This is a genomic window from Bradyrhizobium sp. SOJA106 (genome assembly GCF_059448745.1).
Genome location: NZ_CM182549.1, coordinates 8147404 through 8260661 on the forward strand (window position 1 = coordinate 8147404; position 113258 = coordinate 8260661).

Annotated in this window: 100 protein-coding genes, 1 tRNA gene and 1 pseudogene (2 of these 102 only partly in view); 48 read left to right on the plus strand and 54 right to left on the minus strand. The window is 64.5% G+C overall.

The window, feature by feature from the left end; translation table 11 throughout:
- On the plus strand, positions 1 to 526 hold the 3' portion of the coding sequence (locus AC5V87_RS38490; protein ID WP_456841499.1) for an MlaD family protein. Its footprint begins 296 nt before the window's first position; only the last 526 of its 822 coding nucleotides appear in the window; its start codon lies beyond the left edge, outside the window; the stop codon is at positions 524 to 526.
- A gap of 443 nt (positions 527 to 969) precedes the next feature.
- Here AC5V87_RS38490 and AC5V87_RS38495 read toward each other — a convergent pair whose 3' ends face one another.
- Both AC5V87_RS38495 and AC5V87_RS38500 read right to left on the minus strand, forming a co-directional pair.
- The gene (locus tag AC5V87_RS38495) at positions 970 to 2472 is read right to left on the minus strand and encodes a flavin-containing monooxygenase (protein WP_495369573.1); all 1503 of its coding nucleotides are present in this window, start codon (positions 2470 to 2472) and stop codon (positions 970 to 972) included.
- Positions 2473 to 2592: 120 nt separating this feature from the next.
- Positions 2593 to 3348: a S1 family peptidase gene (locus AC5V87_RS38500; RefSeq protein ID WP_495369574.1), complete on the minus strand. Its 756-nt coding sequence runs from the start codon at positions 3346 to 3348 to the stop codon at positions 2593 to 2595.
- Between the two features lie 107 nt (positions 3349 to 3455).
- On the opposite strand from AC5V87_RS38500, the gene AC5V87_RS38505 reads away from it, so the two are divergent.
- Complete coding sequence (locus tag AC5V87_RS38505) at positions 3456 to 4091, plus strand: HAD-IA family hydrolase (RefSeq protein WP_495369575.1); 636 nt, start codon at positions 3456 to 3458, stop codon at positions 4089 to 4091.
- Positions 4092 to 4144: 53 nt separating this feature from the next.
- Here the strand turns inward: AC5V87_RS38505 and mtnA are convergent, their stop codons facing one another.
- The 3 genes from mtnA to AC5V87_RS38520 form a co-directional block, all read right to left on the minus strand.
- A complete protein-coding gene (gene mtnA, locus AC5V87_RS38510) occupies positions 4145 to 5251 on the minus strand; it encodes an S-methyl-5-thioribose-1-phosphate isomerase (RefSeq protein ID WP_456841503.1) in 1107 nt (368 codons plus the stop codon).
- Between the two features lie 30 nt (positions 5252 to 5281).
- Complete coding sequence (locus AC5V87_RS38515; RefSeq protein WP_495369576.1) at positions 5282 to 6157, minus strand: S-methyl-5'-thioadenosine phosphorylase; 876 nt, start codon at positions 6155 to 6157, stop codon at positions 5282 to 5284.
- Between the two features lie 297 nt (positions 6158 to 6454).
- Positions 6455 to 6727, minus strand: coding sequence for a phosphopantetheine-binding protein (locus AC5V87_RS38520; protein ID WP_495369577.1), 273 nt, complete (start codon positions 6725 to 6727; stop codon positions 6455 to 6457).
- 357 nt (positions 6728 to 7084) lie between these two features.
- On the opposite strand from AC5V87_RS38520, the gene AC5V87_RS38525 reads away from it, so the two are divergent.
- The 4 genes from AC5V87_RS38525 (at position 7085) to AC5V87_RS38540 (ending at position 13309) form a co-directional block, all read left to right on the plus strand.
- Positions 7085 to 8302: an acyl-CoA dehydrogenase family protein gene (locus tag AC5V87_RS38525; RefSeq protein WP_456841506.1), complete on the plus strand. Its 1218-nt coding sequence runs from the start codon at positions 7085 to 7087 to the stop codon at positions 8300 to 8302.
- A gap of 40 nt (positions 8303 to 8342) precedes the next feature.
- A complete protein-coding gene (locus AC5V87_RS38530; RefSeq protein ID WP_495369578.1) occupies positions 8343 to 9323 on the plus strand; it encodes an amino acid--[acyl-carrier-protein] ligase in 981 nt (326 codons plus the stop codon).
- Positions 9324 to 9364: 41 nt separating this feature from the next.
- A complete protein-coding gene (locus tag AC5V87_RS38535) occupies positions 9365 to 10240 on the plus strand; it encodes a GNAT family N-acetyltransferase (protein WP_495369579.1) in 876 nt (291 codons plus the stop codon).
- A gap of 201 nt (positions 10241 to 10441) precedes the next feature.
- Positions 10442 to 13309, plus strand: coding sequence for a PAS-domain containing protein (locus AC5V87_RS38540; protein WP_495369580.1), 2868 nt, complete (start codon positions 10442 to 10444; stop codon positions 13307 to 13309).
- 14 nt (positions 13310 to 13323) lie between these two features.
- Here AC5V87_RS38540 and AC5V87_RS38545 read toward each other — a convergent pair whose 3' ends face one another.
- Positions 13324 to 13788, minus strand: coding sequence for a MarR family winged helix-turn-helix transcriptional regulator (locus AC5V87_RS38545; RefSeq protein WP_495369581.1), 465 nt, complete (start codon positions 13786 to 13788; stop codon positions 13324 to 13326).
- 97 nt (positions 13789 to 13885) lie between these two features.
- On the opposite strand from AC5V87_RS38545, the gene AC5V87_RS38550 reads away from it, so the two are divergent.
- Positions 13886 to 14254 (plus strand): antibiotic biosynthesis monooxygenase family protein, encoded by a 369-nt coding sequence (locus AC5V87_RS38550; protein ID WP_495369582.1) that lies wholly within the window; start codon positions 13886 to 13888, stop codon positions 14252 to 14254.
- Between the two features lie 231 nt (positions 14255 to 14485).
- Here the strand turns inward: AC5V87_RS38550 and AC5V87_RS38555 are convergent, their stop codons facing one another.
- The gene (locus AC5V87_RS38555) at positions 14486 to 16180 is read right to left on the minus strand and encodes an EAL domain-containing protein (RefSeq protein ID WP_495369583.1); all 1695 of its coding nucleotides are present in this window, start codon (positions 16178 to 16180) and stop codon (positions 14486 to 14488) included.
- 220 nt (positions 16181 to 16400) lie between these two features.
- Between AC5V87_RS38555 and AC5V87_RS38560 the strand changes: the two genes are divergently transcribed.
- On the plus strand, positions 16401 to 16661 hold the full coding sequence (locus AC5V87_RS38560; RefSeq protein ID WP_456841512.1) for a hypothetical protein: 261 nt from the start codon (positions 16401 to 16403) through the stop codon (positions 16659 to 16661).
- Between the two features lie 109 nt (positions 16662 to 16770).
- Here the strand turns inward: AC5V87_RS38560 and AC5V87_RS38565 are convergent, their stop codons facing one another.
- The 3 genes from AC5V87_RS38565 to mtgA all read right to left on the minus strand — a co-directional run bounded on the left by AC5V87_RS38565 (position 16771) and on the right by mtgA (position 18603).
- The gene (locus AC5V87_RS38565) at positions 16771 to 17439 is read right to left on the minus strand and encodes a hypothetical protein (protein ID WP_495369584.1); all 669 of its coding nucleotides are present in this window, start codon (positions 17437 to 17439) and stop codon (positions 16771 to 16773) included.
- A gap of 137 nt (positions 17440 to 17576) precedes the next feature.
- A complete protein-coding gene (rpmF, locus tag AC5V87_RS38570; RefSeq protein WP_007598106.1) occupies positions 17577 to 17759 on the minus strand; it encodes a 50S ribosomal protein L32 in 183 nt (60 codons plus the stop codon).
- Between the two features lie 169 nt (positions 17760 to 17928).
- On the minus strand, positions 17929 to 18603 hold the full coding sequence (gene mtgA / locus AC5V87_RS38575; protein WP_456841514.1) for a monofunctional biosynthetic peptidoglycan transglycosylase: 675 nt from the start codon (positions 18601 to 18603) through the stop codon (positions 17929 to 17931).
- Between the two features lie 160 nt (positions 18604 to 18763).
- On the opposite strand from mtgA, the gene AC5V87_RS38580 reads away from it, so the two are divergent.
- Together AC5V87_RS38580 and AC5V87_RS38585 are read left to right on the plus strand one after the other, a co-directional pair.
- A complete protein-coding gene (locus tag AC5V87_RS38580; RefSeq protein ID WP_235542388.1) occupies positions 18764 to 19687 on the plus strand; it encodes a polyprenyl synthetase family protein in 924 nt (307 codons plus the stop codon).
- A 197-nt stretch (positions 19688 to 19884) separates the two neighbouring features.
- On the plus strand, positions 19885 to 20574 hold the full coding sequence (locus AC5V87_RS38585) for a DUF1345 domain-containing protein (protein ID WP_456841515.1): 690 nt from the start codon (positions 19885 to 19887) through the stop codon (positions 20572 to 20574).
- Between the two features lie 149 nt (positions 20575 to 20723).
- Here the strand turns inward: AC5V87_RS38585 and AC5V87_RS38590 are convergent, their stop codons facing one another.
- Both AC5V87_RS38590 and AC5V87_RS38595 read right to left on the minus strand, forming a co-directional pair.
- Positions 20724 to 22538 carry a caspase family protein gene (locus tag AC5V87_RS38590; protein ID WP_495369585.1) on the minus strand — a complete coding sequence of 605 codons (1815 nt, stop codon included), beginning with the start codon at positions 22536 to 22538 and terminating at the stop codon, positions 20724 to 20726.
- 178 nt (positions 22539 to 22716) lie between these two features.
- Positions 22717 to 23145 (minus strand): GFA family protein, encoded by a 429-nt coding sequence (locus AC5V87_RS38595; protein WP_495369586.1) that lies wholly within the window; start codon positions 23143 to 23145, stop codon positions 22717 to 22719.
- A gap of 95 nt (positions 23146 to 23240) precedes the next feature.
- On the opposite strand from AC5V87_RS38595, the gene AC5V87_RS38600 reads away from it, so the two are divergent.
- The 3 genes from AC5V87_RS38600 (at position 23241) to AC5V87_RS38610 (ending at position 26337) form a co-directional block, all read left to right on the plus strand.
- Positions 23241 to 23615 (plus strand): nuclear transport factor 2 family protein, encoded by a 375-nt coding sequence (locus AC5V87_RS38600; protein WP_456841518.1) that lies wholly within the window; start codon positions 23241 to 23243, stop codon positions 23613 to 23615.
- A gap of 195 nt (positions 23616 to 23810) precedes the next feature.
- On the plus strand, positions 23811 to 24680 hold the full coding sequence (bla, locus tag AC5V87_RS38605; protein WP_495369587.1) for a class A beta-lactamase: 870 nt from the start codon (positions 23811 to 23813) through the stop codon (positions 24678 to 24680).
- 46 nt (positions 24681 to 24726) lie between these two features.
- A complete protein-coding gene (locus tag AC5V87_RS38610) occupies positions 24727 to 26337 on the plus strand; it encodes a Na+/H+ antiporter (protein WP_495369588.1) in 1611 nt (536 codons plus the stop codon).
- A 97-nt stretch (positions 26338 to 26434) separates the two neighbouring features.
- Here the strand turns inward: AC5V87_RS38610 and AC5V87_RS38615 are convergent, their stop codons facing one another.
- The 5 genes from AC5V87_RS38615 to AC5V87_RS38635 all read right to left on the minus strand — a co-directional run bounded on the left by AC5V87_RS38615 (position 26435) and on the right by AC5V87_RS38635 (position 31315).
- Complete coding sequence (locus tag AC5V87_RS38615) at positions 26435 to 27247, minus strand: N-acetylmuramoyl-L-alanine amidase (RefSeq protein WP_456841521.1); 813 nt, start codon at positions 27245 to 27247, stop codon at positions 26435 to 26437.
- Positions 27244 to 28140 (minus strand): TauD/TfdA dioxygenase family protein, encoded by an 897-nt coding sequence (locus AC5V87_RS38620; RefSeq protein ID WP_456841522.1) that lies wholly within the window; start codon positions 28138 to 28140, stop codon positions 27244 to 27246. Before AC5V87_RS38620 ends, AC5V87_RS38615 begins: the two co-directional genes overlap by 4 nt.
- Before the next feature lie 235 nt (positions 28141 to 28375).
- Positions 28376 to 29659, minus strand: coding sequence for a flavodoxin-dependent (E)-4-hydroxy-3-methylbut-2-enyl-diphosphate synthase (ispG, locus tag AC5V87_RS38625; protein ID WP_456841523.1), 1284 nt, complete (start codon positions 29657 to 29659; stop codon positions 28376 to 28378).
- A gap of 142 nt (positions 29660 to 29801) precedes the next feature.
- Entirely contained in the window at positions 29802 to 30785 is a 984-nt protein-coding gene (locus AC5V87_RS38630) for a DMT family transporter (RefSeq protein WP_495369589.1), read from the minus strand.
- A gap of 35 nt (positions 30786 to 30820) precedes the next feature.
- On the minus strand, positions 30821 to 31315 hold the full coding sequence (locus tag AC5V87_RS38635) for a Fur family transcriptional regulator (RefSeq protein ID WP_456841525.1): 495 nt from the start codon (positions 31313 to 31315) through the stop codon (positions 30821 to 30823).
- Positions 31316 to 31472: 157 nt separating this feature from the next.
- On the opposite strand from AC5V87_RS38635, the gene AC5V87_RS38640 reads away from it, so the two are divergent.
- Genes AC5V87_RS38640 through AC5V87_RS38650 form a run of 3 tightly spaced genes read left to right on the plus strand, consistent with a single transcriptional unit; the run spans position 31473 to position 34684 of the window.
- The gene (locus tag AC5V87_RS38640) at positions 31473 to 31955 is read left to right on the plus strand and encodes a MarR family winged helix-turn-helix transcriptional regulator (protein ID WP_456841526.1); all 483 of its coding nucleotides are present in this window, start codon (positions 31473 to 31475) and stop codon (positions 31953 to 31955) included.
- Complete coding sequence (locus tag AC5V87_RS38645; protein ID WP_456841527.1) at positions 31948 to 33123, plus strand: HlyD family secretion protein; 1176 nt, start codon at positions 31948 to 31950, stop codon at positions 33121 to 33123. The genes AC5V87_RS38640 and AC5V87_RS38645 overlap by 8 nt, the downstream gene beginning before the upstream one ends.
- A gap of 4 nt (positions 33124 to 33127) precedes the next feature.
- The gene (locus tag AC5V87_RS38650) at positions 33128 to 34684 is read left to right on the plus strand and encodes an MDR family MFS transporter (protein WP_495369590.1); all 1557 of its coding nucleotides are present in this window, start codon (positions 33128 to 33130) and stop codon (positions 34682 to 34684) included.
- 145 nt (positions 34685 to 34829) lie between these two features.
- Here the strand turns inward: AC5V87_RS38650 and AC5V87_RS38655 are convergent, their stop codons facing one another.
- From AC5V87_RS38655 to pcaF, 4 genes are all read right to left on the minus strand, one after another.
- Entirely contained in the window at positions 34830 to 35891 is a 1062-nt protein-coding gene (locus AC5V87_RS38655) for a phosphotransferase (protein WP_495369591.1), read from the minus strand.
- Between the two features lie 93 nt (positions 35892 to 35984).
- Positions 35985 to 36587 (minus strand): protocatechuate 3,4-dioxygenase subunit alpha, encoded by a 603-nt coding sequence (gene pcaG, locus AC5V87_RS38660; protein ID WP_456841530.1) that lies wholly within the window; start codon positions 36585 to 36587, stop codon positions 35985 to 35987.
- Positions 36587 to 37288, minus strand: coding sequence for a protocatechuate 3,4-dioxygenase subunit beta (pcaH, locus tag AC5V87_RS38665; RefSeq protein WP_456841531.1), 702 nt, complete (start codon positions 37286 to 37288; stop codon positions 36587 to 36589). Before pcaH ends, pcaG begins: the two co-directional genes overlap by 1 nt.
- Before the next feature lie 227 nt (positions 37289 to 37515).
- The gene (gene pcaF, locus AC5V87_RS38670) at positions 37516 to 38724 is read right to left on the minus strand and encodes a 3-oxoadipyl-CoA thiolase (RefSeq protein ID WP_456841532.1); all 1209 of its coding nucleotides are present in this window, start codon (positions 38722 to 38724) and stop codon (positions 37516 to 37518) included.
- 337 nt (positions 38725 to 39061) lie between these two features.
- On the opposite strand from pcaF, the gene mutS reads away from it, so the two are divergent.
- Positions 39062 to 41800: a DNA mismatch repair protein MutS gene (gene mutS, locus AC5V87_RS38675; RefSeq protein ID WP_495369592.1), complete on the plus strand. Its 2739-nt coding sequence runs from the start codon at positions 39062 to 39064 to the stop codon at positions 41798 to 41800.
- Between the two features lie 102 nt (positions 41801 to 41902).
- Here the strand turns inward: mutS and AC5V87_RS38680 are convergent, their stop codons facing one another.
- From AC5V87_RS38680 to AC5V87_RS38700, 5 genes are all read right to left on the minus strand, one after another.
- A complete protein-coding gene (locus AC5V87_RS38680) occupies positions 41903 to 42706 on the minus strand; it encodes a hypothetical protein (RefSeq protein ID WP_495369593.1) in 804 nt (267 codons plus the stop codon).
- 171 nt (positions 42707 to 42877) lie between these two features.
- Positions 42878 to 43387: an OsmC family protein gene (locus AC5V87_RS38685; RefSeq protein WP_495369594.1), complete on the minus strand. Its 510-nt coding sequence runs from the start codon at positions 43385 to 43387 to the stop codon at positions 42878 to 42880.
- Positions 43388 to 43441: 54 nt separating this feature from the next.
- A complete protein-coding gene (locus AC5V87_RS38690; protein WP_495369595.1) occupies positions 43442 to 44227 on the minus strand; it encodes an ABC transporter ATP-binding protein in 786 nt (261 codons plus the stop codon).
- 4 nt (positions 44228 to 44231) lie between these two features.
- On the minus strand, positions 44232 to 45077 hold the full coding sequence (locus AC5V87_RS38695; protein ID WP_495369596.1) for an ABC transporter permease: 846 nt from the start codon (positions 45075 to 45077) through the stop codon (positions 44232 to 44234).
- Positions 45078 to 45390: 313 nt separating this feature from the next.
- Positions 45391 to 46362 (minus strand): aliphatic sulfonate ABC transporter substrate-binding protein, encoded by a 972-nt coding sequence (locus tag AC5V87_RS38700; protein ID WP_495369597.1) that lies wholly within the window; start codon positions 46360 to 46362, stop codon positions 45391 to 45393.
- Positions 46363 to 46566: 204 nt separating this feature from the next.
- Between AC5V87_RS38700 and AC5V87_RS38705 the strand changes: the two genes are divergently transcribed.
- On the plus strand, positions 46567 to 49356 hold the full coding sequence (locus tag AC5V87_RS38705; RefSeq protein ID WP_495369598.1) for a [protein-PII] uridylyltransferase: 2790 nt from the start codon (positions 46567 to 46569) through the stop codon (positions 49354 to 49356).
- Positions 49357 to 49471: 115 nt separating this feature from the next.
- On the opposite strand, the gene AC5V87_RS38710 is transcribed toward AC5V87_RS38705, so the two are convergent.
- Complete coding sequence (locus AC5V87_RS38710; RefSeq protein WP_495369599.1) at positions 49472 to 50002, minus strand: methylated-DNA--[protein]-cysteine S-methyltransferase; 531 nt, start codon at positions 50000 to 50002, stop codon at positions 49472 to 49474.
- Between the two features lie 97 nt (positions 50003 to 50099).
- On the opposite strand from AC5V87_RS38710, the gene AC5V87_RS38715 reads away from it, so the two are divergent.
- Positions 50100 to 50459 carry a DUF1304 domain-containing protein gene (locus AC5V87_RS38715; RefSeq protein ID WP_456843482.1) on the plus strand — a complete coding sequence of 120 codons (360 nt, stop codon included), beginning with the start codon at positions 50100 to 50102 and terminating at the stop codon, positions 50457 to 50459.
- A gap of 145 nt (positions 50460 to 50604) precedes the next feature.
- Complete coding sequence (locus AC5V87_RS38720; RefSeq protein WP_495369600.1) at positions 50605 to 51846, plus strand: ABC transporter substrate-binding protein; 1242 nt, start codon at positions 50605 to 50607, stop codon at positions 51844 to 51846.
- A gap of 183 nt (positions 51847 to 52029) precedes the next feature.
- On the opposite strand, the gene AC5V87_RS38725 is transcribed toward AC5V87_RS38720, so the two are convergent.
- Positions 52030 to 52455, minus strand: coding sequence for a DUF1330 domain-containing protein (locus AC5V87_RS38725; RefSeq protein ID WP_495369601.1), 426 nt, complete (start codon positions 52453 to 52455; stop codon positions 52030 to 52032).
- Positions 52456 to 52622: 167 nt separating this feature from the next.
- Here AC5V87_RS38725 and AC5V87_RS38730 point away from each other — a divergent pair, with 167 nt between their 5' ends.
- On the plus strand, positions 52623 to 54848 hold the full coding sequence (locus AC5V87_RS38730; RefSeq protein WP_456841543.1) for a transglycosylase domain-containing protein: 2226 nt from the start codon (positions 52623 to 52625) through the stop codon (positions 54846 to 54848).
- A 390-nt stretch (positions 54849 to 55238) separates the two neighbouring features.
- On the opposite strand, the gene AC5V87_RS38735 is transcribed toward AC5V87_RS38730, so the two are convergent.
- The 4 genes from AC5V87_RS38735 to AC5V87_RS38750 form a co-directional block, all read right to left on the minus strand.
- Positions 55239 to 56078: a M48 family metallopeptidase gene (locus AC5V87_RS38735; RefSeq protein WP_495369602.1), complete on the minus strand. Its 840-nt coding sequence runs from the start codon at positions 56076 to 56078 to the stop codon at positions 55239 to 55241.
- 312 nt (positions 56079 to 56390) lie between these two features.
- Complete coding sequence (locus AC5V87_RS38740; RefSeq protein WP_456841545.1) at positions 56391 to 57719, minus strand: polyhydroxyalkanoate depolymerase; 1329 nt, start codon at positions 57717 to 57719, stop codon at positions 56391 to 56393.
- Between the two features lie 121 nt (positions 57720 to 57840).
- A complete protein-coding gene (locus AC5V87_RS38745) occupies positions 57841 to 58659 on the minus strand; it encodes an ABC transporter permease (protein ID WP_456841546.1) in 819 nt (272 codons plus the stop codon).
- 187 nt (positions 58660 to 58846) lie between these two features.
- Positions 58847 to 59647, minus strand: a complete 801-nt coding sequence (locus tag AC5V87_RS38750) for an ABC transporter ATP-binding protein (protein ID WP_495369603.1) — start codon at positions 59645 to 59647, stop codon at positions 58847 to 58849.
- A gap of 105 nt (positions 59648 to 59752) precedes the next feature.
- Between AC5V87_RS38750 and AC5V87_RS38755 the strand changes: the two genes are divergently transcribed.
- The gene (locus AC5V87_RS38755; protein WP_495372011.1) at positions 59753 to 61063 is read left to right on the plus strand and encodes an ActS/PrrB/RegB family redox-sensitive histidine kinase; all 1311 of its coding nucleotides are present in this window, start codon (positions 59753 to 59755) and stop codon (positions 61061 to 61063) included.
- Between the two features lie 103 nt (positions 61064 to 61166).
- Positions 61167 to 61721 (plus strand): ActR/PrrA/RegA family redox response regulator transcription factor, encoded by a 555-nt coding sequence (locus AC5V87_RS38760; protein WP_008141807.1) that lies wholly within the window; start codon positions 61167 to 61169, stop codon positions 61719 to 61721.
- Positions 61722 to 61896: 175 nt separating this feature from the next.
- Here AC5V87_RS38760 and AC5V87_RS38765 read toward each other — a convergent pair whose 3' ends face one another.
- A complete protein-coding gene (locus AC5V87_RS38765; protein ID WP_456843484.1) occupies positions 61897 to 62385 on the minus strand; it encodes an MmcB family DNA repair protein in 489 nt (162 codons plus the stop codon).
- A 151-nt stretch (positions 62386 to 62536) separates the two neighbouring features.
- On the opposite strand from AC5V87_RS38765, the gene AC5V87_RS38770 reads away from it, so the two are divergent.
- The gene (locus AC5V87_RS38770; protein ID WP_495369604.1) at positions 62537 to 64237 is read left to right on the plus strand and encodes an alpha-amylase family protein; all 1701 of its coding nucleotides are present in this window, start codon (positions 62537 to 62539) and stop codon (positions 64235 to 64237) included.
- Positions 64238 to 64313: 76 nt separating this feature from the next.
- Here the strand turns inward: AC5V87_RS38770 and AC5V87_RS38775 are convergent, their stop codons facing one another.
- Entirely contained in the window at positions 64314 to 65912 is a 1599-nt protein-coding gene (locus AC5V87_RS38775; RefSeq protein ID WP_495369605.1) for an alpha-amylase family glycosyl hydrolase, read from the minus strand.
- A 169-nt stretch (positions 65913 to 66081) separates the two neighbouring features.
- On the opposite strand from AC5V87_RS38775, the gene AC5V87_RS38780 reads away from it, so the two are divergent.
- Positions 66082 to 66762, plus strand: a complete 681-nt coding sequence (locus tag AC5V87_RS38780) for an MBL fold metallo-hydrolase (protein WP_495369606.1) — start codon at positions 66082 to 66084, stop codon at positions 66760 to 66762.
- 92 nt (positions 66763 to 66854) lie between these two features.
- On the opposite strand, the gene AC5V87_RS38785 is transcribed toward AC5V87_RS38780, so the two are convergent.
- Both AC5V87_RS38785 and AC5V87_RS38790 read right to left on the minus strand, forming a co-directional pair.
- Positions 66855 to 68012 carry an extracellular catalytic domain type 1 short-chain-length polyhydroxyalkanoate depolymerase gene (locus tag AC5V87_RS38785; protein ID WP_495369607.1) on the minus strand — a complete coding sequence of 386 codons (1158 nt, stop codon included), beginning with the start codon at positions 68010 to 68012 and terminating at the stop codon, positions 66855 to 66857.
- 146 nt (positions 68013 to 68158) lie between these two features.
- Positions 68159 to 69565, minus strand: coding sequence for an MFS transporter (locus AC5V87_RS38790; RefSeq protein WP_495369608.1), 1407 nt, complete (start codon positions 69563 to 69565; stop codon positions 68159 to 68161).
- A 220-nt stretch (positions 69566 to 69785) separates the two neighbouring features.
- Between AC5V87_RS38790 and AC5V87_RS38795 the strand changes: the two genes are divergently transcribed.
- From AC5V87_RS38795 to AC5V87_RS38805, 3 genes are all read left to right on the plus strand, one after another.
- Positions 69786 to 69941, plus strand: a complete 156-nt coding sequence (locus AC5V87_RS38795) for a hypothetical protein (RefSeq protein WP_495372043.1) — start codon at positions 69786 to 69788, stop codon at positions 69939 to 69941.
- A 221-nt stretch (positions 69942 to 70162) separates the two neighbouring features.
- On the plus strand, positions 70163 to 71398 hold the full coding sequence (locus tag AC5V87_RS38800; protein ID WP_495369609.1) for an LLM class flavin-dependent oxidoreductase: 1236 nt from the start codon (positions 70163 to 70165) through the stop codon (positions 71396 to 71398).
- A gap of 142 nt (positions 71399 to 71540) precedes the next feature.
- Positions 71541 to 72917 carry a cytochrome P450 gene (locus AC5V87_RS38805; RefSeq protein ID WP_495369610.1) on the plus strand — a complete coding sequence of 459 codons (1377 nt, stop codon included), beginning with the start codon at positions 71541 to 71543 and terminating at the stop codon, positions 72915 to 72917.
- A gap of 238 nt (positions 72918 to 73155) precedes the next feature.
- Here AC5V87_RS38805 and AC5V87_RS38810 read toward each other — a convergent pair whose 3' ends face one another.
- A complete protein-coding gene (locus AC5V87_RS38810) occupies positions 73156 to 73995 on the minus strand; it encodes an SDR family NAD(P)-dependent oxidoreductase (RefSeq protein WP_456841556.1) in 840 nt (279 codons plus the stop codon).
- 163 nt (positions 73996 to 74158) lie between these two features.
- On the opposite strand from AC5V87_RS38810, the gene AC5V87_RS38815 reads away from it, so the two are divergent.
- The 12 genes from AC5V87_RS38815 to AC5V87_RS38870 all read left to right on the plus strand — a co-directional run bounded on the left by AC5V87_RS38815 (position 74159) and on the right by AC5V87_RS38870 (position 91212).
- Complete coding sequence (locus AC5V87_RS38815) at positions 74159 to 75124, plus strand: sensor histidine kinase (RefSeq protein WP_456843485.1); 966 nt, start codon at positions 74159 to 74161, stop codon at positions 75122 to 75124.
- A 344-nt stretch (positions 75125 to 75468) separates the two neighbouring features.
- Entirely contained in the window at positions 75469 to 77205 is a 1737-nt protein-coding gene (locus tag AC5V87_RS38820) for a putative bifunctional diguanylate cyclase/phosphodiesterase (RefSeq protein ID WP_495369611.1), read from the plus strand.
- Between the two features lie 125 nt (positions 77206 to 77330).
- On the plus strand, positions 77331 to 78770 hold the full coding sequence (locus tag AC5V87_RS38825) for a sigma-54 interaction domain-containing protein (RefSeq protein WP_495369612.1): 1440 nt from the start codon (positions 77331 to 77333) through the stop codon (positions 78768 to 78770).
- Between the two features lie 197 nt (positions 78771 to 78967).
- On the plus strand, positions 78968 to 80278 hold the full coding sequence (locus AC5V87_RS38830; RefSeq protein WP_495369613.1) for an MFS transporter: 1311 nt from the start codon (positions 78968 to 78970) through the stop codon (positions 80276 to 80278).
- A 123-nt stretch (positions 80279 to 80401) separates the two neighbouring features.
- On the plus strand, positions 80402 to 82447 hold the full coding sequence (locus AC5V87_RS38835; RefSeq protein WP_495369614.1) for an acyl CoA:acetate/3-ketoacid CoA transferase: 2046 nt from the start codon (positions 80402 to 80404) through the stop codon (positions 82445 to 82447).
- 105 nt (positions 82448 to 82552) lie between these two features.
- Positions 82553 to 83737: a substrate-binding domain-containing protein gene (locus tag AC5V87_RS38840; protein WP_456841561.1), complete on the plus strand. Its 1185-nt coding sequence runs from the start codon at positions 82553 to 82555 to the stop codon at positions 83735 to 83737.
- A gap of 161 nt (positions 83738 to 83898) precedes the next feature.
- Entirely contained in the window at positions 83899 to 84663 is a 765-nt protein-coding gene (locus AC5V87_RS38845) for an ABC transporter ATP-binding protein (protein WP_456841562.1), read from the plus strand.
- Entirely contained in the window at positions 84660 to 85382 is a 723-nt protein-coding gene (locus AC5V87_RS38850; RefSeq protein ID WP_495369615.1) for an ABC transporter ATP-binding protein, read from the plus strand. The genes AC5V87_RS38845 and AC5V87_RS38850 overlap by 4 nt, the downstream gene beginning before the upstream one ends.
- A complete protein-coding gene (locus AC5V87_RS38855; RefSeq protein WP_495369616.1) occupies positions 85379 to 86389 on the plus strand; it encodes a branched-chain amino acid ABC transporter permease in 1011 nt (336 codons plus the stop codon). Before AC5V87_RS38850 ends, AC5V87_RS38855 begins: the two co-directional genes overlap by 4 nt.
- On the plus strand, positions 86386 to 87471 hold the full coding sequence (locus AC5V87_RS38860) for a branched-chain amino acid ABC transporter permease (RefSeq protein ID WP_495369617.1): 1086 nt from the start codon (positions 86386 to 86388) through the stop codon (positions 87469 to 87471). The genes AC5V87_RS38855 and AC5V87_RS38860 overlap by 4 nt, the downstream gene beginning before the upstream one ends.
- Before the next feature lie 174 nt (positions 87472 to 87645).
- On the plus strand, positions 87646 to 90771 hold the full coding sequence (locus AC5V87_RS38865; RefSeq protein ID WP_495369618.1) for a bifunctional diguanylate cyclase/phosphodiesterase: 3126 nt from the start codon (positions 87646 to 87648) through the stop codon (positions 90769 to 90771).
- 364 nt (positions 90772 to 91135) lie between these two features.
- Positions 91136 to 91212: transfer RNA gene (locus tag AC5V87_RS38870), tRNA-Arg, on the plus strand.
- 226 nt (positions 91213 to 91438) lie between these two features.
- On the opposite strand, the gene AC5V87_RS38875 is transcribed toward AC5V87_RS38870, so the two are convergent.
- The 6 genes from AC5V87_RS38875 to AC5V87_RS38900 all read right to left on the minus strand — a co-directional run bounded on the left by AC5V87_RS38875 (position 91439) and on the right by AC5V87_RS38900 (position 97546).
- Positions 91439 to 91852 carry a gamma-glutamylcyclotransferase family protein gene (locus AC5V87_RS38875; protein WP_456841568.1) on the minus strand — a complete coding sequence of 138 codons (414 nt, stop codon included), beginning with the start codon at positions 91850 to 91852 and terminating at the stop codon, positions 91439 to 91441.
- 124 nt (positions 91853 to 91976) lie between these two features.
- Positions 91977 to 92264, minus strand: coding sequence for a hypothetical protein (locus tag AC5V87_RS38880; protein ID WP_456841569.1), 288 nt, complete (start codon positions 92262 to 92264; stop codon positions 91977 to 91979).
- Positions 92265 to 93165: 901 nt separating this feature from the next.
- On the minus strand, positions 93166 to 95178 hold the full coding sequence (locus tag AC5V87_RS38885; protein WP_495369619.1) for a hypothetical protein: 2013 nt from the start codon (positions 95176 to 95178) through the stop codon (positions 93166 to 93168).
- Between the two features lie 44 nt (positions 95179 to 95222).
- Complete coding sequence (locus tag AC5V87_RS38890; RefSeq protein WP_495369620.1) at positions 95223 to 95852, minus strand: hypothetical protein; 630 nt, start codon at positions 95850 to 95852, stop codon at positions 95223 to 95225.
- Between the two features lie 387 nt (positions 95853 to 96239).
- Complete coding sequence (locus AC5V87_RS38895) at positions 96240 to 96533, minus strand: hypothetical protein (RefSeq protein ID WP_456841572.1); 294 nt, start codon at positions 96531 to 96533, stop codon at positions 96240 to 96242.
- A 326-nt stretch (positions 96534 to 96859) separates the two neighbouring features.
- A complete protein-coding gene (locus AC5V87_RS38900; RefSeq protein WP_495372012.1) occupies positions 96860 to 97546 on the minus strand; it encodes a DNA-3-methyladenine glycosylase I in 687 nt (228 codons plus the stop codon).
- A gap of 205 nt (positions 97547 to 97751) precedes the next feature.
- Between AC5V87_RS38900 and AC5V87_RS38905 the strand changes: the two genes are divergently transcribed.
- Positions 97752 to 98579 carry a metallophosphoesterase family protein gene (locus AC5V87_RS38905; RefSeq protein WP_456841573.1) on the plus strand — a complete coding sequence of 276 codons (828 nt, stop codon included), beginning with the start codon at positions 97752 to 97754 and terminating at the stop codon, positions 98577 to 98579.
- Here the strand turns inward: AC5V87_RS38905 and AC5V87_RS38910 are convergent.
- From AC5V87_RS38910 to AC5V87_RS38925, 4 genes are all read right to left on the minus strand, one after another.
- A complete protein-coding gene (locus tag AC5V87_RS38910) occupies positions 98518 to 99003 on the minus strand; it encodes a Crp/Fnr family transcriptional regulator (RefSeq protein ID WP_495369621.1) in 486 nt (161 codons plus the stop codon). The two genes, AC5V87_RS38905 and AC5V87_RS38910, sit on opposite strands and share 62 nt — an antisense overlap.
- Before the next feature lie 506 nt (positions 99004 to 99509).
- Positions 99510 to 100265, minus strand: coding sequence for a di-trans,poly-cis-decaprenylcistransferase (locus AC5V87_RS38915; protein ID WP_495369622.1), 756 nt, complete (start codon positions 100263 to 100265; stop codon positions 99510 to 99512).
- A gap of 29 nt (positions 100266 to 100294) precedes the next feature.
- Entirely contained in the window at positions 100295 to 100669 is a 375-nt protein-coding gene (locus AC5V87_RS38920) for a transcriptional regulator (protein WP_456841576.1), read from the minus strand.
- Entirely contained in the window at positions 100656 to 101273 is a 618-nt protein-coding gene (locus AC5V87_RS38925) for a hypothetical protein (RefSeq protein ID WP_495369623.1), read from the minus strand. The genes AC5V87_RS38920 and AC5V87_RS38925 overlap by 14 nt, the downstream gene beginning before the upstream one ends.
- Before the next feature lie 199 nt (positions 101274 to 101472).
- Between AC5V87_RS38925 and AC5V87_RS38930 the strand changes: the two genes are divergently transcribed.
- Positions 101473 to 102717 (plus strand): S1C family serine protease, encoded by a 1245-nt coding sequence (locus tag AC5V87_RS38930; RefSeq protein ID WP_495369624.1) that lies wholly within the window; start codon positions 101473 to 101475, stop codon positions 102715 to 102717.
- Between the two features lie 198 nt (positions 102718 to 102915).
- Here the strand turns inward: AC5V87_RS38930 and AC5V87_RS38935 are convergent, their stop codons facing one another.
- The 5 genes and pseudogenes from AC5V87_RS38935 to AC5V87_RS38955 form a co-directional block, all read right to left on the minus strand.
- Positions 102916 to 103653, minus strand: a complete 738-nt coding sequence (locus AC5V87_RS38935) for a DUF899 domain-containing protein (RefSeq protein WP_456841579.1) — start codon at positions 103651 to 103653, stop codon at positions 102916 to 102918.
- Between the two features lie 21 nt (positions 103654 to 103674).
- A pseudogene (locus AC5V87_RS38940) lies at positions 103675 to 104007 on the minus strand (SRPBCC family protein); the annotation flags it as partial.
- Positions 104008 to 104018: 11 nt separating this feature from the next.
- Positions 104019 to 104483 (minus strand): ArsR/SmtB family transcription factor, encoded by a 465-nt coding sequence (locus AC5V87_RS38945; RefSeq protein ID WP_456841580.1) that lies wholly within the window; start codon positions 104481 to 104483, stop codon positions 104019 to 104021.
- Between the two features lie 100 nt (positions 104484 to 104583).
- Positions 104584 to 104862 carry a DUF3551 domain-containing protein gene (locus AC5V87_RS38950; protein WP_456841581.1) on the minus strand — a complete coding sequence of 93 codons (279 nt, stop codon included), beginning with the start codon at positions 104860 to 104862 and terminating at the stop codon, positions 104584 to 104586.
- Positions 104863 to 105011: 149 nt separating this feature from the next.
- Entirely contained in the window at positions 105012 to 105986 is a 975-nt protein-coding gene (locus AC5V87_RS38955; protein ID WP_495369625.1) for a Bug family tripartite tricarboxylate transporter substrate binding protein, read from the minus strand.
- Between the two features lie 159 nt (positions 105987 to 106145).
- Between AC5V87_RS38955 and AC5V87_RS38960 the strand changes: the two genes are divergently transcribed.
- Together AC5V87_RS38960 and AC5V87_RS38965 are read left to right on the plus strand one after the other, a co-directional pair.
- Positions 106146 to 106556 carry a VOC family protein gene (locus AC5V87_RS38960; protein ID WP_495369626.1) on the plus strand — a complete coding sequence of 137 codons (411 nt, stop codon included), beginning with the start codon at positions 106146 to 106148 and terminating at the stop codon, positions 106554 to 106556.
- 277 nt (positions 106557 to 106833) lie between these two features.
- The gene (locus AC5V87_RS38965; RefSeq protein ID WP_495369627.1) at positions 106834 to 108414 is read left to right on the plus strand and encodes an AMP-binding protein; all 1581 of its coding nucleotides are present in this window, start codon (positions 106834 to 106836) and stop codon (positions 108412 to 108414) included.
- Positions 108415 to 108528: 114 nt separating this feature from the next.
- Here the strand turns inward: AC5V87_RS38965 and AC5V87_RS38970 are convergent, their stop codons facing one another.
- Positions 108529 to 109623: an HD-GYP domain-containing protein gene (locus tag AC5V87_RS38970; protein ID WP_456841584.1), complete on the minus strand. Its 1095-nt coding sequence runs from the start codon at positions 109621 to 109623 to the stop codon at positions 108529 to 108531.
- Between the two features lie 297 nt (positions 109624 to 109920).
- Here AC5V87_RS38970 and AC5V87_RS38975 point away from each other — a divergent pair, with 297 nt between their 5' ends.
- The 4 genes from AC5V87_RS38975 (at position 109921) to AC5V87_RS38990 (ending at position 112531) form a co-directional block, all read left to right on the plus strand.
- Complete coding sequence (locus AC5V87_RS38975; RefSeq protein WP_495369628.1) at positions 109921 to 110685, plus strand: alpha/beta fold hydrolase; 765 nt, start codon at positions 109921 to 109923, stop codon at positions 110683 to 110685.
- A 23-nt stretch (positions 110686 to 110708) separates the two neighbouring features.
- A complete protein-coding gene (locus AC5V87_RS38980; protein WP_456841586.1) occupies positions 110709 to 111038 on the plus strand; it encodes a hypothetical protein in 330 nt (109 codons plus the stop codon).
- Between the two features lie 164 nt (positions 111039 to 111202).
- On the plus strand, positions 111203 to 111874 hold the full coding sequence (locus tag AC5V87_RS38985) for a dienelactone hydrolase family protein (RefSeq protein WP_495369629.1): 672 nt from the start codon (positions 111203 to 111205) through the stop codon (positions 111872 to 111874).
- 177 nt (positions 111875 to 112051) lie between these two features.
- A complete protein-coding gene (locus AC5V87_RS38990; RefSeq protein WP_495369630.1) occupies positions 112052 to 112531 on the plus strand; it encodes a hypothetical protein in 480 nt (159 codons plus the stop codon).
- A 70-nt stretch (positions 112532 to 112601) separates the two neighbouring features.
- Here the strand turns inward: AC5V87_RS38990 and AC5V87_RS38995 are convergent, their stop codons facing one another.
- Positions 112602 to 113258, minus strand: the 3' portion of a protein-coding gene (locus AC5V87_RS38995) for a polysaccharide biosynthesis/export family protein (protein ID WP_495369631.1). The gene runs 81 nt beyond the window's last position; only the last 657 of its 738 coding nucleotides appear in the window; the start codon falls outside the window, past its right edge; the stop codon is at positions 112602 to 112604.

A 113258-nucleotide genomic window follows, 5' to 3' on the forward strand; every position in this document is an offset into this window, starting at 1 on the left:
GTTCCAGGGCCTCACCGGCGTTGCCGCGATCTCGCTGATCGGAGGCGCGCCCTCCGCGCCGCCGGTGCCGCTGGACTCGGACGGCATTCCCGTGCTGACGGCCGATCTCAGCGATGCCGAATCTATCGTCGACACCCTGCACAGCGTCGACCGCACCATCGTGAGCAACGCCCCCGCGATCAAGGAGGGCCTGCGCACATTCGAGAGCACCACCGCCGACCTCCGCAGCAAGGGCGGCGAGATCGATGCCGTGATGGCCAAGGTCGACAGCGCCTTTGCGGGATTCGATAAAGCCGTCACCAAGATTGAGAGCGTGGTGCCCGGCTTCGCCGACGGCAAGGCCGACGAGCTGTTCGAGAAGGTGCAGGGATTGCGTGAGCTCGCGGACACCATGCGGAAGAAGTCGGCGAGCTACATCGAGGACGTCCGCCGCTCGCTGCTCGACATCAGCGAGGCCGCCAACAAGATGGCCGGCACCCCCATCGCGCCGCGCCCCCCGCGCCGGCCCGAGCAGCAGAAGCGGTGATTCCCCTTACCCTCCCCTGGAGGACGGCGCCATTCAGCGTGGTCTGCGATCCGTTGAAGAATTGCTGCGCGCCGGCGGGACTCGCCGCCGCCGCCGCGCTGAAGGCCAGAACGACCCAGAATGCCGCGCGAACTGCAGTTGCAGTCCGGCGCGTGCAATCCCGCCCGATCGATGGCAGCCCACCCACCCCCAGCGCCCTCAACGGCGCTCCCGGCGGCGCCGCCGGCAAATTAGGCGACCGGGTCCCTACGTGGAACTACGGAAGCGGCGGAATCGCCGGACGGCGCCACAACCGGAGTTCATTCAGCGGACCATGCTGCAACTACACCACGCTTTGCCGCGCAGAATGATCAATCCGCCCATGTGCAGCGTGTGCCATCCTGTTCCAGAGTTGACCGCCGTTCACATGAACGTCGACGGTGTGTGGCGCTCGCCAGCGCACCTCACCCGTACACAAATGCCTTGTCGTCCAGATTCGTCTTCGGAATCTCATCCTTCTCGGTCCAGTAATCCTGGCTGTGCTGCCATTCGGGCTTGTCGCCGCGCTTCGGCAGCAGGTTCATGTTGCGCATGATGTAGCCGGGGTTGAAGTTTTCCGGATCGATCCAGGGCAGGATCGGCATGTTGTGGTCTTCGGGGCGCAACCTCACCTCGACCTTCTTCGCACCCTTCGCCTTCATGTGGCCGAGTAGCCGGCAGACGAAATCGGCGACGAGATCGACGCGCAGCGTCCAGCTGGCGCGGAAATAGCCGAACACCCAGGCCATGTTCGGCACGCCCGTGAACATCATGCCACGATAGGTCACGGTCTCGCCGAATGCGAGCGGCTTGCCGTCGACCTCGAAGGCGATGTCGCCGAGCGCCGAAAGATTGAAGCCGGTCGCCGTGATGATGATATCGGCCTCGAGCAGCCTGCCAGACTTGAGCTGGATACCGTTCTCGACGAAGCACTCGATCTCGTCCGTGACGACGGACGCCTTGCCGCTGGCGATGCCCTTGAACAGATCGGCATCCGGCACGAAGGCGATGCGCTGGCGCCACGGCCGATAGCTCGGCGTGAAATGCGTCTCGACGTCGTAGTCGGGGCCGAGCACTGCGCTGATCTGGCCGATCAGCTCCTTCTTCACCTGCTCGGGCTTGGCGATGCAGAGCTTCGTGAACGCATCCTGTTCGAACAATATTTTGCGCCGGACGATCTCATGAATCCAGGTTTCGTCGACCTGAAGCCGGCGCAGCTCCTCGGCGATCTCGATGGCGTTGCGGCCCAGCCGGAAATAGGTCGGCGAGCGCTGCAGCATGGTGACATGCGCGCATGTGTCTGCGATGTTCGGCACCAGTGTCGCCGCGGTCGCACCCGAGCCGATCACGATCACTTTCTTGTTCGCGAGATCGATATCGTCAGGCCAGGTCTGCGGATGGACGATGCGGCCCTTGAAGCGATCCATGCCCTTCCATTCCGGCGTGTAGCCTTCCGAATGGCGATAATAGCCCTGGCACATCCAGAGGAAGTTTGCCGTGAAAGTCTTCGCCTCGCCGGTGTCCGTCGTCACCGCCTCGATGGTCCAGAGGTTTTGTTCGCTCAACCAACTCGCCGAGTTGATCTTGTGCTTGTAGCGGATATGCCGGGCGATATCGTTGTCGTCGATCACCTCTTTCATGTAGGTGAGGATTTCTTCCGCGGTCGCGATCGGCGGCCCGACCCAGGGCTTGAAGCTGTAGCCGAAGGTATGGAGATCGCTGTCGGAGCGAATGCCGGGATAGCGATGCGTCGACCAGGTGCCGCCGAACGTCGCCTGGGTTTCCAAGATGACGTAGCTCGTGCCCGGCAGCTGCTTGGTGATGTGATAGGCGCTGCCGATGCCGGAGATGCCGGCACCGACGATGAGCACGTCGAAATGTTCAGAAGCCTGTTTGGCGGTGGCGTGACTGCGAACAGCGACATTCATTGTTGCTTCTATGCCTTGTCTTTTTCAGGCCGCCTTATTGGCGGCGCGTTTCCTCCGCGACGGGCATGGTCGCCCATCGCGCTTCCCTCGCAAAATGACATAGATCAAGTCGCGATCAAGCTACAACGCCGCGCCCCAGCTCCGCGCGGTCTGCAATATCCAGTCGCGATAGAGCGTGAGCGGCGTGACGCCGGTCAAGCCGCCGCAGCCGGCGGCGCCATTCGGTCCCGTGGACCAGCTGATGAGACCCACAAGCACGGGACCACTCGGCTTGTCCTCGAACACGGGCCCGCCGGAATCACCAGTGCAGGCGCCGATTCCGTCGCGAACACCGTTGGTTACGGGATCGACCAGCCGGATCTGGAGCGTGCCGGGCTGCCCCGTCGCGACGAGACCGGCAACGCGCGTGGTGCCGCCGCTCTTGCCATCACCGCGCACGGTGACGCCGATGCCGGCGACGACGAAGCGGCCGCCGACCTGGATCGGAATAGTCGGAGCGCCGACCACGACCGTCGATTTTCCCTTGAATGGAATATCGAGCTGCAGCAGCGCCACGTCGGCGGTGGCACGATGGGCCTGCATCGCCTGCATGTTGAAATTCGGATGGATCGCGACGGAGCGCACGTTCAGCAATTGCGGCTGACCGTCGGTGCCGCGATCGACGATCTTGTAGTCGGCGCCGGGTTGTACGCAATGGGCAACCGTCAGCACGATTTTCGGCGCGATCAGGCTGCCGGTGCAGAAATTGCCGCGCGAGCCCACGATGGTGACGACCGCGCGCGCAACGCCATCAGCCTGCGGCGTGCCGCCGCCGACGATGGCGTAAGCGGGTGTGGCGAGCAGAGCGGCAATGATTGGGGTTGCGAGCTTCATCATGGGAACACGTATTGGAGCGGCATCGATGCGGGCGCGGATGCTTCGGACTGGTCCTTGCCGATAGCGCATGCTAGCGCTCTTGGAAAGGAATTGACGAGGGCAGGACAGTGGCGGTCCAGGCTGTGATCTTTGATTTTGGCGGCGTCTTGACCAGTTCGCCGTTCGAGGCGTTCACGCGGTTCGAGACGGAGCGCGGCTTGCCTGCCGACATCATCCGCCGCACCAACGCTGCCAATCATCTGGAGAACGCCTGGGCCAAGTTCGAGCGGGCCGAGGTCGATATCGACACCTTCGATGCCTTGTTCGCGGAGGAGTCACGCGCACTCGGCGCCGAGGTGCGCGGCCGCGACGTGCTGCCGCTGCTCCAGGGCGATCTGCGTCCCGACATGGTGGAGGCGTTGAAGCGCATCAAGACGCAGTTCAAGACGGGCTGCATCACCAACAATCTGCCCGCCAACGCGATCGGCAGCATGACCGGGCGCACGCTCTACGTTGCGGAGGTCATGGCGTTGTTCGATCACGTCATCGAGTCCGCCAAAATCGGATTACGCAAGCCCGACCCACGCATCTACCAGATGATGGTCGAGACCCTGAAGGTGGATCCGAAGCATTGCGTCTATCTCGACGATCTCGGCGTCAACCTGAAGCCGGCGCGTCAGATGGGCATGACTACGATCAAGGTGACGAGCGGCGCGCAGGCGATCGCGGAGCTCGAGAAGGCGACGGGACTGGAGCTGAGCTAGCGCGTCATTCTCGGTCATTGCCGCAGCCGTGGCGAGATCTCGTCCAACCAAGACTACTTCGCCGCAGCAGAGATCCGTTCCGGAAACGCCGCCGCCAGCGAGTCACGATCCGGCTTCAGCACGCCGCGCTCGGTGATCAGGCCGGTGACGAGGCGCGCGGGCGTGACGTCGAAGGCATAATTCGCGACCGGCGAGCCCTCGGGCACGATGCGGACCGTCTCCAGCCTTCCATCTACGGTGCGGCCGGTCATGTCGGTAACCTCCGTGCCGCTGCGCTGCTCGATCGGGATGTCGCGGATGCCGTCATCAACGGCAAAGTCGATCGTCGGCGATGGCAGCGCGACATAGAACGGCACGCCATTGTCGTGCGCGGCGAGCGCCTTCAGATAGGTGCCGATCTTGTTGCAGACATCGCCGTTGGCGGCGACGCGGTCGGTACCGACGATCGCGAGGTCGACCATGCCGTGCTGCATCAGGTGCCCGCCGGTGTTGTCCGGGATGACCGTGTGCGCCACGCCATGATGGCCGAGTTCCCACGCGGTCAGCGAGGCGCCCTGGTTGCGCGGGCGGGTTTCGTCGACCCAGACATGGATCTTGATGCCCCGCTCATGTGCAAGATAGATCGGCGCGGTCGCGGTGCCCCAGTCGACGGTGGCGAGCCAGCCGGCATTGCAGTGGGTCAGCACATTGATCGCCTTGCCCGGCTTCTTTGCCGCGATCGCCTCGATCAGCGCAAGGCCATTGCCGGCGATGCCGCGGTTGATCTCGACGTCCTGCTCGACGATCTCGTCGGCGCGCGCATAGGCGGCTTCCGCCCGTTCAACGGGATCGATCGGCGCTAGCGTCGCGCGCATCTCATCCAGCGCCCATTTCAGATTGATCGCGGTCGGCCGCGCCATGATCAGCGTCTCATAGGCGCGCTTCAGGCCAGCATCGGAGGCATCCTCGCGCATCGCGAGCGCCATGCCATAGGCCGCGGTGGCGCCGATCAGCGGCGCACCGCGCACCAGCATGTCGCGGATAGCGATCGCCGCATCCTCGCACGAGGTCAGCTTCGCAATGACGAACTCGTGCGGCAGCCGGCGCTGGTCGATCGCGCCGACCGACCAGCCGTCGCGCTCGCGCCAGATGCTGCGAAAATGCTTGCCGTCGACCTTCATGGCGTTCTGCCTTTTCGTTCTTCTTGTGTCTCACCCGCGCAGGATGCGCCCGGCCACCGCATCGAGCTTCTTCAGAAGCTCGGGATCGCGGGCCTCGGGCGCGGTGATCAGCGCGGTGTCGAGCGCGCGGTCCGAGCCGATCGGGCACGGCTCGTGCTCGCGGGGAAACTCCTTTGCCAGCCGTGCCACCAGCGCCTTGGCCTTGTCGGCGTTCGAGTTCAGCACGCGAATGATGTCCTGCACGGTGACTGCATCGTGATCGGGATGCCAGCAGTCGAAATCCGTCACCATCGCGACGGTGGCGTAACAGATCTCCGCCTCGCGAGCGAGTTTCGCTTCCGGCATGTTGGTCATGCCAATCACGGAATAGCCCAGCGTCTTGTAGGTCGTGCTCTCCGCATAGGTGGAGAATTGCGGTCCCTCCATGCAGACATAGGTGCCGCCGCGCGCGATCGCGATGCCCTCGGCTTCAGCCGCCGCGGCAAGATGGATGCGCAGGCGCGGCGAGACCGGATGCGCCATCGACACATGCGCGACGCAGCCGCGGCCGAAGAACGAACTCTCGCGCTTATGGGTGCGGTCGACGAATTGATCGACGAGAACGAACGTGCCCGGCGGCAGTTCCTCCTTGAACGAGCCGCAGGCCGACAGCGAGATCAGGTCGGTGACGCCGGCGCGCTTCAGCACGTCGATATTGGCGCGGTAGTTGATGTCGGAGGGCGAGAGACGGTGGCCCTTGTCATGCCGCGGCAGGAATACGATCGGCAGGCCGGCGATGGAGCCGCGACGGAGCGGAGCCGACGGCTTGCCCCAGGGGCTCTTGATCACCTCTTCGTGCGCGCCTTCGAGGCCCGGCAGATCGTAGATGCCGGAGCCGCCGATGATGCCCAATACCGCCTGCGCCATGCCTGCTCCACCCTGTCCGCCAAATGCGACATGGTTAAGCTATGCCAGTTTTGCGGCGGTTTTGGAACGGGGATGGTGGGGCGGATAGCGGCCCTGTGTGAGGGCGAGGCAGCGCCTCATATTCAGTATCGTCCCTGCCTAGTGCGCAATTGCGCACGGGCGCGGGGACCCATCACCACACGCAGTTATTCGCGAAGACGAGTGGTTCCGTACTGCGACCGTCAGCCGTCGAAAGATCTCGCGGTATGGTCCCTGCGTTCGCAGGAACGACACCAAGGAGGTGGTGGCGTCTGTGACTTACGCCGCCGTCGCGAGCTTTAGCTGGGCCGCGACCATCCGCTCCAGCGTCTCAACCGACTGGAAATTCTCGGGCGTGATCTCGGATTGCGGGATGGTGAAGTCGAACTCGGCTTCGACGCCCAGCATCAGGTTGACCATGTCCATCGAGGTCAGGCCGACGTCGACGAGCTTGGCCTTGGGCGTGACAGTGGCGCTGAGCGAATTCTGCTCGAGGATGCCCTTCACCAGCTTGATGATGCGGTTGCGCAATTCGGTGTCGAAGGACTGCATCGGTAAATTCCCATCTGTCATCAAGGTCGGATCGCTCGCCGGCTACGATGGGCAGGGACGGCCGATCCCGCAATGGGCGTCACCATTACTTCGCGTTTCTTAGTAAACGATGACTCAGATTGTCTGGAATTCGCCCTTTTTCCAGAACCCTAACGCGGCCTTCGAATTTCCGGCGATGCAAACAACCGGACCTTAACTGTCCATTCGGAATTGGGCTTCGTTTACCCTCTATTTCATCGACGAATTTGAATTAAATCCGTAGCCTCGTCCCACAAGCAAAGATGGTCGGGGGATTGCTCTACACGGCGTCGCGAATGATGCCGGCGATCCTGAACGGCAAACCGGAGGCGGACGAGTATGAACGTGCGTGAAGCGGTCCTCACTGTCGACGATACACGAACGGGTTTTCTCGAACAGGGTCCTTCCCTGATCGAGCGCGCCGCCCGGACCGCCGCAGCGGCGGCGGCCGACGCAGACGAGGTCGATCGCGACGCCCGGTTCCCTCACAAGGCATTCGACGTCGCGCGCGAGCAGAAGCTGCTCGGCGCCATGATCCCGGTCGAGTTCGGCGGCTTCGGCGCCTCGATCCACGACGTCACCGACATCTGCTACACGCTCGGACGCGCCTGTGCCTCGACCGCGATGATCTACGCGATGCACACGACGAAAGTCGCCTGCGTCACCAGGCATGGCCACGGCATTCCCTGGATGGAAACCATGATGCGCCGGGTTGCGCGCGACCAGTGGCTGCTCGCTTCCTCCACGACCGAAGGCCAGAACGGTGGCAACATCCGCGCCAGCGCGGCGGCGGTCGATCACGCCGGCGACACCATCTCGCTGGTGCGCGACGCCACCGTGATCTCCTACGGCGCCGAGGCCGATGGTCTCGTCACCATCGCCCGCCGCGCCACCAACGCCGCGGCTTCCGATCAGGTGCTGCTGGCGCTCGCCAAGGACGACTATTCGCTGAAGCAGACGCAGGGCTGGGAAACGCTCGGCATGCGCGGCACCTGCTCGATGGGCTTCGAACTGAAGGTCGATTGCCCCGCCGACCGCGTCTTCCCCGAGGCCTACGACAAGATCCACGCCCAGACCATGACGCCGTTCGCGCATCTGTGCTGGTCGTCGGCCTGGGCCGGCATTGCCGCCGCCGCCGTCACGCGCGCGCAGGCCTTCATCCGCAAGGCGGCGCGCTCGTCCGGCGGTCAGATGCCGCCCGCCGCCGCCCATTTCACCGCTGCAAAGATGTCTCTGGCAAAGCTGCGCGCGCTGATCGCGGCCAATATCGATGCCTTTGCTCGCGCCGAGCACGACGAGCGTGCGCTCGGATCGCTCGACTTCCAGTCCTCGATCACGCTGCTCAAAGTGCAGGCCTCCGAGCTCGCGGTCGAGACCGTGATGCATGCGATGCGCACCGCCGGCCTCTCCGGCTATCGCAATGACGGCGAGTTCACCATGGGCCGTCACCTCCGCGACGTGCTGTCATCGCCGATCATGATCAACAACGACCGCATTCTGGCCAACGCCGCGACATCGACGCTCATGAGCGGCGTGCCCACAAGTCTTCATGACTGAAAACAACAAGAACAATTTTAAGATAGCAGGACATCATCCCATGAACATTGCCGTCCTTCCCAACTCGCCCGAGACCGCGCCCGAGATCACCGATCCGCTCGATCATCTCGCCGACAAGCTGTTCCACCGCATGGGCTCGGACGGCGTCTATGCCCGCACCGCGCTCTATGAGGGCGTCGTCGAGAAGCTCGCCGCGCTGATCACTCGGCATCGCGAGGCCGGCACCGAAGCGCTGCGCTTTCCGCCGGTGATGAGCCGGGCCCAGTTGGAGAAGTCCGGCTATCTCAAGAGCTTTCCGAACCTGCTCGGCTGCGTCTGCGGCCTGCACGGCACCGAACGCGAGATCAACGCCGCGGTGAGCCGCTTCGATGCTGGCGGCGACTGGACCACCTCGCTCTCGCCGGCCGACCTCGTGCTCTCGCCTGCCGCCTGTTATCCGGTCTATCCGATCGCGGCGAGCCGCGGACCTTTGCCGAAAGGGGGCCTGCGCTTCGACGTCGCCGCCGACTGCTTCCGCCGCGAGCCGTCAAAGCACCTCGACCGGTTGCAATCGTTCCGGATGCGCGAATATGTCTGCATCGGCACGCCCGATGACGTCGCCGATTTCCGCGAGCGCTGGATGGTGCGCGCGCAGAAAATCGCGACCGACCTCGGCCTGACCTTCCGCGTCGACTATGCCAGCGACCCGTTTTTCGGCCGCGTCGGCCAGATGAAGGCGGTGAGCCAGAAACAGCAGCAGCTCAAGTTCGAGCTCTTGATCCCGCTCCGCTCGGAAGAGCAGCCGACCGCATGCATGAGCTTCAATTATCACCGCGAACATTTCGGCACGACCTGGGGCATCCAGGACGCCAATGGCGAGCCTGCGCACACCGGCTGCGTCGCCTTCGGCATGGATCGCCTGGCCGTCGCCATGTTCCACACCCATGGCACCGACCTTTCCGCGTGGCCCGCCACGGTGCGGGAGATCATGGGCATGCAGCCGCAGATCGCGGCTGAAGCCCATGGCGAAGGCTGGCGCTAACCAAACTCACGAGGCCTCCCATTTCCACGGGCAAGACGAGCGTGATCCACACCAAGGTCCGATGCCGCGAGATCACCGAAGCCGACGTCGAGGCGGTCGCGGACCTGTTGACGCGCGGCTTCGTCGGCCGCTCGTACAACTATTGGATCCAGGGCCTGCGCCGACAGGCCTTCCGGCCCGTGCCAGAGGGCTACCCCCGCTTCGGCTATATGCTCGACAATGACGGCACGCCGGTCGGCGTGCTGCTGCTGATCTACACGGCGCGGAAGGTCGGCGAGGAGACCGCCATCCAGTGCAATTTGTCGAGCTGGTATGTCGATCCGGCCTACCGCAACTATGCGCCGCTGCTGACCAAGATCGCGCAGCGGCACAAGGAAGTCACCTATCTCAATATCAGCCCGGCGCCGTGGACCTGGCCGATCATCGAGACCCAGGGCTTTCGCGCCTATTGCCGCGGCATCTTCTTCTCCGTGCCGGCGCTCTCGCGCGCCCCGCGCTGGAGCGAGATCGAGGTCATTCCGCAGCACGCCAAGACCATCGAGGGACTTTCCGCCGAGGAGACCGAGCTGTTGACGCGGCATGCGCGCTACAATTGCCTCAGCCTGGCCGTCCGCACGCCTGACGGAACGTTCCCGTTCATCCTGCAACCGGTGCGCATCCGCCGTGGCTTCATCGCGCCGCCCGCGATGAAGCTGATCTATTGCCGCAGCGCCGCCGAATACGCCGCCTGCGCCGGCCGCATCGGCCGGCTCTTGCTGCGGCTCGGCAAGATCTCGGTCGCGATCGATGCCAACGGCCCAATCCCCGGCCTTGCCGGCATTTATACGGAGCGGCGTGGCCGCAAATATTTCAAGGGCCCGCATCGCCCGCAGCTCGGCGACCTGACCGGTACCGAGCTCGTTCTGTACGGGCCGTAGTGGACGCGCCGACTGCGCACTCTCGGGCCAGCTCTGGCTCGCGGGCTCCTCCAGATTCGCCTGCCGGCACACGCCTTTTCCTATCGCCAGTCACCCTCCGTAAACTACTGCGCTTAAGGGAATTTTCCCGCCTGTTCGCTAGCCTCGGCGTCCGAATTGCGCTGCGTTAAGTCTATTGCCCGCCGAGATCCCGCCGATCCCATGACGTCGACCCGCGACAACGAGCTTGGTGCACGCCGCGAGCAGGGCCCGGAGGCGCTGGTTGCGCTGAGCCAGCTTGCGCTCGACCACATGGAGCAGGGCGTCTGCGTCTACGACGCCGACAACCGGATCGTGCTGGTCAATCAGCGCTACCTCGGCCTGTTCGACATGTCGGCCGACATCGTGCGGGTGGGCACGAGCTACCGCGAGGTGCTTGCGCACAGCGCGAGCCGCGGCAACTTTCCCGAGAACGAGCTCGACGCACTCTATTCGGCGCGGATTGCCCAGATCGCAGCGGGCAAGCCGTTCCGGACCGAGCAGCGGCTTGCGAGTGGCCTTGTCATGTCGCTCGAGCTGAAGCCGCTCCCCGGCGGCGGCTGGATGACGATCTGCGACGATGTCAGCCGCCTCGCCCGGCTCGAAGCAGAGCTGCGCGTGCAGACTGAGCGTAGCGAGCACGCGCTCGCCAACATGTCGCACGGCCTGATCATGTATGATGCCGACAGCCGCGTCGTGGTCTGCAACGAACGTTTCCTGAACCTCTACAATCTCGATCCCGACGTCGTGAAACCGGGTGTCGCGCATAGCACGGCCATCGACCACTGGCTCTCGCGCGGCAACCTGCCGGGCATGTCGGCCGACGAATTCCACCAGACCCGCCTTGAGGACGTGCGCGGCCGGAAGGCAAAGACCTTGCTGGTGATGCGCTATGACGGACGGATGGTGCAGGCCGTCTCGCGCTTTCTCCCCGACGGCGGCTGGGTCACCGTGCACGAGGACGTCACCGAGCGGCTGCAATACGAGGAGACGCTGCGGCAGCAGAATTTCATGCTCGATGCGGCCCTGGAGAACATGGCGCACGGACTCGCCTTCTACGACAGCGACATGCGCCTGCGCGTCTGCAACAACACTTACCGCACCATCTATCGGCTGTCGCCGGAGGAGACCAGGCCCGGCACGCATCTCGGCGAGCTGATCGAACGATCGATGGTGAACGGCGCGTTCTCCTCGGAATACAGCCCGCAGCAGATCCTCGAAGCGGCCCGCGCCCGGATCGCCAGCCGCGACTCCTCGCCGATGCGCCGGAGCATGTCGAACAACACCGTGATCTCGGTGCGCTATTGCGCGTTGGCCGAGGGCGGCTTCGTCGCCACCTACGAGGACATCACCGAGCGCGAGCGTGCGGTCGAGGAGCTGAGCGAGCAATATCGCCGCTTCGACGCGGCGCTGAACAACATGAGCCAGGGCCTGTGCATGCTCGATGCCAGCCTGCGTATCATCGTGTGCAACCGCCGCTATATCGAGATGTACGGCCTCTCCCCCGACGTGGTGAAGCCCGGCGTCTCGATGCGCGAGATCATGGAGCACAGCTGCGATCTCGGCATCCATCCGAATACGACCGCGGCCAAGCTCTATGCCGATTATGTCGAGCGGCTGCGCGAGGGCGAGCACACGCTGCACCGCCATTTGAGCGACGGCCGCATCATCAAGCTCAACCACAAGCGGATGGAGCATGGCGGCTGGGTCGTCACCTATGAGGACGTCACCGAGCGCCACAAGGCGCAGGCGCGGGTGGCACACATGGCGCGCCACGACTCCCTGACTGACTTGCCCAACCGCACTCTGTTCCGCGAGAAGATGGGCGAGGGGTTGAACCAGGTGGCGATCGCCGGCGGTGCGATGGCGGTGCTGTGCTTCGACCTCGACAATTTCAAGACCGTCAACGACCGCCTCGGCCATGCCGCCGGCGACCGGCTGTTGCGCTGGGTGGCGGGGCGACTGAAGGAGAATGTCGGCGAGCACGACACCGTCGCGCGCCTCGGCGGCGACGAGTTCGCCGTGCTCCAGCGCGGACCGCAGCCGGAATCGGCCGAAAAGCTCGCGCGCCACCTGGTCGAGATCATCGGTCATCCGCCGGCGCTGGAAAGCCAGTCGATCCATGTCGGCGTCTCCGTCGGCATCGCGATCGCGCCCGATCACGGGCTCGATGCCGACGAGCTGATGAAGTGCGCCGACCTCGCGCTGTACCAGGCCAAGGCCAAGGGCCGTGGCGCCTATCAACTGTTCGAGCCCGAGATGGAAGAGCAGGCGCGCAGCCGCCACGCGCTGGAGCACGATCTGCGCGCGGCGCTGGAACGGCGCGAATTCCACCTGGTGTTCCAGCCGCAGGTGCGGCTCGACACCACCGAGCTCACCGGCTTCGAAGCCCTGCTGCGCTGGAAACATCCCTCGCGCGGCTTCGTCTCGCCGGCCGAGTTCATTCCGATCGCGGAAGAGAACGGGCTGATCGTCCAGATCGGCGAATGGGTGCTGCGCACGGCGTGCGCCACGGCCGCCTCATGGCCCGATGTCACCGTCGCGGTCAATCTGTCACCGGTGCAGTTCCGCTCGCGCGGATTAGTGGCGATGGTCACGAGCGCGCTGGCGGAGGCCGGCCTGGCACCGCAGCGGCTCGAGCTCGAGGTCACCGAGACGGCGCTGCTCGACGACAGCGAGGCGACGATCGAGATCCTGCATCAGCTTCGTGCGCTGGGCGTACGCGTCAGCCTCGACGATTTCGGCGTCGGCTATTCCTCGCTCAGTTACTTGCGCAAATTTCCGTTCGACCGCATCAAGATCGACCGCTCCTTCGTCGGCACGCTCGGCGAAAGCCCGGAGAGCGTCGCCATCGTCCGCACCATCGCCAGCCTCGGCTCCGTGCTCGGCGTCGAGACCACCGCGGAGGGCGTCGAGACCATCGAGCAGCTCGACTTCGTGCGCGAATGCGGCTGCACCGCGGTGCAGGGATATTATTTCGGCAAGCCCTGCCCGGCGGCCGAAGTCGGACGTACCATCGAAACGCTGAACGCGGTTCGGCGCGTGGCGTAAAGCGCGCGACGCAATCAGCTTTCGCCGGCTTCCTTGAGCCGGTCGCGCAGGACGCCGATCACGCGGCGGGCCGTCTCGATCTCCTTCACCGACAATCCATCCGACAGGCCATTCACCCACGGGACCTGCAAGCGGCCGGCAGCATCATAGATCTGCCTGCCCCTGTCGGTGAGCACCACAAGCTGCGCGCGGCGGTGATGCGGGTTGGTCTCGAACACGACGAGACCATCCCGCTCCAGATCGTTGACGATGCGCTGCACGTTCTGGCGATTGGCGCCGAGATTGCGTGCCAGCCAGGCGACCGGCTCAGGCCGCTCGGCATCGACGATCGCCCCGAGGATCTGCCAGCGCGCGCTGGTGAGGCCGAGCGAGGCCACCAGCCGGTCACCTGCGGTCAGAAGCAGGCCGTTGGCCCGGAACAGGTCGAGGATCAGGTCGGTCAGGGCATCGCCCGCCGGGGTCCGCTTGGGCTCGGTCATTTGTAACGATTGATCCGTATTGACATCATTATGTCAAATGTCTATGTCGTAACTCACCGAATTGACATGATGGTACCAAATTAGACGGAGCGATGCCATGCCGCAGATGCGCCCTCTCGACCCCACCTTCCCGATCGACCGCCAGATCGCGCTTGATGCCGGCCCCGTGGTGCTGGTCAATCTGTTCACGCTCGATGCCGCCGATGAACAGGGTTTTCTGACGAGCTGGCAGGACGATGCCGCTTTCATGAAGCGGCAGCCGGGTTTCATCTCGACCCAGCTCCACCGCGCCGTCGGCGACAATCCGACCTATCTCAATTACGCGGTGTGGGAATCCAACGCGCATTTCCGCGCGGCGTTCACCAACCCGGAATTTCGCGCCAAGATCGCGGACTACCCGGCGTCAGCCGTGGCCAGCCCACATCTGTTCCAGAAGGTCGCGGTGCCGGGCATCTGCGTGGCGTAGCTGCGCTCGCAATGACGCGGGAAAGAGTAGATCTTACGGGCGCAATCGTAGGATAGGCAAAGGCGCGCTAAAGCGCGATGAGATTGGGATGAATCGTCATCGCGCTTTAGGTTGTTGTTTGCGCATGATCTGCTTCGCACTTTTCCGGATCATGCTTTACCGCCGTGCCCACCATCTCGCGACGAATGCAACGGTTGTGGGCACGCTTCGCTTTGCCCAGCCTACGGCAGCTCAGCTTGCCGCGGGCAGCGCGCTGTCCGGCGGCGCGCCCCACGGGCGCTCGGCTGAGGCGAGGCCGATCAGGCGGCCCTGGATGTAGTCGCAGCCCCAGTCGCGCAGCATGTTCGCGGCCTCTTCGTCCTGCACCCATTCGGCCACGGTCTTGATGTCGAGCCGGCGGGCGAGGTCGATCAGGGTCTGCACGAAGGCGCGGTCGTCGGCGGAATGGGTGATGTTCTGTACGAAGGCGCCGTCGATTTTCACGATGTCGACGCCGAGCTTGCGCAGGTTGCGGAACGAGGTGTAGCCGGCGCCGAAATCGTCGATGGCGATGCGGCTGCCGAAATGCTTGAGACGGCCGACAAAAGCGCGGACGTCGTCGATGTCCTGGATCGCGACCGTCTCGGTGATCTCGACGATCAGCCGCTCCGCAACGCCGGGATGGGCCTGCATCAGCGATTCGATTCCCGCCCACCAGTCCGGATCCATCGTCGTATCCGGCGAGATGTTGAGGCTGAGGCAGATGCCGGGCGCGGCGGCGAGCTCGGCGACCACGAGCTCAAGCACGCGGTGATCGACCAGGCGGATCAGGCCGAGCCGCTCCGCCACCGGCACGATGTCGGGCGCGAGCAGCACCTGGCCGTCGCCCTGATCCATCCGCACCAGGCATTCGTGGAACGCGCGCTCGCGCGAGGCGGCCGCGACCACCGGCTCATAGGCGAGCTTGATGCGGCGCTCGTTCAGCGCGGTGACGATCTCGTCGGTGACGCGGATGTTGACGCGGCGCTGCGCATCCCGCGCGGCATCGGGGCGCCAGGCCGCGAACGAGCCGGCGCGGCGACGCTTGGCGGCATCCAGCGTCTCGTGGGCGCGATTGACCGCCTCGTCGGTGCTGCGGGCATAACGCGGCACGCTGACCGCGCCGATCGAGGCCGTGACCGAAACCGGGCCGGATTTGGTCGGCACCACCTCGTCGCGGATACCGGCGAGAAAGCGTTCAGCGGCAACATTCATGTCGTCGACCGTGCAGTTCTTCAGGATCAGGCCGAACTTGTTGCCGGAGAAGCGCCCGAGCACGTCGCCGCCGCGCAGCCGCGCGCGGATGCGCCTGGCGACGTCGAGGATCACGGCATCGGCGACGTCGAAGCCGAAGGCGTCGTTGACGCGGGCGAGATGATCGATGCCGACCAGCATGAAGGCCGCGGTCGATCGGAAGCGGGTCGTCTCCTCGATCGACTCGGCCAGCGCCGCGATCAGGTGGGAGCGGTTCAGCTCGCCGGTCAGCGGATCGAGCCGGGCGAGCTTGGCCAGCTCCTCGTCGCGGGCGTGGCGCTCATTGTTGATGCGGATAGAGCCGATCGCCCGCGTGGGGCGGCCATCGGGGCCGGCGAACCAGCGCCCGGTCTCCTCGATCCAGATCACGGGATCGGCGGCGCTCATGCGCACGCCGTACTCGACCCGGTAAGGCGTGCCATCGGCGCCGTGCACGGCGGAGGTCTGCGCCAGCGCGGCGCTCCGCAGCGATTGCGAAGGCTCGATCAGCTTGGCGAATTCGGCGCCGGTGGCGAGCCGCTCAGCGGGGATACCGGGGAAGACGGCGCTGACCTGCTCCCCCCAGACGATCACATCGCTGGCGATGTCCCAGGCGAAAACGGCCTGACCGAGCGCGGCCAGGATGTCGGAGGCTTGCGGCAATGCGGGGGTCAAAATCGCCTCGTTTCGGGACAGCGGGGAGTCCAGAGCCGGCACAGGATAGAGCCAGATTCGTCCCCGACCCTAGGCAAAGTTGATAAACAATTTGGAAACCACGTTTCCGCGTGCGGCGGAACCAAACCGGCCTGCCCGGCATAGGCCTTGCGAGTACTGACACGCACCCGGCGCCAGCGTCTCGAAACGCGACATCTTGGCCGGATCAACGGTGATTGCGATGTTGGGTACTGATCGATCGAACGTAGTGGAAGCCGGCACGGGCACGGCCCTGGTGCCGGTCATGCCTACACTTGCGTGGGTCCTCAAGGCGCCGCTGCCGCGCCCCGATCCGAGCTTCGTCACCCAGCTCATCGCCAATGCCGAGCACCTGCCCCAGACCACCCGGCTGCGCCGCGCCTCCTCCGAAGACGCGCGCATGGCCTATGGCAGCAAGCGCCCGCTCGGAAGCGTCACCGCACGCACGCGGCAGGTGGCTTGATCGGATCGAATTTTTCGAAGCGAGGCCGTCGTCCTTCACCTCTCCCCGCGAAGGGCGGGGCGAGGGAGCGCACCGACATTGCGGTGGGACTAAGCCAAACTCAGAGAAATCAGCGCGGAGCGTCGGGAGACGACGGCGTGCCGTTGCCCAGCTGCAGATGCGGCGAGGGGATTTCCGGCGAGGGCGGAATGCTCTGGGCCGGCTTCGGCGCGGGATGATCCATCAGCACGGATTCGGCTACCGACTGGGCCGAGGGCGCGGGCGGCACGACAGGCGCTGCTTGGGGCGCGGGCGCCGGCTCGAATTTGGGCTCGGGCAACTTTGGCTCGGGCGAGGCTTCGTCCGCCAGCGGCTCGGCCTGGCGCTTGCCCCTGCGCGCAGCGGGCACTGTTGTCTCAGCGACATAGGTGACGCGGCGGCGCGTGCGCTGGGCGACGCCGCCGAGGAAATCGGCCATCGCGAGCAGCACCAGCAGGAAAAAAGTGGAGTTGCCGAATTTGGGCCACATCACGAATTCGGCGGCGGCCGCGCCGAAGATGATCAACGACAGCAGATGATCCATCAGGAATTTCGAGCCGGGCCGCGCGCCTTTGACCACTTCGAGCAGCAGCAGCAGCACGCCCAGCGCGAGCAAGAGATCGGCGAGCGTCACCGGCCAGGTCTCGCCCGTGATCATCGGCACCTTGAACAGCACGTCCGTGAAGGACACGCTCGGCATCAGGAAGGCGATGATGTTGTAGACCGCGAGCGGAATCAGGAGCAGCGGGAAACCGACCATCGGCGAAATGCCTTCTCGATCAAGATATCCAGACAGGACAATGCGGCGGCGAAGCATTGGCTCCGCCGCCGTCACTGTCATATCTCATGGGTTGGCCGAAATCAGGCAGGTCAAATCGTCCTGCCCAAGAAAGGTCCTTAGGACTCTTTCTTCTTCAGGACCTGACGGCCCTTGTACATGCCGGTCTTGAGGTCGAGATGGTGCGGACGACGGAGCTCGCCAGAGTCCTTGTCTTCCACATAGGTCGGCTTCTTGATCGCGTCTGCCGAGCGGCGCATGCCACGGCGCGACGGCGAGGTTTTTCTTCTCGGAACGGCCATTTCAATATCCTCTAGGGATTGGTGTCATCAGGGCATCGTCCGCGAGGGGACGGCTCAGCACCCGCAATACGAGGCGAGCTGAATGCCGATCAAGGCCGCGCTTATAGAGGAAGGCTGGCCGTAAAGCTAGGCTCCTGGGCCGGAAAATATGCCCCAAATGGGCCCGAAATCAGCGATTTTCGCGCCAGCACGTCACGAGCGAGCTCGCCTGTCCCCGCGCCATGTAGGTCGCAGCCAGCCGCCTGACACCGGGGCCGGGGGTCCGAGCACTACGTTTGACCGGGTTCGGCAGGATCGAGGCCAGCAGGGCGGCTTCCCGGGGCGAGAGGTTCTCGGCCGATTTGCCGAAGGCATAGGCGCTGGCCGCCTCCACCCCGAACTGGCCCTGCGGGCCGAGCTCGGCAATGTTGAGGTAAATCTCAAGGATCCGCGCCTTGGGCAACACGAAGTCGATCCACAGCGCCAGCGGAAATTCCAGCGCCTTGCGGACGAAATCCCGGCCCTGCCAGAGGAAAAGGTTTTTCGCCACCTGCTGGGTGATGGTGGAGGCGCCCCGGAAAGCGGTGCCGTCCTCCCTGGCGTCGTCGATCGCCTCGCGCAGCGCGCCCCAGTCGATGCCGTGATGCTTGCAGAAATGCGCGTCCTCGGCCGCCACCACCGCGCGCGGCAGATAGGGCGACATATCAACCAGATCGATCCACTCCCGCTGCATCGGCGCGCCGCGCAAGCTGCGCCAGGCCATCAGCGTCGAAACCGGATGGCCAATGCGATAGAACGGCGCGATCAAATAGGGCGTGAGAACCACGATCGCGAGCAGCGCCAGCAGGATTTTAACGATGCGCAAATCGATCTTTCCGGCGGAAAACGAAACGCGGCCACGAGCCCGGCATTAAGTCTGTGATAATTCGGGCCTTTTCCAGCACTTTTTACGCCTTCCAAACGATTGACTGGGGCTGGCGCATAAAGGATTGTCCGGCCGAAATTTAGTTCTGGAGCCCTTCTTGATGACCGGCACGTCCCCGTCCGATTTCGCCAAGCGTCTGGACAAGACCGCTGATGATACCGAGGCCCTGCTCGGGCGCCTCTTGTCGGACGACATCCTGCACGATGAAATCGCCCGGCCAAAGCGACTGATGGACGCAATGCGCTATTCGAGCCTCAACGGCGGCAAGCGCCTGCGGCCGTTCCTGGTGGTCGAGAGCGCCGCCGTGTTCGGCGTTCCGCGCGAGGCCGCGCTGCTCGCCGGCGCCGCGCTCGAATGCATCCATTGCTATTCGCTGATCCACGACGACCTGCCGGCGATGGACAATTCGGACCTGCGCCGCGGCCGCCCGACCCTGCACAAGAAGACCGATGACGCCACCGCGATCCTCGCCGGTGACGGTCTCCTGACGCTCGCCTTCGACATCATCACCCGGGACGAGATCCATCGCGACGCCAATGTGCGCCTGCTCTTGACCCGCGCGCTGGCGCGCTGCGCCGGCATCGGCGGCATGGTCGGCGGCCAGATCCTCGATCTCGCCGGCGAAGGCCGCTTTGGCGGCAACGAGCCGATCGATGTCGCCCGTATCCAGCAGATGAAGACCGGCGCGCTGTTGCGCTACGGCTGCATCGCCGGCGCGATCCTCGGCCAGGCATCGAGTGCGGAATATCAGGCGCTCGACGATTACGGCCGCGCGCTCGGCGAAGCGTTCCAGATCGCCGACGATCTGCTCGACGTCGAAGGCGATGCGGCTGCGCTCGGCAAGCCGGCCGGCGCCGATGCCGCGCTCGGCAAGACCACCTTCGTTACCCAGCTCGGCATTGAGGGTGCCAAGCAGCGCGTACGCGACCTGCTCGCGCGGGCCGACAGCGCGGTCTCGATCTTCGGCGATCGCGCCGCCGTGCTGCAGGCTGCCGCACGGTTTGTCGCCGAGCGGAAGAGCTGACGCGAGCGTACGATCTTCGCCTCGCCCCGCCTGCGCGGAGAGGCCGGAATCTGCGACAGCAAATTCGGGTGAGGAGGACTCTCCGCGAGTCCAACTCTCACCGTCTTTGCGGAGGCTACCCCTTGCCCCAACCCTCTCCACGCAAGCGGGGCGAGGGAGCAGACCGCCGCCGCAGCAACAGTGAGAGAGCCATCATCATGGCCACCGACAAAGAAGATCCCGCCCTCGCCCGCTTCCGCCAGATGTCGCGGCCGGTGCGGCTGATCTATGCGCGGCCGCGGACCTTCATCTCGCTTGGCGTCGGTGTTCTCGTCTGCCTGCTGCTGCCGGGCTCGCACCGGCTGGTGACGCGGCTGTTGTTCGGCTGGGATGCGCTGATCGCGGTCTATCTCGCGCTGGTTTACACCATGATGCTCTGCAACGATCATCACCACATTCGTCGCGCGGCTGCGATGCAGGACGACGGTCGCTTCGTGATCCTGCTGGTGACGGCGATCGGTGCGTTCGCCAGCATTGCCGCGATCCTTTCGGAGCTCGGCACGGCGCATCGCGGCGCGGCCGAGCTGACTATCGCGATTACCACCATCGCGCTGTCATGGGCCGCCGTGCACACCACCTTCGCGCTGCATTACGCACATGATTACTACCGGAACGCCAAGCCGGGCGGCCTGCAGTTTCCGAGCGGTGACAAGGAAGACCACGCCGACTATTGGGACTTCGTCTATTTCTCGTTCGTGATCGGCATGACCGCACAGGTCTCCGACGTTGGCATCACCGACAAGACCATCCGCCGCACCGCCACCGCGCACGGCATCGTGTCCTTCATCTACAACACGGCCTTGCTGGCGCTGACGGTGAACATCGCGGCGAGCGCGATCTCGAACTGATCTGCCGTTCCTGCGTTTCGCGGGGACGACAGGGAGAGGCTTCTCACCCTAAAGCGCGATGAGATTTGGATGAATCGTCATCGCGCTTTAGGTTGTTGTTTACGCATGATCTTTCCGGAAAACCGCCTCGCACTTTTCCGGATCATGCTTTAGTGACACACTTCGGCATTGGCATCGTTGCCGGGGCCGCCACCGCCGCGATATTCGAGATGACAGCCGCGGTTGACCGGACGGCAGCCGCCGCTGTTGCAGAACACCTGCCCGCCACCCGAAGGGCGGCTGGCACCGGCGGCAGCGGCAATGCCGGCAGCAGCACCATAGCCGCCCGCGGCGCCGGCAGCCTGACGACGCTGCCGTGCGGGACGCTCCTCGCTGTCGTCGCGTTTGGCGGACGAGGGGTTGGCCGGCTTGGCGGCACGCTGCTTCTCGCATTCGTTGTCGTCGTTGACGGCATAGCCCTCACGGCAGACGATCTTGGTGCATTTGTCGCCGTCGGCCTTGAAGCCGTGCTCACAGACCAGCGGGCAGACGCGCGACTGCTTGGCCTTGACGGTATCGAGCGCGTCGGTACTTGCCACCTTCACGTCGAGCTTGGTGCCGGCATAACGGTTGAACTGCGATAGCGATCGCTGCGAGGACGTGTTCCAGTTCCCGTCGGCCTGTCCGGAGAAGCAGCCGACGCGGCCGAGCTCGGTCTGCACCGAGCGGGTGAGATCGGCTGCCGGCGCCGCCGGCGCCAGCGAGGCGACGTTGGTGCCACCAGGGCTTGCGGTAGTGGCCGGCGCAGCGCTCGCCGCTGTCGCGGCGAGGTTGACGCGCTGCTGCTCGGCGGCGGCCGCCTGCTGCTGCGCCTGTTCTTTGGCTTTTTGCGCCGCGATCTGCGCCTGCTCGGCCGCCTTGGCGTCAGCCGCGGCCTTGGCCTGGGCTTCCTTCTGCGCACCGAGGGCCGCAAGACGATCGCGCTCGGCCTCGGCCTGCTTCGCCTTCTCGGTCGCCGCCGCATGAGCCTGCTCGGCGTCGATTTTCTCGAGCTGGAGCTTGGCTAGGCTCGCATAGAAGCCGTCGGGATGCTGGGCGAGAAACGCTTCCCATGCCGCCCGGTTGCCGACCTGGAGCGAGAGTTCATAGTCGCGGCGAATATCGGCCTGCGGGTTCGGCGCAGGCACCGCCGGCCCCGCCGCCACCACCTTAACCGGCACCAGCGGCACGTCATCGCCGCCGAGCGAGCCGTACACGAACGGCTCCTGCTTGTTGCCGGTCGACTTGAGCACGTCATCGCGCACGAAGCCGAAGGCGCGGCGGACATCGAGGCCTGGCGTCGTCAGATGCTTCGAGAGCGCGACCGTGAACGGGCTGTTGGCGCCATCGCCGTCTTGCGCGATGAAACCGGCCTTGGCCGAGTAGGCGATCAGCGTGTTCGGGCTGGTCGGCTCGACCTGGGCAAGGCCGCGGCCGATGCCGCGCGTTGCAATCGTACGCTTCATGGTCTTGCCGAACGGATTGTCGCGGCAGGCATCCAGGATCACCAGGCGCAGCTGCTTGGCGGGCTCGACGGCGACCAGGACACGGTCGAGCGACAGCGCCTCGTCGTACACGTCGGTATCGCGCTCGAGCTTGGCGTCGACAGGGATCAGATAGTTGGAGCCTTCGACCTCGATGCCGTGACCGGCATAATAGACCACAGCGATGTCGGCATCGCGGGTTGCATCGGCAAAGTCGCGCAGCACGCGCCGCGTGTCGAGCGCCGAGAGGTCGTGACGGGACTCGACGACGTCGAAGCCCGCCTCCCTCAGTGTCTTCGCCATCACCGCACCGTCATTGACGGGGTTCGCCAGCGAGGGCGCATGCTGGTAGGCCGAGTTGGCGAGCACCAGCGCGACGCGCTTTCCGGCAAAAGCGGGCCCGGCGCCGAACAGCAGCGCGGCGGCGAGCAGAAGCGGGCATAGTCTGAGCAGATTGCGCATGACACGACTTCCGAAGTTCAGAGGCGGTTCGAGCCCCTTTGGGACCGTTTTAGCAGGACCTGCTGCTGGCGCTTGTGATGGAGGTCACGAAGACGCCGGCGGCGGGCCGAAAGACCCTTTATGTTTGTCGCGCCAGTGCGGTCGGGGTTCGCCGACAAAGTTCGCTCGCCCGGTTCCCCTAGCCCTCTCCAAGGTGCCCCCGATATTGCGGCAGATTGTCCGTAATCTCGTGCCAGGGCGCCTTCGAGCCGACGAAGATGTGGGCGGTCGGCCGGATCGAGGGGGCGTCGACCAGGGTTCCCATGGCGACATGGACCCATTTCCCCTCACGCACCCGGGAATAAAGCAGCGAGCCGCAGCGCGCGCAGTGGGCGTCGTGGGTGATGTCGTCACCATAGATGAGGCGCTGGTCTGCGCCTTGGACAAGGCGGAGCTTGTGCTGCTCGATCCCGGCGAACGGCTTGAAGGCGGAGCCGGTGGTGCGGCGGCAGTTCGAGCAGTGGCAGTTCATCGCGTAGGCGAACGCGTCCGCCACCTCGAAGCGTACACTGCGGCAATAGCATTCGCCGGTGAGGATGCGAGCGTTCGAGTTTTCTGATCCGGTCATGACAACGTCTTCGCGCAAATCGGCTGACACACCCATAGCGCATTCTGATGTGTACGAGTAAGTTCCTCGCAAGACATCATGCAAAAGGATGACCCATGAGCCAGAACCGCTCGAGCGTCGAAGCCGTCGTGCAATCGTATTTCGATGGGCTCTATGAGGGGGACGCCGACAAGCTCGGTGCCATCTTCCACCCCTCCGCCGATTTGCGCTGGGTCGAGAACGGCGAATTGCAGGTGCTGACCGTGCCCGACTGGCTCGACCGCGTGCGGAAGCGTCCCTCCGGCAAGGCCGAAGGCAAGCCGCGTGAGGATTTCATCGTCACCATCGACCGCTCCGACGACAAGACCGCCTTCATCAAGGTCCGCTGCCAGCTGCCGCCGCGCTACTTCACGGACTATCTGGTCGCAATGAAGCTCGCCGACGGCTGGCAAATCGTGTCGAAGTCGTACCGGTATGATCTGAGAGAGTGAGGGCTTCTCTCAATCGACCTTTCACTGCCCAGAATCTGACGTGCTCGTCCGCCATTCTCCATCATTGCGAGCGCAGCGAAGCAATCCAGAGTCTCTCCGCGGTGATAGACTGGATTGCTTCGCTGCGCTCGCAATGACGGTGTGGAAACATCGTTCGCCTTTCCTCGCTCCTCCCCAATTGTCCAAAAGGCCCCCATGCTGCTCGATCGCCGTTCCCTGCTCGCCTCTCTCTGCTGGATGGCCGCTGCGCCCGCTTTTGCCGCGAAGGCGCCGCCTGAGCTCGAATCCTATGAGCGCGCAAGCGGCGGAAAGATCGGGGTCTATGCGGAGAATCTCGCCACAGGCGCAAAACTCGCCTGGCGCGCCGACGAACGCTTCGTGGTGTGCTCGACATTCAAGGCCTCGCTCGCGGCCTGCGTGCTGGCGCGGGTCGATCGCGGCGAGGAGCAGCTTGCGGCCATGATCCCTTACGGCCAAGATGACCTGCTCGACTACGCGCCCGTCGCCAAGCAAAACCTCGCCGCCGGCAAGATGTCGGTCGCTGACATGTGCAAGGCGATCGTCGAGCTCAGCGACAACACCTGTGCCAATCTGCTGCTGGCGCGGGTCGGCGGGCCCACCGCACTCACCGCGTTCTGGCGATTGCTCGGCGATGCCACCTCGCGGCTTGACCACAACGAGCCCGAGCTCAACCGCTCCCCGCCCGGCGATCCCCGCGACACCACGACGCCGGTGGCGATGGCCGGCAATCTGAAGCGGCTGATCGTGGGCGAGGCGCTGTCGCCGGCCTCTCGCGCACAGCTCACCGAGTGGATGGTGAACTGCAAGACCGGCGCGAACCGGCTGCGCGGCGGCCTGCCCGCGGACTGGAAGATCGGCGACAAGACCGGATACAACGGCAAGGATGCCGCAGGCGACATCGCCGTCGTCTGGCCCAAGCCTGACAGCAAGCCGGACATGCCGATCCTGATCGCGGCCTACACCCAGGGCGGCGCGCCGAACGCCGCCCAAATCCAAGCCGTATTTGCACGCATCGGGCGCATGGTGGCAGAGCAGCTGGTGTGAGCCGCGCCGCATTGACCTTGCGATTGCTTCCGGGCCAAGACAGGCCATGATCGCAGCGAAATTCCAGACCTTTCTCATCCTGCTCGCGGTGCTGGCGGGCACCGCGCTGGTCGCCCGTCGCTTCAACATCGCGCCCGCCATTTTGCTGATGCTCTCCGGCGTCGGCCTCGCCTTCGTGCCGGGCATGCCGCCGGTGGAGCTGCCGCCGGAACTGGTGCTGCTGATGGTGCTGCCGCCGCTGATCTACTCGGCGAGCGTTGCGATGAGCTGGCGCGAGTTCAGGAACAATCTGCGCCCGATCGTGCTGCTCGCGGTCGGCGCAGTGATCTTCACGGCGGCCATGGTGGCCGCCGCCACGCACTATCTGATCGGCCTGCCCTGGACGATCGGATTCCTGCTCGGGGCGATCGTCGCGCCGCCCGACGTGGTGGCACCGCTCGCGATCGCGCGCCGCCTGAACCTGCCGCGCCGGCTCGTGGTTATTCTCGAGGGCGAAGGGCTCGCCAACGATGCCACCGCATTGATCCTCTACCGCTTCGCGCTCGCCGCCATCATAGTCGGCCACTTCTCGCTGCCGCTGGCGGCCGGCGAATTCGCCCTTATCGTCACCGGCGAGATCGCATTCGGCATCGGCGTCGGCTGGCTCTCCCTGCGTTTCCGCAAATGGTCCAGGGACCCGCAGGTCGAGCTGACGCTGTCGCTGATCACGCCCTACGTCTCCTACTGGCTGCCCGAGCATGTCGGCGGCTCGGGCGTGATCGCCACGGTCGCCTGCGGCCTCTATGTCAGCTGGAACGGCCCGCTGCTGATCTCGTCGGCGACGCGCCTGCAGGGCATCTTCTTCTGGGATCTCATCATTTACCTGATCGAGGGCCTGCTGTTCCTGCTCACCGGCTTCCAGATGCGCGCCCTCTATGAGAAATCGAAGACGTTCCCGCTCGACGACATTCTGATCGCGACCGCCGTGGTCCTGATGATCATCGTGATCGCGCGCTTCGCCTGGCTCTATCCCGCGACCTATCTGCCGAGAATCCTCTCGAAGTCGCTGCGCGAGCGCGATCCCTCGCCGCCATGGCAATGGCCGTTCGTGCTCGCCTTCACCGGCGTGCGCGGCGCCGTGTCGCTCGCGGCCGCGCTGGCGCTGCCGTTCACGCTGCCCGAAGGCGATGCCTTCCCCTATCGCGACCTGATCCTGTTCGTCGCCTTCGGCGTCATCTTCGTCACGCTGATCGGCGTCGGTCTGACGCTGCCGCCGCTGGTGCGCTGGCTCGGCGTCGCCGAGGCCGGCCGCAGCGAGCACGTCGCCGCCCACGAGGCCGAGATCGCGGCGCGCCGCCAAGCGCTCGATGCCGCGCTGAAATCGCTGGACGCGCTGACCGCGGAGAAGGAGGTGTCCGAGGAGGTGATGCGGCTCCTGCGCGCGCGTCACGAGATTCGCCTCAACCAGCTCCCCGATGCGCTCGATCCCACTCAGCACGACGTCTCCGCCGCCGGCACCGCGCTGACCCGCGAGCTGATCGCCGCCGAACGCAAGTTCATCCACGAACTCCTGCGCGACGGCCAGATCACCGACGAGACCAGACGGCGGATCGAGCGCGATCTGGACTTGGAGGAGGCGAGCCTGGCGAACCGGGAATATCGGGGAGGGCCGCTGTAGCAGCCTGTCGTTGCGAGCGTAGCGAAGCATTTCCGCGGCGGCAGTCTGGGTTGCTCTGCTGCGCTCGCAATGACGGTTGTTGAGACAGCGGAGCGATCTACCGCTTCTCGCAGAAATCCCTGACCCCGGCCGCAACGGCCCTCGCAATCATCTCCTGCCGCTCAGACGAGTTGAGCTCCATCTCCTCGTCGCGGTTGATGATCGAGCCGGCCTCGAGCAGCACGGCAGCACTCCTCGTCCGCGACAGCACGATGAGCCCATCATAGCGGTATACGCCGACATCCTTGTCGAGCAACTGATGCCGGTAACGGCCCATCAGTGGCAGCGTGTACTGGCCGGCGTAATGCAGGCCCTGCTCCTTGAGCTGCCTGCCGATCATCCGCGCCAGCAGCAGGCTGGTGGCAAAATGCGGATTCTGCTTCGACACGAACAGCGAGTGACCCGAGAAGCGGTCGCTGAAATAGCTCTTCGCGCCGTCGAATTCCCAGGTCTCGAGCAATTTATCCGGCACCGAATCGTGATGGATCGACAGGAAGAGATCGGTCCGGCTGTCATTGGCGGCACTGACCCGTTTGAATAGGCTCGGCCGCGCCTTGCCATCCGTGACGAGCAGGCGGGTGGCGGCAAAGCCTTCGGACCTGAGCTTTGCCGTGATGAGTTTTGCGAGAACGAAGTTGAAGCCGAACTCCGGATCATTGCGCGCGCTGAGCGCGCCATAGGATTCCGGTGTGTGTCCGACGTCGACGACAATCCGGAATCTCCGCGGCTCGCATGTCTCCGGCGCAGACGTTTTCGGTTTCGCCTTTGCAGCCTTCCGCGCCGCGGCCGCCTGGCCATGATCAACTGGCGACAGCAAAAGCGGGATCAGCGCAAACGCGACAGCGACGATGGCGCGCCACGGCTTGCTCACACCGGCCTTTCCCCCTTCACCGTCACCCGTGTGCCGGAGCGCGTGTGCGGCCAGTAGTCCCACATCGCGCGATGCTGGGTGCAGCGGTTGTCCCAGAACGCGATGGCGTTCTCGGTCCAGCGGAAGCGGCACTGGAACAGCGGGTTCTCGGCATGCTGGTAGAGATAGGCCAGCATGGCGTCGCTCTCGTCGCGCGGGATGCCATTGATGTGGCGGGTGAAGCCGCGATTGACGTAGAGCGCCTTCTTGCCCGTGACCGGATGCGTGCGCACCACCGGGTGCTCGGCGTGGGGATAGGAGGGACGGTCGGCGACGCCATAGTTCGCGTAGAGCCCGCGATAGATCGGCTCGCCGTCGTGCAGCGCGGTGAGGCCGTCGAGATAGGCCTTCATGCGATCCGACAGCGCCTCATAAGCGGCGTACATGTTGGCGAACAGCGTGTCGCCGCCGCGCGGCGGGCACTGCTTGATGTAGAGGATCGAGCCCATCGGCGGTTCGAGATCGCAGGACACGTCGGAGTGCCAGCCCTCGCCATTGGCGCGCGGCGAGTTCTTGTCGGCGTAGATCTTCATCAAGGCCGGATCTTCGTCCTCGTGCGGCGCGGCCGGATGGAAATGCAGCTCGCCGAACTTGCGGCCGAAGGCGAGATGCTGCTTCGGCGTGATGTGCTGGTCGCGGAAGAAGATCACGAGGTTTTCGGCGAGCGCGCGATGGATCTCGTCCATCTGCCGGTTGGAGCGCGCGTCTCCCTCGACGAGCTGGCCGATATCGACGCCGGAGATTTCCGCGCCGATGATGGGCGTGAGCTTTTCGACCGCAATGGTCTCGTAAGCAGCGCCTTCGTCCGCGCTGTGGCGATAGCGCGGGCCCTGCTTGCCGGCGAGTGAGCTCATGGGTGTTGCTCCCAATCATTGTTGATTGGGAGCCATCGTAGCGTGCGGCAATAGATACGCAATCTGCACCGCAAACTCAGCTGTCGTCCCTGCGAAAGCAGGGACCCATAGCCACAGGATTGAATTTGGCGAAGACTCGGAGTGACAGTCTGCCCAACCACGACGCCCTGTGGTTATGGGTCCCTGCTTTCGCAGGGACGACAGCGGAGTGTGGGGTGCTAGCGAGCGAGTGAAATCACTCCGCCGCGGTCACCGGGACCTTGGCGCCCTGGCCGTAGCGCTGGTCGATGTAGTCGATCACCAGTGCCTTGAAGTCGGCGGCGATGCCGGGGCCGCGCAGCGTGCGGAACTTCTTGCCGTCGACGAACACTGGCGCGGCCGGCGCTTCGCCGGTGCCGGGCAGCGAGATGCCGATATTGGCGTGCTTGGATTCGCCGGGGCCGTTGACGATGCAGCCCATCACCGCGACGTTGAGCTGCTCGACTCCGGGATATTTCGTCTTCCAGGTCGGCATCTCGTCGCGGATGAAATCCTGGATCGAGCGCGCCAGCTCCTGGAACGTCGTCGAGGTGGTGCGGCCGCAGCCGGGGCACGCCGCAACCAGTGGCACGAAGGTGCGGAAGCCCATGGTCTGGAGCAGCTCCTGACCGACCTGCACCTCGCGGGTGCGGTCGCCGCCGGGCTCCGGCGTCAGTGAGATGCGGATGGTGTCGCCGATGCCCTGCTGCAGCAGGATGCCGAGCGCGGCCGACGAGGCGACGATGCCCTTCGAGCCCATGCCGGCCTCGGTGAGGCCGAGATGGATGGCGTAATCCGAGCGCGCCGCGAGGTCCTGATAGACCGCGATCAGATCCTGCACGGCCGAGACCTTGGCCGAGAGGATGATGCGGTCCTTCGGCATGCCGAGCTCCTGGGCCCGCGCTGCCGAGAGCAGCGCCGACTGCACCATCGCTTCACGCGTCACCGCGCGCACATCGCGCGGATTCGGCGACGCGGCGTTCTCGTCCATCAGCTTGGTCAGCAGCTCCTGATCGAGCGAGCCCCAATTGGCGCCGATGCGCACCGGCTTGTTGTTCTTGTTGGCGATCTCGATGATGTCGGCGAACTGGGTGTCGCGCTTGTCCTTGAAGCCGACATTGCCGGGATTGATGCGGTACTTGGCGAGCGCCTCGGCGCAGGCCGGATGCTCGGCGAGCAGCTTGTGGCCGATATAGTGGAAGTCGCCGATCAGCGGCGTGGTGATGCCGCGCTTGAGAAGGCCGTCGCGAATGTGCGGAACCGCGGCTGCGGCCTCCTCGCGGTCCACGGTGATGCGGACCATTTCGGAGCCGGCGCGCGCCAGCGCTGCAACCTGGGCGATGGTGCCGTCGATGTCGGCAGTATCGGTGTTGGTCATCGACTGCACGACGATCGGCGCACCGCCGCCAACAGTGACGTCGCCGACCTTCACCTGGGTGGTCTGGTGCCGGGGCGCCGGGCCCGCGAGGTCGGAATCGATGGAGTTTTCGAGCTTGTTCATGGGGTCCAAATATCAGGTTTGGGTGGCATTCAGCAATGCATCAGCCGGCGCCGCAGCCGTTTGGCGGTATCCCTTTGAGTTCGAAGTTCCCTCACTCGCGGCGCCTCTGAGCGAACTTCGAATTCAAAGGGATACCAAGAACTTATGAATCGAGTGCGGCCTCCGGTTCAGGAGCTCCCTTATGGGCTCGCGGCACCGGGAGAGGGAGCTCCTGAACGGCCGCACTCGGACGGTTAACGAGGAAAAGCCCAGCAATTACAAGGACGGCGGCCGCCCCGAAAGCCAGGCTCAGGGTATCGTGCATGATGAAATAGCTACCCACCACGCCAAACAAAGGGGTGATGAAGGTAAAAGCAGACAATTTGCTGGCCGAATAGGCCTTCACCAGCGCGAACCAAAGCGTGAACGTGGTTCCCACCACCCAGATCGCCTGGAAGGCCATCAGGCCGAGCGACAGCGGCGACGGTGTGTGGGTGACGGTCTCCCCGAACAGATACGCCGCCAGCCCCAAAATCGGGATCGAGGTCGCGACCTGGTAGCCGAGCGCCTTCTCGGGAGCCGCGAAGCGCAGCCTTGTGCCCTTGGCGACCAGTGTGGTCGCCGCCCAGAGCGCCGCGCCGCCGACGATCAGGAGATCGCCGAGCAGGACATGCGCGTCCACATTGGGTTGCGGAACGCCGATCGCGAGCGCAACGCCGGCAAAGCTGATGGCGAGGCCGAGCCATTGCGCAGCCCCGAGCCGCTCGCCGAGCACCTGATAGGAGCCGAGCGCCACGAAGAACGGCGCGGTGTAGAGGAACACCACCGCGCGCGAGGCAGAGGTCAGACGCAGGCCCTGGAAGATCAGCACGAACTCGATGCCGAACATCAGTCCTGCGATCAGGCCAGGCTTCCAGGTGCCGTCGCGCTCGAAGAACTTCACGCCCCGCAACCTGCCGATGATGAACAGCACCGGCAGCGCGCCCATGGAGCGGATCATCGCCTGCAGCATCGGCGGGATGTCCGGCAGCACCAGCTTCACCGCGATCTGGTTGAAACCCCAGGTCAGGCACAGCATGAGCATCAGGGCAATGGCGCCGGCACTGAGGGGACGACCGGCAGACGGGATGGCTTGAGGTGCGGACATGTCTTCCTGTGATCCGGCTTTGCGCCGTTGTTGGTTTATGCAGCTTTCTGACAATGGGTGCAGACGCCCGTGATCTCCACCACGGACAATTTGGGCGCAAAGCCCGAGCCGCGCGCCGCGGCGTTGATATCCCCGGCGAAGGATGCCGAGGGTATCTCGCCGACGAGGCCGCAGCGCTCGCAGATCAGGAACGCCACCGCCGAGGTTGAATCGTGGTCGTGGGCGGCGCAGGCGAGATAGGCGTTGCGGCTTTCTATGCGGTGCACGAGGCCGTTGGCCATCAGGAAATCGAGCGCCCGGTAGACCGTGATCGGCGCAGGCCGCGCCATCGACTTGGCGAGCTCGTCGATCACCTCATAGGCGCCGAGCGGGCGATGGCTGGAAAGCAAAGCTCCCAGCACCTGACGGCGGATCGGTGTGAATTTCTGCGCACGCAGCTTGCAAACGGCCTCGGCATGCGCCAGCGCGTCCGCAGTGCAGCGGCCGTGATCGTGGTCGGGCGCAGGAAAGGCCGGCTTTGCGAGGGTCATGTCGGCAGCGTTCTAGCATTTCGGGGAGGGAACCCAAAGCGCGACGCGGAATGCGGCTGCCCGCCATGCTCTTGCCGCGGGACAGCCTCCCGGCGATCCGCCATGAAATAATCATAAGCTTGCTTATTATATCCCAAGCTTATTGGAGGCCAAGCTTATGAGCCGCGGGTCGGTTGACCAGAATTTCCTTTTCACGCTCGGCGAGCTCTACCGTCTGCTGCGTGTCTATGCCGACAAAGAGGCCTCTCGCTTCGGCATCACCCGCGCGCAATGGGCCGTGCTGACCAAGGTCGAGCGCAGCGAGGGCATGAAGCAGTCGGAACTCGCTGAGCTGCTGGAGATGCAGCCGATCACGCTGACGCGGCTGATCGACAAGCTGTGCGACAACGATTGGATCGAGCGTCGCAGCGATGCCTCGGACCGCCGCGTCAAGCGCCTTTATCTGAAGAAAGCCGGGCGGCAACTGCTCGGACGGATGAGCGGGCTGAAGTCCGAGCTCACGGCCAATGCCCTCGACGGCATCAACCCGGCGGACGCCCACCGCCTTCTCACCCAACTCGAAACAATCAAGGAAAACGTGCGTAACGCGATCCAGAGTAGCGGAGCGGAACAGGCGCGTAAGGAGCAGCGCTATGGCTGATCAGGTCCTCAAATTCCAGCCCGAGCAGAAGATCGACGGCGGCAAGCCGACCAAGAAGGCCGGCACCGATCCGCGGCGCCGCTTCATGGCCGGCCTGCGCCGCTATCGGCGCTTCCTGCTGATGGTCGTGCTGCCTGTTGTGGTCGCCATCGGCGGCCTCACCTTCTATCTCAATGGCGGCCGCTATGTCGGCACTGACGATGCCTATGTCGGCGCGCAGAAGGTTCTGGTGACGCCTGACATCTCCGGCAAGATCGATAAGGTCGTGGTCAGGGAAGGCCAGCTCGTCCAGCAGGGCGACGTGCTGTTCGAGATCGACCCCGTGCCGTTTCGCCTCGCGGTGGATGAGGCCAAGGCGCAGCTGATGCAGGCGCAGACCACGTACGACAATCTTCGCGCCAACATCAAGATCTACGGCGATATGCTCAACCTCGCCCAGCAGGGCGTCGACCTCAAGCAGCGCGACGTCGAGCGCAAGCAGGCGCTGGTGAAGAACAGTTACGGCTCGCAGCTCGACCTCGACAACGCCGCGAACGCGCTGGTCACGTCGGGGTCGATCGCACAATACGTCAAGCAGCAGATCTCGACGGCCAAGACGCAACTGCTCGGTGACACCGACCTGCCGCTGGAAAAGTTCCCGCCCTATGCGCAGGCCAAGGCCAAGCTCGACAATGCCGAGCGCAATCTCGATCACGCCGTGGTGCGCGCGCCGATGAGCGGCGTGGCGACGCAGGTCGAGCAGATCCAGCTCGGCCGCTACGTCAGCGCCGGCACGGCGGTGTTCTCCATCATCGATGTCGCTCATCCCTGGGTCGACGCCAACCCGAAGGAGAGCGACCTCACCTATGTCACCGAGGGGCAGCCTGTGACCCTCGAGGTCGACGCGTTCCCGAACCACGTGTTCAAAGGCAAGATCGGCTCGCTCTCGCCCGGCACCGGCGCGCAATTCGCGATCCTGCCGCCGCAGAACGCCACCGGCAACTTCGTCAAGGTGGTGCAGCGCGTGCCGATCCGAATCTATTTCGACGAGACCGACAAATATGTCAGGAAGCTGAAGGCCGGCATGAGCGTCTATGCCACCATCGACACCGGCCACAAGCGCTCGCTCGCCGGACTGTTCGGCCTGTCGGCGACGGCAAGCCAGGATAAAGACCACGACAAGGACTGATCCGATGTCCGGCCCCAATGCCAGCCTGATGGTCCCCGGCCTGCGCCGGAACATGGTGACGATCTGCGCCATGACTGCGACCATCATGCAGGCGCTGGACACCACCATCGCCAACGTCGCCCTGCCCTACATGCAGGGCACGCTGTCGGCCTCGCAGGACCAGATCAACTGGGTGCTGACCTCCTACATCGTCGCCGCCGCAATCATGACGGCGCCGGTGGGCTGGATCGCCAACCGCTACGGCCGCAAGCGCATCTTCATCATCTGCTCGGCCGGCTTCACCATTGCCTCCGTGCTGTGCGGCCTCGCGCAAGACATCAACCAGATGGTGCTGTTCCGCCTGCTGCAGGGCGTGTTCGGCGCCGCGCTGGTGCCGCTGTCGCAATCGGTGATGCTTGACTACTACACGCTGCAGGAACGCGCCAAGGCGATGTCGATCTGGGGCATGGGCGTGATGATGGGCCCGATCATGGGCCCCTCGCTCGGTGCCTGGCTCACCGAGACCTATTCCTGGCACTGGGTGTTCTTCGTCAATCTGCCGTTCGGCGCGATCACCGTGATCGGGCTGATCGTCTTCATGGATGAGACCAAGAAGGATCTCACTCTCAAGTTCGACTGGCTCGGCTTCGCCGCGCTGGCGATCGCGATCGGCGCCCTCCAGCTCGCGCTGGACCGCGGCGAGCAACTGGGCTGGCTCGAGTCGAACGAGATCATCGCGGAATTCATCGTCTCGGCCGTCGCCTTCTACTTCTTCCTGGCGCACTCCTTCACGACCTCGACGCCGTTCATCCGCTTCGCGCTGTTCCGGGATCGCAACTTCGTCACCGGCTGCATGTTCATGATCGTGATGGGCCTCGTGCTGTTCTCGACCATGGCGCTGGCTTCGCCCTACATGCAGAACGTGATCGGCTATCCCATCATCACCGCCGGCCTGCTGCTGGCAAGCCGCGGCTTCGGCACTTTCTTCGCCATGATGCTGGTCGGCCGCATGATGCGCTATTTCGAGGCGCGCACGCTGATCATCACGGGCCTGACGCTGACCGCGGGCTCGCTGTTCCAGATGACCGGCTGGACCGACCTGACCCAGGTGCCGGAGATCGTGACCGTCAGCGTGGTCCAGGGCTTCGGCTTCGGCCTCGTGTTCGTGCCGCTCTCGACCGTGTCGTTCCTGACGCTGTCGAACGACCTGCGCACCGACGGCACCGCGATGCTGACCCTGATGCGCAACGTCGCGAGCTCGGTCGGCATTTCCGTCGTCATCGCCGAGCTGACGCAAGGAACGCGGCGAACCTATGCGATCCTGTCCGAGCACATCAACCCGTTCAACCACGCGCTGCAGATGCCTGACGTGCGCGGCATGATCAACCTGTCCACCGACGCCGGCCGCGCCATGGCCGACAGGATGGTCGGCGTGCAGGCGCAGATCATCGCCTTCGCCCACGACTACCAGCTGGTGATGTTCTTCATTCTCTGCACCATCCCGCTCGCCCTGCTGATCGGCTCCACCAAGGCCGCGCTGCGCAAGCAGGCCGCGGGGCCGGAGCATGCGGTGATGGAGTAGGACGCGCGCCAGTCTCGTGCCCCGGACGCAGCGCAGCGCTGCTTCAGCGTTGCGCTGCTGAGCCGGGGCCCATGCGGCGCCATGCTGGGGTCCCGGTTCTGCGGCGCACCGCTGCGCGCTGCACCGCGCCTGGGACAAGCAGCCGCTACAACAACTCCTCGCAGCCCAAATCCTCGACCGCCATCATCACCCGCTCAAGGTTGTTCCACCAGATCAGCGGCGGGATGTTGATGCTCCATTGCCAGACCGGCTTGGTGATCTGCCAGAGCACCGACAGACGATAGTCCTGATCGAGCGCGCCGCGTGTGTAGCCGGTGACGCCATTGGCCATCAGCGTCTCGTGATAATGATTGAGCAGCGGCCGCTCGAGCGCCTGCCTGCGGTCCGGATACCATTGGATCGCCATCATGTAGGCGAGGTCGGTCGTCGGCACGTTGACGCGCCACTGGTCGAAATCGAAGATGCGCACGGTGTCTGCGATACCGGGGCGCGGCAGCAGGAAATTCCAGATATGGGCATCGCCATGGGCAATGCTGATATGACGCCGTGACTGATAGCGCTGGGACAGCCGGGCCGAATGCTCGATCAGGCGGCGATAGAGGGTGCGGCGCTCTTCGCCGAGACGGTCGCCGAGGAGATCGGCAAAACGGTCGTAATGACCGGCGAAGGTCTCCATGTGCTGCGCGCGCTCCTCAGCGCTCGCCCAGCTGCCGACGGTGTCACCAAGACCGGGATGGTCCCACCATGCCGCATGCCAGCGCGCCAGGGTCGTGACGATGGCCATCGCCTGCTCGCGCGTCGGCGGCAGAGGCCATTGGGTCGCGATCACATGGCTGTCGGTGAGATCCTCGAGCAGAAGGTGCCAGGCCTGGCTCTCCTCGTCGAAGCTCCCGTCGAAGCAGCGCGGCGCGAGCCCCCGCGGCATGCTCGGCGCAAGCTGCGTGTAGAAAGCCACCTCGTGCCGACCGGCATCGGCAAGTGATTTCGCGAAGGCGGCATGCGCGGTCTTCAGGATCAGCGATTGCGGCGCGCCGCCGGCTTCACCGACATAGCGCAGGCCGAGGCGGATGATGTGCGACACAACGGTGTCGCGCTGGTGCAGCACCTTCACCTCGCGCACGGCGCCGGCGTCCAGCGCACCCGCCTTGCGCAGGGCAGCCGTCAGATAGCTGGGCTCCGTGACCGCCGGCAGTGGTGAGGATGTCATGAATCGCGCCCCCCGGTGCTGCAGCCATACTGCATGATCACCCGGGGAAGCGCCAGCGCGCGTCGGCTGCCTTCACAGGAAGGCGGCGAGACGTCACACGTCGAAGAACACCGTCTCGTTGTCGCCCTGGAGCCGCAGGTCAAGCCGGTAGACCGGCTTCCCGGCTTCGCGCACCGCGGTCAGCGTGGCGCGGCGATCGGCCGGCACCAGCGCCAGCACGGGATCGGCGGCGTTGCCGGCCTCGTCGCTGAAATAGATCCGGGTGTAGAGATGCCGCAGCATGCCGCGTCCGAACACCGCTAGCAGGACATGCGGTGCCTGCGGCTTGCCATCGGGATCCGGCACCACACCCGGCTTGATGGTGTCGAAGGAATAATTGCCGTCCTTGTCGGTGCCGCAGCGGGCAAAGCCACGGAAGCTGGCGTTCGGCAATGCGCGCTTGTCCTGCGGGTCGGCAAAGCGTCCCTGCGCATCCGCCTGCCAGATCTCCAGCATGACATCGGGCACGGCGACGCCGTCGCCGTCATACACCCGGCCCTCGATGCGGATGCGATCGCCCGTGACGTCGGGCGTCAGCGTCGAGTTGGTGAACGCGTCGTTCCAGGCGTACTCGCCGTTCGGCGTCAGGCCGTATTTGAAGAACGGACCGACGGTCTGCGATGGGGTGATCCCGTTGGGCTTCACAGAATCCTGCACTAGTGATTCTCCATAGGCGTGGCGTTCTTGCCGCGCAGCACGATGTCAAAGCGGTAGCACAGCGCCCATTCGGGCTGGGTGTTCTCGAGGTCGAACGACGATACCATCCGCGCCCGCGCCTTCTCGTCCGGCACCGAGTTGAAGATCGGATCGAATGGGAACAGCGGATCGTTCGGGAAATACATCTGCGTGACGAGGCGCGTGACGAAGGAATGGCCGAACACCGACAGATGGATGTGCGCGGGACGCCAGGCGTTGTGATGGTTGCCCCAGGGATAGGCGCCGGGCTTGATGGTGACGAAGCGGTAATAGCCGTCGGCATCGCTCACGGTGCGGCCCGCACCGGTGAAATTCGGATCGAGCGGCGCCGGATGCTGGTCGCGGACATGGACGTAGCGGCCGCAGGAATTGGCCTGCCAGATCTCGACCAGCGAGTTCGGCACGCCGCGGCCGTCCTCGTCGCGGACATGGCCGTGCACGATGATGCGCTCGCCGATCGGCTCGCCCGCATGCTGAGTGGTGAGGTCATTGTCGCCCTGGCGCACCGTCTCGTGGCCGTAGACCGGGCCGGTGAGTTCCGACAGGGTGTGGCGCATCGGGATCAAGGGCTTGTTCGGCGCGCGCTTGATCGAGCTCTTGTACTCGGGCGACAGCGGCAGCGGATGCGCCCTGTTGCTGTCGGTGGGATAGATGAATGTCATTGGCGAACTCCTCCCCGGCCATTTTGGTCCTGCCGGTCAACGCTTCCGCCAATCATTATAGGACATAACTAATTTGGGGAAGCGGGTTTCGGCGGCTTCCTTGCAGCTGTCATTCCGGGGCAGCCCGTCAGGGCTGAACCCGGAATCTCGAGATCCTCAGGTGCGCAACTGCGCACCATAGTTCAGGTGCAAGTGCACCGCCCCGGGATGACGAACGCTGCGTTTCATCAATTCAGCTTCTCGATCGCGACCGCGACACCCTGGCCGACGCCGACGCACATGGTGGCGAGCGCGAGCTTGCCGCCGCGCTTCTCCATGCCGTGCACGGCGGTGAGCGCGAGGCGCGCGCCGCTCATGCCGAGCGGATGGCCGAGTGCGATGGCGCCGCCATGCGGATTGACGTAGTCGGCATCGTCGGCGACGCCGAGCTGGCGCATGCAGGCGATGCCCTGCGAGGCAAAAGCCTCGTTGAGCTCGATCAGGTCGAAATCGTTGATCTTCTTGCCGAGCCGCTCCATCAGCTTGCGGGTCGCGGGCACGGGGCCGATGCCCATGATGCGCGGCGGCACGCCGGCCGAGGCGAGGCCGAGGATGCGGGCGCGCGGCGTCAGGCCGTGCTTCTTCACCGCGGCTTCCGAGGCCAGGATCATCGCGGCGGCGCCGTCGTTGACGCCGGAGGCGTTGCCAGCGGTCACCGTGCCGGGATTGCGCACGATCGGCTTCAGTTTTGCCAAGCCTTCCAGCGTGGTCTCGGGGCGCGGATGCTCGTCCTTGTCCACGGTGATGGGGCCGGACTTGCCGCCGGGAATGGTGATCGGCGTGATTTCTTCGGCGAAATAGCCGGCCGCGATCGCCTTGCCCGCGCGCTGCTGCGAGCGGATCGCGAAGGCGTCCTGGTCGGCGCGCGAGACCTGGAATTCCTCGGCGACGTTCTCGCCGGTCTCCGGCATCGCATCGACGCCATACTGTGCCTTCAGAAGCGGATTGATGAAGCGCCAGCCGATCGTGGTGTCGAAGATCTCGGCGGAGCGTGAGAATGCTTCCTGCGCCTTGCCCATCACGAAGGGCGCGCGTGTCATGGATTCGACGCCGCCGGCGATCGCAAGCTCGATCTCGCCGGAACGGATGGCGCGGCCCGCAGCGCCGACCGCGTCGAGGCCGGAGGCGCAGAGGCGGTTGAGCGTCTGGCCGGGAACCGAATCCGGCAGGCCTGCCAGCAGCAGCGCCATGCGCGCGACGTTGCGGTTGTCCTCGCCGGCCTGGTTGGCGCAGCCGAAGAACACTTCGTCCACTTGCGCCCAGTCGAGATTGGAGTGCTTGGCCATCAGCGCCTTGATCGGGGCGGCGGCGAGGTCGTCGGCGCGCACCTTGGCGAGCGAGCCGCCGAAGCGGCCGATCGGGGTCCGCACGGCATCGCAGATAAAGACGTCACGCATCGTTGTTCTCCCTGAATGCCGCGATCCGGCCAAATTCTTCAATGTCGGCGGAGTTTTAGGAGGGTGCCCGCGGCAGGTCAATTGACGGTTTCGCGGGTGGCATATTCGAAACTCTCCGTCATTCGGGGCGCCCCGAGGGCGAGCTATGGTGCGCAATTGCGCACCTGAGAATCCATAACCACGAGCCGGCGGTATTCCGGGCCTGCGCTGTCGGCGCATCCCGGAATGACGATGAGAATGTGGCAGCTCCTCGCCTGATGCGGACAACGTGGAAAACCTCCCCTCTCCGGCCAAACCGATAGGAGCAGGTGCCGAAATTTTGTAGGTTGCGCCGCCCATGACCATGCAACAACCGATACCCGTACTGCCGCCCGACGAAGCGCCTGCGCCACACGCCGAAGCCGCTGCGCGCGTCACGCCGATGATGGAACAGTACCTTGAGATCAAGGCGGCGCATCAGGGCCTCCTGCTGTTCTACCGGATGGGCGATTTCTACGAGCTGTTCTTCGAGGACGCCGAAATCGCCTCCAGGACGCTCGGCATCGTGCTGACCAAGCGCGGCAAGCATCAGGGCAACGACATCCCGATGTGCGGCGTGCCGGTGGAGCGCTCCGAGGATTATCTGCACCGCCTGATCTCGGCCGGCCACCGAGTCGCGGTCTGCGAGCAGACCGAGGACCCTGCGGCGGCGAAAGCGCGCGGCAACAAGAGCGTCGTGCGCCGCGGCGTGGTTAGGCTGGTCACGCCGGGCACGTTGACCGAGGACACGCTGCTCGATGCGCGTGCCAACAACTACCTGCTCGCGATCGCGCGGGCGCGTTCGTCCGCCGGCGGCGACCGCTTCGGCCTCGCCTGGATCGACATCTCGACTGCCGAATTCATGGTGACGGAGGTTTCCGGCGGCGAGCTGGCGGCGACGCTGGCGCGCATCAACCCGAACGAGGCGATCGTCACCGACGCGCTCTATAACGACAGCGAGCTCGGCCAGACCCTGCGTGAGCTCCCGGCAGTGACGCCGCTGACCCGCGACGTCTTCGACGGCGCCACCGCCGAGAAGCGCCTCTGCGACTATTTTGCGGTCGCGACCATGGACGGCCTCGCGCAGCTGACGCGGCTGGAAGCCACGGCAGCTGCCGCCGCGGTCACCTATGTCGACCGCACCCAGGTCGGCAAGCACCCGCCGCTGTCGCCGCCCGCGCGCGAAGCCTCGGGCGCGACCATGGCGATCGATCCGGCGACGCGCGCCAATCTCGAGCTGACGCGGACGCTCGCCGGCGAGCGTCGCGGCTCGCTGCTCGATGCCATCGACTGCACCGTGACCTCCGCCGGCTCGCGTCTGCTGGGGCAGCGCCTCGCCGCACCGCTGACCGATGCGACGGCAATCGCGCGGCGGCTCGATGCGGTCGGCACCTTCGTTGCCGATTCTGCTGCGCGCGAGGACATCCGCAGCATCCTGCGCGGCGCACCCGACATGTCGCGCGCGCTGGCGCGCCTGTCGGTCGGCCGCGGCGGCCCGCGCGACCTCGCGGGCTTGCGCGACGGCATCATCGCCGCCGATCAGGCGCTGACGCGGCTCTCGGAACTCGAGCAACCGCCGCAGGAGATCGCGGCGGTGATGGCCGCCTTGCAGCGACCGTCGCGGGAACTCGCAGCCGAATTTGCCCGTGCCCTCGAGGAGCAATTGCCGCTGATCAAACGTGACGGCGGCTTCATTCGCGCGGGCTACGAGCCTGCGCTGGATGAAGCGCGAAACCTGCGCGATGCCTCGCGCCTCGTGGTCGCCTCGATGCAGGCGCGCTACGCCGACGACACCGGGGTCAAAGCGCTCAAGATCCGCCACAACAACGTGCTCGGCTATTTCGTCGAGGTGACCGCGCAGCACGGCGACAAGCTGATGTCGGCGCCGCTGAATGCGACCTTCATCCACCGCCAGACCCTGGCGGGGCAGGTGCGCTTCACCACGTCGGAGCTCGGCGAGATCGAAGCCAAGATCGCCAATGCCGGCGACCGCGCACTCGGCCTCGAGCTCGAGATCTTCGAGCGGCTCTGCGCCAAGGCGCTCGCGATCAGCGACGATCTGCGCGCGGCGGCGCAAGGCTTTGCGCTGCTCGACGTCGCGACGTCACTGGCGAAGCTCGCCGTCGACGAAAACTATGTGCGGCCAGAGGTGGACTCGTCGCTTGCCTTCGCGATCGAAGCCGGCCGCCACCCTGTGGTCGAGCAGGCGTTGAAGCGCAACGGCGAGCCGTTCATCGCCAATGCCTGCGATCTGTCACCTAGCCCTGCGCAAAAGTCCGGCCAGCTCTGGCTGCTCACCGGTCCGAACATGGCGGGTAAATCCACTTTCCTGCGCCAGAACGCGCTGATTGCCTTGATGGCGCAGATCGGCAGCTTCGTGCCGGCGACGCGCGCGCGGATCGGCATCATCGACCGTCTGTTCTCGCGCGTCGGCGCCGCCGACGATCTCGCCCGCGGCCGTTCCACCTTCATGGTGGAGATGGTCGAGACCGCGGCGATCCTCAACCAGGCCGGCGAGCGCTCGTTGGTGATCCTGGACGAGATCGGCCGCGGCACCGCGACCTTCGACGGTCTTTCGATCGCCTGGGCCGCGATCGAGCACCTGCATGAGAGCAACCGCTGCCGCACGCTGTTCGCGACGCATTATCACGAGCTGACCGCGCTCTCGGCAAAACTGCCGCGCATGTTCAACGCCACGGTGCGCGTGAAGGAATGGCAGGGCAACGTCGTGTTCCTGCACGAGGTGCTGCCGGGCTCGGCCGACCGCTCCTATGGCATCCAGGTCGCAAAACTCGCCGGCCTGCCGCCGGCCGTGATCACGCGCGCCAAATCCGTGCTCTCCAAGCTGGAAGCGCAGGACCGCGGCCAGACCGCGCGGGCGCTGGTGGACGACCTGCCGCTGTTCGCCGTCCCCTCCCGCGCCGCCGCGGAAGCTGCGCCGCCGAGCGAGGCCGAGCTGCTGATGGACGCCGTGAAGGCGCTGCACCCGGACGAGATGTCCCCGCGCGAGGCGCTCGAAGCGCTCTATGCGTTGAAGGCCAAGCTGCCGAAGCAGTGAAAAGTGCCGCAGGGTGGGCGAAGCGCAGCGTGCCCACCCTGTCATAGCCAAGACTGAAAGGAGATGGTGGGCACGGCGCGAAGAGCGCGCCTTCTGCCCACCCTACGAAACTGCCGCCAGCCGCTTCCGTCGTCCGTTCCACCACAGTGTCAAATTCCAGCCGATGCAGGTGGCGAGCCCCATGGTGAGGCCGATCGCGGAGCCAAAGTTTGCGGCACCGACATGCAGCACCGCAATCGCCATGCCGAATCCGAGCAGGCCCCACGCGGAGTTGGCGAGCACGGCGGCGGTCGGCGGACCGCCGATGCGCGGATGCAGGATCACCATGATGCTGGTGAACACGATCGGGTAGAGCGCGATAACGCCGCTCACCCGCGGGCCGACCCAGCCCGAGGTCGAGACCACGATGGCGACCAGCGTCGCCACCAGCGAGGCGCGGAACGGAATGTCGTACCAGCGGCGCGTCACCAGCGGCATCTTCGCATGGCGGTAGTTTGCCAGCAGGGGAATGCAGATGCCGAAGGCGACCAGGTTCACCGCAAGGCCGGCCGTCAGACTCCAGTCGAACAGGCGGATGATGGAGGCGAGCACGATCCACACCGCGACGGCGCTTCCACAACTCACCAGCAGATTGTTCCGCTGCGCCAGCACGACGTAGGTGAGCCCGAGGACGATCGTCGCAGCGTTGACCGGAAGGCTCGCCAGCGCGCCTTGCGCAATGAAGGCGGCGTCGTGGTCGATGGCGAGGAAGACGTAGGACGGACCGGCCGAGATCGGCAGCGTCGCCACCAGCGCGCCGATCACCGGGCCGGAGCGTTCAGTGATGATCGACGCCGACACCACGAACGCCGCCGCGATCGCCATGCGCAGGACAAGGAGGAGAATGAAGTGGAACTCGGGAGGCATTTTTTGTTTGTCATCCCGGACAAGCGCAGCGCAGATCCGAGACCCATGGCCACAGGCTTCGCTGTGTTAGACGATTGTAGTGATCAGTTCGGCAATACAATCGGCGTTTGGGATTATAGGTCCCGGCGTTCGCCGGGACGACACCAATTGTGGAGTAGCGGCTTTCGCTCCTCACATCCGCTGCATCGACACCGAAACCTTCGGGCCGTTCTTGATGGTCTGATAGACCACGCAATAGCGCTCGGTGAGCTTGAGCAGCAGATCAAGCTTGTCCTCCGGCGCGTCGGTGTCGACCTCGAAGCGGAGACGGATCTCGGCGAAGCCGACCGGGGTCTCCTTGTCGACGCCGAGCGTTCCGCGGAAATCGAGATCGCCCTCGACATAGACGTTGCCGGTCTTCAGCGGCACCTCGATCGCGGTCGCGACCGATTTCAGCGTGACGCCGGCGCAGGCGACGAGCGCTTCCAGCAGCATGTCTCCGGAGCAGAGCTCGAGGCCGGAGCCGCCCGTGGCGGGATGCAGGCCGGCCATCGCGATGGCGCGACCGGTCTCGACTTTGCAGGCGATGCCTTCGCTGTCGGTGGAGCCCTTGGCCTTCAGCGTGATCATCGCGGCCTTGGGATCGGTCTTGTAGCGTTCCTTGATCGGGGCCTGCATCTGGCGCAGTTCGGCAGCGTCCATGTTGTTCTCTCCCGGAAAATACGCCTGCCGATGTACCGGCTTAAGGAGCGAATGTCACCACCACATGGCCTCACCGGGACCCTGGGTTGCGTCACGGTCGGGCACGCTGCGGTCCAGCGAGCGGTCGAGTGACGTCAGCACACTGCGCTTGAAATTCTCGAACAGCGGCGAGTTGCGATCCCGCGGCCGGCCGAGATTGATCTCGATCTGGTCGAACAGCCGGCCGGGCCGTGGCCGCATCACCAGCACGCGGTCGGCCAGCACCACAGCTTCGTCGACGTCATGCGTGACGAGGATCAAGGTCGGGCGCGTGTCGGCCCAGAGGTCGAGCAGGTGATCCTGCAGATCCCTGCGGGTGAAGGCGTCCAGTGCGGAGAACGGCTCGTCGAGCAGCAGCACCTCGGGCTGCGGCACCAGCGCCCGTGCGATCGCGACGCGCTGCGCCTGCCCTCCCGAGAGCTCGCGTGGCCAGGCTTGTGCCTTGTCGGCGAGCCCGACGCGCTCGAGCGCACGCGCGACCTTCTCACGGCGTTCGGCAGCCGGCAGGTCGGCAAGGCCGAAACCGATATTGTCGGCGACGCTGAGCCAAGGGAGAAGCCGCGGCTCCTGGAAGATGATGCCGATGTTGGCATGCGGCGAAGAGATTGCCTCACTGTCGAGCGTCACTGTGCCCGAGCTGGCGCGCTCGAGGCCGGCGATGGCGCGGAGCAATGTCGACTTGCCGCAGCCGGAGCCGCCAATGATGGCGATGATCTCGCCCTGCCCGATCTCTGCGGAGAAGCGCGCCAGCGCCTGGACGCCATTCGGATAGGTTTTGCTGACCCGGTCGAGCGCCAGCATCGCGTTACGCTCCCTTCGCGCGGGAGAAGGCGTCCTGCCAGCGCAAGAACGGCGCGGCGGCGACCTCGATCAGCCAGTCGGTGAGCTTGCCCAGGGCGGCGAAGATTACGATGGCGGCCAAAATCTGCGCGGGCTTGCCGAGCTGCTGGCCGTCGAGCAGGAGATAGCCGAGGCCTTCGGAGGCGCCGATCAGTTCGGCCGCCACCACGAACATCCAACCCAGACCGAGGCCGACGCGCAAGGACACGATGTAAGCCGGCAGCACCGCCGGGAGCAGGATGCGGCGGATCATCGCGAAGGCGGAAAGGCGGAAAGTGCGGCCGACCTCGACGATCTTGCGATCGACCGAGAGGATCGCGCCCATCACGCCGAGATAGACCGGGAAGAACACGCCGACCGCGATCAGCGCGATCTTCGAGGTCTCGAAGATGCCGAGCCAGAGGATGAAGAGCGGCACCCAAGCGAGCGAGGGAATCGCGCGCAGCGCCTGCACGGTCGGATCGAGCAGCCGCCGCGCCAGCGACCAGTAGCCGGAGATGGCGCCGAGCAACGTTCCCGCGACAACGCCGAAGGCGAAGCCGAGCCCAACCCGCCACAGCGTTGCGGCGATGTGGCGGACCAACTCGCCGGAGCGGGCGAGCTCGGTGATGGTGGCGAAGACGCGCGAGGGCGGCGGCACCAGGCGCCCGTTGGACCAGCCGAGAAACACCACGAGCTCCCAGCCGAGCGCGAGGGTCAGCGGCAGCAATAGTCCCAGCATCGGCCGCCCATAGCGCGACAGCCGCGAAGGCGCGGCAGCGCGTTCGGCTGGTTCCGAGGTTTGTTGCAGGACTGGCGCGTCGGAGATCATGTCCGGTAGGAAGCGCGTCTCGTGGGGGAATGCAAGGGCGCCTCTTACCCTCCCCCCTCCAGGGCAGGGCTATCGCATATGGATTTCACGGGGATTGTCTGCAGGCTTGCTCCGCCTCTCCCGCTTGCGGAGAGGCCGACGCGCTCGCAGAGCGCGGCGGGTGAGGGCTCTTTCCTCTTGGGGATTATCCCGTTGTGGAGACACCCTCTCCCCAACCCTCTCCCGCAAGCAAGCGGGAGAGGGAGCCCAGTGCCGATGCCGCCGCATCGTGCAAGCCATATGCGATTGCCCTGCCCTCCAGGGTAGGAGCGCACTAGTTCGTCGGCAGCGGGACCTGGTCGTCGATCAGGGCATCGAGCGTAGCCTTCACGTCGACCTTGGCGTCGACGACGCCGGCTTGCTGGAGCGCGAGGCCCGCGGCGAGGATCGCCTCGCGCTGGAGCGCGCCGATGCGGCTGTGGGTGAGCTCGGTGCGCTCCTTGAGCTGCTTGTCGACGACCGCCTCGGGCAGTTTCGTGGCTGCAATGAAGGTCTTCTTCAGCTCGTCGTAATTGGCCAGCGAATATTTTCGCGCCTCCTCATACACCGCAAGCACGCGGCGGGCAGCATCCGGATAGTCCTTCAAGAACTGCTCGCGCACATTGAGGATGCCCCAGGTGTTGGCGTCGGCCTTGCGGTAGAACAGCTTGGCGCCTTCCTCGACCTCGGCCTGCGCCATCATGGGATCGAGACCGGCCCAGGCGTCGACGTCGCCGCGGATCAGCGCGGTCTTGCCGTCGGCATGCTGGAGCAGCACCGGCGTGATGTCCTTTTCGGTGAGACCAGCACCAAGCAGCGCGCGCACCAGGAAGATGTGCGGATCGGTGCCGCGCGTCACCGCGACGCGCTTGCCCTTCAGATCAGCGACGCTTGCGATCTTGGAATCCTTGCCCGTGACCAGCGCGGTCCACTCGGGGCGCGAATAGACATAGATGGACTTGATCGGATTGCCGTTGATGCGCGCGACCAGCGCCGCCGAGCCCGCGGTCGAGCCGAAATCGATCGAGCCGGCGTTGAGGAATTCGAGCGCCTTGTTCGAGCCGGCCGACTGCACCCAGGTGATGGTGATGCCGTCCTTGGCGAACTCCTTCTCGAGCAGCCCCTTCTGCTTCAGGACCATCGACACTGGATTGTAGGTCGCCCAATCGATGCGGATCTCCTTGAGCGGATCGGCGGCCTTTGCCGCGGGGGTCACGGCGAGCGCAATGGCTCCCGCAAGCAGAATGCGTCGTGTCATCCAGGTCATACCCAGGCTCCTCCAAAACTTCATTGTTTTTCAGTGAGTTATATCTAGAGGTCAACGAGAAAATCCGCCCCATGAAACGTACTGGCCGAGAACAGATTTGCCCAAAGCCGCACCTTTCCAGCATGGAACGACTATTGCCTGAGAATGGCGGGTGACAGCGCCCGCCACCTCTTATATCCGATGAGAATCTATATTCGGTGAGACATGGATAGCGTCGCGACTGAGCAGAAGCCTGAGGTGGACGATCGCTTCGACACCGCGCGGATCACCGCCGCGGTCGACGCGCTTGCCGAAAAGCATGAGGGGCGCGAGGACGCGTTCCGCACCGCGGTCGCGCAACTGCTCAAGGCCGAGCTGATTGCGGCGCGCGCGGCGGCCCAGGCGATCTTGCTGAAGGACCGTCACGGCCGCCGCTGCGCCGAGCGTCTGTGCCATGTCCAGGACGAGATCATCCGCATCCTCTATTCGGCGGCGACGCGTCATCTCTATCGTTCGCCGATCCCGAGCGGGGCCGAGCGGATGGCGGTGGTAGCGACCGGCGGCTATGGCCGCGGCCTGATGGCGCCCGAATCCGACATCGATCTCTTGTTCATCCTGCCCTACAAGCAGACCGCCTGGGGCGAGCAGGTCGCCGAAGCCATTCTCTATTGCCTGTGGGACATGGGGCTGAAGGTCGGCCATGCCACGCGCTCGGTTGATGAATCGATCCGGCAGGCGCGCGGCGACATGACCATCCGCACCGCGATCCTGGAGACGCGCTTCCTCACTGGCGATCAGCCGCTCTATGACGAGCTGGTCGAACGCTTCGACAAGGAAGTGGTGCAAGGCACCGCGTCCGAGTTCGTCACCGCCAAGCTCGCCGAGCGCGAGGAGCGGCACCGCCGCGGCGGCCAGTCGCGCTATCTGGTCGAGCCGAACGTCAAGGACGGCAAGGGCGCGCTGCGCGACCTGCACACGCTGTTCTGGATCGCCAAATACGTCTATCGCGTACGCGACACCGACGAGCTGGTCGAGCGCGGCGTGTTCGACGCGCAGGAGTACCGCACCTTCCGCCGCTGCGCCGATTTCCTCTGGTCGGTGCGCTGCAATCTGCATTTCTACTGCGGCCGCGCCGAGGAGCGCCTCTCCTTCGACCTCCAGCGCGAGATCGCGATCCGGCTCGGATACACCTCGCATCCCGGCATGCAGGATGTCGAGCGCTTCATGAAGCACTACTTCCTGGTTGCCAAGGAAGTCGGCAACCTCACCGCCATCCTCTGCGCCAAGCTCGAGGACCAGCAAGCCAAGCCCGCGCCGGTCTTGAGCCGGATGATGGCGCGGCTGCGCCCGGCGCCGGCGAAGCGGCGCGTGCCTGACAGCGACGACTTCATCGTCGACAACAACCGCATCAACGTCGCCGCGCCCGATATTTTCAAGCACGATCCGGTCAATCTGATCCGCATCTTCCGCCTCGCGCAGAAGAACAACCTCGCCTTCCATCCGGACGCGATGCGCGACGTGACGCGCTCACTCGGGCTGATCAACGCGCAGCTGCGCGAGAACCCCGAGGCCAACCGGCTGTTCATGGAGATCCTGACCTCAGACAATGCCGAGATCGTGCTGCGCAGGATGAACGAGACCGGCGTCCTCGGCCATTTCATCCGAGCCTTCGGCAAGATCGTCTCGATGATGCAGTTCAACATGTATCATCACTACACCGTCGACGAGCACCTGATCCGCTGCATCGGCTTCCTCCAGGACATCGAGCGCGGCGGCATCGAGGAGTTCACGCTCGCCAGCGATCTGATGCGCAAGACCCGGCCCGAGCACCGCGCGGTGATCTACATCGCCACGCTGCTGCACGACGTCGCCAAGGGCCGGCCCGAGGACCACTCGATCGCCGGCGCCAAGGTGGCGCGCCGGCTGTGCCCGCGGCTCGGCTTCAGCCCGGCCGACACCGAGCTCGTAGCCTGGCTGATCGAAGAGCACCTCACCATGTCGACGGTTGCCCAGTCGCGCGATCTCTCGGATCGCAAGACCATCGAGAATTTCGCCGCCGTGGTGCAGTCGGTCGAGCAGATGAAGCTGCTGACGATCCTGACCACTGCCGACATCCGCGGCGTCGGTCCGGGCGTCTGGAACGGCTGGAAGGCGCAGCTCTTGCGCTCGCTTTACTACGAGACCGAGCCGGTGCTCACCGGCGGCTTCTCGGAAGTCGACCGGGGAAAACGCCTTGCCGCCGCGCATGCCGAATTCCGCATGGCTTTCGCCGAATGGCCGAAGGAAGAGCTCGATGCCTATATCGCCCGGCACTATCCGGCCTATTGGCTCAAGGTCGAGCTGCCGCGAAAGATCCGCCACGCCCGCTTCGTCCGTTCCAGCGAGCAGGCCGGCCACAAGCTCGCGATCAATGTCGGCTTCGACGAGATGCGCGGCGTCACCGAGCTGACGATCTTCGCCGCCGACCATCCCTGGCTGCTCTCGATCATCGCGGGAGCCTGCGCCTCTGCCGGCGCCAACATCGTCGACGCCCAGATCTACACCACGACCGATGGCCGCGCGCTCGACACCATCTCGATCTCCAGGGAATACGACCGCGACGAGGACGAGGGCCGGCGCGCCACCCGGATCGGCGAGATGATCGAGGACGTGCTGGAAGGCAAGCTGCGCCTGCCTGAAGTGGTGGCGCGGCGCACAGTGCGCAGCAAGGCGCGCCCCTTCGTGATCGAGCCGGAAGTGACCATCAACAACCAATGGTCCGACCGCTACACCGTGATCGAGGTCTCCGGCCTCGACCGGCCCGGCCTGCTTTACGAGCTCACCACCGCGATCTCGAAGCTCAACCTCAACATCGCATCCGCTCATGTCGCGACCTTCGGCGAGCGCGCGCGCGACGTGTTCTACGTCACCGACCTCCTCGGCGCGCAGATCAACGCGCCGACGCGGCAGTCCGCGATCAAGAGCGCGCTGACGCATGTGATGGCCGGCGACAAGGCGGTTCAGCCGGCGGCGTGATTTTCTCCCGTCATTCCGGGGCGCCCGCAGGGCGAACCCGGAATCTCGAGATTTCCAGGTGCGCAATTGCGCACCATGGTTGGATGCTTCGCATCGCCCCGGAACGACGGAGTTCTCAGACCTCCACCCCTTCATGCCTGAGCAGCCACCTCTTCCGCTCCAGCCCGCCGCCATACTTCACCAACGAACCATCCGCGCCGATCAAGCGGTGGCAGGGCAGCACGACGCTAATCGGGTTGGAGCCGTTGGCGTGGCCGACGGCGCGAATGGCCTTCGGCATCTCGATCCTGGCGGCCATCGCGCCGTAGCTCATTGTCGTGCCGACGGGGATCTTTGCCAGCGCGGTCCAGACCTTCTGCTGGAACGGCGTGCCGGCGATGCGCCACGCGATTCCCGAGAGCTGGGCGAGATCACCTTCGAAATAGCGCGACAGCGCCGTCCGCGTCTGCGCGGGCGCCGGCTGATCGGTCATAGCCACCGCGCCGTAATGCAGGCGCAGCAGCTCGCGCATCCGGTGCTCGTAATCCTCCCAGTCGAGCGCGCGAAGATTGCCCTCGGCATCGGTGACGAGCAGCGCGATCCCGATCGGCGTCGGCAGGCGATCGAGGCGGAAGCTTACAGACGGTCTGGTTGATCGGGCGGCCATTGCGGCACCATTGCGTCGAAACACACATCGCGTTTGCCACGGCGGCCATGCTAGCGTCCACCCGAAAGCTGACGCTTTGGGGGAGCTCAACTTGATCCTGATCGCCAATGTCCTGGTGGTGCTGGTCGCCGCACTGCACGCTTATTTCATGGTCCTGGAGATGTTCCTCTGGACCAAGCCGACGGGTTTGAAGGTGTTTCGCAATACGCCCGAGAAGGCCGAGGTCACGAAGGTGCTCGCCGCCAACCAGGGACTTTATAACGGCTTTCTCGTCGCCGGCCTGATCTGGGGTCTGGTCCACGGCAATCCAGCGTTCGCATTCCAGATCAAGGTGTTCTTCCTCCTCTGCGTGATCGCGGCGGGCGTCTATGGTGCCGCGACCGTCAGCACGCGCATCATGATCGTGCAGGCGCTGCCGGCGGTGGTCGCGCTGGCTGCATTGTTCCTCGCTCAATAGTCCCGACCTGAGACGCTACAACGCAGCGCCGCGATCCTTGCGCGGCACCTCGCGTTCCTCCACACTCTCCCGCAGCGATGGCGACCGTTGCAATCAACGGAAAAAGACCATCGGCCGAAAATTCCGTCTGGAGGAACAACCCAACATGAAGACTCGCAGAGCCTATCTAGCTGCCACGGCGGCGCTCGCCTTGGCGTTCTCCGCCAGCCAAGCCTTCCTGAGTGAAGCCGTCGCACAGAAGAAGTACGATACCGGTGCGAGCGACACCGAGATCAAGATCGGCCAGACCGTGCCGTTCTCCGGCCCCTACTCCGTCTACGCCAATATCGGCAAGACGCAGGCCGCCTACTTCAACATGATCAACGATCAGGGCGGCATCAACGGCCGCAAGATCAATCTGATCCAGTATGACGACGCCTATTCGCCGCCGAAGACCGTCGAGCAGGTGCGCAAGCTCGTCGAGGGCGACGAAGTGCTGTTCACCTTCCAGATCATCGGCACCGCCGCCAACGCCGCCGTGCAGAAATATCTCAACGGCAAGAAGATCCCGCAGCTGCTCGCCTCGACCGGCGCTGCCCGCTTCAACGACCCGCAGAACTATCCCTGGACCATTGCCTATAATCCCAACTACGTGTCCGAGGGACGGATCTACGCCAAGTACATTCTCAAGGAGCATCCCAACGCCAAGATCGGCGTGCTCTACCAGAACGACGACATGGGCCGCGATTATCTCGCGGGGCTGAAGAGCGGCCTCGGTGATAAGGCCGCCAGCATGATCGTCGGCGAGGTCTCCTACGAGGTCACCGATCCGACGGTGGACTCGCAAGTCGTGAAACTGAAGTCGATGGGCGCCGACCTTTTCTACGATGCCTCGACACCGAAGTTCGCGGCGCAAGCCATCAAGAAGGTGGCCGAGCTCGGCTGGAACCCCGTGCATATCCTCGACATCAATGCGAGCCCGATCTCGGCGACCCTGAAGCCGGCCGGCCTCGACATCTCCAAGGGCATCATCTCGACCCAATACGGCAAGGAGCCCAGCGATCCCCAGTGGAAGGACGATCCGGGCGTGAAAGCGTTCTTCGCCTTCATGGACAAGTATTTCCCTGAGGGAGACAAGCTCAACACGGTCAACACCTATGCCTATTCGGTCGCCGAGCTGCTGACCCAGGTGCTGAAGCAATGCGGCGACGACCTCACGCGCGAGAACGTGATGAAGCAGGTCGCCAGCATCAAGGACTTCACTCCGAGCCTGGCGCTGCCCGGCATCAAGATCAATACCGGGCCGAACGACTACCGCGTCAACAAGCAGATGCAGTTGATGAAGTTCAACGGCGAGCGCTGGGAGCTGTTCGGACCGATCATCGAGGACACCGGACCGTCGGGTTAGGTCTCTCGCTGTTATTCCGGGGCGATGCGACAGCATCCAACCATGGTGCGCAATTGCGCACCTGGAAATCTCGAGATTCCGGGTTCGGCTCTCCGAGCCGCCCCGGAATGACTGAAAACGAAGGCGTGGATGGCCGGGTCAAGCCCCGGCCATGACGGTAGAGAGCGATTCGCTCCACCGCCATCAAGTCGGTATCTCGCCAAAATTCTTCCCGATCGGCAGCACGGCGTGGCGGATCAGCCGCGAATCCTCCACCGCGGCCTGCCGGTGCCTGACCGCCTCGCGGTAGACGGGATCGCGGATCATCTCGACGAAGGCGGCGACACTCGGATATTCGGCGATGAAGCAATGGTCCCAGCGTTCCTCTTGCGGGCCGATCAGCATCAGCTCGAACCTACCCTGCCAGACGATGCGGCCGCCGACGCGCTCGAACACCGGGCCGCTCTCGCGGCCATAGGCCGCGTAGGCTTCCGCGCCGCTCGCCTTGCGGCCGTCGGGGTAGGCCGCCTCTTTGCGCAGGCGCACCAAATTGAGCATGTGGATCGGACCCGGGCGGTCGTTGTCCCGGAATCGCGCGAAGATCTCCTTGGTCGGATCGATGTGGCCCATGCGAACTCCCTCTTCTTTATGCAGGCGATCCTAACTCCCGCGCCTGGGAAGCGGAACGGCGGTGGGCGAATGCCGCATCTCCTAATCGCGCGTTAACGCCAGGGTAACCGGGCCTTAAACAGCGACCGCTAGCGTGCGGCGGGGCGGGCTGACCGGGCGTTTCGCGTATGGCGTGGGGAAAGAAGAAGAGTGGGCGGAAAGAGCCGTTGTTCGGCTTGCCTGCTGCGCTCGCCGATCTGCGCCTCACGGCCGCGGACCGCATCCCCGGCGGCGACGACGCGCCGAAGAAGTCCACGAAATCATCCGCCAAGCGCAAAGCCGAGGAGCCGGACGAGGAGCCGCCGCCGCGCGAACGCAAGGCGCCGGTCGGCCGTAGCGGCGCCAAGCGCCGGTCGAAGTCGCGTGGCGGATTCGGCCTCGGCCGCCTGGTCTATTGGGGCGCGGTGCTGAGCCTGTGGGGCGTGATCGCCGTGATCGGCGTCGTGATCTATGTCGGCGCTCATCTGCCGCCGATCCAGTCGCTGGAAATCCCCAAGCGCCCGCCGACAATCCAGATCGTCGGCATCGACGGCAGCATGCTGGCGCAGCGCGGCGAGATGGCCGGCGCCAATGTCGCGCTGAAGGATCTGCCGCCGTATCTGCCGAAGGCGTTCATCGCCATCGAGGACCGCCGCTTCTATTCGCATTTCGGCATCGACCCGATCGGCATCCTGCGCGCCCTCGTCACCAATGTGCTGCATCGCGGCGTGTCGCAGGGCGGCTCGACCCTGACGCAGCAGCTGGCGAAGAACCTGTTCCTGACCCAGGAGCGCACCATGCAGCGCAAGCTGCAGGAGGCGGAGCTGGCGATCTGGCTGGAGCGCAAGCACTCCAAGAACGAGATTCTGGAGCTTTATCTGAACCGCGTCTATTTCGGCTCCGGCGCCTACGGCGTCGAAGCCGCCGCGCAGAAATATTTCGGCAAGTCGGCCAAGAACGTCACGGTCGCGGAAGCCGCGATGCTGGCGGGCCTCGTCAAATCGCCCTCGCGCCTCGCCCCGAACCGCAACCCCGAAGGCGCCGAAGCGCGCGCGCAAGTCGTGCTCGCGGCGATGGCGGATGCGAAATTCATCACCGACGCGCAGGCGCAGGCCTCGATCGGCCATCCCTCCTACAACGTGAAGCCGGCCGGCGCCGGTACGGTCAATTACGTCGCCGACTGGATCGGCGAGGTGCTGGACGACCTCGTCGGCCAGATCGACGAGAGCATCAAGGTCGAGACCACGATCGATCCGAAGCTGCAGAGCATCGCGGAGGCCGCCATCATCGACGAGCTCGCGGCCAAGAGCGTGAAGTTCAATGTCAGCCAGGGCGCGCTGGTGGCGATGACGCCTGACGGCGCGGTGCGCGCCATGGTCGGCGGGCGGAACTATTCCGAGAGCCAGTACAACCGCGCGGTCACGGCCAGGCGCCAGCCGGGCTCCTCGTTCAAGCCGTTCGTGTATCTGACCGCGCTCGAGCAGGGCCTGACGCCCGACACCGTCCGCCAGGACGCGCCGATCGAGGTCAAGGGCTGGAAGCCCGAGAACTACACCCATGAATATTTCGGCGCGGTGACGCTGACCCAGGCGCTGGCGATGTCGCTCAACACGGTCGCGATCCGCCTCGGCCTCGAGGTCGGGCCGAAGAATGTGGTGCGCACCGCGCACCGGCTCGGCATCTCCTCGAAGCTCGAGCCCAACGCCTCGATCGCGCTCGGCACCTCCGAAGTCTCGGTGGTCGAGCTGGTCGGAGCCTATGCGCCCTTCGCCAATGGCGGCTTCGCGGTGACGCCGCATGTCGTGACGCGGATCAGGACGCTCAGCGGCAAGCTGCTCTACATGCGCCAGCCGGACGAGCGCAACCAGGTGATCGATCCCCGCTATGTCGGCATGATGAATGCGATGATGCGGGAGACGCTGATATCGGGCACCGCCAAGAAGGCGGAAATCCCGGGCTGGCCGGCGGCCGGCAAGACCGGCACCAGCCAGGATTATCGCGACGCCTGGTTCATCGGCTACACCGCCAGCCTCGTCACCGGCGTCTGGCTCGGCAATGACGACAACTCGCCGACCAAGAAGGCGACCGGCGGCGGTCTGCCGGTGGAAGTCTGGTCGCGCTTCATGAAGACCGCGCATGAGGGTGTGCCGGTGGCGAACCTGCCGAGCTCACCAGGCGGCTGGGGCCTGTCGAACCTCGCGCAGGCGGCTTCGCAGATCTCGGCGCCGACACCGGCCACGCCTGGACCTGCACCGGCGCAGGTCGGCAATGGCGGCTATCGCCCGCCACCGCCGACGCGCGCCAATGTGCGGCCGGAAGCCGCCGCGGGGCTGGATGGCTGGCTGATGGACCGACTGTTTGGCGGGAATCGCTAGCTTCGGCTTGAGGTCATCGCGGCCTTAAAACACAAACTGCGAAAACAACCCCATGCACAGTAGCCGGTGATATCAGGCACTGTGCGCGGTGAATGGCGCGAAGCGCTTGACGCGGCGGGGTAAATCACGCGTCTTGCGCAATCATCGCGGAGTGTGGCGAGAATCGAGCAAGGCGCGCCGATGTTGCCGCGCCCTCTGGTGTCATTCCCCGCCACCGGGTCTCGCCTTCGGCGAGCCCGATGACAGGCTCCGGCGGGGAATCCGGTAGGCCACAGCTTCTCGATTCGATTACTGGCGTCGCGGAATACTGGATCGCCCGCCTTCGCGGGCGATGACGGTGTTTGCTGGGCTGGCAGTGGACGACACCGAGTGCGTGGTCAGAAGTCCGCCCTAATCCTCGACCCCATACCGGTGCAGATCATTGCCGTAGGTGTCGAGCCACTTCTTGGCACGCTCCATTGACGGGCAGATCTTGCCGCAGACGCGCCAGAACCGCGCCGAGTGGTTCATCTCGACGAGATGGGCGACCTCATGGGCGGCGAGATAGTCGAGCACGAAGGGCGGGGCGAGGATCAGGCGCCAGGAGAAGGACAGCGAGCCCGCCGAGGTGCAGGAGCCCCAGCGGCTGGACTGATCGCGGATCGAGAGCCGCTTCACCCTGACACCGAGCTCGGCAGCATAGGCTTCCGCCGAGCGCTGCAGGTCGCGGCGCGCCTCGCGCTTGAGGAAGTCGCTGACGCGGCGATCGACATGCTCGAGCCCGCCGGCGACGCAGAGAATCTTCTCGCCGCTATCGCGAATCTCGGTCCACACCGTGCCACGCTGGCCGGCGCGATGAACAATGCGATGCGGCGTGCCGCGAAGCGGTATCACTGTGCCAGGCTGAAACGGCGCAGCCTTCGGCAGACGGCCGAGACGAGCCGCGATCCACGCGCCGTGACGCTGCGCGAAGTCTTTTGCTTCGGCGAGCGTGCCGCGCGGCGGCATGGTGAGGATGGCTTCGCGATCGCTCGGATGAATTCTGAGCGTGTAGCGGCGCGCTCGGCGATGTCTGCGCAGGCGAATCGCAAAGAATTGCGATCCATGGGTGATAACGAGGGTCTTTGGTTCGTGGGGCCGCCGATAAAGGAGCGCGCGTGTGGCCATGTCTGTGAGTCCGGGGAGCAGGAGTTCGCCCGGATTCTGCCATAACCGCCGCCAGGGAAAGCGCTCGGCGCAAAAACAAATCATTTGCCCAATATACAGGGGTCTGACGTCCGGGAGACCCTACAGACTGGGGTTGGAACCCGCTTTTTTCGCCCCCGCTGGCCGCATGCGACACCCCCAAGGAGTGAGGTCAGACTCACTCCTAGAACGCTACCTAAATACCCCGAATCTGACGGGAACCCGACCGCTCCCGGAGCCTCCCGAGGGGCCCGAAATTTCGACGGGAAAGCCGAAATTCGCAACTTAGCCGTCCCGATGTAGTCGGAACGGCTCTCGTTTCTTCCTTTGCCGCGTTTTCTTTACGTGAACCGGCCGCCACTTCGCTCGAAAACGCTCTTACTCGGCCGCGAGAGCCTGCAACGAGGTCGGATTCGCCGCCGAGACCATGAAGTCATGGATGCGCGGCACAATCTCCGACTTGAATCGCGATCCGTTGAACACGCCGTAATGACCGACGCCCTTCTGGACATAATGAACGCGGCGATGATCGGGGATCGAGCTGCACAAAGTGTGCGTCGCTTCGGTCTGACCGAGGCCGGAGATGTCGTCGTTCTCGCCTTCGACCGTCATCAACGCGACTCGAGTGACCTTGGAGGGATCGACACGCGTTCCACGATGGGTCATCTCGCCCTTCGGCAGCGAGTGTTTCACGAACACGGTGTCGACGGTCTGGAGGTAATACTCGGCGGAGAGGTCCATCACCGCGAGATATTCGTCGTAGAAGTCGCGATGCTTGTCGACGAGGTCGCCGTCGCCTTTCACCAGATTGGCGAACAGGCGCTTGTGGGCGTCCATGTGGCGGTCGAGGTTCATGCTGATGAACCCGTTGAGCTGGAGGAAGCCCGGATAGACATCACGCATCATGCCCGGATGCGGGAACGGAACCTTGGTGATGACGGTGTTGCGGAACCAGTCGATGCCGCGCTCCTGCGCGAGCTTGTTCACCGCAGTCGGATTGCGACGGGTGTCGATCGGACCGCCCATCAGCGTCATCGAGGTCGGCACGAACGGATCGCGCCGCGCTTCCATGATCGAGACGGCCGCGACGACAGGCACGGAGGGCTGGCACACCGCCATGACATGGGTGTTGCCGCCGAGGACGTGCAGCATCTCGATGACGTAGTCGATGTAGTCGTCGAGATCGAAGCGGCCCTCGCTGAGCGGCACCATGCGTGCATCGGCCCAATCGGTGATGTAAACTTCATGCGCCGGCAGGAAGGCCTCGACCGTGCCCCGCAGCAGCGTGGCATAGTGGCCGGACATCGGCGCGACGATCAGCACGCGCGGCTGCGGGCTGCGCAGCGGACGGGCGAACTTGCGATCGAAGTAGAGCAGCTTGCAGAACGGCTTTTCCCAGACCGAGCGGACCTCGACGGGGACGCGGATGCCGTTGACCTCGGTGTCGTCGAGACCCCACTCCGGCTTGCCGTAACGGCGCGTGGTGCGCTCGAACAGTTCGCAGGCGGCGGCGACCGACTTGCCGACCTCGGTGCGCGCCCAGGGATTGAGGGGATTTTGAAACAGCAGCTTGGTCGCATCGGTGACCGCACGCGCCGGATTGAGAGAGGCCTGTGCCATCTCGTACATCCAGTACATCGGCGTCGTCAGGACCGGACTGCCTTCTGCAGCCAGGGGCGGCGCGCCGCCGAACTCACCAATAGGCATCGTCAAATTCCTCTTCGCATCGCAGCATACTGCCGAATGCGTAATATTGCGTCAATCCATGGTTCCGTACATCTACGTAGCCGATCACGTTAAATCGGCATGAATCCACGAGAAAGTGACGTTATTCACCGCCCGAGAGCAGCGAGCCGTGCTTTTTGGCGCTGCGCAAAAGGGCAAGGAATGCCCCAAAAGAAGCGACCAGAAGTACCGCATTGATGAGCAACGCATCCAGCATCAGATCGCTCCTAAAGGTGTTCTCGATCAGCAGCGCGCGCATCCCTTCGAACACGTAGGTCGGCGGCAGCGCCCAGGCGACATATTGCAGCCAGACAGGGAGCACGCTGACCGGATAGTAGATGCAGGCGAGCGGCATGATCGCGAACATCAGCGTCCAGACGATGCTCTCGGCGCCGAGGCCGTTCCGCAACACCAGGCCCGAGACGAAGATTCCGACCGACCAGCTCGTGAAGATCAGATTGCAGAAGAACGCGATCAGCGGCAGGCCGAGGGCATAGACGTTGAAGTGAAACAGGAACAGCGCCAGCAGCGTCATCGGGATGACGCCGATGGCGAGCCGGATCAGGCTCATGATCATCAGCGACAGCAGAAACTCGATGGGCTTGAGCGGGCTCATCATGAGGTTGCCGAGGTTTCGCGCCCACATCTCTTCCAGGAAGGAGATGGAGAAGCCGAGCTGGCCGCGGAACAGGATGTCCCAGAGGATGACGGCGCCGATCAGCGTGCCGCCGGCGCGCGCGAAGAAATTGGCGTTTTGCGCGATGTAGAGCTGGAGGAAGCCCCAGGTGATGACCTGCAGCGCCGGCCAGTACAGCAGCTCGAGCAGCCTGGGCCAGGACGACAGCAGCAGGTACCAATAGCGCAGGATCATCGCGCCGATGCGGTGCGGGGAGATGCCGCGGTGGAGGGAGATGTCGGTCATGGCATGCTCCCGCACAGGGATAGAAATGCCGCCCACGGTCTATCCAAGGCGTCATTGCGAGGAGCTCGCGACAAAATTGCGAAGCAATTTTGCGCCGATGCGACGAAGCAATCCAGAGTCCTTCCGCGGAACGATTCTGGATTGCTTCGCTTCGCTCGCAATGACGAAAGGAGCACCCGCTTCCCCGTCATCTCGCCGCCTCCTTTGTGCCGTTCACCCGGCCGCGCGCGACGTCCAGGAACACCTCCTCCAGCGTGGTGCGGTTGTAGCGGGCCATGATGGCTTCCGGCGTGTCGTCGTCCTCGATGCGGCCGCGCTTCATGATGATGACGCGGTCGCAGAGCCGCTCGACCTCGAGCATATTGTGGGAGGCCAAGAGGATGGTGGCGTTGTTCTCCTTCCGATAGCTCATCAGATGCGCCCGCACCCAGTCGGCGGTATCAGGATCGAGCGAGGCGGTCGGCTCGTCCAGCAGCAGCAATTCGGGCTGGTTGATGAGCGCCTTCGCCAGCGCGACGCGGGTCTTCTGCCCGGCGGAGAGCTTGCCGTTGGCGCGATCGATGAAATCGGTGAGGTCGAGATCGTCGGCGAGTTTGGCGATGCGGTCGGAGAGATGCTTGACGGCGTACAGCTTGCCGAAAACTGTCAGGTTCTGGCGCACCGTGAGCCGCATCGGCATGTCGACATAGGGGCTCTCGAAATTCATCCGCCCCAGCACGGCAGCGCTCTGCTCGGGCATCTCATGACCGAGCACCTGGACGCGGCCGGAGGTCGGCAGCACCAGGCCCATGATCATGGCGATGGTCGTGGTCTTGCCGGCGCCGTTGCCGCCGAGCAGCCCGGTGATGCTGCCGCGCGGCAGCGCAAACGAGATGCCGTCGACGGCGCGGGTCTGCTTGTAGACCTTGACCAGATGATCGACCGCAATCGCCGGGGAGCTGTGCTCCGCGACAGTCGGCCGACTTGAAGCCTTGCCATTCTCGGTCATGCTGGCCGTTCTTCTGCTATTGCAGCGGATAGCGCAAGGCTTGTAATCCGGTGGTTCCGCCAGCCCCGCGCTTGTGATCGAGAAGGCACCGCCACATTGGCCGATATGACCGAAATCGCCGCTTCCGGCTTCCGCCCCGCGCAGCGGCATATCCGGCTCGACACGATCCTGCGGCTGCGCTGGCTCGCGGTGCTCGGCCAGCTCGCCGCGATCTTCATCGTAGCGCAGGGGCTGGAGTTCAACGTCGAGATCGTCCCCTGCGTCAGCATCATCGCCCTGTCGGCGGCGCTGAATCTGGGACTCCAGACCGCGGCGAATCCGATGCAGCGGCTGGAGCCGATGCAGGCGGCGGGGCTGCTCGCGCTGAACATCGTGGAGCTGGCCGGGCTGTTGTTCTTCACCGGCGGACTGCAGAACCCGTTCTCGTTCCTGTTCCTCGCGCCGGTGCTGATCTCGGCGACCGCGCTGCCGGCCCGCTTCACCTTCGGCCTCGGCCTCCTGGCCGTTGCCTGCGCATCGATCCTGTTCTTCTTCCATTTTCCGCTGCCATGGGATTCCGACGATCCCTTGGTGCTGCCGCCGATCTATCTCGTCGGCGTCTGGCTCTCCATCGTGCTCGCGATCGGCGTGACCAGCCTCTACTCGTTCCAGGTGACCGAGGAGGCGCGCAAGCTTGCGGACGCGCTGGCCGCGACCGAGCTGGTGCTGACGCGCGAGCAGCATCTGACCCAGCTCGACGGCCTCGCCGCCGCCGCCGCGCACGAGCTCGGCACGCCGCTCGCGACCATCTTCCTGATCTCGCGCGAGCTGGAAAAGACCGTGAAGGATCCGGGCTTTGCCGCCGATTTGAAGACGCTGCGCGAGCAGACCCAGCGCTGCCGCGACATATTGAGCAAGATCACGCAGCTCTCCTCCACCGGTGCGCCGTTCGATCGCATGAAGCTGTCGGAGCTGATCGAGGAGGTGGTGGCGCCGCACCGCGATTTCGGCGTCGAGATCAAGGTGCGGATCGCGGTGACGGCCGCCGCCGAGCCGGTCGGCTCGCGCAATCCGGCGATCCTTTACGGCGTCGGCAACATCATCGAGAACGCGGTCGATTTCGCCCACACCACCGTCGAGGTGAACGCGTGGTGGAACAAGGACGCGATCGAGCTCGTGATCTCCGACGACGGCCCCGGCATTCCGCCCGATATCCTTAACCGGATCGGCGAGCCCTATCTGTCGCGGCGGCGCACCCAGGATGCCGGCGGCGGCCTCGGGCTCGGCGTGTTCATCGCGCGCACCTTGCTGGAGCGCACCGGCGCCAAGGTCTCGTTTACCAACCGTACATTCCCGGAACACGGCGCGGTGGTGCAGGTCACGTGGCCGCGAGAGCGATTTGAGGCTATCGAGACGCTCGAAGAAACAATAGGATAGACCGCGACCTTGCGTCGCACAGCAGGGCCGCTCGACTATCGGCGGCCTTGGCACCGCCCGATTGCGACGCCATATGTCAACGCGCTGGAGAGAGGACAACACCTTGAACGCCATCGCCGAACTGAACGAACAGACCGACCGCTCGCTGCTCATCGTGGAAGACGACAAGCCGTTCCTGGAGCGGTTGTCGCGCGCGATGGAGACACGCGGCTTTGCGGTGACCTCGTGCGACACGGTCTCCGACGGTCTTGCCCAGATCGGCAAGGCGGCACCGGCATTCGCCGTCGTCGATCTCAGATTAGGTGACGGCAACGGCCTCGACGTGGTCTCGGCGCTGAAGAAGAAGCGTCCCGATGCGCGCGCCATCGTGCTGACCGGCTATGGCAACATCGCCACCGCCGTGACCGCGGTGAAGATGGGCGCGATCGATTATCTCTCCAAGCCGGCGGATGCCGACGACGTCGTCGCCGCGCTGCTCTCGACCAGCGCCGAGAAATCCGAGCTGCCGACCAACCCGATGTCGGCCGACCGCGTCCGCTGGGAGCACATCCAGCGCATCTACGAGATGTGCAACCGCAACGTCTCGGAAACGGCGCGCCGGCTCAACATGCACCGGCGTACGCTGCAGCGGATCCTGGCCAAGCGCGCGCCGCGGTAAGCTTCCGCCTCAAGCAATCTATCACCCACACCCCGAGGTGGCCGCGTCTTCAGCGGCCCTCGAATGGCGACGGCCCGGCTGTATCGGGGCCGTGCATCCTTCGAGGCTCCCCATGGGACGCCTTGCGTCCCATGCCTCGCACCTCAGGATGACGGGTCAGTAGCTCTGCTCGTTGCTACTCCCAAAAATCCGCGTGGCCTTGCGGGTCGACGAGGCGGTTGATCCGCAACGCCGCCGCCATCGCAAAGCGCACTGTCATCTGCTTGCGCGTGGCCGCAGCAAGCTTGTGCTCGGGCGCCTCGCACTGCATGTGCGCGCCATAGGCGTCGGCGATGATCAGGCCGGTATCTTCAGGAAAGATCTCGCAGGGCAGATCCTGCGTGAAGGCGAAGAACAGCCGGTCGCAATGGGCGCGGTATTCGTGCCATTTCTGATCGGCGCGCAAGTCCTCGACCGACGATTTGATCTCGACGATCCAGATCTCGCCGCGCTCGTTCAGGGCCACGAGATCGGCGCGCCGGCCCGAGGGCAGCGGCAATTCGCTGATGCAGGAGAAGCCGAGCGAACGGAGCAGTCGGGACGTGCCGCGCGCAATCGCGAGCGCCGTCTCGGACTGGCGGCGATCCGGCGGCGGCACGAGGGTGATGCGGGCCGTGTTGTCCATGGCCGGGAGGATAGCCGATTCCATAAAGGGCGGACACCGTCTCGCGCACCCCGGGACGACAGTGAGCATGCGGACACGCGCGGAACCTCACCTCCCCCACGCACTTATCACGCAGCCGCCGCATCCGGGCGGAACCAGCCAGGCTGCACGCATGATCGACGATCTCTGGTACAAGAACGGCGTGATCTATTGCCTGTCCGTCGGCACCTATATGGATGCGAACGGCGACGGCATCGGCGATTTCAAGGGCCTGCTCCGCCGGCTCGACTACCTGCACGGGCTCGGCATCACCACGATTTGGCTGATGCCGTTCCAGACCTCGCCGGGCCGCGACGACGGCTATGACATCGCCGACTATTACAGTGTCGATTCCCGCTACGGCACGCTCGGCGATTTCGTCGAGTTCACCCATGGCTGCCAGCAGCGCGGCATCCGAATCATCATCGACCTCGTCGTCAACCACACCTCGGACCAGCATCCCTGGTTCAAGGAGGCGCGGCGCGACAAGAGCTCTCCCTATCGCGACTGGTATGTGTGGTCCGACAAGAAGCCGGCCAATGCCAAGAAGGGCATGGTGTTTCCCGGCGTGCAGAAATCGACCTGGACGCGCGACGAGGAAGCCGGCGCGTACTACTTCCATCGCTTCTACGATTTCCAGCCCGACCTCAACACCTCGAACCCGCGCGTGCAGGCCGAGATCCTGAAGATCATGGGCTTCTGGATCCAGCTCGGCGTCTCCGGCTTCCGCATGGACGCGGTGCCCTTCGTGATCGCGACCAAGGGTGCAAAGGTAAAGAAGCCGGTCGAGCAATACGACATGCTGCGCACATTCCGCGAATTCCTGCAATGGCGGCAGGGCGACGCCATCATCCTCGCCGAAGCCAACGTGCTGCCGGAAACCGACCTTGAGTATTTCGGCCGCGATGCCGACCGCATGCACATGATGTTCAACTTCCAGGTCAACCAGCATCTGTTCTATGCGCTGGCATCCGCCGATTCCCGCCCGCTGGCCAAGGCGCTGAAAGCAACGAAGCCGCGGCCGGCTTCGGCGCAATGGGGCATGTTCCTGCGCAATCACGACGAGCTCGATCTCGGGCGGCTGACGAAAGCGCAGCGCGAGGCCGTGTTCAAAAGCTTCGGCCCTGACAAGGACATGCAGCTCTACGACCGCGGCATCCGCCGGCGCCTTGCGCCGATGCTCGGCGGCGACCGCAGGCGGCTCGAGCTCGCCTACAGCCTGATGTGCACGCTGCCGGGAACGCCCGTGATCCGCTACGGCGACGAGATCGCGATGGGCGACGATCTCTCGCTGCCCGAGCGCAATTGCGCGCGCACGCCGATGCAATGGTCGACCGAGCCGCATGGCGGCTTCACCAAGAGCGACAAGCCGGCGATCCCCGTCATCGACGAGGGACCTTACGGCTACCCGCACCTCAATGTCGCAAAGCAGCGGCGCGATCCGAACTCGATGCTGAACTGGACCGAGCGCATCCTGCGCATGCGCAAGGAGGTGCCGGAGATCGGCTGGGGCGATTTCACGGTGATTCCGACGCGCGATCCCGCCATCTTCATCATCCGCTACGACTGGCGCAGCAACTCGGTGCTGTTCGTGCATAATCTCGACGAGAAGCCGCGCGAGATCGCGTTCTCGGCCGGGCTGCCGGATGACGCCGGCAAGCTGCTGATCAACCTGCTCGCGGAAGACCACAGCCACGCCGACAAGCGCGGCCAGCACCGCGTCGTGCTGGAGCCCTATGGCTATCGCTGGTACCGCGTCGGCGGGCTGGACTATCTCTTGAAGCGCGATGATATCGACGAGCATATGGTGCGGGGGAAGAAGCATTCGGGATGATGTAGGCTTGCCGTCGTTTGCTCCGCCGTCTCAACGCTCGTCATTGCGAGCGCTTCGCGCCCCGGGACGACAGTAGCTACGGCGGCGCGACGATCACACCCTCATTGCCGCGCAAATCCAGCACGCCTTCGAGCCGCTCACCCTCGCGATCCAGGAACGTCGACAGCAATATCTCGCTGCCAAACCGGATCGCGCTGGTCGTCACCGCGATCGGCTCGCGACCGAGATTGAGCGCCACGATGATCGACCTGTCCTCGGCCTCGCGGCGATAGATCAGGAGATCGCCTTGCGCGGAGATCGGGTGATAGTCGCCCAAGACCAGCTGCGGACTTGTGCGCCGCAAGGCGATCAGGCGCCGGTACAGGCTGAGGATCGAACGCGGATCGGCGTCGAGATTGACGACGTTCTCGCGGATGTGATCCTCAGGCAGCGGCAGCCACGGCCTTGCTTCCGAGAAGCCGGCGTAATTCGACGCGTCCCACTGCATCGGCGTGCGGCAGCCATCGCGGCCCACCCCGAGGCCGGGCACGTTCTTCTCGAAGGGATCGCGCACATCCTCGGGCGCGATCGCGAGCTGATGCATGCCGATCTCGTCGCCGTAGTAGAGCGTCGGCGTGCCGCGCAGGGTCAAGAGCAGCATGGCGGCGACGCGGGCCTGCTCCGGCCCGACGCGGCTCGCGACACGCGGACGATCGTGATTGCCGAGCACCCAGTTCGGCCAGGCGCCCTTCGGCAGCGCCTTCTCGTAATCCTCGACGATCTTCTCGATCGAGCGCGCGCTCCAGAAGGTCGAGAGCAGCGCGAAGTTGAACGGCATCTGCGCGCCGGTGAGGTCGTTGCCGTAATAGGCCATCAGGCGGTGCAGCGGCAGGTAGATCTCGCCGATCAGCACGCGCGCTGCATATGCATCGGTGACGCGCCGCATCTGCGCGATCACCTCATGCACCTCCGGCTGGTCGGTGGAATATTGGGTCAGGATTCTCTCGTTCGGCGGCCTGCCCTCGACGTAATGCGGGTTGGGTGGATTGTCGCGGAATTCGGCGTCCTTGATCAGGTGCCAGATCACGTCGACGCGAAAACCGTCGACACCCTTCTCCAGCCAGAACCGCATCACGTCGTAGATCGCCGTGCGTACCTCGGGATTGCGCCAGTTGAGGTCCGGCTGCTGGGCGAGGAAGGCGTGGTAGTAATATTGACCCGTGGTCTCGTCGAACTGCCAGGCGCTGCCGCCGAATTCGGAGAGCCAGTTGTTCGGCACGCCGCCGTCCGGTTTCGGGTCGCGCCAGATGTACCAGTCACGCTTGGGATTGTCGCGCGAGGACCGGCTCTCGATGAACCAGGGATGCTGGTCGGAGGTGTGGTTCGGCACGAGGTCGAGGATCAGCTTCAAGCCGTTGTCATGCGCGGCGGCGAGCAGCGCATCGAAATCCGCCATCGTGCCGAACAGCGGCTCGATGCCGGTATAGTCGGAGATGTCGTAACCGAAATCGGCCATCGGCGAGGGGAAGATCGGCGACAGCCAGATCGCGTCGACGCCGAGCGATTTGACATAAGCAAGCCGGCGCAAAATGCCGGCGAGATCGCCGACGCCGTCGCCGTTGCTATCCTGAAACGAGCGCGGATAGATCTGATAGAAGATGCCGTCGCGCCACCAATTGTCGCCGTCCTGTGCCATGCCGGAGGTACCCTGAAAATCCGTGTCTTGCGCGGGAGAACGCGAAAGCAGCGCCCCGGTTCAGATTGGCGGGGCAATTGGGACGGCCATGTGACGGCGGTTGCGCCTGTTCCCGGGGCGGCGCGAATCTTTTGCTTGGCGGCATGGCAAAAATCGGCATTGTGAGGCCATGACCGAGCAAAATGACACCCAAGAATCCTCGCGAGCGAAGGCGGGCGCGATCATCGTCCCCGTGACGCTGTTCGAGCAGAACTGCACCATCATCTGGGACGAGCCCGGCAAGAAGGCCGTGGTGATCGATCCCGGCGGCGATGTGCCGAAGATCCTGGATGCAATCAAGCAGACCGGCGTCACCGTGGAGAAGATCTGGCTGACCCACGGCCATATCGACCATGTCGGCGGCGCGGCGGACTTGCGCGACGCGCTGAAGGTGCCGATCGAAGGCCCGCATGTCGCGGACAAGTTCCTGCTCGACAATGTCGTCGAGAGCGGCGCGCGCTTCGGCATGACCGGCGTGCGTAATTTCGCGCCGGACCGCTGGCTCGAAGAAGGCGATACAGTCTCGATCGGCGGCCTGTCGTTCGAGATTTTCCACTGCCCGGGTCATTCACCCGGCAGCGTGGTGTTCTTCAACAAGGAGATGCGCTTTGCCCATGTCGGCGACGTCTTGTTCGCGGGCTCGGTCGGACGCACCGATCTGCCCGGCGGCAGTCACGCCACGCTGATCAACTCGATCAAGACCAAGCTGTTGCCGCTCGGCGACGATGTCGGCTTCATCTGCGGCCATGGCGCCGGCTCCAGCATCGGCCAGGAGCGGATGACCAATCCGTTCATCACCGGCGAGATGTGAGATATTTCCCGTTGTTCGGCACATCGACCGTCCGCGATCGATAGATCATAAAGTATGGTCCCTGCGTTCGCAGGGACGACAGCGGGGCTGGCCTACTTCATCAGCCCCGCGGCTGTCAGCGCGCGGGTGATGATCTGGCCGAGATCGAAGCTGCGGGATTTCTCGCGCTTCGGCGTGGGTTGCTCGGCGACGGCGGCGCGGATCGAGCGGGCGAGATGGGGCGCGGGAGGCAGCGCCGGCTTTGCCTCCGCTTTCTTCGCGGCGTCCGGAATCCAGCCGGTCAGGCCGAAGAATTTTGCGATGTGATAGGACGAGGAAATGCCGGCCTCGATCAGGAACGCGCCCTCCATGCCATAGCGCTGGTCGTTGTCGGCCAGCCCAAGCGGCGTGCCGTGCGCCATGTCGGTGATGGCGTAGGACTCGACCAGCGTCTCGCCGTCCTTGTTCCACCAGGCCTGGCGCGGATAGCCGTCGACATTCGTCTCGGCCATCGGCACCGCGGGCAGGTCATGCAGATCGAGCCACTGCTTGACGATCTCGCTGGCATTGCCGGGATTGACGGTGCGGTCGGCGCTGCCGTGCCACACCGAGACCTTTGGCCAGGGCCCGCGATGATCCGAGGCATTGCGGACGAGATCGCCGAGCTCGCGTGCGGACCGCACCGGCGAATGAAACATGCCGTCGAGCGCCTCGCGCAAATTCGAGGCGATGCCGTAGGGAAGTCCCGCGATGATGGCGCCGGCCGCAAAAACTTCCGGATAGGTCGCGAGCATCACCGAGGTCATGCCGCCGCCCGCGGAAAGACCGGTGATGAAGACGCGCCTGGCATCGATGCGATGCGTCGCGGCCATATGAGCGATCATCTCGCGGATCGAACGCGCCTCGCCGCTGTCCCGCGCGGTATCTTCCGGATTGAACCAGTTGAAGCAGGTGTTGGCATTGTTGACGCGCTGCTGCTCGGGCATCAGCAGCGCGAAGCCGTAATGCTTCGCGAGCGTCGACCAGCCCGCGCCAAGATCGTAGCCGGCAGCGGTCTGGCCGCAGCCATGCAGTACGACGACCAGCGCGCGCGGCTTCTGCAGCTGCGCCGGCACGAACGCGAACATGCGCAAGTTTCCGGGATTGGCGCCGAAGTCCGTGACCTCTTGCAAAGGACTGGATGAATCAGCGCTGCGGCCGAACTCGGCAAAGCGCAGACCGTCCAGCTTCGGCAGACGTCTCAACAGATCGACATTTCTAGCTAGCGACACGGCAACTTCCTGGTGGGCGACTTTCAACGTTCACCCAAACCAAATAGTTGCTGCAGCGCAAAATAAAAAGGCCGTGTGCTGTCAATCACCCGAAATCACGCAAAAACTCGCAGGAATCACCTCGTGTCGGCCGCACTGCCTCAACTTCATGCAGGTGCGCGGCGCATCCACGACAGGAATGCGGCGCAGATCAGGATTAACGTCACAAACAACGCGAGCGAAACGAGAAATCCTGCGCGCGCTGATTGCAGCGCCTCGATCGCGAAGAACACCGCACCGATAGCGGCCACTCCGGCCGCATTTCCGATCTGCGCCGTCGTGCCGTACGCGCCGGAGGCGGAGCCTGCCGCGACAGGCTTGACGGTCGACAGCACCGCGCCTGAGAGCGGCGCCATCACAAGTCCCTGACCGTAGCCGAAGACGATCATGGTGAGGGCGAGCGTGATTGCCGTCGGCGATTCCATCGCGCCCGCAACGAGCGCGAGCGCGGCGAGGCCCGCGATCTGCAATGCGCAGCCCTCGATCAACACTTTGGTGCCGCGATGGCGCGCCCGCACGCCGCTGTGGCGCGAGGCAACGACGAAGGCGAGCGCGAGCGGAATGAAGGCCGTGCCGGCTTCGAGCGGCGGGATTCTGAGCCCGCGCTGCATGTACAGCGTCATGACCAGATAGAAGGAGAGATTGGCGACGAAGAAGAAGAAGGCGGCGCCGAGCCCGCGCAGGAAGGCGGCATCCGCGAGCAGAGTGAGATCGACGAGCGGCATGCCGCCGGCGTGCGCGACAGCGTGCTCGAGCTTCAGGAACGCCAGGAGGATCACGCCGCCGAGTGCCATCACCACCCACAGCCACGGCGCCCAGCCGACGTCGTGGCCGAACAGCAGCGGCCCGATCAGGCAGAGCAGGCCCGCGAACAGGACGACGCTGCCCTTGACGTCGAGCCTCGTGCCTGATCGCCGCGGTGCCGAGGGCATGATCTGCCAGGCTGCAAGCGCGATGAGGAGGCCGCATGGAACGTTGACGAAGAACACCGAGCGCCAGCCCGTGTGCGCGAGGTCGATCGTGACGAGGAGACCACCGAGCAGAAAGCCGGCGGCACCCGCGAGCCCCAGCACGATGCCGTAGATGGCGAAGGCGCGGCTGCGCGTCTCGTCGGTGAACAGCAGATGCAGCGTCGCCAGCACCTGCGGCACCATCAGCGCCGCGGTCGCGCCCTGCGCCAGCCGTGCAATGATCAGCTCGACGCCGGATTGCGCAAGACCGCACCAGAGCGAAGTCAGGGTGAAGCCAAGCACGCCGGCCAGGAAGACGTTCTTGGTGCCATGAATGTCGCCGAGCCGGCCACCGGTGACGACCAGCGTCGCATAGGCGATCAGATAGATCGCGATCACAGATTCGATCTGCGCCGGCGTCGCGTGCAGATCGACTGCAATGGTGGGGATCGCGACGTTCACAACGAACGCGTCGACGCCGAACATGAACTGGGCGGCGACGACGATCGTCAGCACCCACCAGCGGCGGGTCGAATCGATCGGCTTTGTGATGATTTGATGCATTGGCGGGCGGGCTTTCGGAAATCTATTTGCACGCGATGCTCGCAGATCGGCGTCAACTGCGCGATTACCTCAGAGGTAAGGCTTGTTCTCCCCGTGCCGCACCGGCGCGATTGCTGCATGTCGGTTCCCGCTGATTTTGCAAGGGTTCGGAAGTCTCCCGCCCTGATCGAGCCGCGGCCGGCCTTCCTCGCTTTCATCGACAAGGAATTGATCGACGTTCATGCACGAATTGCCCGACCGCAATGTCGCGCTGCGGCTCGGCCAGGCCGTGCTGAACCTCAAAGGCGGCATCGACTACTCTATCCAGAACACGTTCAACTATCCGACGCTGGCCGAGGCGTCGAGATCGCTGAGCTCGATGCGTGGAACAGGATGACGCGGTAACTTCACTCACTTCTGGTCATGGCCGGGCTTGTCCCGGTCATGACGGCTGTGGGAGCGTGTGCGCGCAATAAACCGGGAGAAGCGGAGAAGAGAGCGGTCTACGCCACGCATGCCTCCATTCCGTCGCGCGGGACATCACGCGATTGCGTTCGCTTCCGCCACCACGTAGCCTCATCACTTCAACAACCAGAAAATTCAGCCGGAGAGAACGCCATGGCGCGCCTGAAGTTCGGAGCCTTTCTTGCCCCGCATCATCCGATCGGGGAACATCCGATGCTCCAGTTCCGGCGCGATCTCGACCTGGTCGAGCAGCTCGACGCGCTCGGCTATGACGAGTTCTGGTGCGGCGAACACCATTCCTCCGGCTGGGAGATGATCGCCTCGCCCGAGATGTTCCTGGCTGCGGCGGGCGAGCGCACCAAGCGGATCAGGCTCGGCACCGGCGTGATCTCGCTGCCCTATCATCATCCCTTCAACGTCGCCCAGCGCATCGTGCAGCTCGATCACATGACCGGCGGCCGCGCCATCTTCGGCTCCGGCCCCGGCGCGCTGGCGTCGGATGCACATACGCTCGGCATCGACCCGATGACGCAGCGCGACCGCCAGGACGAGGCGATCGGCATCATCCGCCGCCTCTTCAACGGCGAACGCGTCACCGCCAAGACTGACTGGTTCACCATGAACGACGCCGCGCTGCAGATCCTGCCGTTGCAGGAGGAGATGCCGTTCGTGGTGGCCTCGCAGATCTCGCCGTCAGGCATGACCCTCGCCGGCAAATACGGCATCGGCATCATCTCGCTGGGCTCGATGACGACGCAGGGGCTGATGTCCTTGCAGCAGCAATGGCAGTTCGCCGAGGATGCCGCCAAGAAGCACGGCACAACGGTGAACCGCGCCGACTGGCGCGTGCTGCTGACCTTCCACATCGCCGAGAGCCGCGAGCAGGCCCGCCGCGAAGCCGCCGCCGGGCTGATGCGCTGGCACAACGAATATAATGTCGGCACGCTGCAGCGGCCCGGCCTCACCGCATTCTCCTCGCCCGACGAGGCCGTGGACAAGACTGCTTTCGTCGAGGGCGCGGCCTCCACCATCGGCACGCCCGACGATCTCGTCAAAACCATCAAGAACGTGATGCAGGTGTCCGGCGGCGTCGGCGCCATTATCGGCTTCGTGCACGACTGGGCCAATCCGGAAGCCACGCGCCGGAGCTGGGACATGGTGGCGCGCTATGTCGTGCCGGAGATCAACGGCTATATCGACGGCCTGCGCAAGTCGCAAAAATTCGTGATCGAGAACCGCGCGATCTTCGAGCGCGCGGGACAGGCCGTGATGGCCAAGATCATGGAGAACGAAAAGGCCGCCGAGGCGCTGAAGGTGACCGGCCCCGGCCGCGTCGCGATTCCCGCCGTCAACGCACCTGATCTGCAGAAGGAAGCGGCGAAGCGCTAGGCCAAGTTGGCGTTACGATCGTAACCTCGTTCACGCGCAAGACATATTGGCCTGTGCTATGCTGACCTCTCAGCTTGGCGCAGGCCGCAATGTTGCCGCGGTCGCGCGATGTCTATTCGGTCCGCCAACCGGAGCAAGCGTCATGTCGATCCAGAATGTGGCCACGCCCGCGCTCCAGTACACGGCGCCCAGACGCAACGAGCTGACGCATATCCCTGGCGACGAAGGCTGGCCGATCATCGGCATGACCTTCAAGGTGCTCGCCGACCCCAAGGGGCATATCGAGCGCAACGGTGCCAAATATGGCCCCGTCTATCGCACCCACATTTTCGGCGAGACCAACGTCGTGCTGCTCGGCCCCGAGGCCAACGAGCTGGTGCTGTTCGACCAGCACAAGCTGTTCTCGTCGACGCACGGCTGGAACAAGGTGCTTGGCCTGTTGTTTCCACGCGGCTTGATGCTGCTCGATTTCGACGAGCACCGGTTGCATCGCAAGGCGCTGTCGGTCGCGTTCAAGTCCGGGCCGATGAAGTCCTACCTGTCCGATCTCGATCGCGGCATCTCCGCGCGCGTCGCGCAGTGGAAGGCCAATCCCGGCGAGATGCAGCTCTATCCGGCGATGAAGCAGCTGACGCTCGATCTGGCCGCCGCATCCTTCCTTGGCGCCGGGATCGGGCCGGAAGTCAACGAGATCAACCGCGCCTTCGTCGACATGGTCGCGGCCGCCGTCGCGCCGATCCGTCGGCCCCTGCCCGGCACGCAGATGGCGCGCGGGGTGAAGGGCCGCAGGCGCATCGTCGCCTATTTCCGCGAGCAGATTCCGCTGCGACGCGGCAACCACGGCGGCGACGATCTGTTCTCGCAGCTCTGCCGCGCCACACATGAGGACGGTGCGCTGCTCTCCGAGCAGGACATCATCGATCATATGAGCTTCCTGATGATGGCGGCGCACGACACGCTGACTTCGTCGCTGACCTCCTTCCTCGGCGAGCTCGCCGCCAATCCGGACTGGCAGGAGAAGCTGCGGGCCGAGGTTCTGGCACTCCGGCTCGCGCCGGACGCACCGAGCAGCTTCGACGATCTCGACAAGATGAAGCTGACGGAGATGGCCTTCAAGGAAGCGCTGCGGATCAAGCCGCCGGTGCCCTCGATGCCGCGCCGCGCGATGCGCGATTTCAGCTTCAAGGGCTACAGGATTCCAGCCGGCACCGCGGTCGGCGTCAATCCGCTCTACACCCATCATATGAAGGAACTCTGGCCGGAGCCGGATCGGTTCGATCCCATGCGCTTTACCGAAGAGGCCCAGCGCAACCGCCATCGCTTCGCCTTCGTGCCGTTCGGCGGCGGCGCGCATATGTGCCTCGGCCTGCACTTCGCCTACATGCAGGCAAAGTGCTTCGCGCGGCACTTCCTGCAGAACATCGAGGTGTCGCTGGATGAGGGCTACAAGCCGGACTGGCAGATGTGGCCGATCCCGAAGCCGAAGGATGGGCTGAGGGTGAGGATGAGGGCGGTGTGAAGTCAGCACGACGTCATTCCGGGGCGCACGAAGTGCGGACCCGGAATCTCGAGATTCTCAGGTGCGCAACTGCGCACCATAGTTCGATGCTCCGCATCGCCCCGGAATGACAGCGGATATCGCAGGTGGCCAAAGGCGCGTAGCGCCGTGCCCACGATCTTTCACATGGGGACATTTGGTGGGCACGGCGCGCGAAGGGCGCGCCTTTGCCCACCCTACGGCAGCGTCGCCGGAGCCGTTACGCCCCGTCGTCAAACGCCTTGCGCAACGCGCTCAAGCCCTGCTGTTGCTGGCTCCAGTTGCGGCCGCCGGTCATGGCGCCGTCGATGACGAGGTCGTGCCCGTTGATGAAGCTGGATTCGTCGCTGGCCAGGAACACCGCGGCCTGGGCGATGTCGTCAGGCAGGCCCGCGCGCGGGATCGGCTGCGCGGTCTTGTAGACCTCGCGCATCACGGCCGGCGTCTTCTCGGCGGCATCAGTCGATAGCCCCAGCGCCTTGCCGAAAATGCCGGTCGCGATCGCGCCGGGCGAGATCGAGTTGACGCGGACGTTGGACTCGCCGAGCTCCATCGCCACGCATTTGGTGAGATGGATCACCGCCGCCTTGGCCGCGCCATAGACGAGCGACGAGGAGAAGCCCGCGAGGCGGCCGGCGATGCTGCCATTGTTGATGATGCTGCCGGAACCCTGCTTCTTCATGTAGGGCGCGGCATGCTTCATGCCGAGCATGACGCTGCGCACCAGGGTCGCCATCGCCGCGTCGAAACGCTCGACCTCGAGGCCCTCGATGCCCCCGGTCTGCGCCGGGCCGCCGGCATTGTTGAAGAGACAGTCGATCCGGCCGAATTTTTCCACCGCGAGCGCGATCAGCGCCTGCATCTGCGCTTCGACCGTTACGTCCGTTTGGCGGAAGATGCAGTTTGCCCCGAGCCGCGTTGCCAGCGCCTCGCCTTCCGGTATACGCCGCCCCGCGATCACAATTTTGGCACCTTCGGCAACGAAGACTTCCGCAGTCCGCAAGCCGATGCCGCTCGTCGCGCCCGTGATCACCGCCACCTTGCCGTCCAGCCTGGCCATGGAATGTCCCCGTTTTTGAACGTTTTGATGCCAAATGGCGGACACCGCGCATGACGGCTCCGCGATGGTCACTATTCCTGCCGGCTTTCGCCAAGGCAAGCTTTGCTTGCGCTGGCGACATGCGTAACATTCGCACCGAATGCACATCGCGACCGGGCCGCGCATGGAGAAGCTGATCGACGAATTCCGCAAGGGCTGGCTGGGCATCGCACCGCCATCGCTCGGCCTGAGCCTTGCCTTTGCGGTTGCCTGCGTGCTGGTTGCGACGCTGGCGCGCTGGGGCCTCGCGCAAGTGCGGCCCGACGTCTACTTCACCCCCTACTTTCCTGCCGTGTTCTTTGCCACCGCTTTCGGCGGCTTCCGGATCGGCATCTTGACGGCGATCGTCGGCGGCGTGCTCGGCGTCGTCGTGAATTTCGGCGATGCCTTTGCCGATCGTGCGCGATTTGCCCTCCTGGCGCTGTATTGGGCCGTCTGCGCGCTCACCATCTGGGGCGTCGAGCACTATCGCTCGCTTCTGGTCGAGCAGCGCCGGATTTCCAGGCGCCTGATCGAGGAGGAAGAGTATCGCAAGCTCCTGGTCGAGGAGCTCCAGCACCGGCTGAAGAACAAGCTGTCGACCGTGCATGCCGTGATGCACCAGGTGCTGCACGACCAGCCGCAGATCTGGGCCCGGATCGATCCGCGGCTGCGGTCGCTGGCCGCGACCGACGATCTGATCTCGCGGGTCGACAAGGGTGGCTGCGACATCCGCGATCTGCTGATCGCGGAGCTCGGACCTTACGGCCATGTCCGCTTCACGCTCAACGGCGACCGGCTGTTCCTGCCGCCGAAACTCGCAGTCACGCTGTCACTGATGTTTCACGAGCTCGCCACCAACGCCGGCAAATATGGCGCGTTCTCCTCGCCGCGCGGCTTGTTGCAGGTCTCGTGGACCGTCAACGGCGATCGCCTGACCATCACCTGGGATGAAACCGAAGGGCCGAGCATCGGCGAGGTCTCGGCGCCGGGCTTCGGCACCAGATTGCTGAAGTCGGCCCTGTCCGCCTTCGAGGGCAAGACCGAGATCTCGTATCTTCAGACCGGCCTGCATTGCATCATGCAATGCCGCATCCCGAAGAGCGGCTAGGCGGATAGCGAACGTTATCGACTCACCGAACCATCCACAGCGTCATGGCCGGGCTCGTCCCGGGCACCCACGCCTCGCCACGCGGCTGGATGCCCGGGCATGACAAGCTCTGATCACGCAACGAGACTCGATCCAGGCGAAAGCGATCCGCGCACACCACACGCGCTTTCGCAAGTGACATTGACGCTCTGTTAATGACGATCGACAGCGTGTGTCGCATCGCTGCAAGTTTCCTCGAAAACACCCACGTATTTCTGCGGATCCCTTAACCAAACCTAAGAGGGAACCACGCAAGATCGCGGCCATTGCAAAGGCGCGCTGAAACAACAAGATTCATGACTTCTATGAACGACAAAGAATATTCCGGCGTGAGCGAAGCCGAGCTCGGATTTCTCAAGGAAATCGTTAGAATGCTTCCTGCCGGCCTGACCGTGCAGGACGCCGAAGGCAGGCTTCTGCTGGTCAACGATGCCGCAGCCGCCCAGCTCGGCATGGACGGCAGCCGTCCCTCGCCCGATCTTTCGCCACGCCGCGAAGCCTGCCGTCAGGCGCTGAGCGCCGGCCAATGCGTCGTCACGGAGGAAGCGCTGCACGAGGGCGCCGCGCGCCAGGTGCTGCTCACGACCCATCGCCCCGTGCGCCTCGCCGGACGCGAGCTCCTGATCTCGGCCTCCTCCGACATCACCGAGCAGAAGAATTTCGAGGACCAGCTGTTTCGCTCGGCCTATTTCGACGAGCTGACCGGCCTGCCCTCGCGGCGTGTGATCGAGCATCGCGCCAACAGCCTTCTGGCGCGCGATCGCGCTGGCGAGCCCTTTGCGCTCGCCTTTCTCGACGTCGACAATTTCAAGCACATCAACGACTATTACGGCCACGCCGTCGGCGACGCGCTGCTGGTCGAGCTGTCGAAGCGGCTCGGGCGCGACTTGCGCGATTCCGACATGCTCTCGCGCATCTCCGGCGACGAGTTCCTGCTGCTGCTCGCCCCAATCCAGAGCCAGGAGGAAGTCGCCGAATTCATCCAATCGACGCTGGAGCGGCTGACCGCACCGTTCTTCATCGACAATTCGGAAGTCTTCGCCTCGACCTCGGTCGGCATCAGCCTCTATCCCGACCATGGACGCAATTTCGAGACGCTGCGCCAGAACGCCGACATCGCGATGTACCGCATCAAGAACGATGGCAAGGGATCGGCCGCCTTCTTCGATTCCAGCATGGAGCGCGAGGCGCTGGCGCGGATGAAGATCGAGCAGTCGTTGCGGCTCGCCATCCTCGAAAAGCGTTTCTGCTGCGCGTTCCAGTCCAAGGTCGACATCCGCACCCAGGCCGTAAAGGGCATCGAGGCATTGGTGCGCCTGCGCGACGACGAGGGCGTGATCCAGGCGCCGGGCTCGTTCATCAACCTCGCCAGCGAGCTCGGGCTGATCGACGAGCTGACCCATCTGGTGCTGGCCGAGATCGTCAAGTCGATCGACCTGATCAACGATACGTTCGGCCCCGAAGCGACCATCAGCATCAACGTCGCGGCCAGGCAGGCCGGCAATCCCGAATTCATGCGCAGCTTCGCGCAGGCGCTCGACGACACCGGATTTCCCAAGCGGTTCATGATCGAGGTGACGGAAGACGCCTTCGTCACCAAGAACCATTTCCAGGCCGAGATCCTGCCGATGTTCCGCAAGCTCGGCGTCGGCATCTCGATCGACGATTTCGGCACCGGCTATTCCTCGCTGTCGGCGCTGGCCGACATCACCGCCGACGAGATCAAGATCGACCGCTCCTTCATCACCGACATCCATAAGCGTCCGCGCAGCCAGGGCATCCTGCGCGCGATCGAATCCTTGAGCGAGGCACTCGGCATGACCGTGGTCGCCGAAGGCCTCGAATCCTACGAGGAGCTCGCCTATCTCCAGGCCGCGACCAAGATCCGCTACGCCCAGGGCTATTACTTCTCGCGGCCGATCTTCCTGGAGGAGCTGAAGCTCGCAACGCCGCTCTCCAGTGAGGCGCGCGTCAACGTGGCGAGCCGCCCGATGCAGCAGAACCGCCAGGGCTATTCGCGGGCGGGCGGTTACCGAAGGTAGGCCGACAGCGGGCTGCGCCTGCCCGGGACGACGGCGGAGATTCGACCGTGCTCCAATCACCATTTCCCCCTTTGAAATTGCTGCGCTTTTGCTAATACACAGGCGGACCTCCCCTGGGATATGTCATGTCCGCCTCGTCCTCCGTCAGCGACCCCGCCTATCTTCGTGCGCGCGCGATGGAGACGCTGTTCGAGCGGCTGGAGAAGCTCTGCGAGGGCGCCATCGCGATCGATCGCGGCGGGCGGGTGGTCTACGTCAACGAGAAATATCTTGCGGCGCTCGGCCTCAAGCATACGTCCGAGGCGATGGGACGGCCGATCGAGGAGGTCATTCCGAACAGCCTGATGCGGAAGGTCGCCGAGACCGGCGAGCCGATCCTGCTCGACATCATGGAGCTCGGCGGCGAGCAGCTGGTCGTCACCCGGATGCCGATCGAGGACGAGACCGGCAAGGTGATCGGCGCGATCGGCTTCGTGCTCTACGACCATCTCGAAAGCCTCAAACCCCTGCTCGCCCGCGTCGCCCAGCTCGAGAGCGATCTGCGGCTGGCGCGGCGGCAATTGTCCAACGCCCGCGCGGCGCGCTTCACCTTCGCCGACTTCGTCGGCACGACGCCGGCGATCGCGCAGGCCAAGCAGCTCGCAAGCCGCGCCGCGCGGCAGAACGTGACCGTGCTGCTCACCGGCGAGACCGGAACCGGCAAGGAGATGCTGGCGCAGGCCATTCACAATGCCTCCTCGCGCGCCGAGAAGCCCTTCGTCAGCGTCAATGTCGCGGCCATTCCCGACACGCTGATCGAATCGGAGTTCTTCGGCACGGCGCCGGGCGCCTATACCGGCGCCGACCGCCGGGGGCGCGAGGGAAAGTTCCGCATCGCCGACGGCGGCACGCTGTTCCTCGACGAGATCGGCGAGATGCCGCTGCAATTGCAGGCCAAGCTCCTGCGCGTGCTGCAGGAGCGCGAGATCGAGCCGCTCGGCTCGGACAAGATCTCCAAGGTCGATGTGCGTGTCGTCGCCGCCACCAATGTCAATTTGCGCAAGCGCGTCAGCGACGGCGCGTTCCGGCCCGATCTCTACTATCGCCTCAACGTGCTCTCGATCGATTTGCCGCCGCTGCGGCAGTGCCTGGACGATCTGCCCGACATCTGCGCCCGGCTGATCGAGGACATCAGCGCATCCGGCGACTACGTCAACGCCAGGATCACGCCGAGCGCGCTCGCAGCGCTCGCGCGCTACGACTGGCCCGGCAATGTCCGCGAGCTCCGCAACATCCTGGAGCGCGCGCTGATCCTGAGCGATTCCGGGCGGCTGACCGGCGACGATGTCGCGCGCATCCTTCCCCTCGGCGCCGAGGTCAGGCTCGCGGCGCCTTCGCGCCCGACCGGGCGCGTGGTGCCCTATGCCGAAGCCGAGGCCGAGTTCGAGAAGCACACGCTCGAACAGGCGCTCGCCGCCAGCAACGGCCAGATCGCCGAGGCCGCGCGGATGCTGCGGATCTCGCGCGCGACCTTCTACAAGAAGCTGGCCAAGTTCGGCCTCGCCTCGGGCCCCGCCTCCGTCTGAGTTTCGAGACTCAGTGTGTCCGGAGTCTCGGATTCCGGACAGGGCGATTTACACCTTCAGTTCGGCACGGGCGCTGAATCTGCTGGATTTTCCGGCATTTTGCCCAGGTCCTCGGCATCTGGCGCGACGTTTGCTCTTTGCTTTGCACAATGACGCATGCCGCACATGCGCATTCGCAAAACCAGGGAGGACGCCAGATGAGTGGAGCGATCACCGTCAATGAACTCGGGGCAAAGCAACCCTCGCACGTCACGGTCGCCACCGCGAGCCTGATCGGCACGGCCATCGAGTGGTACGACTTCTTCCTCTACGGCACCGCCGCGGCGCTGATCTTCAACAAGCTGTTCTTTCCGACCTTCGACCCGATGATGGGAACGCTGCTGGCGTTCGCGACTTACGCGCTCGGCTTCATCGCGCGCCCGCTCGGCGGCGTCGTGTTCGGGCATTACGGCGACAAGATCGGCCGCAAGACCATGCTCTACCTGACGCTGCTGATCATGGGCGCGGCGACCGCGGCGATCGGCTTCCTGCCGACCTACGAGACCGCCGGCATCTGGGCCGCGATCCTGCTGGTGGCGTGCCGGCTGATCCAGGGCTTTGGCCTAGGGGGCGAATGGGGCGGCGCGGTGCTGATGGCAGTGGAGCATGCGCCCGCGGACAAGAAGGGTTTCTATGGCAGCTGGCCGCAGCTCGGGGCGCCGCTCGGCCTCGTGCTCGGCACGCTGGTGTTCTCGGTGGTGTCGGCGCTGCTGACCGACGCCCAGCTCTATGCCTGGGGTTGGCGCATCCCGTTCCTGTTCTCGATCGCGCTGGTGCTGGTCGGCCTGTGGATCCGCTTCACCATCGCGGAATCGCCGGAGTTCCAGAAGGTCAAGGACACCAAGCAGGAGGTGAAGATGCCGATCCTGGAGGCGATCAGGATGTACCCGAAGAACATCCTGCTCGCGATGGGCGCGCGCTTTGCCGAGAACGGCTTCTTCTACATCTACGCCACCTTCGTGCTCGCCTATGCCACGCAATCGCTCGGCATGAACAAGCAGGACATGCTCAACGGCGTGCTGATCGGCGCCGCGATCGAGACCTTCACCATTCCCGCCTTCGGCGCGCTCTCCGATCGCGTCGGGCGGCGGCCGATCTACATCTTCGGCGCGGTGTTCTCGGCGCTGATGTCGTTCCCGCTGTTCATGCTGCTTGCGACCAAGAACCCGCAATATGCCTGGATCGCGATCGTGCTCGGCCTCGCTGTCGGCCATGCCGCGATGTACGGCCCACAAGCGAGCTTCCTGTCCGAGCTGTTCGGCACCAAGGTGCGCTATAGCGGCGTCTCGCTCGGCTATAATCTCGCCTCGATCTTCGCCGGCGCGCTGTCGCCGCTGATCGCGACGGGACTGATGACGGCCTACGCGCCGGCGACCTGGCCGATCTCGCTCTACATGATCGCGCTCGCGATCATCACGGTCGTGTCGGTCTATTTCGCCACCGAGACGCGCAAGACGGCTCAGCCCTGAATGGGCTGAGCGCGGCCCCCCGCGAGGCCGGAGCGGCTGGTCGCCAGCCGCTCCACGCGCTACGAATAGAGGCAAGCGAGAAGAACGGGCATGCGGTCCGCGACTGACATGGGAGGTAATGCCATGAGCCAGCATCCTGCCTTGCCCTATTTGCGCAACGCCGAGAAGGGCAAAGTCGTCAGCGCGGCGGAAGCGGTCATGCTGATCCGCGACGGCGACACCGTGGCGACCGGCGGCTTCGTCGGCATCGGTTTTGCCGAGGAGATCGCGATCGCGCTGGAGGAGCTCTATCTCTCCAACGAGGGTGACGCGCCCTATACGCAAGGCAAGCCGCGCAATCTGACGCTGGTCTATGCCGCGGGTCAGGGCGACGGCAAGCATCGCGGCCTCAACCATTTCGCGCATGAGGGCCTGGTCCGCCGCGTGATCGGCGGGCACTGGGGCCTTGCGCCAAAGCTGCAGCAGCTTGCGATCGCCAATCAGATCGAGGCCTATAACCTGCCGCAGGGCGTGATCACGCACCTGTTCCGCGACATCGCGGCCCACCGGCCCGGCCACATCAGCCGCGTCGGCATGGGCACCTTCGTCGACCCCCGGCACGGCGGCGGCAAGCTCAATGCGCGCACCACCGAAGAGCTGGTGGAGCTGATCCGGATCGGCGGCGAGGACTGCCTGCTGTACAAGACGTTTCCGATTCATGTCGGCATCATCCGCGCCACCACCGGCGACGCCGACGGCAACCTCACCATGGAGAAGGAGGCGCTGACGCTGGAAGCGCTCGCCATCGCCATGGCCGCGCATAATTCCGGCGGCATCGTCATCGCCCAGGTCGAACGCGTCGCCGAGAGCGGCAGCCTCAATCCGCGCCAGGTCAAGATCCCCGGCGTTTTGGTCGACTGCGTCGTCGTGGCGAAGCCTGAAAACCATTGGCAGACCTTCGGCACGCCCTACAATCCGGCCTATTCGAGCGAGATCCGCGTCCGCGCCGCCTCGCTGCCGGTGATGCCGGTCAGCGAGCGCAAGATCATCGCGCGGCGCGCCGCGCTCGAGCTGAAGGCGAACAGCGTCGTCAATCTCGGCATCGGCATGCCGGAGGGGATCGCCTCGGTCGCCAATGAAGAGCGGATCATCGATCTGATCACGCTGACGGCGGAACCCGGCGTGATCGGCGGCATTCCGGCGAGCGGCATCGATTTCGGCGCGGCGATCAACACCCAGTCGGTGATCGACCAGCCCTACCAGTTCGACTTCTACGACGGCGGCGGCCTCGACGCCGCCTTCCTTGGCTTGGCGCAAGTCGACCGCGCCGGCAACCTGAATGTCAGCAAGTTCGGCCCGAAGCTCGCGGGCGCGGGCGGCTTCATCAATATCAGCCAGAACGCCAAGGAGGTCGTCTTCGTCGGCACTTTCGGCGCAGGCCGGCAACGCATCGCGGTGAACGACGGCAGGTTGTCGATCCTCGAGGAAGCCAGCTCACGCAAATTCGTCGATCATGTCGAGCACGTCACCTTCAGCGGCGCCGTCTCGGCGGCGCGCGGGCAACGCGTGATCTATGTCACCGAGCGCTGCGTCTTCGTGTTGCGCCCGGACGGAATCGAGCTCTCGGAAGTCGCGCCGGGCATCGACATCGAGCGCGACATCCTGCGCCTGATGGACTTCAAGCCGCTGATCCCGCGCGATCCCGCGCTGATGGACGAGCGGATCTTTCGCGATGGCCTGATGGAGCTGCGCGAGCGGTTGCTCACCGTCCCGCTCGACCAGCGCTTCACGCTGGACGAGCAGCAGAACCTGTTCTTCGTCAATCTGGAACGCTATCCGCTGCGCAGCCGGGCCGAGATCGACACCATCGCTGATATCGTCGAGGCGAGGCTCGCGCCGCTCGGCCGCCGGGTCTACGCCATCGTCAATTATGACAACTTTTCCATCCTGCCGGAGCTGATGGACGATTATTCGGCCATGGTCCGCAGCCTCGTCGATCGCTTCTATTCCGGCGTGTCGCGCTACACCACGTCGGGGTTCCTGCGCATCAAGCTCGGCGAAGCGCTGGAGCGGCGCGGCGTTGCGCCGCATATTTTCGAGAGTGCGGACGAGGCGCAGTCGGATCGGCGTCAAGCCGAGGGAGCTGCCGCCGCCGGCGCATCCCACGCCCTGCGGCAGGCTCAAAAATGATGCAGGCTCGTAGGCCGACGCGCTTCGCCGGAAGGTGCAATTGCAATATCTGCGAGCTTGTGCAAATCGCTGTTGCCGAGAAACTTTGAATCAGGAGGGACCATCGTGCGTCGATCGCTCATCATAACAACAACCATTCTAGCCCTCGCTGCGGGCACCTCCGCACGGGCCGACGACCTCAAGGTCGCGCTGATCTACGGCAAGACCGGTCCGCTGGAGGCCTATGCCAAGCAGACCGAGACTGGGCTGCAAATGGGTTTTGAATACGCTACCAAGGGCACCATGACGATCGACGGCCGCAAGATCGTCGTCATCACCAAGGACGATCAGGGCAAGCCGGACCTGTCCAAGGCCGCGCTCGCCGAAGCCTATCAGGACGACAAGGCCGATATCGCGATCGGCACGACCTCGTCGGCCGCCGCGCTCGCCATTCTCCCCGTCGCCGAGGAGAACAAGAAGATCCTGATCGTCGAGCCCGCTGTCGCGGACCAGATTACCGGCGAGAAGTGGAATCGCTACATCTTCCGCACCGCGCGCAACTCCTCGCAGGACGCGATCTCGAACGCGGTCGCGATCGGCAAGCAGGGCGTCACCGTTGCGACGCTGGCGCAGGACTACGCGTTCGGCCGCGACGGCGTTGCCGCCTTCAAGGAGGCGCTGGCCAAGACCGGCGCGACGCTCGCCGCCGAAGAATATGCTCCGACCACGACCACGGACTTCACCGCGGTCGGCCAGCGTCTGTTCGACGCGCTGAAGGACAAGCCGGGCCGCAAGATCATCTGGGTGATCTGGGCCGGCGCCGGCAATCCGCTGGCCAAGCTCCAGGACATGGATCCGAAGCGCTACGGCATCGAGCTCTCCACCGGCGGCAATATCCTGCCGGCGCTCGCCGCCTATAAGGGCCTGCCCGGCATGGAAGGCGCCACCTATTACTACTACGACATCCCGAAGAACCCGGTGAACGACTGGCTCGTCGCCGAGCACCAGAAGCGCTTCAACGCGCCGCCGGACTTCTTCACCGCCGGTGGGTTCGCCGCCGCGATGTCTGTCGTCGCCGCCGTCACCAAGGCGAAGTCGACCGACACCGAGAAGCTGATCACGGCGATGGAGGGCATGGAGTTCGACACGCCGAAGGGCAAGATGGTGTTCCGGAAGGAAGACCATCAGGCGCTGCAGAGCATGTACCACTTCAAGGTCAAGGTCGATCCGAACGTCGCCTGGGCCGTGCTTGAGCCGGTGCGCGAGCTGAAGATCGAAGACATGGACGTTCCGGTGAAGAACAAGCGCTGAGCTTTCTTTCTTCACCTCCCTGCGGGGGAGGCCGGGAGAGGGCTCTCACCTCTTGGGAGTCCTCGCCTCGCGGAAACACCCTCTCCCCACCCCCCGCAAGCGGGGGAGGGAGCCCACCGAGATCGCGGACATATCTTCATTCTGTCACTTGCAAAATCTCAATGCCCCTCACCCTCGAAACCCGCGACCTCACCATCCGCTTCGGCGGCCATGTCGCGGTCAACAGCGTCACCTGCACGTTCCGCCCGGGCGAGTTGACCGCCATCGTCGGGCCGAACGGTGCCGGCAAGACCACCTATTTCAATCTGATCTCGGGCCAGCTGCGCGCATCGAGCGGCAGCATCCTGTTCGACGGCACCGACATCACCCAGCATTCCGCGCCGCTGCGGACCCGTGCGGGTCTCGGCCGAGCGTTTCAGCTGACCAATCTGTTCCCGAACCTGTCAGTGGAAGAGAATGTCCGCCTCGCAGTGCAGGCGGCCAACGGCACCCATTACGACATGCTGCGGCCCTGGATGGTGCGCCGCGACCTGATCGCGCGCGCCGATGCCATCCTCGACCAGGTCGCGCTCGGCAATCGCCGCGGCGTCGCCGCGACCGCGCTGTCGCATGGCGATCAGCGCAAGCTCGAGGTCGCCCTGATGATCGCGCTGGAGCCGAAAGTCTTCATGTTCGACGAGCCGACCGCCGGCATGAGCATCGACGAGGTGCCCGTTGTCCTCAACCTGATCGCACAGCTCAAGCAGGACAAGAGCAAGATCATCCTGCTGGTCGAGCACAAGATGGACGTGGTGCGCTCGCTCGCCGATCGCATCATCGTGCTGCATAACGGGCAGCTTGTCGCCGATGGCCCGCCAGCCGAAGTGATCGCCTCGCCGATCGTGCAGGAAGCCTATCTCGGCGTCGCCCCGAAGAGTGCCGCATGACCGACCTTCTCAAACTTGCCAGCGTGCACACCCATATCGGGCGCTACCACATCCTCCAGGGCATCGATCTCGCCGTCCCGCAAGGACAGGTCACGATGCTGCTCGGCCGCAACGGCGCCGGCAAGACCACGACGCTTCGCACCATCATGGGCCTGTGGCAGGCCTCCGCCGGCGTGATCACCCTCGCCGGCGAGCGCATCGAGAGCCGCGCCACGCCCGACATCGCGCGGCTCGGCGTCGGCTATGTGCCCGAGAGCATGGCGGTGTTCTCCGATCTCACGGTGAAGGAAAATCTCGTCCTCGCGGCGCGCGACGCGCCGATGGACGACAGGCAGCTGGAATGGATCTTTGGCTTCTTCCCGGCGCTGCGCCGGTTCTGGCTGTCGCGGGCGGGAAGCCTGTCAGGCGGGCAAAAGCAAATGTTGTCCATCGCACGCGCCATCATCGAGCCCCGGAAGCTGCTGCTGATCGACGAGCCGACCAAGGGCCTTGCGCCCGCCATCGTCATGGCGCTGATCGAGTGCCTGAAGGAGATCAAGCGCAAAGGCGCGACGATTCTCCTGGTCGAACAGAATTTCTTCGCCGCCCGCGAGCTCGGCGACAGCGTGCTGGTGATGGACAACGGCACCATCGTCCATCGCGGCGAGATGGCGGCGCTCGCCGCCGACGTGCCGCTGCAGGAGCGGCTGCTCGGCCTGAGCCTGGAGGCGCATCAGTGACCGACCTTGCCGCGACCGACCCGCTGCCGAAGCCGAAGCGCGACATCGCGCCGATCCTGCTGCCGGTCGCGCTCGCGCTTCTGGTGATCCCGCTGATCGGATCGACCTCGTCCTGGCTGACACTGACCGCGGCGAGCCTCGCGATGGGCATGATGATCTTCATCATGGCCTCCGGGCTTACTCTCGTTTTCGGCCTGATGGACGTGCTCAATTTCGGCCACGGCGCCTTCATCGCCGTCGGCGCTTATATCGCAACGCTGGTGCTGGCGCCGTTCGCCGCCTCCATCCAAGCGGATTCGCTCTGGATCAACCTGGCGGTGCTCGCCCCGGCCGCGCTGCTCTCGATGGCGGTCTCCGGCGCGCTCGGCCTCGTCGTCGAGCGCGTGCTGATCCTGCCGGTCTATGGCCAGCACCTGAAGCAGATCCTGATGACCACGGGCGGCCTCATTGTTGCAGAACAGACGCTCTATGCGCTGTGGGGACCGCAGATCATTCCGATGCCGCTGCCGGCCTCGCTGCGCGGCTCCTTCATCCTGGGCGACGTCGCGATCGCCAAATACCGCGTACTGGCGATGCTGATCGGCCTCGCCGTCTTCATCGCGATCCAGCTCGTGCTCAACCGCACCAAGCTCGGCCTACTGATCCGCGCCGGCGTCGAGAACCGCGAGATGGTCGAGGCGCTCGGCTATCGCATCCGCCGCCTGTTCCTCGGCGTGTTCATGACCGGATCGGCGCTTGCCGGCCTCGGCGGCGTGATGTGGGCGCTCTACCGCGAGCAGGTCCACGCCTCCATGAGCGACGATCTTACCGTTCTGATCTTCATCGTCGTGATCATCGGCGGTCTGGGCTCGATCGGCGGCTGCTTCATCGGTGCGATCCTGGTCGCCATGGTCGCCAATTACGGCGGCTTTTTGGTGCCGAAACTCGCCCTCGTCTCCAACATCCTGCTGATGGTCGCCATTCTGATGTGGCGTCCGCGCGGCCTCTATGCGGTGACCAGCCGATGATGATTCTTTCCGGCGATCCGCCGCGCAGCCGCATCCTCACGCTCGTCCTCGTCGTCATCATCCTGGCGCTGGCGGCGACGCCGTTCCTGTTTCCAGGTGCCAAGGCGCTGAATGTGGCGGCCAAGATCTGCGTCTTCGCCGCGCTGGTCGCGTCCTACGATCTGCTGCTCGGCTATACCGGCTCGGTGTCGTTCGCCCATACCATGTTCTACGGCATCGGCAGCTACGCCATTGCCATCGCACTGTATGGCATGGGTCCCAATTGGGCGGCGGTCGCCACCGGCATCGTCACGGGCCTGCCGCTGGCCGCACTGCTCGCACTCGCGATCGGCCTGTTCTCGCTGCGGGTCGCCGCGATCTTCTTTGCCATGATCACGCTCGCGGTCGCCTCCGCCTTCCAGGTGCTGGCCTCGCAGCTGTCCTGGCTGACCGGCGGCGAGGACGGGCGCAGCTTCCAGCTGCCCGAACTGCTCCGCCCGGGCACGGTGCTGATCTCCAAGAGCCTGTTCGGCTTCGAGATCAACGGCCGTATCCTGACTTTCTATCTGGTGTTCGCGATATCGGCCCTGATGATCCTCGCGCTGCTGCGGGTGGTGAACTCGCCGTTCGGACGCGTGCTGCAAGCCATCCGCGAGAATCGTTTCCGCGCCGAGGCGCTCGGCTTCCGCACCGTCTTCCACCTCACCTATGCCAACTGCCTCGCGGCGCTGGTTGCCGCCAGCGCCGGCATTTTGAACGCGCTGTGGCTGCGCTATGCCGGCCCCGACACCTCGCTCAGCTTCTCGATCATGCTGGACATCCTGCTGATGGTCGTGATCGGCGGCATGGGCACGATCTACGGCGCCATCATCGGCGCCACCATCTTCATCCTTGCGCAGAACTATCTGCAATCGCTGATGGGCGTTGCCTCCAAGGCGGCGTCGGAAGCCGGCCTGCCGCTGCTGCCGGGCCTGTTGCATCCCGACCGCTGGCTGCTGTGGCTGGGGCTGCTGTTCATCGCCAGCGTCTATTTCTTCCCGACCGGCGTGGTCGGACGTCTCCGCAGTGGCGGCGGCGATAAGAGCACCGGCGCCCCGCATTAGGCCGCGATTAATGATGCAGCGCAGCGGTTGGTGTGCGCCTCGCACAACCGCCGCGTGATTCCCGTCCCGCTGCATCAGAGCGCGTCGGCGCAACCGGATTAATGCTTAGGTAACTGGCTTTCCTAATGTTTGCGCCATTTGTGCGGTGTATTTCTGTCCCTCCAGGGAGGGGGAATGCACCAGGTCTTTGCACGGATGACAGCCGGAATGTCCTTAGCCGCTCGGCGCGGCTGGGAGGCAGCGCTTCGGCGCGGACCGGTGCTGTGGCTGACCCTGTGCGGCGTGTTGCTGGTCGCGGGGATTTTCGCCGTCACGGCCATGGCTGTCGGCGAATTCCGCGAACGGACCTTGGTCAATCGCGAGCGCGAGCTGGAAAACACCGTGCAGCTGATCGCGCGCCACTTCGATCAGCAATTCGAGGATTCCGACGTGGTTGCCGCCGATCTGATCGGGCAGATGAACCTGCCGGAGATCAATTCAGCCGCCATGTTCCGCGAGCGCATGTCGGGACCGGCCGCGAACCGGATGCTGCGCAGCAAGATCAACTCGGTCTCCTATCTCGGCGACATCGCGATCTACGACGCCGACGGCGAGCTGATCAACTGGTCGCGAAGCCAGCCGCTGCCCAAGATCAACATCTCCTCGCGCGCCTATTTCCAGACCTTCAAGTCGGATCCGATGTCCGAGCCGGTCATCCTGGAATCGGTCCGCAGCTTCATCATCGGCAAATGGACCACGATCGTGGCGCGCCGGCTGCACGGGATCGATGGCACCTTCTTCGGCGCGATGGTCCGCCGGATCGACCCGGACACCTACCAGAACTATTTCGCGTCGGTTGCGCTGGCCGAAGGCACGGCGATCGCGCTGTTCGATCGTGAAGGCAAGATGCTGGCGCGCTATCCGCATGCCGAGGAGCTGATCGGCAGGAGCTTCAAGACCGCACCGCTGATGCAGAAGGTGTTGACCAGGGGTGGCCAGCAAACGCTTCGCGTCAGGAGCCCCCTCGACGGCGAGGAGCGGCTCGGCTCGGCCGCCTCGCTGAACCATTTTCCGCTGGTCATCGTCGCCACCAACACCATGAGCGCCGCGCTTGCGGACTGGCGGCAGCAGACGGGCTTCATGGTCACGACCGCGACGCTCTCGGCCGCCGTGATCGCGATGATCCTCTATCTGATCATCCGCCAGATCAACCGGCAGAACCGAGACGCCCAGGCACGGATCGAAGCGGAGCGGCAGCGGCTCGACACCGCTCTCAACAACATGTCGCAAGGGCTGATCCTGTACGACGCCAACGGCTACATCGTCATCTGCAACCGCCGCTATGCCGACATGTTCGGCCTCTCCCACGACGTCATCAAGCCCGGCTGTCACATTCTCGAGGCGATGCATCACCGCAAGGAGCGCGGCGCGTTCGATGGCGACGTCGAGGCATTCTGCGCCGACGTGATGCGGGTCGTCGCCGAAGGCACGGTCTCCGCGCGAACCCATCATCTGCCGAACGGCTGCGCCTTCCACGTCATCAACACCCCGCTCGCGCAAGGCGGTTGGGTCGCCACGATCGAGGAGATCACGGACCGGCGCAATCTGGAGCAGGAGCGCGACCGCAACTACACGTTCCTGCGCGAGATCATCGACCATATCCCCTCGCAGATCACGGTGAAGGACGCCCGGACGCGGCAATATCTGCTGGTCAACCGGACCGCCGAGGAGCAGTTCGGCCGATCGCGCGAGGCCATCGTCGGCAAGACTCCCCTCGACGTCTACCCCGAGGAGACGGCAAGGCGCGTCACAGAGGACGACAGCGAGGCGCTGCAAGGCGCCGACACCGGATTGTTCAAGGACGAGCATCCCTGGCCGAGCCTGACCAAGGGGATGCGCTACATCACCTCGACGCGGATCAGCATCCGCGATGATTCCGGCGAACCGCGCTACCTCATCAGCGTGGTCGAGGACGTCACCGAGCGACGGCGCGCCCACGACAAGATCGCGCACATGGCGCATTACGATGCGCTCACCGACCTGCCGAACCGCACACTGTTCCGCGAGCAGATCGAGCGCGAATTGGCCAAGGTGGCGGAGGGCTGCCAGTTCGCGCTGCTCTATATCGATGTCGACGAATTCAAGGGCATCAACGATTCGCTCGGCCATCATGTCGGCGACGGGCTGCTCAAGGCGATCGCGACCCGCCTGCGCGGCTGCCTCAAGAAGGATGATCTGATCGCGCGGCTCGGCGGCGACGAATTCGCCGTCATCCAGACGGGGATCCAGTCCTCCGCGGAGGTGCTGTCCTTCGTGACGCGGATCTACGAGGCGATCCGCCAGCCCTATCACTGCCTCGGCCATCAGCTCTCCACCGATGCCAGCATCGGCATCGCGCTGGCGCCGCAGGACGGGACCGACCTCGACCAGCTCATCAAGAACGCCGACCTTGCGATGTACGGTGCCAAGGCCGAGGGACGCCGCACCCACCGCTTCTTCGAACCGGAGATGGATGCGAGCGCCAAGGCGCGCCTGGCCATGGAGCAGGATCTGCGCTGGGCGCTGGTTAATGGCGGCTTCGAGATCCACTACCAGCCGCTGGTCGATCTGCGCTCGGGCGAGGTCTCGGGCTGCGAGGCGCTGCTGCGCTGGCGGCATTCCGAGCGCGGCATGGTCTCGCCGGCGGAGTTCATTCCGGTGGCCGAGGACACCGGCCTCATCAACGAGCTCGGCGACTGGGTGCTGCGCACCGCCTGCAATGAGGCCGCGACCTGGCCGGCGCATGTGCGCGTCGCGGTCAACGTCTCGCCGGTGCAGCTCAAATGCGACACGCTGGCGCTGCGGATCGCCGGCGCCCTCGCCGCCTCCGGGCTGGACCCGCGCCGGCTCGAGCTCGAGATCACCGAGGCCGTGCTGATCCGCGACGACGAGGCCGCGCTCTCGATCCTGCATCAGCTCCGTTCGATCGGCGTGCGCATCGCGCTCGACGATTTCGGCACCGGCTATTCCTCGCTGAGCTATCTGAAGCGCTTCCCGTTCGACAAGATCAAGATCGACCGCTGCTTCGTCGCCGACATCGCGGAGACCAGCGGCGCGCCCGTCATCGTGCAGGCGGTGGTGAACATCGCCGCCGCCAGCAACATGACCACGGTCGCCGAGGGCGTCGAGACCGAGGCCCAGCGCGAGATGCTGCGTAACCTCGGCTGCACGGAGATGCAGGGCTACCTGTTCAGCGCGCCGAAACCGGCCGCTGACGTGCGCAAGCTGTTCGGCCCAGGCGTCGCCTCGCCCAAAGCCTTGCCGGTGGCGGCGGTGGCCTGATGACAAAATCGCGCAAGATGGTCGACGATGCCGATTCCTACGCCGTCCGGCTGATGCAACAACTGGTAGTGCCGGCCGTCCCTCAGTGCCGGCGTCGCCAGCCACATTCCGGGCGAAGCCGACGGCGGCCCGGACCGGGTGCTGCGCCGCCGACGAGGCGCTACATGCGAACAAACGGCTCGGCCGCAACCGCGTCATCGGCGCCGACCGCCTGCTCGCCGAATTCGTCGGCCTCCGCCGCGCGGGGCGCGCCAGTTCCGGCCCCGGCGCGACGCAGATCGGCCTGAGATGCAGATCGGCCTGAGATGATGTCGGCGAGAAGCGGTTGCCCGCTTCCCGCCAATCGGCTAATGAGGCCCGATCAGCACCCGTAGCTCAGCTGGATAGAGCGTTGCCCTCCGAAGGCAAAGGTCACACGTTCGAATCGTGTCGGGTGCGCCAATAAAATCAGCAAGATACGCGACATTCGCCGTTCTTGGCGTCCCGCCGGGTAAGCACTAGGTAAGCAGTCCGACTTCAGCCACCTGTGTTTTCTCACAAGCTTTTCCGGAATATTGTGCGTCAACTCGGACGAGAGGCGCTGAGCCGGGCCGTCCTTCCGCAGAGAATTTCTCATTCCTCGATCGGACGTTTAGATTTCCGAAGCGGCGAGCATCGTACTGTTGCATCAGCTGGAAAGTCCCGCCACGTAGGCATCTGGCAATCCCATCTTCCGTGCGACGCCTTGCAAGGCAGCAACATATTCGGGATTCCCGCTCGTCCGCTGCGGCGAAGACGGCAAGTTGAAACAAAGGGCGAGTTCGGCCGTGCCGTCCGCCAACTGCGCCAGCACCGGCTCCGGCCGGTAGGCAGCGACACTAGGATCTGAATATAATTGGTCGACCTCGGCGTGAGTAAGCCGCATTGTCGTGCCGTAGACTCGACCGTGTCCGCTCGCGACCAGCGTGGCACGCGCACCAAGCTTCAACGCAAAACCCTCGACAAACGCCTGCCTGACTTGGCGCGGCCGCAGCCCCTTAGCTTCGAGAGCGTCGGGATCCATAAACAACCCATAGAAGAAGATTGTAACCTGCTCCGCCATGCTTGCCCCAGAAAGATGGTTTGCCCCCGCGACCCGTCCAGAGGCAGGTCCTGTGGCCGGTGCCGCGCCCTTCCTGACGGATAGCACGGCAGGCAAAGGCTAGCATAAGCGCAGCCGCATGGGATCACTTGCTTGGTTGCTTAGCCGCAGGCCCGCTCTTGTTGCCTGGCAGTCCTTTGATATTAGAAGTGTCTTGCTGCGAGGTCGTCGGATTCTGCTGAGTGCTAGAGGAGCCAACGGTATCGCCTGGCTTCAACGCTGGGCCATTTTTGTTGCCTGGCTGGCCGGCTATCCCTGCGCCGGAGTTTTGGGCGCTCGGAGCGCTGGAGACGTTCGGTTGAGTAGTTTGTGCGGTCGCCGCGCTGGCCGAAAGAGCGAATGCGATAGCAATGGTGCTCACGGTGCATTTCATGACGCTTCCTCCTAATTTTTGGCGCGCAGGCAGAGCCTGCCGCGAGCAAACAACATCGGGCTGTGGCGCACGTTCCTTTTGGCTCCAGGAGTTTGTCGGAACCCCCTTTTTTCGGCGGCTGTTGTCGCGCGAAGAGCTAAATGTCACTCGCGACCTCGAACGACAAACCTGCTCCCCCTATTATTTGGGCGATAACTGGCAAGGAACCTGTCCTAACGCGAGTCCGCCAATTGAGACCGCCTTACCCAATCGGCATGATTAGGAGAGTGCTCAAGGCAACGGCGGTCAATCCCGAAATCAGCGTGTGCACCATCCATCCAAGCGCGACGCGATGCGCTACCACGAAAGCTCGCAGCGTGAACCAGCGCCGCTCGCTGGTGCCATGGTGGATTCACATTTGTGGTCGCGGGAACCTCACGCAGCGGGAAGATTCGGCAAACCGGGGCTGGCTCCATAGTTCACCTAGATCGTTTTCACCCGGTTCATTGACCTTGCGCGGGCCGCAGCGATTGAGTTCGCTGCGGCCTTTGTCTTCAAGTGTCTCCGCGAAAAAAACGGCCGGCCAAGCCCAATCTGAGCGGCCTTATGGGCCACGAGAATCTCCACCAGGAAGCTGCTTTCGGTGTCCCGGCCCTGAGGGCCACGCCCAAGGAGGTATTGATGAGCGTTTGTCCTATTTGCGGATCTGATGCAGGAGAGCTTCCGAGAACCGGCGATGCCGAAGGGTTCGATCGTCACCAGCATGGACCGTTCAAGGTCTCCCTTGTCCGAGAACGATCCCCTCCTTACCGTTGAGGCCAGTCCCGCGGCTAGGCGAGGCGCAACTTCGCTGACGAACCGAGGCGTATGAACTGGGGCACAACAGTTATTTGCGGGATGTCATCCGACATTTGACTGATTATTACACGAGCACATGAAACTCTTGCCATGTACTCCACGACACGCCGTCGCTGGCTCTCACCCAGAGATCGTCCGACACCGTGCCGCTTTGGAAACTCGTCGCGGCGAGCTGAGCTGCATTGACGTTGATTGCAGTGTTCACTGGCTGGACGGTCCCGGATATGGCCCAGTGGCCGCTAGAGACTGAGGCTGTGGAATCCCAGAACTGGTATTGCGTGATACTGTCCCCATCGGGATCGGAAACCGAGAAGAGCGATGATGCCGCAATGCTCTGGCTGGGTGCGGCATGGTAGTCCGGTGCGGTAACGACGGGCGCCCTATCCAAGGGAGCATTGACGTGAAACTCCTTCCACGGCCCCCAGGCAAAGCCGTCGTAAGCGCGAGCCCAGAGATCATCTGCGCCTGATCCACTCTGGAAGGTCGTGGTCGAGAGCTGCGCTGACGTGACACCGATAGCGACGTTCGCGGCCTGCGCAACGCCCCCGACCACCCAATGCCCGCTGCTCGGGTCAGTCGTCGAGTCCCACAGTTGATAATTCGTGACAGTGTCTCCATCCGCATCAGAGGCCGAGAGCAGAGCTGAAGCGGCGACATTCTGATTGTGGGTCGCTGTGAAATCCGCTGCGGTCACGACGGGAGGATTGTCCAGCGGAGCGTTGACGTGAAACTCCTTCCAGCTGCTCCAGCTCGTGCCGTCGAAGGCGCGAACCCACAGGTCATCCGATCCTGATCCACTCTGGAATGACGCATTCGCCAGCTGGGCGGCGCTGACATCAATGCTCTGGTTCGAAGGCTGTGCAGCGCCAGCGACCACGAAATGCCCGCTCGCGGAATCGGCGGTCGAATCCCAAAACTGGTAGCCGGTGATCGCGTCGTGATCAGCATCGCTAGCCGTGAACAGGGTACCAGCAGCGATGTTCTGTCCATGGATAGCGTTCACATCGGATGCATTGACCACAGGAGCGTTGTCGATCGGAGCATTGACGTGGAACTCCTTCCACGCGCCCCATAGCGTGCCATCATTGGCCCGCACCCACAAATCATCGGATCCGGAGCCGCTCTGGAACGTCGTCGTTGCCAGCTGCGCAGCGCTTACGTCGATGGCGACATTCGACCCCTGCGAAACGCCGCCGACAACCCAATGACCGCTGGAAGGATCCGTTGTCGAGTCCCAGAGCTGGTAGTTGGTTATCGTGTCCCCATCCACATCAGTTGCAGTGAACAGGCCGGAGGCCGCGATGTTCTGGTTGTGGGTCGCGGCAAAATCACTCGCGCCGACTACGGGAGCATGGTCTGCGAAGGGGGTCGCCGTAAACGGTACCCAAGCTCCCCATACGATTCCGTCATTGGCTCTGACCCAGAGCTGGTCCGCCGCAGAACCGAATTGGTAGCTGGTTTGCGCGAGCTGAGCGGCAGTGATGTCGATCTCCGTATTGGAGGCCTGGACTGCTCCATTGACGACCCAATGGCCGTTGCCGTTGCTGTCCCACAGCGCATATTGCGTGATTGTATCGCCGTCGGCATCGCTCACGCTGAAGAGGGTCGTAGCAGCAGCCGATGTCTCGCCGCGGATCGCGGCCACGTTCGAAGCCGAAACGACTGGAGGTTTATCGGTCGGCACCGAAACCGTGAAAGATTGCCATTTGCCCCATATGACGCCATCGAAAGCCCTGATCCAAAGTTGATCAGAGGCCGCACCGGCCTGGTAAGTGGTGTTTGCAAGTTGGGCTGCGCTAATGTCGATCTCTACGTTCGTTGCTTGCGGAACGCCGTTGACGATCCAGTGGCCGTTGCCGTTCGTGTCCCACAGCGCGTATTCGGTGATCGAATCCCCGGCGGCCGTACTCGCGGTGAATAGTGACGACGCTGCAAAACTCTGGTAGCGCGTGGCACTAATATCGTGCGCGGCGACGATCGGTGCGGTACGGATATTGTAGCCGATATCCTTCAGCACCCCCAGATCCAGCGCGGAGATGGCGTATTGGTAGTCGTAATAGAAAACGATGCCGTTCATGAGATCCAATGTAAGCGGGTCCTGAACGGTAGATGGCGTGGCATTCAAGTCGGATTGCTGGTTTCCAAAGTGATAGTAATTTTCGCCTGCCGTGCTGTTGCTCGTAGTCGGCACGGGACCGCCGTAAGCGGCTTCAGCATTCGCACCGGTAAAATAGACTTGTCCTGATGCCGTTTTCGAAAGGAACGTGTCGAACGTAGACTCGTAGTTGCCGGGCAGCGCACCTGACTGATTGTACCAGCCAGACATGCCAGGTGCATCAACTCGTGCAAAAAGACGACAATGGGATTGTACTCGTTGCTCGGTACTTGGCTGCCGTATGTAAGCCCTGAGGCGAGATCGAGGTACTTGAAATATCCAGGATCGATCGTGATCGTTATGTCGCTCGTCGTACCGCTTACATGATGACCGGTTGTGAGCTCGTAGAGAGCGGACGATTCATAGACCGACAGACCTTGAGCCGTGGTCCCCGTATATGCGGACGAGGTAGGCCCTCCCGCCTCTCGTCCCTCCTGAGTAGCAGCCACATTTAGCGCGACCACCAGGGTGCCCGTTCCCAAAATATATTGGGACCAGACTCCAAGCGCCTGCTCGATGTCGTAAATCAAAATGGGGTCTGCGGAGCCGCCGGCGTTGGACGGATCGCTCAATTGGACAGAGTAGTTCCAGGACATGGCTCGGCACCCAATCGGACAAAGGAGTCCTACAATCCAAGCCTGTTATGGCCCATAAGGTCAACTATCCAGGTTATGAAGCATGTTTTTTACGGGAAATTGACCGCACCGGCCTTCGCCGTCACCTCCGGTGCTTCCGCGGCACCGCCGCTTGATGCAGTCGCGGGCGCGTTTGGAGGCTGACGAAGGTGGCGCCGACGCAAAGAAAGAGGATGCGAGCCAGCGTTCGCGGCGGAAAGGGAGCGGGTCTCGGTATGTGTCCTCCGTCACGGCAACGCGACCGACGTAACCGCACTCTCCTCGCGTCGCGCGCGGAACCGCCTTGACCCCAGAGCGACGATCGCGACACCGGACGAGGGCCGGGCGCGGCCCTCGTCCTCGCTGAACTCAATGCCTTACATGCTCGAACACCACGATCACGCCGGTCGGCTCGGGCTCATGGGCCATCAGGCGCGTCAGGTCGGCATCGCCCCAATCGGCGAGGCTGACGACTTCGCCGCTCTCGCGTTCCGTGCCCAGCGACGGGGTGGGCTCGAGCACCTTGAGGCCCATCTCGTCGACGAAGAAGGTGTGCTCGCCGAACATGCTGTTGAGCTGGGGCATGGCGGGATGCTCGTCGGGCAGCACCTGAGCGCCGAGTTGGTTGACGGTCTGCTTGACCTGTTCGGACGTTAGCTTCATCGGGGCTGCTCCGTGTCTGTCGTGTCCGGTTTCGTCGGCTCGGGCCTAAGGTCCGGGCCGGAGCAGGCGTTCCCTGCGTCGTGGCCGCCTAGCTCAACTGCCGAACAGGCACTGGGCACAAACGTTCCTGCGAAATGCAATTCGTGATCGCGGGTTTCATCGGCCGCGCCCGCGGCACAGAGGCGCCACACGATGTGCACGATCCGGCTAGAGCGCGATGAGATTGGGATGAATCGTCACCGCACTCTCGGTGTCGTTTGAGCGCGATCTTTTCGGAAAACCGCTGCGCACGTTTCCGGATCATGCTTTAGCGCAAGCGAAAAACGCTACGCGCTGTGGTTCTCGCCGACCGAGAGCGCGCAGATGCGTGACAGATATGTATAGGGCAGGCCGGTCTCCTCGGCCCAGGCGTTGAACTGCGCCTGCACCTTGGCGAGATCGCCTTTCGACTTCACCTCTTCGGCGATGTCGAGCCCGGCCTCGCGCAGGCAGGCGACGACGTCCTTTGATGTCACGAAGCCATCCCAGCCGACGAAGCGCAGCAGCATCTGGCCGGTGTTGCCGCCGAGCCGGCTGCCGCGCTTGGCGAGGAGATCGAGCAGGCCGACCTCGTTCGACGGCGGCCACTTCGCCAGGAACTTGCCGAAGCTGCCGTGCTCCTTCGCGATCTCCTGCACGAAGGCGGCGTTCTCCCGCACCGACATGATCTTGGCGCCGTTGCGCACAATGCGCGCGTCGCGCAAGAGGCCCTCCCAATAATCCTCGGGCTGGAAGCTCAGCTTGGCCGGCTGGAAATGCAGGAAGGCCTCTTCAAAGCCGTCCCATTTCGAGTGGATCACACTCCAGGCAAAGCCCGCGCAAAACACCCGCTTCGTCATCTCGGCGAGGATACGGTCGTCGCCGAGCTTTGCGAGACCCTTCAGGTCGGGCTTGTCAGGCATCAGCTTTTCGAGCGCCTTGGGCCCGCCCTTGCGCGTCTCGGCGCGGGCACGAATGGTCTTGAAGGAGGTCATGCGGACGCCCGTGTTGAGGGTGCGCCACGACATCAGAATTCGGCGATCCGGTCCAGCCCTGCGCCGGCAGGCCCCTTGCGCGCTGCAGCGCGCCGCAGCATGCTCCCGCTCATTGGACTGACCGGAAGGAGCGGCCGTGCTGGTCTGCTTCTTGCTTTATGACGTTTGGAATTCCCAGACATTTTCAATCGCGAACGGATTTTCGATGCGCTGCCTGGTCGTGGCCGACCTGCACTATTCGCTGCCGCAGCTCGACTGGCTGGTCAGCGCGGCCCAGGAGTTCGACCTCGTGATCTTCGCCGGCGATGCGCTCGACATCGGCTCGATGGTGGATTTCCGCGCGCAGATCGTGGTGGTGAAGAAGTACCTCTCGCTGCTCGCGGCGAAGACCCGCGTCATCCTCTGCTCCGGCAATCACGATCTCGACGAGCGCAATGCGGAAGGCGAAAAGATCTCGCGCTGGATATCCGAGGTGCGCGAGCTCGGGATTGCCTGCGACGGCGACAGCCTCACCATCGGCGACACCCTGTTCACGGTATGCCCGTGGTGGGACGGGCCGCTGGTCAGGCAAGGCATCGTCGAGCAGCTGCGGGAGGCCGCGGCCAATCGGCCGCCGCACTGGATCTGGGCGCATCATGCGCCGCCGGCGAACTCACCGACGAGCTGGGGCGGCAAGCGCTTCTTCGGCGACGTCGAGCTGGTGCAATGGATCATGCAGTATCAGCCGTCGATGGTGATCTCGGGCCATGTGCATCAATCGCCCTTCATCACCGATGGCTCGTGGTTCGACCGGCTGGGCCAGACCTGGGTGTTCAATGCCGGCCTGCAGCCGGGCCGGCCGCCGACGCATATCGTGCTCGATCTCGATGCGGACAAGGCGTTCTGGCTGGCGGCGGGCGAAGCGCAGTGGATCGACCTGAACGCACCGCTGCAGCGGCCCGCCAACTCGATCGAGGAGCCGCCGGACTGGCTTACATTCTTGGATCGGATTGCCGATCCGAGCCTGGCGAAACCTCGAGCGGCGGCAGGTTGATCATGCTCTGGAGCACCTCGCCGACCATGGCCAGATGAGTGCCGTGGCCGGCATATTGCCGCTTGAGATCGGCGAGATAGGTGTTGGCGGCGTTGAGCCGCTGCGCCAGCATCTTTGCGATCAGCAGCGCCACCTCGGGGGTCTGCTTCAGGAACGAGGCCGCATCCTCGAACTCGTAGACGACCGCGTCGGAGCAGGCCCGCACCGTCGCGGTGTGCGGCAGACCCAGCAGCACGGACATCTCGCCGAGCACCGCGCCGGGCTCGGTGACGGTGGCAACCACCATCTCGCCCTTGAGCACTTCGAGCTTGCCCTGCATCAGCACATAGAGATGGCCGGAGGCGCCGCCCTCGGTCACAAGGTGCGTGCCGGCCGCGACCTGCCGCTCGGTCCCGCCGGTGCAATAATCCAGAATTGCGCGCATCCTGCAAAACTCCCGTCAAGTGGGCAGTAGAGCACGATCCGCGCCGCAGGCTTGCTCAAATTTCCGGCATGGCTTGAGGCTATGTTTGCGCACGATCTTTCCGGAATGGCGCTGCGCTCCGGATCAGAGCTAAAGCGCGATGAGATCAGGATGAATCGTCATCGCGCTTTAGCTTGTTGTTTGCGCATGATCTTTTCGGAAACCGCTGCGCACTTTTCCGGATCATGCTTAGCGCGACAGGCGCTTGGCGAAGTGGTCGACTGCCAGTCGCCGAGGCCGGTGGCTGGGACTTGCAGATCTAGCCGAGACGGTGCACGCGCGGCTTGGACATGGCTGCCAAAGTTGCGGCCGAAACGACCCGCGCGTTGCCCTGTGCCGCGCGTCACACACGGCGCATCGGTGTCATCGTCCGTCCCGCTTCTATGAAGAATCCCAATCCCCCGACTGAACTTGAAACTATCGTGCGTGACTTGCTGCGGTGCCTCTTGCTCGGCGCCGTTTCACGATCACGCCCGAGAGAGCGAGGGCACCTCCTCCGGCAAAATGGCTTGGAGGCCACCGAAGCGGCGCTCGCGGCCATGGAAGGAGGCCAACGCCGCGGCGAGATCGCCGGCGTCGAATTCGGGCCACATCCGCTCGGTGAAGTGCAGCTCGGCATAGGCGCCTTCCCAGAGCAGGAAGTCGGACAGGCGCTTCTCGCCCGAGGTGCGGATGATGAGATCGACGTCGCGAAGGCCGGCTTCGCCCGTGACCAGCTGTGAAAAGGCTTCACGGGTGAGGCTGGTCAGCGCCGCCGCCTTGGCCGCGGCGTTGAGTATGGCCTCGCGCGCGGAATAGTCGACGGCGATGCGCAAGTGAAGCGTGGTGCCGTGGGCGGTTGCGGCCTCGGCGCGCGTGATCGCGTTGGCGATCCCGTCAGGCAGGCGGTCGCGGCGGCCGATCACGGTGAGACGCACGCCGTTCCTGACCAGGCTCTGCACCTCGTTGGCGAGATAAAGCCGCAGCAAGGTCATCAGCGCGGCGACTTCCGCCTTGGGTCTTCGCCAATTGTCGGTGGAGAAGGCATAGAGGGTCAGCGTGCCGATGCCCTGCTTGGGCGCGGCCTCGACGATGCGGCGGATGGTCTCGACGCCGGCTTCATGGCCGCGTACCCGCGACAGTCCGCGCCGCGTTGCCCATCGGCCGTTGCCGTCCATGATGATGCCGACGTGTAGCTTCTCGTTGCGAGAGGTCATGTTGCTGGACGTCTTGTCACTTTGCATTGCAAAGTCTCCGGTCAAAAAGGAGAGGATCAGGTCGAGACCATGCCGAGGTGGCCGAGCGGCGGCGCCTCGCGGCCAGCGGCCCTGGCGGCGTCGCGCACCAGGCGCTCGAGCACGGCGAGATAGTCGAGAAAGCGGCGGCGGCCGGCCTTGGTCAGCCGGCAGGTCGTGTGCGGGCGATTGCCCTCATAGCCCTTGGTGACCTCGACGAGCCCGGCCTCCTGGAGCACGGCGAGATGCCGGCTGAGATTGCCGTCGGTGAGGCCGCAAAGCTGCTTGAGATCAGCAAACGCCAGTCCCTTGGGATGGGCCATCAGCGAGGTCAGAAGCCCGAGCCTCGCCTTCTCGTGGATCACGCGGTCCAGCCCTTCATAGGAGAAGGGCGCGTTGTCAGTCTTCGACATCATGGTCTCCGGACGCGAAATACAGGATGGCCGCCATTACGGATTGCCCGATCACGAAGGGCAGGCCCATCGTCCATGGCGACAGCGTGTGGGTCCGGCTCGCGAGCACCACGACCGCAAAGCCGGAGATGAAATACCAGGCGCCCGCGAGCGCGACGGTGCGCGGCAGCGAACGGACCGAGGCGAAGATGCCAAGCGACACCAGGATCTGCCACAGGCCCGGCAGCAGCCACAGGCTCTCGCTCGCGAACTTCCACATCACGACGGCTAGCAGGATGCCGGCGACGGCCGCGGGCAGGAACTGCTCGACCGCCTGATGGATCATGGCGTCGGCCAGACCCGAATGATGACGGCGCGAGCGCGCCCGCATCTCGATGCCGATGATCAGGACGGAGAGCGTGGCGGCGATGAACCAGCCGAAAAAGAAACCGATCGGCTCACTTGTGGGATCACCGAGCAGCCAGAATTGCAGGATTGCTGTGATCAGTGCGACGGCGCCGGTGGCAGCCATCGTCGCCGGGCCATAGCCGCGGAACGCAGTGCCCGCCGCGATCTGGCTGCGGATCGCCACGATGTCGGCCAGTGCCTTGTCGAGATCGCGCATCGGCAACGCCAAACCTCGCTCCACCCGTGCTGGTCGGGATTGCTGCCCCGTTACTTTGTATCGCAAAGTATATAGCAGTGCAAAGTAAATGCAAGGGCGCGATCATTCGAATGAGACCTGACCCGGGGCAGACAACCGCCGGTTGCGCGCCCCTGCCCCGGCCGCTAAGATGTTCCCATAATGTTCCTGGGGGAAGAGTATGTGGCTTAAGTCATTTGTCGTTGCGTCTTGCCTGCAACTCAGTGTCGTCGGCATGGCGCAGGCGGCGGGGCCGTTCGGCTCAGTCAATGTGGGCAACTGGATCGGCGGCGCCTTCAGCAATGACGAGACGGGCGCCTTCTCCCATTGCGCGGCTACCGCGCCTTACGCCAATGGGGTGAGTCTCGTCGTCGCGCAGAATGCGGCCGGCTCCTGGCTTCTGAGCTTTGCCAGCCCCGGCTTTCACTTCAACAAGGGCGATACCGCGCCGGTCGACTTCATCTTCGACGGCCAGGAGCAGGCTAGATTGTTCGCGACCGCCAACGCTCCCAACATGGTGACGACCATCCTGCCCCTCAACGTCGCTCGCACCTTCCAGAAGGCAAGCCTGATGGTGGTGGCGACCAACGGCAGCAAGCCGCTCCAATTCGTGTTGACGTCGACAGCGCCCGTGGTCGCAGCGCTGGCAAATTGCGTCACACGGGTGAAAGCGGACGGGCTCAGCAAGGCCGGGGATTTCGCCAAGGGTGCCGCGAAGCCAGCGGTCACGGCGGATAAGCAGGCCTCACCGCCGGCCGGCAAGTCCGCCAAGTCCAAGACCGGCACCGGCTTCGTGGTCAGCGCCAATGGGCACATCGTCACGAACAACCATGTGATCGAGGGCTGCAGCGACCTCAAGGGCAATCTCACGGGCGAGGCCGCGATGGCGTTGCGCGTCGTATCGAGTGATGCAAACAACGATCTCGCCCTTTTGCAGGCGCCGCCGACAGCGACGTTCAAGGAGTTTGCCCGGATCCGCGACCGCTCGATCCGCTCCGGCGATTCCGTGGTCGCGATCGGCTTTCCCTACCACGGGCTGCTAAGCTCGGACTTCACCGTGACCACCGGCATCGTGAGTTCGCTCAGCGGCATGCGCAACGATTCGCGTTTCCTGCAGATCAGTGCCCCCGTACAGCCCGGCAACAGCGGAGGCCCGTTGTTCGACACGACGGGGCAGATCGTGGGCGTGGTCACGGGAAAGCTCGACACTCTGCGGATCGCGGTCGCAACCGGCAACATTCCCGAGAACATCAACTTCGCCATCAAGACCGGCGCGCTGCGCGACTTCCTCGATAATTCCGTGGTGCCCTACCAGACCGCCGAACCCAAGGGCGAGCTCAAGACCACCGACATCGCCGGCATCGCGCGGCCCTATACGATGCTGATCTCGTGCAATGCCACGGAGCAGGCCGACGCGAAGCGGTGAAGCTGGTCAAACAACGAGCCCTTGTCATCCTGAGGTGCGAGCGGCGCGATGCCAAGCATCGCGCCGGGAGCCTCGAAGGATGAACGGCCCGGATACGACTGGGCCGTCGCCCTTCGAGGCTCGTCCTGCGGCGCACCGCAGGACGAGCACCTCAGGGTGACGGTGATAGATTAGAGTTCGCGGCAGCAACCCGCTCTCTCACCCGTGGCAGCACGCCGCCTTCGCGGCTTGCGGCTCGTATTGGTCGCGCAGGCGGACCCAGTCCATCGGATAGGGCAGGCCGTCCTCGTGGCGGCCGAGCGGGGTGAGGTCGAGGTACTGATAGGCGGCGTTCATCATGTCGAGGCCGCGGGCGAAGCACGAATAGGTGTGAAAGACCTCACCGGCGTCGTTCCGGAAGAACACGCTGATGCCGGGGAGTTCGGGGCCATAGAACGGCGTGGTGCCGAAATTGTATTTCAGGACACCCTTGTCGATCTCTTCGCGCGTGAACGAGACCCCGTAATCGCGATTGAAGTCGCACCCGCCTGACGAGACCCAATCGAACGTCCAGCCCATCCGCCTCTTGAAGGCTTCGAGCTTTGCGACCGGTGCCAGCGAGATCGCCACCACGGTGGTATCGCGCGCGGCCAGATGCGGCGCCATGCGATCGAGGCCGTCGGCCCAGAAGGAGCAGCTCTTGCAGGCCGCGTCCCAGTCGGGTGCGAACATCACGTGCTGGACCACAAGCTGCGGACGGCCCTTGAACAGATCGCCGAGCCTCACCCTGCCGGTGGGAGCCTCGAACACGTAGTCCTTGTCGACCCTGACCCAGGGCAACGCACGGCGCTCCTCGGCAAGGCGCTCGCGGGCCTGGCTAAGCTCCTTCTCATGCGCGAGATGAGCCTTGCGCGCTGCGATCCATTGTTCGCGCGAGACGATCTGATGAGGCTGCATGGCATTCTCCTCTGAGGGACTTCAGGTAACAAAGGCATCGAGCTTGTCGAAGAACGAGCTCCAGCCGCGCTGGTGGTTGTCGCGTGCGGTCTCGTCGAAGAACTGGGCGTGATGGAAGACCATCAGCGTACCGGCGCTATCCGGCTTGAACGTGATCGTCACCAGGGATTCGCGTTCAGGGGTCGAGTGCCAGGCCCAAGTGAAGACCAGGCGCTCGTTCGGCACGACCTCGCGATAGATGCCGCTCGCTTCGAAATATTCGCCGTCATCGCGTGTAAAGCTGATGCGAAAGCGGCCACCGGTGCGGACGTCGAGCTCGGCCTCAAGCGTCGCCGGCTTCATGTTCGGCGGCCCGAACCATTGCGCTAGCTGCGCGGCTTGCGTCCAGGCGGCGTAGACTTTTTCCGGCCGCGCGCGGAGCCGGCGCGTGAGCGTGAGGCTTGGTCGTTCGGTGGGGCGAGCGGCCGGGCGGGGATCGGCGTCGACGGCTGCGTTGGCCATGTGTCTTCCTCCACGAAAGCGGCAAGGCGGTCGAACGACTCCGACCAGAACTGTGCGTAGCGATTGAGCCAGTTCATCGCCTGCTCCATCGGCTGCGCCGTGAGCCGGCACGACACCGTGCGCCCGGTCTTCTCCCGCACGATCAGGCCTGCATCCGTGAGCACATCGAGATGCTTCATGATCGCCGGCAGCGAGACCGGAAACGGTGCGGCGAGCTCGCTCACTGACAGGCCGTCCTGCTCGCCGAGGCGCGCCAGCAATGCGCGGCGCGTCGGGTCAGAGAGCGCGGCAAAGGTGCGGTCCAGTCCGTCGTCCTGATACTTAACCATGTGGTTTAGTATAGGCACGAGCAAAGATGCGTCAAGTGGAAACCGGCGGGCGCCGGTCCGCACGACTGCGTGATCGGGCGGCGATCCGTGCGAAGCGCGATCAGTACGGCGCCACGGGCCTCATGCGACGCTGCAGCCGCGGTTGGGGGAGCGGTTGCTGGCCATAGGCAAAGCGGGGGTTGCGGTCGCAATACAGCAGCCGGCCGGACACACTGGCGAGGCATTGCTCATAGGAGCTGTAGGCGCATTCGCCGGGATAATCATACTCGCCGCCCTGCGCGCACCAGGGATAGTCGCGGGCGGCGGCCGGCGCCGCCGTGACGAAGCCGGCAAGAACGGTCGCGCCCAACGTCAGCAGTGCCAATTGCGTCTTGCGCATGATCCCAACTCCTCTCCTCGCGGCATGAGATGCGCGCCTTTCTCTCATCAGGTCTCGCGGCGCCGCCTTATTCCGCCGCAACAGAACAAGATACGCAAGAAAAAGCCCTGCCGAACGGCAGGGCTCCATTCTCGGTCATCACAAGACCGCTACTCGACCTTGAGGCCGGCGAACTCGACGACCTTCTTCCACTTCTCGGTCTCGGCCTTGATCTCCTCGCCGAACGCCTCCGGCGTCTGCACCCGCGGCTCGCCGCCGAGCTCCACCAGGCGCTTGGTCATGTCGGGCTCCTTCATCAGCGTGTTGATCTCGCTGTTGAGCTTGGCGATGATCTCCTTCGGCGTGTTCTTCGGCGCGCCCATGCCGAACAGCGCGCTGGCCTCGTAGTCCTTCACGGTCTCGGCGATCGCCTGCACGTCCGGCAGCTGCGGCGAGCGCTGCGCGGTGGTGACGCCGATCGCGCGCAGCGAGCCGGAGCGGATGTGCTGGATGATCGAGGGCATGTTATCGAAGATCACCTGCACCTGGCCGCCCAGCATGTCGGTGATCGCGGGCGCGGCGCCGCGATAGGGCACGTGCTGCATCTTGCAGCCGGTCATCGCCATGAACATCTCGCCGGACAGATGCACCGAGGTGCCGTTGCCGGACGAGGCCATATTCACCTTGCCGGGATTGGCCTTCACATATTCGATGAACTCGGCGACGTTCTTGGCCGGCACGTCCTTGTTGACGGTCATCACGTTCGGCACGCGCTGGAACGAGGCGACCGGCGCGATGTCGCGCACGAAGTTGAACTTGAGGTTGGCGTAGAGCGAGGCGTTGATGTAGTTGGCCGGATTGACCAGCTGCAGCGTGTAGCCGTCGGGCTCGGCATTGACGACCGATTCGGTACCGATGTTGTTGCCGGCGCCCGGCTTGTTCTCGATCACGAATTGCTGGCCGAGCTTCTCCGACAGCCGCTGGCCGATCAGCCGCGCCAGGATGTCGGTGGCCCCGCCCGGCGGATAGCCGACCACCCATTTCACGGGCCGGGACGGATAATCCGCGGCAAGGGCCTTCGACAGCGGGCTGGCTGCAAGAGGCGTGGCGGCAAGCAGACCCAGCGCGGTACGGCGAGTGATCATCTCAAGGGTTCTCCCAGGTGGTATTCTTCAAAGCGTGTTGTTCTTCAAAGAGCGTTGTTCTTGAAGGCCGGATATCTTGAAAGTGTCGTCGATGCGGTTGTAACAAAGCTTACCGCAGGCGGAAAGTGCACCTGGCGCATCACGACGAAAGGATAAGGCATGACAGTCAAGGTCGAAGCCCTCGATCATCTCGTGATCAACGTCGCCGACGTCGCGGTGACCGCCGAGTGGTATCGCAAGATCCTCGGCATGGAAGTCAAGCTGTTCGACCCTGGCGGCGGCAAAGCGCCGCGGACATCGTTGGAATTCGGTAACCAGAAGATCAACGTCCGGCCGCGCGATGCCGACAAGGTCGAGTGGTTCGCCGCCGAGCACCAGACCGCGGGCAGCGACGATCTGTGCTTCCTCACCTCCGCTGCGCCCGACGACGTCGTGGCGCATTTGCAGGCGAACGGCGTCGCGATCGAGGAAGGCCCGGGCCCGAGGCAAGGCGCCCGCGGCACGCTGCGCTCGGTCTATTGCCGCGATCCGGACGGGAACCTGATCGAGATTTCGTCGTACGAGGATTGAGGCTGATAGGGCTCCCCTGCCGACCCTCACCGCCGTCATTGCGAGCCAACGGGTCCGCGCGAAGCGCGGCCCGATGACAGGCTCCGCGAAGCAATCCAGAATCCCTCCGCGGAGAGACTTGGATTGCTTCGTCGCAAGGGCTCCTCGCAATGACGGGGAGAGAGCGCGGGCCACCTCGAGCATCTCCTCCGATTTGCTCCCCGCGTCATCCAATGGCAGAAAGACGCAATAATCCAAAGAAAGCCGCCAGCAAGATGCAGGCTGCACGGGAGGAGCCATGGCCATTCAACAGACCGCAGCCGGAATCGTGGGGCCATTCGACGGGCTCGACGTGCCCTGGCTGCTCAAGCTGCGCGCGGAGGTACGTCGCGATCACCCGTTCCTGATCTGGGCGCCGTTCGATGCGCCGGCGCGGCGCTGGAGCTATGGCGAGTTTCACGAGCGGGTCGGCGCGCTCGCCGCGGGGCTGGCGAAGCGCGGCGTGACATCGGGCGAATATGTGCTCATTCACCTCGACAATTGCATCGAGGCGATGCTGGCCTGGTTTGCCTGTGTCGAGCTGGGCGCCATCGCAGTCACCACCAACACCCGCTCGGCGCCGGCCGAGATCGAATATTTCGCCGATCATTGCGGCGCGGTCGCCGCGATCACGCAGCCGGCCTATGCGGAGATCGTCGCGCGGAATTGCCGCAACATCCGCTGGATGGCCGTGACCTCGCATGATGCCGGCGCGGCGTCTGTGCAGGCGGTGTCGCGCACCGACAGCTTTGAATCGCTGTTCGCCGACAGTGCCGACCGTCCCAAACGTGCGACCGACCCGCTCGCGCCGTGCAGCGTGCAGTACACCTCGGGCACGACGTCGCGGCCGAAGGCGGTGCTGTGGACCCACGCCAACGCGCTGTGGGGCGCAAAGATGAACGCCGCGCATGAGGACCTTCACGCCGGCGACGTGCACCAGGCATACTTGCCGCTATTCCACACCAACGCCCTCGCCTACTCCATGCTGGCGACGCTGTGGGTCGGCGCCACCTGCGTGATCCAGCCGCGCTTCTCCGCGAGCCGGTTCTGGAACGTCGCGCGCGAGCACGGCGCGACCTGGACCTCGACGATTCCGTTCTGCATGAAGGCGCTGCTCGAGCAGGAGATCCCGAAAGACCACAAATTCCGTTTGTGGGGCACCGCGATCAACGAGCCGCCGGCCTTCGCCGCCTTCGGCGTCAAGATGATCGGCTGGTGGGGCATGACCGAGACCATCACCCATGGCATCCTCGGCGAGGTCGACCAGCCCAACATCCCGATGTCGATCGGCCGCGCCGCGCCGGAATATCAGATCCGCATCACAGATGATGACGGACGGCCGACCGCCGTCGGCGACACCGGCAATCTCGCGATCAAGGGCATCCCCGGCCTGTCGCTGTTCGCCGAATATCTGCACAACGAGAAAGCCACGCGCGAGAGTTTTGACGAGCACGGCTTCTTCCTCACCGGCGACCGCGTCGAGCGGCTGGAGCACGGCTTCATCAAGTTCGGCGACCGCGCCAAGGACATGCTGAAGGTCGGCGGCGAGAATGTCGCGGCTTCCGAGATCGAGCAGGTGATCGCGCTCGTGCCGGGCGTGCGCGAGGCCGCCGTGGTGGCGAAGAAACATCCGATGCTGGACGAGGTGCCGGTCGTGTTCATCATCCCGCAGGGCGGCGTCGCGGGTGCCGCGCCCGATCTGCAGGACCGCGTGATGGAGGCCTGCCGCAAGAGCCTCGCCGACTTCAAAGTGCCGCGCGAGATCAGGCTCGTCGACGACATGCCGCGCTCGACGCTGGAGAAGGTGGCGAAGGCTGAGCTGCGGAAGATGGTGGGGTGACCACACTCGTTCCGAGCGGTGCGAAGCACAGAACTATGGTGCGCAGTTGCGCACCTGAGAATCTCGAGATTCCGGGCTCGCGCTTCGCGCGCCCCGGAACGCCTCGTCAAAAAATCAGAACGACCCCAGCGCCACCGGGCGGAACGCCTGCAGCAATTGCTGGTCCAGCTTGCCGCCCATGCTTTCCATCATCGCAAAGGCGCGCGAATGGGTGAAGGGCATGCGGTAGGCCCGTTTCTCCACCAGCGCCGCGTAGATATCGACGATCGTCGTCAGACGCACGATGTCGCTGATCTGGTTCGACGACAGGCCGTTGGGATAGCCGCTGCCATCGAGGAATTCGTGGTGATGCAGGATCACGTCGAGCATCTCCGGCGGAAAGCCGCCTTGCGCGGCGAGCGCGTCATAGCCGCGGCGCGGATGCTGGCGGACCTCGGCCATCTCCTCGTCGGTGAGCTTGCCGGGCTTGTCGAGCAGGTTGGACGGAACGAAAGCCTTGCCGACGTCGTGCAGCAGCGCGGCACGGGTCAGGCGACGCTGGTCGTCCTCGCGCATGCCGAGATGCTGTGCGAAGGCAACCGCAAAGCCGGTGACGAACAGGCAGTGGCGATAGCTGCCGACATGGTGGCAGCCGACGGTGGTGAGCCATTCGCGCAATGACGAGTGCTTGATCGCCTTCAGGATCTTGCTTTCGGCTGCGATCACGTCGTCGAAGGTCAGGGGCACGCCGAGCGGCAGCTTCTCGAACATCTTTGCCAGCACCGCATGCGCGGCCTCGACGCCGCGGTTGAGCGTCTTGCCGCGGTCGGTCGCGTCGTAGACGGCGGTGTCGGGAAAAGCGGCGCGAATGCGCTGGAGAATGGCTTCCGACTGCAGCGGCCGCGAGATGGTATCAGTCGCGCCGAGCGCCCAGGCCTGCATGGTGCCGTGATGCAGGGCATCGGCCAGCACGAACAGCCTCGGCATCGAACGATAGGCATCACCGCGCAGCTTGTTGCGCACCCGCTGCACGCTCTCGGGCGAGCGCAGATTGATGTCGACGACGAGACCGGAGAGATCGCGCGAGGGCTGCTCGGGAATGCCCTCCGTCGTCACCGTCGAGACATCGCCCACCGCCTTCAGGATGCTGGCGAGCTCGGTGCTTTCGTCGCTCCGGTCGGAGGCGAGCAGAAGCCGGCGTTTGGCGGCGGGTTTGGCTGAGGCGGTCATGGCTTCCCCAAAGCACGGGACTGGATTTGGCGTCAGCCTAAGCCGGATCAGGTTCTCCGCCCCTTAAGAGGCGTGCTCAATGGAACCCTGAGGCATTGCCCGCAATTTTAGGGAACTGGGCGAAAAACAACCCCATGCACAGTAGAACGGGCATTGATGGATAAGGAAAATTTTTTGCGGCGCTGTCCGCCTACCCTCCGCCGTCATCACCCGGCTTGACCGGGCCGATCCAAAGCGAGCCCTTCCCTGAAGGGTGAAGTACTGTGTCGCGGTGAGAAAAAAGAAAGGGCGGAAACAATGCCGAAGATCGATCGGGACGGCGTCGGTATCTACTATGAGGTTCATGGCGACGGGCCGCCGCTGCTGCTCACCCACGGCTATTCCTCGACCTCGGCGATGTGGCATGGGCAGATCGATGCGCTGGCGAAAGACCACCAGCTGATCCTGTGGGACATGCGCGGCCATGGCCAGTCCGATTATCCCGACGATCCCAACGCCTATAGCGAAGCGCTGACGGTCGGCGACATCGCGGCGATCCTTGATGCCGTTGGCGCGGAGCGCGCCATCATCGGCGGGCTCTCGCTCGGCGGCTACATGTCGCTGGCGTTCTATCGCACGCATCCGGAACGCACCCGCGCGCTGCTGATCATCGACACCGGCCCCGGTTTCAAGAAAGATGACGCGCGCGAGGCCTGGAATGCGCGGGCGCTCGCCACCGCGGACAAGCTCGATCAGGAGGGGCTTGCGGTGCTGAAATCGGCGACGCGCGAGCGCGCCACCGCGAACCATCGCGACACCAGCGGCCTCGCCCTTGCGGCGCGGGGCATGCTGACTCAGCGCGATGCCCGCGTCATCGAGCTGTTGCCCGAGATCAAGGTACCCAGCCTGATCGTGGTCGGCGCCGACGACACGCCGTTCCTGGCGGCGTCGGACTACATGGCGGCGAAAATTCCCGGCGCACAAAAGGTCGTGATCCCCGCCGCCGGACATGCCGTCAACATCGATCAGCCCAAGGCTTTTGTTGACGCCGTGATGCCTTTCCTGAAGAACTTGCCGGCATAGACCCTCGGACAGGAACACAGGCAATGAAGCGGGCGATGTTGGCAGCCAGCGCGATGTTGCTCTCGATATCGGCGCAGGCCGAGCCGTTCGGCGGCGTGCGCCAGCCCTTCGTCACGACCTTGTCGAACAACATCCCGCTCGCCTTCGGCATGGACGCCGGGCAGACCGCGCGCGCGCTCGGGCAGCCGCTGCAATATGTGCGGGGACGGCCCGGGAACGAGATCTACCTTGCGCTGCGCAACATCGGCGGCAGCGGCCTGGTCCCCTACCGCCACCGCCTATTCCTGCAATTTCGTCATGGACGGCTGGCAGGATGGAAGGAGGACTACGGCGAGAACTGGATGTGGGAGTGAGGTGTCTCCTCATCCTGAGGAGCTTGCGCAGCAAGCGTCTCGAAGGATGAAGGCCCCCGCTGCTGCATCCGGGCCATTCATGCTTCGAGACGCGCTGACGCGCTCCTCAGGATGAGGAGCGGGCGCTGAAATTTCGGATCGAACCATCAAGAAGGACAATTCGCGTGGGACAGGACATCAAACTGACGGCCTCCGACAATTTCCAGCTCGGCGCCTATCGCGCTGACCCTTCCGGCACGCCGAAGGGCGCGGTGGTGGTGATCCAGGAGATCTTTGGCGTCAATCACCACATCCGCTCGGTCTGCGACCGTCTCGCGGGCGAAGGCTATGTCGCGATCGCGCCGTCGATCTTCGACCGCACCTCGCCGGGCTTCCAGTCCGGCTACACGCCCGACGAGATCGCTGAAGCGCGCAAGTTCGTGGCAAATCCCGATTGGGAGGCGATGCTGCGCGACACCCAGGCCGCGATCGATGCCGTGAAAAGCGTCGGCCCCGTCGGCATCATCGGCTTCTGCCTCGGCGGCAGCATCGCCTTTGTCGCGGCGACGCGATTGTCCGGCCTCAAGGCTGCGATCGGGTATTACGGCGGCGCCGTCGTGCGCTTTGCCGACGAGAAGCCGAAGGTTCCGACGCAGCTGCATTTCGGCGAGAAGGACTCCGGCATCCCGCTGACCGATGTCGAGACCGTCAAGGCAAAGCGGCCGGATGTGGAGGTGTTCATCTATCCGGGCGCCCAGCACGGTTTCCATTGCGACGAGCGGCCGAGCTACGACAAGGCGAGCTCGGAGATCGCCTGGCCGCGCAGCATGGAATTCTTCGCGAGGCATTTGAAGTAGCGCCACTCGTCATGCGCGGGCTTGACCCGCACATCCATCAGGCAAGTCTTTTTTGCCAAGCCAATGGATTGCCGGGTCAAGCCCGACAACGACGTCCTCAGCAGAAATCGGGTGGCTGCATGCTGCCGCCCGGCGATAGAGCTGGCCGATCACGCCAACTGACGCCGGGAACCCATCATGCAGCAGGCCAACACGAACATCGTCATCCGCAATCCGTTCGGCACCATGGACGTGCCCGCGCCTGATGATCGCGAGGTCATGGACTATGCCGCGAGCGCGGCACTTGCCGGCGATGCGGGCGACGTCAATGCGGCGGCATGGGCGTCCATTGTCGCGCCCTCCGATCCGCTCGAAGGCGTCTGGGCGAGCCGCTGGAACGGCGGCGCCGATCCGACCATTGCGGGCGACACGCCGGAGAAGTGGAAAGAGGGGCGCGCGGAAGTGCGCGTCATCGGCGAGCGCATCTATCTGCGCTTCGACTGGGATCGTGGCCGCCGGCACGGACTGATCGATGCTGCGCGCGAGGGTCCGCGGCTGGTCGGGAAGTACATCAACCTCACCAACCCGGCGATCACGCGGCCGTGGGTCGGGCTCGTGGTCGATGATACGCGGATCGACGGATGCTTTCCGAACGGGCGGCTGGATTTCAGGCGGTGAGGACACAGCGCGCTCGTCTATCCCTCCGTCATTCCGGGGCGCGCGGAGCGCGAGCCCGGAATCTCGAGCGTCAGAACCAGCGCTCGCCGACGAACACGGTGTCGCCCGGCGCGAGCGGCGTGCCGAGCGGGACGACGGCGCGCATGGCGCCGCCGGCTTCGGTGTGCGTGACGGTGACCATATCGCGCTTGGCGCGCGGCGAGAAGCCGCCGGCGATCGCGACGGCGCTTTCGACCGTCATGTTCGGCACATAGGGATACTGGCCGGGCGCGGAGACTTCGCCAAGAATGAAGAACGGACGATAGGCGTCGATCTCGACGGCGACCGAGGGCTCGCGGATGTAGCCGTTGCGCAGGCGCGCGGCGATCTCGCCGGCGAGCCCCGCGGTGGTGCGGCCACGCGCCGGCACGGCGCCGATCAGCGGCATGGTGATGGAGCCGCCGGCATCGATGGCGTAGCTGTTGGTGAGACCTTCCTGGCCGTAGACCACGACGCGCAGCTTGTCGCCGGCGTCGAGATGGTAGGAGGTGTCGTAGCGGACGGGCGCCGCCACCGGCGCGGCATAGCCGAGGGGCATCGGCGCAGGCGAGGAGGCAAAGGAATTGCTGAGCGCGGCGATGGCGCCGCCGCCGTTGTTGGCAACGACGACCGGTTGCGGAGCGCCATAGGCCATGGCGTCGAGATCGGGGCGCGGCTGGACGTATGCGACAGGACCGGTTGTCTGCAT

What these genes read in the sequence shown, in the direction of transcription:
- AC5V87_RS38540 (WP_495369580.1), top strand. Translation starts at nt 10,442, where the DNA reads ATGACGTCGACCCGCGACAACGAGCTTGGTGCACGCCGCGAGCAGGGC.
- AC5V87_RS38585 (WP_456841515.1), top strand. Translation starts at nt 19,885, where the DNA reads ATGGCCACCGACAAAGAAGATCCCGCCCTCGCCCGCTTCCGCCAGATG.
- AC5V87_RS38610 (WP_495369588.1), top strand. Translation starts at nt 24,727, where the DNA reads ATGATCGCAGCGAAATTCCAGACCTTTCTCATCCTGCTCGCGGTGCTG.
- AC5V87_RS38955 (WP_495369625.1), bottom strand. Translation starts at nt 105,986, where the DNA reads ATGATCACTCGCCGTACCGCGCTGGGTCTGCTTGCCGCCACGCCTCTT.
- AC5V87_RS38645 (WP_456841527.1), top strand. Translation starts at nt 31,948, where the DNA reads ATGGCTGATCAGGTCCTCAAATTCCAGCCCGAGCAGAAGATCGACGGC.
- rpmF (WP_007598106.1), bottom strand. Translation starts at nt 17,759, where the DNA reads ATGGCCGTTCCGAGAAGAAAAACCTCGCCGTCGCGCCGTGGCATGCGC.
- AC5V87_RS38740 (WP_456841545.1), bottom strand. Translation starts at nt 57,719, where the DNA reads ATGCCTATTGGTGAGTTCGGCGGCGCGCCGCCCCTGGCTGCAGAAGGC.
- AC5V87_RS38620 (WP_456841522.1), bottom strand. Translation starts at nt 28,140, where the DNA reads ATGAGCTCACTCGCCGGCAAGCAGGGCCCGCGCTATCGCCACAGCGCG.
- AC5V87_RS38835 (WP_495369614.1), top strand. Translation starts at nt 80,402, where the DNA reads ATGAGCCAGCATCCTGCCTTGCCCTATTTGCGCAACGCCGAGAAGGGC.
- AC5V87_RS38705 (WP_495369598.1), top strand. Translation starts at nt 46,567, where the DNA reads ATGGATAGCGTCGCGACTGAGCAGAAGCCTGAGGTGGACGATCGCTTC.
- AC5V87_RS38500 (WP_495369574.1), bottom strand. Translation starts at nt 3,348, where the DNA reads ATGATGAAGCTCGCAACCCCAATCATTGCCGCTCTGCTCGCCACACCC.
- AC5V87_RS38925 (WP_495369623.1), bottom strand. Translation starts at nt 101,273, where the DNA reads ATGCGCGATCTCGACAAGGCACTGGCCGACATCGTGGCGATCCGCAGC.
- AC5V87_RS38825 (WP_495369612.1), top strand. Translation starts at nt 77,331, where the DNA reads ATGTCCGCCTCGTCCTCCGTCAGCGACCCCGCCTATCTTCGTGCGCGC.
- AC5V87_RS38750 (WP_495369603.1), bottom strand. Translation starts at nt 59,647, where the DNA reads ATGACCGAGAATGGCAAGGCTTCAAGTCGGCCGACTGTCGCGGAGCAC.
- AC5V87_RS38720 (WP_495369600.1), top strand. Translation starts at nt 50,605, where the DNA reads ATGAAGACTCGCAGAGCCTATCTAGCTGCCACGGCGGCGCTCGCCTTG.
- AC5V87_RS38790 (WP_495369608.1), bottom strand. Translation starts at nt 69,565, where the DNA reads ATGCATCAAATCATCACAAAGCCGATCGATTCGACCCGCCGCTGGTGG.
- AC5V87_RS38630 (WP_495369589.1), bottom strand. Translation starts at nt 30,785, where the DNA reads ATGTCCGCACCTCAAGCCATCCCGTCTGCCGGTCGTCCCCTCAGTGCC.
- AC5V87_RS38655 (WP_495369591.1), bottom strand. Translation starts at nt 35,891, where the DNA reads ATGACATCCTCACCACTGCCGGCGGTCACGGAGCCCAGCTATCTGACG.
- AC5V87_RS38710 (WP_495369599.1), bottom strand. Translation starts at nt 50,002, where the DNA reads ATGGCCGCCCGATCAACCAGACCGTCTGTAAGCTTCCGCCTCGATCGC.
- AC5V87_RS38700 (WP_495369597.1), bottom strand. Translation starts at nt 46,362, where the DNA reads ATGACCTGGATGACACGACGCATTCTGCTTGCGGGAGCCATTGCGCTC.
- AC5V87_RS38770 (WP_495369604.1), top strand. Translation starts at nt 62,537, where the DNA reads ATGATCGACGATCTCTGGTACAAGAACGGCGTGATCTATTGCCTGTCC.
- AC5V87_RS38805 (WP_495369610.1), top strand. Translation starts at nt 71,541, where the DNA reads ATGTCGATCCAGAATGTGGCCACGCCCGCGCTCCAGTACACGGCGCCC.
- AC5V87_RS38895 (WP_456841572.1), bottom strand. Translation starts at nt 96,533, where the DNA reads ATGAAGCTAACGTCCGAACAGGTCAAGCAGACCGTCAACCAACTCGGC.
- AC5V87_RS38920 (WP_456841576.1), bottom strand. Translation starts at nt 100,669, where the DNA reads ATGTCGAAGACTGACAACGCGCCCTTCTCCTATGAAGGGCTGGACCGC.
- AC5V87_RS38780 (WP_495369606.1), top strand. Translation starts at nt 66,082, where the DNA reads ATGACCGAGCAAAATGACACCCAAGAATCCTCGCGAGCGAAGGCGGGC.
- ispG (WP_456841523.1), bottom strand. Translation starts at nt 29,659, where the DNA reads ATGAACAAGCTCGAAAACTCCATCGATTCCGACCTCGCGGGCCCGGCG.
- AC5V87_RS38525 (WP_456841506.1), top strand. Translation starts at nt 7,085, where the DNA reads ATGAACGTGCGTGAAGCGGTCCTCACTGTCGACGATACACGAACGGGT.
- bla (WP_495369587.1), top strand. Translation starts at nt 23,811, where the DNA reads ATGCTGCTCGATCGCCGTTCCCTGCTCGCCTCTCTCTGCTGGATGGCC.
- AC5V87_RS38815 (WP_456843485.1), top strand. Translation starts at nt 74,159, where the DNA reads ATGGAGAAGCTGATCGACGAATTCCGCAAGGGCTGGCTGGGCATCGCA.
- AC5V87_RS38545 (WP_495369581.1), bottom strand. Translation starts at nt 13,788, where the DNA reads ATGACCGAGCCCAAGCGGACCCCGGCGGGCGATGCCCTGACCGACCTG.
- AC5V87_RS38745 (WP_456841546.1), bottom strand. Translation starts at nt 58,659, where the DNA reads ATGACCGACATCTCCCTCCACCGCGGCATCTCCCCGCACCGCATCGGC.
- AC5V87_RS38650 (WP_495369590.1), top strand. Translation starts at nt 33,128, where the DNA reads ATGTCCGGCCCCAATGCCAGCCTGATGGTCCCCGGCCTGCGCCGGAAC.
- AC5V87_RS38595 (WP_495369586.1), bottom strand. Translation starts at nt 23,145, where the DNA reads ATGACCGGATCAGAAAACTCGAACGCTCGCATCCTCACCGGCGAATGC.
- AC5V87_RS38730 (WP_456841543.1), top strand. Translation starts at nt 52,623, where the DNA reads ATGGCGTGGGGAAAGAAGAAGAGTGGGCGGAAAGAGCCGTTGTTCGGC.
- AC5V87_RS38865 (WP_495369618.1), top strand. Translation starts at nt 87,646, where the DNA reads ATGCACCAGGTCTTTGCACGGATGACAGCCGGAATGTCCTTAGCCGCT.
- AC5V87_RS38520 (WP_495369577.1), bottom strand. Translation starts at nt 6,727, where the DNA reads ATGCAGTCCTTCGACACCGAATTGCGCAACCGCATCATCAAGCTGGTG.
- AC5V87_RS38830 (WP_495369613.1), top strand. Translation starts at nt 78,968, where the DNA reads ATGAGTGGAGCGATCACCGTCAATGAACTCGGGGCAAAGCAACCCTCG.
- AC5V87_RS38495 (WP_495369573.1), bottom strand. Translation starts at nt 2,472, where the DNA reads ATGAATGTCGCTGTTCGCAGTCACGCCACCGCCAAACAGGCTTCTGAA.
- mutS (WP_495369592.1), top strand. Translation starts at nt 39,062, where the DNA reads ATGACCATGCAACAACCGATACCCGTACTGCCGCCCGACGAAGCGCCT.
- AC5V87_RS38980 (WP_456841586.1), top strand. Translation starts at nt 110,709, where the DNA reads ATGAAGCGGGCGATGTTGGCAGCCAGCGCGATGTTGCTCTCGATATCG.
- AC5V87_RS38960 (WP_495369626.1), top strand. Translation starts at nt 106,146, where the DNA reads ATGACAGTCAAGGTCGAAGCCCTCGATCATCTCGTGATCAACGTCGCC.
- AC5V87_RS38990 (WP_495369630.1), top strand. Translation starts at nt 112,052, where the DNA reads ATGCAGCAGGCCAACACGAACATCGTCATCCGCAATCCGTTCGGCACC.
- pcaF (WP_456841532.1), bottom strand. Translation starts at nt 38,724, where the DNA reads ATGCGTGACGTCTTTATCTGCGATGCCGTGCGGACCCCGATCGGCCGC.
- pcaH (WP_456841531.1), bottom strand. Translation starts at nt 37,288, where the DNA reads ATGACATTCATCTATCCCACCGACAGCAACAGGGCGCATCCGCTGCCG.
- AC5V87_RS38580 (WP_235542388.1), top strand. Translation starts at nt 18,764, where the DNA reads ATGACCGGCACGTCCCCGTCCGATTTCGCCAAGCGTCTGGACAAGACC.
- AC5V87_RS38765 (WP_456843484.1), bottom strand. Translation starts at nt 62,385, where the DNA reads ATGGACAACACGGCCCGCATCACCCTCGTGCCGCCGCCGGATCGCCGC.
- AC5V87_RS38930 (WP_495369624.1), top strand. Translation starts at nt 101,473, where the DNA reads ATGTGGCTTAAGTCATTTGTCGTTGCGTCTTGCCTGCAACTCAGTGTC.
- AC5V87_RS38685 (WP_495369594.1), bottom strand. Translation starts at nt 43,387, where the DNA reads ATGGACGCTGCCGAACTGCGCCAGATGCAGGCCCCGATCAAGGAACGC.
- AC5V87_RS38970 (WP_456841584.1), bottom strand. Translation starts at nt 109,623, where the DNA reads ATGACCGCCTCAGCCAAACCCGCCGCCAAACGCCGGCTTCTGCTCGCC.
- AC5V87_RS38775 (WP_495369605.1), bottom strand. Translation starts at nt 65,912, where the DNA reads ATGGCACAGGACGGCGACAATTGGTGGCGCGACGGCATCTTCTATCAG.
- AC5V87_RS38820 (WP_495369611.1), top strand. Translation starts at nt 75,469, where the DNA reads ATGAACGACAAAGAATATTCCGGCGTGAGCGAAGCCGAGCTCGGATTT.
- AC5V87_RS38640 (WP_456841526.1), top strand. Translation starts at nt 31,473, where the DNA reads ATGAGCCGCGGGTCGGTTGACCAGAATTTCCTTTTCACGCTCGGCGAG.
- AC5V87_RS38945 (WP_456841580.1), bottom strand. Translation starts at nt 104,483, where the DNA reads ATGGTTAAGTATCAGGACGACGGACTGGACCGCACCTTTGCCGCGCTC.
- AC5V87_RS38600 (WP_456841518.1), top strand. Translation starts at nt 23,241, where the DNA reads ATGAGCCAGAACCGCTCGAGCGTCGAAGCCGTCGTGCAATCGTATTTC.
- AC5V87_RS38800 (WP_495369609.1), top strand. Translation starts at nt 70,163, where the DNA reads ATGGCGCGCCTGAAGTTCGGAGCCTTTCTTGCCCCGCATCATCCGATC.
- AC5V87_RS38690 (WP_495369595.1), bottom strand. Translation starts at nt 44,227, where the DNA reads ATGCTGGCGCTCGACCGGGTCAGCAAAACCTATCCGAATGGCGTCCAG.
- mtnA (WP_456841503.1), bottom strand. Translation starts at nt 5,251, where the DNA reads ATGAAGGTCGACGGCAAGCATTTTCGCAGCATCTGGCGCGAGCGCGAC.
- AC5V87_RS38680 (WP_495369593.1), bottom strand. Translation starts at nt 42,706, where the DNA reads ATGCCTCCCGAGTTCCACTTCATTCTCCTCCTTGTCCTGCGCATGGCG.
- AC5V87_RS38885 (WP_495369619.1), bottom strand. Translation starts at nt 95,178, where the DNA reads ATGAACGGCATCGTTTTCTATTACGACTACCAATACGCCATCTCCGCG.
- AC5V87_RS38735 (WP_495369602.1), bottom strand. Translation starts at nt 56,078, where the DNA reads ATGATTTGTTTTTGCGCCGAGCGCTTTCCCTGGCGGCGGTTATGGCAG.
- AC5V87_RS38795 (WP_495372043.1), top strand. Translation starts at nt 69,786, where the DNA reads ATGCACGAATTGCCCGACCGCAATGTCGCGCTGCGGCTCGGCCAGGCC.
- AC5V87_RS38905 (WP_456841573.1), top strand. Translation starts at nt 97,752, where the DNA reads ATGCGCTGCCTGGTCGTGGCCGACCTGCACTATTCGCTGCCGCAGCTC.
- AC5V87_RS38950 (WP_456841581.1), bottom strand. Translation starts at nt 104,862, where the DNA reads ATGCGCAAGACGCAATTGGCACTGCTGACGTTGGGCGCGACCGTTCTT.
- AC5V87_RS38695 (WP_495369596.1), bottom strand. Translation starts at nt 45,077, where the DNA reads ATGATCTCCGACGCGCCAGTCCTGCAACAAACCTCGGAACCAGCCGAA.
- AC5V87_RS38635 (WP_456841525.1), bottom strand. Translation starts at nt 31,315, where the DNA reads ATGACCCTCGCAAAGCCGGCCTTTCCTGCGCCCGACCACGATCACGGC.
- AC5V87_RS38965 (WP_495369627.1), top strand. Translation starts at nt 106,834, where the DNA reads ATGGCCATTCAACAGACCGCAGCCGGAATCGTGGGGCCATTCGACGGG.
- AC5V87_RS38515 (WP_495369576.1), bottom strand. Translation starts at nt 6,157, where the DNA reads ATGGCGCAGGCGGTATTGGGCATCATCGGCGGCTCCGGCATCTACGAT.
- AC5V87_RS38880 (WP_456841569.1), bottom strand. Translation starts at nt 92,264, where the DNA reads ATGAAATGCACCGTGAGCACCATTGCTATCGCATTCGCTCTTTCGGCC.
- AC5V87_RS38915 (WP_495369622.1), bottom strand. Translation starts at nt 100,265, where the DNA reads ATGCAAAGTGACAAGACGTCCAGCAACATGACCTCTCGCAACGAGAAG.
- AC5V87_RS38755 (WP_495372011.1), top strand. Translation starts at nt 59,753, where the DNA reads ATGACCGAAATCGCCGCTTCCGGCTTCCGCCCCGCGCAGCGGCATATC.
- AC5V87_RS38900 (WP_495372012.1), bottom strand. Translation starts at nt 97,546, where the DNA reads ATGACCTCCTTCAAGACCATTCGTGCCCGCGCCGAGACGCGCAAGGGC.
- AC5V87_RS38565 (WP_495369584.1), bottom strand. Translation starts at nt 17,439, where the DNA reads ATGGTCGGTTTCCCGCTGCTCCTGATTCCGCTCGCGGTCTACAACATC.
- AC5V87_RS38935 (WP_456841579.1), bottom strand. Translation starts at nt 103,653, where the DNA reads ATGCAGCCTCATCAGATCGTCTCGCGCGAACAATGGATCGCAGCGCGC.
- AC5V87_RS38560 (WP_456841512.1), top strand. Translation starts at nt 16,401, where the DNA reads ATGTTGGGTACTGATCGATCGAACGTAGTGGAAGCCGGCACGGGCACG.
- AC5V87_RS38810 (WP_456841556.1), bottom strand. Translation starts at nt 73,995, where the DNA reads ATGGCCAGGCTGGACGGCAAGGTGGCGGTGATCACGGGCGCGACGAGC.
- AC5V87_RS38875 (WP_456841568.1), bottom strand. Translation starts at nt 91,852, where the DNA reads ATGGCGGAGCAGGTTACAATCTTCTTCTATGGGTTGTTTATGGATCCC.
- AC5V87_RS38850 (WP_495369615.1), top strand. Translation starts at nt 84,660, where the DNA reads ATGACCGACCTTCTCAAACTTGCCAGCGTGCACACCCATATCGGGCGC.
- AC5V87_RS38725 (WP_495369601.1), bottom strand. Translation starts at nt 52,455, where the DNA reads ATGGGCCACATCGATCCGACCAAGGAGATCTTCGCGCGATTCCGGGAC.
- AC5V87_RS38530 (WP_495369578.1), top strand. Translation starts at nt 8,343, where the DNA reads ATGAACATTGCCGTCCTTCCCAACTCGCCCGAGACCGCGCCCGAGATC.
- AC5V87_RS38860 (WP_495369617.1), top strand. Translation starts at nt 86,386, where the DNA reads ATGATGATTCTTTCCGGCGATCCGCCGCGCAGCCGCATCCTCACGCTC.
- AC5V87_RS38975 (WP_495369628.1), top strand. Translation starts at nt 109,921, where the DNA reads ATGCCGAAGATCGATCGGGACGGCGTCGGTATCTACTATGAGGTTCAT.
- AC5V87_RS38845 (WP_456841562.1), top strand. Translation starts at nt 83,899, where the DNA reads ATGCCCCTCACCCTCGAAACCCGCGACCTCACCATCCGCTTCGGCGGC.
- AC5V87_RS38910 (WP_495369621.1), bottom strand. Translation starts at nt 99,003, where the DNA reads ATGCGCGCAATTCTGGATTATTGCACCGGCGGGACCGAGCGGCAGGTC.
- AC5V87_RS38890 (WP_495369620.1), bottom strand. Translation starts at nt 95,852, where the DNA reads ATGTCCTGGAACTACTCTGTCCAATTGAGCGATCCGTCCAACGCCGGC.
- AC5V87_RS38590 (WP_495369585.1), bottom strand. Translation starts at nt 22,538, where the DNA reads ATGCGCAATCTGCTCAGACTATGCCCGCTTCTGCTCGCCGCCGCGCTG.
- AC5V87_RS38550 (WP_495369582.1), top strand. Translation starts at nt 13,886, where the DNA reads ATGCCGCAGATGCGCCCTCTCGACCCCACCTTCCCGATCGACCGCCAG.